Source organism: Rhizobium sp. TAL182, assembly GCF_002117725.1.
GTDB lineage: Bacteria > Pseudomonadota > Alphaproteobacteria > Rhizobiales > Rhizobiaceae > Rhizobium > Rhizobium esperanzae.
The window spans coordinates 3147569-3259835 of the sequence record NZ_CP021024.1; the positions used below are offsets into that span (position 1 = coordinate 3147569).

Annotated in this window: 107 protein-coding genes, 1 tRNA gene and 2 pseudogenes (2 of these 110 cut by a window edge); 45 read left to right on the forward strand and 65 right to left on the reverse strand. The window is 61.3% G+C overall.

The window, feature by feature from the left end; genetic code table 11:
- From Tal182_RS15940 to Tal182_RS15960, 4 genes are all read right to left on the reverse strand, one after another.
- Nucleotides 1-322, reverse strand: the 5' end (the start) of a protein-coding gene (locus Tal182_RS15940) for an aldehyde dehydrogenase family protein (RefSeq protein ID WP_064803870.1). 1064 nt of this gene lie to the left of the window's left edge; 322 of the gene's 1386 nt are visible here — the first part of the coding sequence; its start codon is at nt 320-322; its stop codon lies beyond the left edge, outside the window.
- Between the two features lie 204 nt (nt 323-526).
- Entirely contained in the window at nt 527-1894 is a 1368-nt protein-coding gene (locus Tal182_RS15950) for a glutamine synthetase family protein (protein WP_085860062.1), read from the reverse strand.
- 147 nt (nt 1895-2041) lie between these two features.
- Entirely contained in the window at nt 2042-3604 is a 1563-nt protein-coding gene (locus Tal182_RS15955; RefSeq protein WP_064803874.1) for an amino acid permease, read from the reverse strand.
- Between the two features lie 119 nt (nt 3605-3723).
- A complete protein-coding gene (locus tag Tal182_RS15960) occupies nt 3724-4494 on the reverse strand; it encodes an N-formylglutamate amidohydrolase (protein ID WP_085860063.1) in 771 nt (256 codons plus the stop codon).
- A gap of 177 nt (nt 4495-4671) precedes the next feature.
- Here Tal182_RS15960 and Tal182_RS15965 point away from each other — a divergent pair, with 177 nt between their 5' ends.
- From Tal182_RS15965 to Tal182_RS15985, 5 genes are all read left to right on the forward strand, one after another.
- Entirely contained in the window at nt 4672-5544 is an 873-nt protein-coding gene (locus Tal182_RS15965; protein ID WP_064803878.1) for a MurR/RpiR family transcriptional regulator, read from the forward strand.
- A gap of 189 nt (nt 5545-5733) precedes the next feature.
- On the forward strand, nt 5734-6837 hold the full coding sequence (locus Tal182_RS15970; RefSeq protein ID WP_064803879.1) for an ABC transporter substrate-binding protein: 1104 nt from the start codon (nt 5734-5736) through the stop codon (nt 6835-6837).
- Between the two features lie 73 nt (nt 6838-6910).
- Nucleotides 6911-7804, forward strand: a complete 894-nt coding sequence (locus tag Tal182_RS15975) for an ABC transporter permease subunit (RefSeq protein WP_004668498.1) — start codon at nt 6911-6913, stop codon at nt 7802-7804.
- Nucleotides 7801-8589, forward strand: coding sequence for an ABC transporter permease (locus tag Tal182_RS15980; protein ID WP_064803881.1), 789 nt, complete (start codon nt 7801-7803; stop codon nt 8587-8589). Before Tal182_RS15975 ends, Tal182_RS15980 begins: the two co-directional genes overlap by 4 nt.
- Before the next feature lie 12 nt (nt 8590-8601).
- Nucleotides 8602-9663: an ABC transporter ATP-binding protein gene (locus Tal182_RS15985; protein WP_085860064.1), complete on the forward strand. Its 1062-nt coding sequence runs from the start codon at nt 8602-8604 to the stop codon at nt 9661-9663.
- A 435-nt stretch (nt 9664-10098) separates the two neighbouring features.
- On the opposite strand, the gene Tal182_RS15990 is transcribed toward Tal182_RS15985, so the two are convergent.
- The 5 genes from Tal182_RS15990 to Tal182_RS16010 all read right to left on the reverse strand — a co-directional run bounded on the left by Tal182_RS15990 (nt 10099) and on the right by Tal182_RS16010 (nt 15431).
- The gene (locus Tal182_RS15990) at nt 10099-11100 is read right to left on the reverse strand and encodes an ABC transporter ATP-binding protein (protein WP_085860065.1); all 1002 of its coding nucleotides are present in this window, start codon (nt 11098-11100) and stop codon (nt 10099-10101) included.
- 10 nt (nt 11101-11110) lie between these two features.
- Nucleotides 11111-12172, reverse strand: a complete 1062-nt coding sequence (locus tag Tal182_RS15995) for a Gfo/Idh/MocA family oxidoreductase (protein ID WP_085860066.1) — start codon at nt 12170-12172, stop codon at nt 11111-11113.
- On the reverse strand, nt 12169-13008 hold the full coding sequence (locus Tal182_RS16000; RefSeq protein WP_085860067.1) for a carbohydrate ABC transporter permease: 840 nt from the start codon (nt 13006-13008) through the stop codon (nt 12169-12171). The genes Tal182_RS15995 and Tal182_RS16000 overlap by 4 nt, the downstream gene beginning before the upstream one ends.
- Before the next feature lie 9 nt (nt 13009-13017).
- Complete coding sequence (locus Tal182_RS16005; RefSeq protein WP_064803891.1) at nt 13018-13965, reverse strand: sugar ABC transporter permease; 948 nt, start codon at nt 13963-13965, stop codon at nt 13018-13020.
- Nucleotides 13966-14171: 206 nt separating this feature from the next.
- On the reverse strand, nt 14172-15431 hold the full coding sequence (locus Tal182_RS16010; protein ID WP_064803893.1) for an ABC transporter substrate-binding protein: 1260 nt from the start codon (nt 15429-15431) through the stop codon (nt 14172-14174).
- Between the two features lie 526 nt (nt 15432-15957).
- On the opposite strand from Tal182_RS16010, the gene Tal182_RS16015 reads away from it, so the two are divergent.
- Both Tal182_RS16015 and Tal182_RS16020 read left to right on the forward strand, forming a co-directional pair.
- Nucleotides 15958-16842, forward strand: a complete 885-nt coding sequence (locus Tal182_RS16015; RefSeq protein ID WP_085860068.1) for an N-acetylglucosamine kinase — start codon at nt 15958-15960, stop codon at nt 16840-16842.
- Complete coding sequence (locus Tal182_RS16020) at nt 16839-17603, forward strand: GntR family transcriptional regulator (RefSeq protein WP_064803896.1); 765 nt, start codon at nt 16839-16841, stop codon at nt 17601-17603. The genes Tal182_RS16015 and Tal182_RS16020 overlap by 4 nt, the downstream gene beginning before the upstream one ends.
- Before the next feature lie 3 nt (nt 17604-17606).
- On the opposite strand, the gene Tal182_RS16025 is transcribed toward Tal182_RS16020, so the two are convergent.
- The 3 genes from Tal182_RS16025 to metH form a co-directional block, all read right to left on the reverse strand.
- Nucleotides 17607-18008 carry a type II toxin-antitoxin system VapC family toxin gene (locus Tal182_RS16025; RefSeq protein WP_085860069.1) on the reverse strand — a complete coding sequence of 134 codons (402 nt, stop codon included), beginning with the start codon at nt 18006-18008 and terminating at the stop codon, nt 17607-17609.
- A complete protein-coding gene (locus Tal182_RS16030) occupies nt 18005-18238 on the reverse strand; it encodes a type II toxin-antitoxin system prevent-host-death family antitoxin (RefSeq protein ID WP_064803900.1) in 234 nt (77 codons plus the stop codon). The genes Tal182_RS16025 and Tal182_RS16030 overlap by 4 nt, the downstream gene beginning before the upstream one ends.
- Before the next feature lie 180 nt (nt 18239-18418).
- Nucleotides 18419-22192: a methionine synthase gene (metH, locus tag Tal182_RS16035; protein WP_085860070.1), complete on the reverse strand. Its 3774-nt coding sequence runs from the start codon at nt 22190-22192 to the stop codon at nt 18419-18421.
- Nucleotides 22193-22360: 168 nt separating this feature from the next.
- Here metH and Tal182_RS16040 point away from each other — a divergent pair, with 168 nt between their 5' ends.
- Nucleotides 22361-23620 carry an AGE family epimerase/isomerase gene (locus tag Tal182_RS16040; RefSeq protein WP_085860071.1) on the forward strand — a complete coding sequence of 420 codons (1260 nt, stop codon included), beginning with the start codon at nt 22361-22363 and terminating at the stop codon, nt 23618-23620.
- A 65-nt stretch (nt 23621-23685) separates the two neighbouring features.
- On the opposite strand, the gene Tal182_RS16045 is transcribed toward Tal182_RS16040, so the two are convergent.
- From Tal182_RS16045 to Tal182_RS16075, 7 genes are all read right to left on the reverse strand, one after another.
- Complete coding sequence (locus tag Tal182_RS16045) at nt 23686-24180, reverse strand: heme-degrading domain-containing protein (RefSeq protein ID WP_085860072.1); 495 nt, start codon at nt 24178-24180, stop codon at nt 23686-23688.
- An 88-nt stretch (nt 24181-24268) separates the two neighbouring features.
- Nucleotides 24269-24880 (reverse strand): flavin reductase family protein, encoded by a 612-nt coding sequence (locus Tal182_RS16050; protein WP_085860073.1) that lies wholly within the window; start codon nt 24878-24880, stop codon nt 24269-24271.
- A 3-nt stretch (nt 24881-24883) separates the two neighbouring features.
- Complete coding sequence (locus tag Tal182_RS16055) at nt 24884-25627, reverse strand: aspartate/glutamate racemase family protein (RefSeq protein ID WP_085860074.1); 744 nt, start codon at nt 25625-25627, stop codon at nt 24884-24886.
- A 1-nt stretch (nt 25628) separates the two neighbouring features.
- Nucleotides 25629-26450, reverse strand: coding sequence for an ABC transporter permease (locus Tal182_RS16060; protein WP_085860075.1), 822 nt, complete (start codon nt 26448-26450; stop codon nt 25629-25631).
- A gap of 1 nt (nt 26451) precedes the next feature.
- Complete coding sequence (locus Tal182_RS16065; RefSeq protein WP_064810874.1) at nt 26452-27363, reverse strand: ABC transporter permease; 912 nt, start codon at nt 27361-27363, stop codon at nt 26452-26454.
- Nucleotides 27364-27666: 303 nt separating this feature from the next.
- On the reverse strand, nt 27667-28965 hold the full coding sequence (locus Tal182_RS16070; protein ID WP_064803915.1) for a PotD/PotF family extracellular solute-binding protein: 1299 nt from the start codon (nt 28963-28965) through the stop codon (nt 27667-27669).
- Nucleotides 28966-29010: 45 nt separating this feature from the next.
- A complete protein-coding gene (locus Tal182_RS16075; RefSeq protein WP_085860076.1) occupies nt 29011-30099 on the reverse strand; it encodes an ABC transporter ATP-binding protein in 1089 nt (362 codons plus the stop codon).
- A gap of 268 nt (nt 30100-30367) precedes the next feature.
- Between Tal182_RS16075 and Tal182_RS16080 the strand changes: the two genes are divergently transcribed.
- Nucleotides 30368-31078, forward strand: coding sequence for a GntR family transcriptional regulator (locus Tal182_RS16080; protein ID WP_085860077.1), 711 nt, complete (start codon nt 30368-30370; stop codon nt 31076-31078).
- Between the two features lie 28 nt (nt 31079-31106).
- Here Tal182_RS16080 and Tal182_RS16085 read toward each other — a convergent pair whose 3' ends face one another.
- Nucleotides 31107-31517 carry a DUF4174 domain-containing protein gene (locus tag Tal182_RS16085; RefSeq protein ID WP_041678707.1) on the reverse strand — a complete coding sequence of 137 codons (411 nt, stop codon included), beginning with the start codon at nt 31515-31517 and terminating at the stop codon, nt 31107-31109.
- Nucleotides 31518-31739: 222 nt separating this feature from the next.
- A complete protein-coding gene (locus tag Tal182_RS16090) occupies nt 31740-32123 on the reverse strand; it encodes a hypothetical protein (protein WP_038690240.1) in 384 nt (127 codons plus the stop codon).
- Nucleotides 32124-32472: 349 nt separating this feature from the next.
- On the opposite strand from Tal182_RS16090, the gene Tal182_RS16095 reads away from it, so the two are divergent.
- Nucleotides 32473-32679 (forward strand): hypothetical protein, encoded by a 207-nt coding sequence (locus Tal182_RS16095; RefSeq protein WP_064694756.1) that lies wholly within the window; start codon nt 32473-32475, stop codon nt 32677-32679.
- A gap of 22 nt (nt 32680-32701) precedes the next feature.
- Complete coding sequence (locus Tal182_RS16100) at nt 32702-32941, forward strand: DUF2934 domain-containing protein (protein ID WP_011426157.1); 240 nt, start codon at nt 32702-32704, stop codon at nt 32939-32941.
- Nucleotides 32942-33038: 97 nt separating this feature from the next.
- Here Tal182_RS16100 and Tal182_RS16105 read toward each other — a convergent pair whose 3' ends face one another.
- The gene (locus tag Tal182_RS16105; protein ID WP_085860078.1) at nt 33039-33986 is read right to left on the reverse strand and encodes an IS110 family transposase; all 948 of its coding nucleotides are present in this window, start codon (nt 33984-33986) and stop codon (nt 33039-33041) included.
- A gap of 563 nt (nt 33987-34549) precedes the next feature.
- On the reverse strand, nt 34550-34744 hold the full coding sequence (locus tag Tal182_RS16110) for a hypothetical protein (RefSeq protein ID WP_020921837.1): 195 nt from the start codon (nt 34742-34744) through the stop codon (nt 34550-34552).
- Nucleotides 34745-34866: 122 nt separating this feature from the next.
- Between Tal182_RS16110 and Tal182_RS16115 the strand changes: the two genes are divergently transcribed.
- From Tal182_RS16115 to Tal182_RS16125, 3 genes are all read left to right on the forward strand, one after another.
- The gene (locus Tal182_RS16115; protein WP_085860965.1) at nt 34867-35592 is read left to right on the forward strand and encodes a LuxR family transcriptional regulator; all 726 of its coding nucleotides are present in this window, start codon (nt 34867-34869) and stop codon (nt 35590-35592) included.
- Between the two features lie 213 nt (nt 35593-35805).
- Entirely contained in the window at nt 35806-36471 is a 666-nt protein-coding gene (locus Tal182_RS16120; protein WP_085860079.1) for an acyl-homoserine-lactone synthase, read from the forward strand.
- Nucleotides 36468-36659 carry a hypothetical protein gene (locus Tal182_RS16125; protein ID WP_020921840.1) on the forward strand — a complete coding sequence of 64 codons (192 nt, stop codon included), beginning with the start codon at nt 36468-36470 and terminating at the stop codon, nt 36657-36659. Before Tal182_RS16120 ends, Tal182_RS16125 begins: the two co-directional genes overlap by 4 nt.
- Nucleotides 36660-36790: 131 nt before the next feature.
- Here the strand turns inward: Tal182_RS16125 and Tal182_RS16130 are convergent, their stop codons facing one another.
- Entirely contained in the window at nt 36791-37159 is a 369-nt protein-coding gene (locus Tal182_RS16130; protein WP_064803928.1) for a response regulator, read from the reverse strand.
- Between the two features lie 199 nt (nt 37160-37358).
- Here Tal182_RS16130 and Tal182_RS16135 point away from each other — a divergent pair.
- Nucleotides 37359-37434: transfer RNA gene (locus tag Tal182_RS16135), tRNA-Ile, on the forward strand.
- Between the two features lies 1 nt (nt 37435).
- On the opposite strand, the gene Tal182_RS16140 is transcribed toward Tal182_RS16135, so the two are convergent.
- Complete coding sequence (locus Tal182_RS16140; RefSeq protein ID WP_125461491.1) at nt 37436-37777, reverse strand: hypothetical protein; 342 nt, start codon at nt 37775-37777, stop codon at nt 37436-37438.
- Nucleotides 37778-38172: 395 nt separating this feature from the next.
- On the opposite strand from Tal182_RS16140, the gene Tal182_RS16145 reads away from it, so the two are divergent.
- From Tal182_RS16145 to Tal182_RS16160, 4 genes are all read left to right on the forward strand, one after another.
- On the forward strand, nt 38173-38382 hold the full coding sequence (locus tag Tal182_RS16145) for a helix-turn-helix transcriptional regulator (RefSeq protein WP_245344780.1): 210 nt from the start codon (nt 38173-38175) through the stop codon (nt 38380-38382).
- The gene (locus Tal182_RS16150) at nt 38379-38903 is read left to right on the forward strand and encodes a hypothetical protein (RefSeq protein WP_085860082.1); all 525 of its coding nucleotides are present in this window, start codon (nt 38379-38381) and stop codon (nt 38901-38903) included. Before Tal182_RS16145 ends, Tal182_RS16150 begins: the two co-directional genes overlap by 4 nt.
- A 64-nt stretch (nt 38904-38967) precedes the next feature.
- A complete protein-coding gene (locus Tal182_RS16155) occupies nt 38968-39450 on the forward strand; it encodes a hypothetical protein (protein ID WP_085860083.1) in 483 nt (160 codons plus the stop codon).
- A gap of 47 nt (nt 39451-39497) precedes the next feature.
- A complete protein-coding gene (locus tag Tal182_RS16160) occupies nt 39498-40007 on the forward strand; it encodes a hypothetical protein (RefSeq protein ID WP_085860084.1) in 510 nt (169 codons plus the stop codon).
- A 1009-nt stretch (nt 40008-41016) separates the two neighbouring features.
- Here the strand turns inward: Tal182_RS16160 and Tal182_RS16175 are convergent.
- The 4 genes from Tal182_RS16175 to Tal182_RS16190 form a co-directional block, all read right to left on the reverse strand.
- Nucleotides 41017-41769 carry a phage Gp37/Gp68 family protein gene (locus Tal182_RS16175; protein WP_085860086.1) on the reverse strand — a complete coding sequence of 251 codons (753 nt, stop codon included), beginning with the start codon at nt 41767-41769 and terminating at the stop codon, nt 41017-41019.
- Nucleotides 41769-42884 (reverse strand): three-Cys-motif partner protein TcmP, encoded by a 1116-nt coding sequence (locus Tal182_RS16180; protein WP_085860087.1) that lies wholly within the window; start codon nt 42882-42884, stop codon nt 41769-41771. The genes Tal182_RS16175 and Tal182_RS16180 overlap by 1 nt, the downstream gene beginning before the upstream one ends.
- Before the next feature lie 732 nt (nt 42885-43616).
- Nucleotides 43617-44243, reverse strand: a complete 627-nt coding sequence (locus Tal182_RS16185) for an outer membrane protein (protein ID WP_064803934.1) — start codon at nt 44241-44243, stop codon at nt 43617-43619.
- A gap of 139 nt (nt 44244-44382) precedes the next feature.
- Entirely contained in the window at nt 44383-44574 is a 192-nt protein-coding gene (locus Tal182_RS16190; protein ID WP_085860088.1) for a hypothetical protein, read from the reverse strand.
- 253 nt (nt 44575-44827) lie between these two features.
- On the opposite strand from Tal182_RS16190, the gene Tal182_RS32315 reads away from it, so the two are divergent.
- Nucleotides 44828-44971, forward strand: a complete 144-nt coding sequence (locus Tal182_RS32315; protein ID WP_164517803.1) for a hypothetical protein — start codon at nt 44828-44830, stop codon at nt 44969-44971.
- Nucleotides 44972-45290: 319 nt separating this feature from the next.
- Nucleotides 45291-46031, forward strand: a complete 741-nt coding sequence (locus Tal182_RS16200) for an SIMPL domain-containing protein (RefSeq protein WP_085860090.1) — start codon at nt 45291-45293, stop codon at nt 46029-46031.
- Nucleotides 46032-46625: 594 nt separating this feature from the next.
- Here the strand turns inward: Tal182_RS16200 and Tal182_RS16205 are convergent.
- The 5 genes from Tal182_RS16205 to Tal182_RS16225 all read right to left on the reverse strand — a co-directional run bounded on the left by Tal182_RS16205 (nt 46626) and on the right by Tal182_RS16225 (nt 49993).
- Entirely contained in the window at nt 46626-46973 is a 348-nt protein-coding gene (locus Tal182_RS16205) for a hypothetical protein (RefSeq protein WP_064803940.1), read from the reverse strand.
- Nucleotides 46974-47145: 172 nt separating this feature from the next.
- Entirely contained in the window at nt 47146-47451 is a 306-nt protein-coding gene (locus Tal182_RS16210; RefSeq protein WP_064803942.1) for a hypothetical protein, read from the reverse strand.
- 230 nt (nt 47452-47681) lie between these two features.
- Entirely contained in the window at nt 47682-48629 is a 948-nt protein-coding gene (locus Tal182_RS16215; RefSeq protein WP_085859716.1) for an IS110 family transposase, read from the reverse strand.
- A 233-nt stretch (nt 48630-48862) separates the two neighbouring features.
- The gene (locus tag Tal182_RS16220) at nt 48863-49285 is read right to left on the reverse strand and encodes a secondary thiamine-phosphate synthase enzyme YjbQ (protein ID WP_064803944.1); all 423 of its coding nucleotides are present in this window, start codon (nt 49283-49285) and stop codon (nt 48863-48865) included.
- A gap of 99 nt (nt 49286-49384) precedes the next feature.
- Nucleotides 49385-49993, reverse strand: coding sequence for a DUF922 domain-containing protein (locus tag Tal182_RS16225; protein ID WP_170965848.1), 609 nt, complete (start codon nt 49991-49993; stop codon nt 49385-49387).
- Between the two features lie 200 nt (nt 49994-50193).
- On the opposite strand from Tal182_RS16225, the gene Tal182_RS16230 reads away from it, so the two are divergent.
- Complete coding sequence (locus Tal182_RS16230) at nt 50194-50439, forward strand: hypothetical protein (protein WP_085860091.1); 246 nt, start codon at nt 50194-50196, stop codon at nt 50437-50439.
- A gap of 18 nt (nt 50440-50457) precedes the next feature.
- Here the strand turns inward: Tal182_RS16230 and Tal182_RS16235 are convergent, their stop codons facing one another.
- The 14 genes from Tal182_RS16235 to dnaG form a co-directional block, all read right to left on the reverse strand.
- Complete coding sequence (locus Tal182_RS16235; protein ID WP_085860092.1) at nt 50458-50856, reverse strand: DUF427 domain-containing protein; 399 nt, start codon at nt 50854-50856, stop codon at nt 50458-50460.
- Nucleotides 50857-50938: 82 nt separating this feature from the next.
- A complete protein-coding gene (locus Tal182_RS16240) occupies nt 50939-51637 on the reverse strand; it encodes a phenylalanine--tRNA ligase beta subunit-related protein (RefSeq protein ID WP_085860967.1) in 699 nt (232 codons plus the stop codon).
- 2 nt (nt 51638-51639) lie between these two features.
- Nucleotides 51640-52530, reverse strand: a complete 891-nt coding sequence (locus tag Tal182_RS16245) for a DMT family transporter (RefSeq protein WP_085860093.1) — start codon at nt 52528-52530, stop codon at nt 51640-51642.
- Between the two features lie 236 nt (nt 52531-52766).
- Complete coding sequence (locus tag Tal182_RS16250; RefSeq protein WP_085860094.1) at nt 52767-53561, reverse strand: AraC family transcriptional regulator; 795 nt, start codon at nt 53559-53561, stop codon at nt 52767-52769.
- 60 nt (nt 53562-53621) lie between these two features.
- Nucleotides 53622-54407, reverse strand: coding sequence for an APH(3')-II family aminoglycoside O-phosphotransferase (locus Tal182_RS16255; RefSeq protein WP_085860095.1), 786 nt, complete (start codon nt 54405-54407; stop codon nt 53622-53624).
- Nucleotides 54404-54565 carry a hypothetical protein gene (locus tag Tal182_RS32320; RefSeq protein WP_164517804.1) on the reverse strand — a complete coding sequence of 54 codons (162 nt, stop codon included), beginning with the start codon at nt 54563-54565 and terminating at the stop codon, nt 54404-54406. The genes Tal182_RS16255 and Tal182_RS32320 overlap by 4 nt, the downstream gene beginning before the upstream one ends.
- A gap of 97 nt (nt 54566-54662) precedes the next feature.
- Nucleotides 54663-55748 carry a DUF930 domain-containing protein gene (locus tag Tal182_RS16260; RefSeq protein WP_348627706.1) on the reverse strand — a complete coding sequence of 362 codons (1086 nt, stop codon included), beginning with the start codon at nt 55746-55748 and terminating at the stop codon, nt 54663-54665.
- A gap of 71 nt (nt 55749-55819) precedes the next feature.
- Nucleotides 55820-56113 (reverse strand): GYD domain-containing protein, encoded by a 294-nt coding sequence (locus Tal182_RS16265; protein WP_004677701.1) that lies wholly within the window; start codon nt 56111-56113, stop codon nt 55820-55822.
- 202 nt (nt 56114-56315) lie between these two features.
- On the reverse strand, nt 56316-58373 hold the full coding sequence (gene rpoD, locus Tal182_RS16270) for an RNA polymerase sigma factor RpoD (RefSeq protein ID WP_011426193.1): 2058 nt from the start codon (nt 58371-58373) through the stop codon (nt 56316-56318).
- 468 nt (nt 58374-58841) lie between these two features.
- A complete protein-coding gene (locus Tal182_RS16275; RefSeq protein WP_085860096.1) occupies nt 58842-59189 on the reverse strand; it encodes a GFA family protein in 348 nt (115 codons plus the stop codon).
- An 11-nt stretch (nt 59190-59200) separates the two neighbouring features.
- Nucleotides 59201-60238 (reverse strand): L-threonine 3-dehydrogenase, encoded by a 1038-nt coding sequence (gene tdh, locus Tal182_RS16280; RefSeq protein ID WP_085860097.1) that lies wholly within the window; start codon nt 60236-60238, stop codon nt 59201-59203.
- Between the two features lie 218 nt (nt 60239-60456).
- Nucleotides 60457-61644, reverse strand: a complete 1188-nt coding sequence (locus Tal182_RS16285; RefSeq protein ID WP_085860098.1) for a glycine C-acetyltransferase — start codon at nt 61642-61644, stop codon at nt 60457-60459.
- Nucleotides 61645-61733: 89 nt separating this feature from the next.
- Nucleotides 61734-63602 carry a DNA helicase RecQ gene (recQ, locus tag Tal182_RS16290; RefSeq protein ID WP_085860099.1) on the reverse strand — a complete coding sequence of 623 codons (1869 nt, stop codon included), beginning with the start codon at nt 63600-63602 and terminating at the stop codon, nt 61734-61736.
- On the reverse strand, nt 63602-65599 hold the full coding sequence (gene dnaG, locus Tal182_RS16295) for a DNA primase (protein WP_085860100.1): 1998 nt from the start codon (nt 65597-65599) through the stop codon (nt 63602-63604). Before dnaG ends, recQ begins: the two co-directional genes overlap by 1 nt.
- Before the next feature lie 667 nt (nt 65600-66266).
- Between dnaG and Tal182_RS16305 the strand changes: the two genes are divergently transcribed.
- Nucleotides 66267-67157: a hypothetical protein gene (locus tag Tal182_RS16305; RefSeq protein ID WP_085860101.1), complete on the forward strand. Its 891-nt coding sequence runs from the start codon at nt 66267-66269 to the stop codon at nt 67155-67157.
- A 3-nt stretch (nt 67158-67160) separates the two neighbouring features.
- On the opposite strand, the gene Tal182_RS16310 is transcribed toward Tal182_RS16305, so the two are convergent.
- A complete protein-coding gene (locus tag Tal182_RS16310) occupies nt 67161-67616 on the reverse strand; it encodes a GatB/YqeY domain-containing protein (RefSeq protein WP_064810894.1) in 456 nt (151 codons plus the stop codon).
- A 269-nt stretch (nt 67617-67885) separates the two neighbouring features.
- Between Tal182_RS16310 and carA the strand changes: the two genes are divergently transcribed.
- On the forward strand, nt 67886-69091 hold the full coding sequence (gene carA, locus Tal182_RS16315; protein WP_085860969.1) for a glutamine-hydrolyzing carbamoyl-phosphate synthase small subunit: 1206 nt from the start codon (nt 67886-67888) through the stop codon (nt 69089-69091).
- 302 nt (nt 69092-69393) lie between these two features.
- Here the strand turns inward: carA and Tal182_RS16320 are convergent, their stop codons facing one another.
- Nucleotides 69394-71163 (reverse strand): adenylate/guanylate cyclase domain-containing protein, encoded by a 1770-nt coding sequence (locus Tal182_RS16320; RefSeq protein WP_085860102.1) that lies wholly within the window; start codon nt 71161-71163, stop codon nt 69394-69396.
- 293 nt (nt 71164-71456) lie between these two features.
- Here Tal182_RS16320 and Tal182_RS16325 point away from each other — a divergent pair, with 293 nt between their 5' ends.
- Nucleotides 71457-71777 (forward strand): antibiotic biosynthesis monooxygenase, encoded by a 321-nt coding sequence (locus tag Tal182_RS16325; RefSeq protein WP_064803972.1) that lies wholly within the window; start codon nt 71457-71459, stop codon nt 71775-71777.
- 16 nt (nt 71778-71793) lie between these two features.
- Here the strand turns inward: Tal182_RS16325 and Tal182_RS16330 are convergent, their stop codons facing one another.
- Both Tal182_RS16330 and Tal182_RS16335 read right to left on the reverse strand, forming a co-directional pair.
- A complete protein-coding gene (locus Tal182_RS16330; protein WP_085860103.1) occupies nt 71794-73197 on the reverse strand; it encodes an MATE family efflux transporter in 1404 nt (467 codons plus the stop codon).
- Nucleotides 73198-73342: 145 nt separating this feature from the next.
- Nucleotides 73343-74587: a TCR/Tet family MFS transporter gene (locus Tal182_RS16335; RefSeq protein ID WP_064803975.1), complete on the reverse strand. Its 1245-nt coding sequence runs from the start codon at nt 74585-74587 to the stop codon at nt 73343-73345.
- A gap of 370 nt (nt 74588-74957) precedes the next feature.
- Here Tal182_RS16335 and Tal182_RS16345 point away from each other — a divergent pair, with 370 nt between their 5' ends.
- Nucleotides 74958-75950 carry an aldo/keto reductase gene (locus Tal182_RS16345; RefSeq protein ID WP_085860105.1) on the forward strand — a complete coding sequence of 331 codons (993 nt, stop codon included), beginning with the start codon at nt 74958-74960 and terminating at the stop codon, nt 75948-75950.
- Nucleotides 75951-76010: 60 nt separating this feature from the next.
- Here Tal182_RS16345 and Tal182_RS16350 read toward each other — a convergent pair whose 3' ends face one another.
- The gene (locus Tal182_RS16350) at nt 76011-76928 is read right to left on the reverse strand and encodes a neutral zinc metallopeptidase (protein WP_085860106.1); all 918 of its coding nucleotides are present in this window, start codon (nt 76926-76928) and stop codon (nt 76011-76013) included.
- Nucleotides 76929-77161: 233 nt separating this feature from the next.
- On the opposite strand from Tal182_RS16350, the gene Tal182_RS16355 reads away from it, so the two are divergent.
- Together Tal182_RS16355 and carB are read left to right on the forward strand one after the other, a co-directional pair.
- Entirely contained in the window at nt 77162-78190 is a 1029-nt protein-coding gene (locus tag Tal182_RS16355) for a zinc-dependent alcohol dehydrogenase family protein (RefSeq protein WP_085860970.1), read from the forward strand.
- Nucleotides 78191-78360: 170 nt separating this feature from the next.
- Entirely contained in the window at nt 78361-81849 is a 3489-nt protein-coding gene (gene carB, locus Tal182_RS16360; RefSeq protein WP_085860107.1) for a carbamoyl-phosphate synthase large subunit, read from the forward strand.
- A gap of 107 nt (nt 81850-81956) precedes the next feature.
- Here carB and Tal182_RS16365 read toward each other — a convergent pair whose 3' ends face one another.
- Both Tal182_RS16365 and Tal182_RS16370 read right to left on the reverse strand, forming a co-directional pair.
- Complete coding sequence (locus Tal182_RS16365) at nt 81957-83411, reverse strand: UdgX family uracil-DNA binding protein (protein WP_085860108.1); 1455 nt, start codon at nt 83409-83411, stop codon at nt 81957-81959.
- The gene (locus tag Tal182_RS16370) at nt 83411-84643 is read right to left on the reverse strand and encodes a putative DNA modification/repair radical SAM protein (RefSeq protein ID WP_085860109.1); all 1233 of its coding nucleotides are present in this window, start codon (nt 84641-84643) and stop codon (nt 83411-83413) included. Before Tal182_RS16370 ends, Tal182_RS16365 begins: the two co-directional genes overlap by 1 nt.
- Before the next feature lie 266 nt (nt 84644-84909).
- On the opposite strand from Tal182_RS16370, the gene greA reads away from it, so the two are divergent.
- On the forward strand, nt 84910-85386 hold the full coding sequence (greA, locus tag Tal182_RS16375; RefSeq protein WP_004672775.1) for a transcription elongation factor GreA: 477 nt from the start codon (nt 84910-84912) through the stop codon (nt 85384-85386).
- 26 nt (nt 85387-85412) lie between these two features.
- On the forward strand, nt 85413-86471 hold the full coding sequence (locus Tal182_RS16380) for a glycosyltransferase family 4 protein (protein ID WP_085860110.1): 1059 nt from the start codon (nt 85413-85415) through the stop codon (nt 86469-86471).
- Between the two features lie 212 nt (nt 86472-86683).
- On the opposite strand, the gene Tal182_RS16390 is transcribed toward Tal182_RS16380, so the two are convergent.
- Nucleotides 86684-88018 carry a dicarboxylate/amino acid:cation symporter gene (locus Tal182_RS16390; protein WP_085860112.1) on the reverse strand — a complete coding sequence of 445 codons (1335 nt, stop codon included), beginning with the start codon at nt 88016-88018 and terminating at the stop codon, nt 86684-86686.
- 225 nt (nt 88019-88243) lie between these two features.
- On the opposite strand from Tal182_RS16390, the gene Tal182_RS16395 reads away from it, so the two are divergent.
- Nucleotides 88244-90118 carry a sensor histidine kinase gene (locus Tal182_RS16395; RefSeq protein ID WP_085860113.1) on the forward strand — a complete coding sequence of 625 codons (1875 nt, stop codon included), beginning with the start codon at nt 88244-88246 and terminating at the stop codon, nt 90116-90118.
- Nucleotides 90119-90122: 4 nt separating this feature from the next.
- Nucleotides 90123-91469 carry a sigma-54 dependent transcriptional regulator gene (locus Tal182_RS16400; RefSeq protein ID WP_085860114.1) on the forward strand — a complete coding sequence of 449 codons (1347 nt, stop codon included), beginning with the start codon at nt 90123-90125 and terminating at the stop codon, nt 91467-91469.
- Nucleotides 91470-91577: 108 nt separating this feature from the next.
- On the opposite strand, the gene Tal182_RS16405 is transcribed toward Tal182_RS16400, so the two are convergent.
- Entirely contained in the window at nt 91578-92045 is a 468-nt protein-coding gene (locus Tal182_RS16405) for an Lrp/AsnC family transcriptional regulator (protein ID WP_009992419.1), read from the reverse strand.
- 231 nt (nt 92046-92276) lie between these two features.
- Here Tal182_RS16405 and trxB point away from each other — a divergent pair, with 231 nt between their 5' ends.
- From trxB to Tal182_RS16435, 6 genes are all read left to right on the forward strand, one after another.
- A complete protein-coding gene (gene trxB / locus Tal182_RS16410) occupies nt 92277-93251 on the forward strand; it encodes a thioredoxin-disulfide reductase (RefSeq protein WP_064810917.1) in 975 nt (324 codons plus the stop codon).
- Nucleotides 93252-93273: 22 nt separating this feature from the next.
- Complete coding sequence (locus Tal182_RS16415) at nt 93274-94170, forward strand: LysR family transcriptional regulator VtlR (protein WP_064803999.1); 897 nt, start codon at nt 93274-93276, stop codon at nt 94168-94170.
- Nucleotides 94171-94723: 553 nt separating this feature from the next.
- Nucleotides 94724-95017: a metalloregulator ArsR/SmtB family transcription factor gene (locus Tal182_RS16420; RefSeq protein WP_064804001.1), complete on the forward strand. Its 294-nt coding sequence runs from the start codon at nt 94724-94726 to the stop codon at nt 95015-95017.
- On the forward strand, nt 95017-96183 hold the full coding sequence (locus tag Tal182_RS16425; RefSeq protein WP_085860115.1) for an MFS transporter: 1167 nt from the start codon (nt 95017-95019) through the stop codon (nt 96181-96183). The genes Tal182_RS16420 and Tal182_RS16425 overlap by 1 nt, the downstream gene beginning before the upstream one ends.
- A gap of 25 nt (nt 96184-96208) precedes the next feature.
- The gene (locus Tal182_RS16430) at nt 96209-97333 is read left to right on the forward strand and encodes an alkene reductase (protein ID WP_085860116.1); all 1125 of its coding nucleotides are present in this window, start codon (nt 96209-96211) and stop codon (nt 97331-97333) included.
- Nucleotides 97334-97532: 199 nt separating this feature from the next.
- Nucleotides 97533-98333 (forward strand): aminoglycoside phosphotransferase family protein, encoded by an 801-nt coding sequence (locus Tal182_RS16435; RefSeq protein WP_085860117.1) that lies wholly within the window; start codon nt 97533-97535, stop codon nt 98331-98333.
- Here the strand turns inward: Tal182_RS16435 and Tal182_RS16440 are convergent.
- Complete coding sequence (locus Tal182_RS16440; RefSeq protein ID WP_085860971.1) at nt 98330-99352, reverse strand: NAD(P)H-binding protein; 1023 nt, start codon at nt 99350-99352, stop codon at nt 98330-98332. The two genes, Tal182_RS16435 and Tal182_RS16440, sit on opposite strands and share 4 nt — an antisense overlap.
- Nucleotides 99353-99446: 94 nt before the next feature.
- Between Tal182_RS16440 and Tal182_RS16445 the strand changes: the two genes are divergently transcribed.
- Entirely contained in the window at nt 99447-100376 is a 930-nt protein-coding gene (locus tag Tal182_RS16445) for a LysR family transcriptional regulator (RefSeq protein ID WP_085860118.1), read from the forward strand.
- Between the two features lie 33 nt (nt 100377-100409).
- Nucleotides 100410-100919: a GrpB family protein gene (locus Tal182_RS16450; RefSeq protein ID WP_064806259.1), complete on the forward strand. Its 510-nt coding sequence runs from the start codon at nt 100410-100412 to the stop codon at nt 100917-100919.
- Between the two features lie 104 nt (nt 100920-101023).
- On the opposite strand, the gene Tal182_RS16455 is transcribed toward Tal182_RS16450, so the two are convergent.
- Nucleotides 101024-101311, reverse strand: a complete 288-nt coding sequence (locus Tal182_RS16455; protein ID WP_064804010.1) for a DUF2188 domain-containing protein — start codon at nt 101309-101311, stop codon at nt 101024-101026.
- 230 nt (nt 101312-101541) lie between these two features.
- On the opposite strand from Tal182_RS16455, the gene Tal182_RS16460 reads away from it, so the two are divergent.
- The gene (locus tag Tal182_RS16460) at nt 101542-102639 is read left to right on the forward strand and encodes a calcium:proton antiporter (protein ID WP_085860119.1); all 1098 of its coding nucleotides are present in this window, start codon (nt 101542-101544) and stop codon (nt 102637-102639) included.
- 39 nt (nt 102640-102678) lie between these two features.
- Here Tal182_RS16460 and Tal182_RS16465 read toward each other — a convergent pair whose 3' ends face one another.
- From Tal182_RS16465 to Tal182_RS16490, 6 genes and pseudogenes are all read right to left on the reverse strand, one after another.
- Nucleotides 102679-103368: a hypothetical protein gene (locus tag Tal182_RS16465; RefSeq protein ID WP_064804014.1), complete on the reverse strand. Its 690-nt coding sequence runs from the start codon at nt 103366-103368 to the stop codon at nt 102679-102681.
- A 72-nt stretch (nt 103369-103440) separates the two neighbouring features.
- A complete protein-coding gene (locus Tal182_RS16470) occupies nt 103441-104310 on the reverse strand; it encodes a hypothetical protein (RefSeq protein ID WP_064804016.1) in 870 nt (289 codons plus the stop codon).
- A gap of 47 nt (nt 104311-104357) precedes the next feature.
- Nucleotides 104358-105263 (reverse strand): glycosyltransferase family 8 protein, encoded by a 906-nt coding sequence (locus Tal182_RS16475; RefSeq protein WP_085860120.1) that lies wholly within the window; start codon nt 105261-105263, stop codon nt 104358-104360.
- Between the two features lie 180 nt (nt 105264-105443).
- Nucleotides 105444-105829 (reverse strand): annotated as a pseudogene (locus tag Tal182_RS16480) (type II toxin-antitoxin system VapC family toxin).
- Nucleotides 105826-106091: pseudogene (locus Tal182_RS33200) on the reverse strand (type II toxin-antitoxin system prevent-host-death family antitoxin). The pseudogenes Tal182_RS16480 and Tal182_RS33200 overlap by 4 nt, the downstream one beginning before the upstream one ends.
- A gap of 99 nt (nt 106092-106190) precedes the next feature.
- Nucleotides 106191-107393 carry a pyridoxal phosphate-dependent aminotransferase gene (locus Tal182_RS16490; protein ID WP_064804022.1) on the reverse strand — a complete coding sequence of 401 codons (1203 nt, stop codon included), beginning with the start codon at nt 107391-107393 and terminating at the stop codon, nt 106191-106193.
- 269 nt (nt 107394-107662) lie between these two features.
- Here Tal182_RS16490 and Tal182_RS31765 point away from each other — a divergent pair, with 269 nt between their 5' ends.
- The 4 genes from Tal182_RS31765 to Tal182_RS16505 form a co-directional block, all read left to right on the forward strand.
- Nucleotides 107663-107836 (forward strand): hypothetical protein, encoded by a 174-nt coding sequence (locus Tal182_RS31765; protein ID WP_245344784.1) that lies wholly within the window; start codon nt 107663-107665, stop codon nt 107834-107836.
- Nucleotides 107833-109461 carry a glycosyltransferase family 39 protein gene (locus tag Tal182_RS16495; RefSeq protein ID WP_064804024.1) on the forward strand — a complete coding sequence of 543 codons (1629 nt, stop codon included), beginning with the start codon at nt 107833-107835 and terminating at the stop codon, nt 109459-109461. The genes Tal182_RS31765 and Tal182_RS16495 overlap by 4 nt, the downstream gene beginning before the upstream one ends.
- 235 nt (nt 109462-109696) lie before the next feature.
- Nucleotides 109697-112078 carry a marine proteobacterial sortase target protein gene (locus Tal182_RS16500; protein ID WP_085860121.1) on the forward strand — a complete coding sequence of 794 codons (2382 nt, stop codon included), beginning with the start codon at nt 109697-109699 and terminating at the stop codon, nt 112076-112078.
- Nucleotides 112068-112267: the 5' portion of a class GN sortase gene (locus Tal182_RS16505; RefSeq protein ID WP_085860122.1), read on the forward strand. The gene runs 562 nt beyond the window's last position; 200 of the gene's 762 nt are visible here — the first part of the coding sequence; it begins with the start codon at nt 112068-112070; its stop codon lies beyond the right edge, outside the window. Before Tal182_RS16500 ends, Tal182_RS16505 begins: the two co-directional genes overlap by 11 nt.

Sequence of the window (112267 nt, forward strand, 5' to 3'; positions counted from 1 at the left end):
CGACGACAACAGGTGCCAGCGCATCCGCTGCGATCGAGGCGACATAATTGGAACGTTCGTTGAAGCCCTTGTATTCGCCGCCGTACTTGATCGGCCGGCCCATCTGCCAGGCAAGCTCCGGCACGACGACATCGGACATCTCGTTCAGCCGTGCAGCACCCTTCAGGACAAGCTGAACACGCTCTTCAAGCGGTCGTCTCGCCCAGGCCTTCTGCGCCTTGCGGGCGCGCGCCACCACGTCTTTGGCGGCGTCGAGCGAAAGTGCTGCGCGCTCCGCGTAAACCGATCCGTCGATCGGTGAAATGCATTGGATCATTGCCATGATCGATTTCCGTCCTCGTATTAAAAAATTGAGTGAGGCCGCAGCCCCTCATCCGCCTGCCGGCACCGACTCCCCGCACACGGGGCGAAGGGGGATGGCCGCGACCTCTCCGTTCCTCGCCAACATCTCGCAGGGCACGTCCCCTCTCCCCGTCAGAACGGGGAGAGGGTTAGGGTGAGGGGCAAGCAGCCCTCGGAATCCGTATTAAGCTCTTTCGAACCCCCGCGCCACTTCCCAATCGGTGATGCGGCGGTCGTATTCTTCCTGCTCCCATTCGGCAGCACGGGTGTAATGGTCGATGACGTCGTCGCCGAAGGCTTTGCGCAACATCGCCGATTCCGTCATTGCAGTCGTTGCTGCGCGCAACGTGCGCGGGATTTCGCGGATATCCTTGCCGCCATAGGCGTCGCCGACGAAGGGGGCTTCGAGCTCCAGCTTGTTCTCGATCCCGTCGATACCGGCGGCAAGCAGCGCGGCGAAGGCTAGATAGGGATTGAGATCGGAGCCTCCGACCCGGCATTCGATCCGGATCCCCTTGGTCTCCTCGCCGCAGAGGCGGTAGCCGGCGGTGCGGTTGTCCTTGCTCCAGATCGCCTTGGTCGGCGCAAAGGTGCCGGCCATGAAGCGCTTGTAGGAGTTGATGTAGGGCGCCAGGAAATAGGTGATCTCGCTCGCATGGGCGAGAAGTCCGGCAACGTAATTGTGCATCAGCGGCGACATGCCGTATTTGCCGGCATGGTCGAAGAACAGAGGCTTCTCCTCCAGGCTCCAGAGCGACTGGTGGATATGCGAGGAACTGCCGGCGGCGTTGTAATTCCATTTGGCAAGGAAGGTGATGGCCTTGCCTTTCGACCAGGCGATCTCCTTGCAGCCGTTCTTGATGATCGCGTGCCGGTCGGCCATGGCGAGCGCATCGGCATAGCGCACGTTGATCTCTTCCTGGCCGGCGGAAGCCTCGCCCTTGGAGTTCTCGACCGGAATGCCGGCGCCCTGCAGCCCGGTGCGGATCGCCCGCATCACCTCTTCCTCCTTGGTGGTCTGGAAGATGTGGTAGTCCTCGTTATAGGCGCTGGCGAGCTTCAGATTGCGATAGCCCGAGGCCTGCGCGGTCTCATAGCTCTGGTCGAACAGGAAGAATTCGAGTTCGGAAGCCATGTAGGCTTTCATGCCCATGTCTTCGAGGCGCCTCACCTGCCTCTTCAGGATCGCGCGCGGCGAATGGGCAACCTCCTCATGGGTGTGATGGTCGAGCACGTCGCAGAGCACGAGCGCTGTGCCTTCCAGCCATGGAATGCGGCGCAGCGTCGAAAGATCCGGCTTCATCGTATAGTCGCCGTACCCTTTCTCCCAGCTCGTCGCCTTGTAACCGGAGACGGTCTCCATCTCCATGTCGGTGGCGATCAGGTAGTTGCAGCTGTGCGTTTCTTTCCAGGCGCTTTCGACGAAATATTCGGCCTGGAAGCGCTTGCCCATCAGCCGGCCCTGCATGTCCACCTGGCAGGCCAGAACCGTGTCGATGCGCCCTTCGGCAACATCCTTCCTGAGATCGTCGATTGTATAGCTGCTGCTCATGAGTGATCCGCCTGAAATTGGGATTGAAAAAATCGGGGCAACGAAATCGCATGCGCTCGGCCTGGTTTGGCGCCCCGATGCCTTTTCGTTGAACCGGTGATGGGGCCGCAGGAGCGGCCCCGCCATTTGAGAGGGAAGCCTCGATGCTTAACGTTCGCCGCTTTCGCCGACGGCCGCTTCTGCCGCCGCGATTTCGGCCTGGCGCTTCGCCACTTCGGCGCCGATCGGCGGCCCCTTGAAACGCCGGCGCTCGAAGCCGAACCAGACGATCGCCGTCAGCAAGAGGAACCCGACGGTAACGTAAAGCGCAGCACCGTTCGGCGGCTGGACTCCGAGAACGAAGATCAGGACCATCGCGATGATCGAGAGCACGGCAAAGAGCTTGAAGAGGCCTTCGCCGAGGTTCCACGGACCCATCTTGTCCCACTTGGACGTGCCCCAGGCGAAGAGGCCGAGCGTGATCGGGATCGCAAAGGAGAAGAACAGGAAGATGACCGTGCACGACACCACGATCGTGTAAACGGGCGTATCGCCGATTTTCACGAAGTCGAGTGAGGTGAACCAAACGAACAGCACCGACAGGATCGATCCCGTCCAGATCGCAGCCACCGGAGTGCGGTATTGCGGGCTGACCTTCGACAGCGCCTTGGAGGCCGGTAGGCCGCCGTCACGCGAGAAGGCGAAGATCATGCGGGAGACCGAGGTGACGGTCGCAAGGCCGCACAGCCACTGGCTGACGAAGATCGCAAGATAGAGGATATCCTTGACAACGGGGTTCACCTGGCTGTCCATCGCCCAGAAGAACACGTTCCAGCCCTGTTTGGCCGCGTCGTCCATGTTCGGCAGCATGAGGACGAAGGCGCACAGCATGATGTAGCCGAATAGCGCCGACCACAGGACCGAGGCGACCATGCCGCGCGGAACCGAATGGGCAGCCTTGACCGTCTCCTCCGATGTATGCGCCGAGGCGTCATAACCGGTGATGGTGTAGATCGGCAGCAGCAGGCCGAGAAGAAAGACCCAGGCCCCCGAGGTCGACGGCCAGACGCTACCGCCGACTTCGCCGGAATAGTTGGCGAAAGTGAAGAGGCGGCCGAACTCATAGGAAGGCGCCGAAAGAAGGCAGACAGCCGCCAGCGCGATCGAGGTTGCGAAGATCAGATAACCCGAGAAGTCCGTGAGCTTCGCGGTCAAGCCAATCCCCATGTGGTTTACCAGCGCCTGCGCGCCGGTAATTATGACGAGGAAAATGATCCGCACCGTGATCGTGTCCGTCAGCCCGAGATAAGTGGTGCCGAAGGAGCCCATGAAGAAGTAATAGGTACCGACGTTGATGGCGCCGAGAACGGTGACGAGACCGAGCAGGTTGAACCAGGCCGTCAGCCAACCGGTGAAGCGGTTGCCGAGGATCGAGCCCCAGTGATAGAGGCCGCCGGCCGTCGGATAGGCAGAGCTGATCTGCGCCATGGCGACGGCGAAAACGAGCGAGATGAAGCATCCCACGGGCCAGCCGATGCCGATCGCCGCGCCGCCAGCGCCTGAGGTCGCCTGGGCCAGCGAATTGATGCCGCCGGAGAGAATGCAGATGATGGAGAATGATACGGCGAAATTCGAGAATGAACTCATTCGCCGTTCGAGTTCTTGGGCATAGCCCATCGAATGCAGGATGTGCACATCCTGCTTCTTGTCCAGTTCGGTATAGTCCGACATGACTTCCCCCTGTTCACGACCGGCCGCGGAATTGCAGCCGGTCCAGTGCCAATTGTCCGCGGCATTTTCGCCGTGCGGACGTCCGCAGATAAACTGCTCCCTCGGGTCTTCTTTTTTTATCAGGCTTCCAGGCTGTGCTGGAGAAGTCCTGTCAGATAATCGGCCATGACCCTTTGGCCGCCATCGTCTGCGATGAGGTCGTTGCGGACCTCGATCATTACATTGCGCAGGCCGTTCGAAAGCCCGTGCAGGATCAGCGTGTGGGTCACGCCATCCTCGGGTCCGTAAGGCTGGTTGCGTTCAGTCCTGTAAAGCGGCGCATCGGCCGCGGCATCCAGCATGCGGTCGGCGAGCCGGCTGTCCTCATCATGCAATATGCCGAGTTCGACGGCGCGTTGCCGGCCGTGATAGACCGGCGTGAAGCTGTGCATCGTCACGATGACGGTATCCTGCCCCCTCGCCCGCCGATCGCGGATCAGTCCGCGGATGGCATCATGGAAAGGCACATAAAGCGCATCGGTGCGCGCCAGGCGTTCTTCGGCGCTCAAATCCTTGTTGCCGGGAATGGCATAGATCTCGCTGGTCTCCGGCATGGCGCCCGGTGAACTGGGCGGCCGGTTGCAGTCGTAGATGAGCCGGGAGAAGCGCTGGTAGACGAGCGTCGCCTCGACTGCTTGCGATATGCCGCGGGCAACGGCGAGCGCGCCCGGATCCCAGGCGATATGGCTCGACAGCGCTTCGCTGGGCAGGCCGAGATCGCCGAAGCGGGCAGGAAGCGTTTTCGAGGCGTGCTCGCAGACGAGCAATACCGGGCTACGGCCTTCGATGCGCTCGATCCCGACGCAATCGCCGTCCGCTTCGCTGAGGATGTTCGGCTGGGCCAGCACCAAAGGCGCCACTCCTATCCCTTAATAAAAGCTTTAAAGAAAAGAATTCTTCAGCTTTTGGCGACTGTCAAGCATCCTCTGAAAATTTCTTTTCATGACAGTGGTTGACATGGATTATGACAGCGTTGTTAACTTTGGTTGGGAGAGTGGCGCCAGACCACTCCCGGGGAGCAAAGTCACGTGACCACTGCGTCGAAGACGGTTTCGGACGTCATACATTCGCATCTCGGCGTGTTGACGCGTGCCGAGAAGCAGTTGGCGGAAAGCCTCCTCGACAACTATCCGGTTTCCGGCCTCGGCAGCATCACTACGATTGCAGAGAACGCCGGCGTTTCCACGCCCACCGTGGTGCGCATGGTGCAGAAGCTCGGCTTCAAGGGCTATCCGGACTTTCAGGCGCATCTGCATCTGGAGGTCGAGGCGACGATATCGAACCCGATCGCCAAACATGACCGCTGGGCGCAGAACGCGCCGGGCACCCATATTCTCAACCGTTTCGCCGATGCCATTATGGGCAATCTGCGCCAGACGCTGAGCGATCTCGACACCGCGACCTTCGACAGCGTCGCCTCGCTGCTCTCCGACCGCAAGCGTGGCCTCTATTTCGTCGGCGGCCGCATCACCGGTGCGCTTGCCGAATATTTCTTCACCCATATGCAGGTCATCCGGCCGGCGACGACGCTGCTATCGGCGAATTCCAGCAGTTGGCCGCAATATGTCCTCAACATGAATGCCGGCGACATCCTGATCATCTTCGACATTCGCCGCTACGAGCAGGAAATGGTCAGCCTTGCCACCGCTGCCCGCAAGCGCGGCGCCGAAATTGTTGTCTTCACCGACCAATGGGGCTCACCGGCCGCCAAACTCGCCCGCCACGCCTTCCGCGTCCGGATCGAGGCACCGTCGGCCTGGGATTCCTCCGTCGTTACCCTGTTCATCGTCGAGGCGCTGATCGAAGCCGTCCAGAATTCGACCTGGGACGAGACAAAGGAACGCATGAAGACATTGGAGGGGCTGTTCGAGCAGACCAAACTCTTCCGCAAACCGGGTTAGGAGGACAAGACAAAGAGGGAGAAAAACAATGGCGGATTTTTGCGGATATAGACCGCACTGTCGCAAGTGGAACATCTGTCACAAGCGCCTGCTATTCATGCAAAATCACCGTCACGCAGCCGTCACACAAGCTTCATGTAAGCTCATTAACAGCATCGCCAGACACTGAAAACCCGAAGGAGAACAACAGTGATCTCTAACATTTCTCGACTCCTGTCGCTTTCTACTGCGATGATCGTGGCTTCGACCGCGATTGCCGCTGCAGAACCGAGCGCAGAACTTATCGCTGCCGCCAAGAAAGAAGGCACGCTGACCACGATCGCTCTCCCGCACGACTGGTGCGGCTATGGCGACGTCATTGCCGGCTTCAAGGCCAAGTATGGTCTCGAAGTCAACGAGCTGAACCCGGATGCCGGCTCGGGCGACGAAGTCGAAGCCATCAAGGCCAACAAGGGCAACACCGGCCCGCAGGCTCCTGATGTCATCGACGTCGGCCTCTCCTTCGGCCCGTCCGCCAAGAAAGACGGCCTGATCCAGCCTTACAAGGTCTCCACCTGGGATTCGATCCCGGATACGGCCAAGGATCCGGAAGGCTATTGGTACGGTGACTATTACGGCGTTCTTTCGTTCCTCGTGAACAAGGACCTCGTCAAGCAGTCGCCGGCCGACTGGGCCGATCTGAAGAAGAGCGACTACGCAAACACCGTCGCTCTCGCAGGCGATCCGCGCACGGCCAACCAGGCTGTCCAGGGCGTTTACGCCGCTGGCCTTTCCGCATCGGGCGGTGACGCGGCCAAGGCAGGCGAAGAAGGCCTGAAATTCTTTGCCGAACTCAACAAGGCCGGCAATTTCGTGCCTGTCGTCGGCAAGGCTGCTCCGTTCGCTCAGGGCTCAACGCCGATCATCGTCGCCTGGGACTACAATGCAATGTCCTGGGGTGAAAGCCTGAAGGGCAACCCGCCGTTCGAAGTCGTCGTTCCGAAGACGGGCGTCGTCGCCGGTGTCTACGTCCAGGCGATTTCTGCCTTCGCTCCGCACCCGAACGCTGCCAAGCTCTGGATGGAATATCTCTATTCCGACGAAGGTCAGCTCGGCTGGCTGAAGGGCTATTGCCACCCAATCCGCTTCAACGATCTTGCCAAGAACAACAAGATCCCGAAGGAACTGCTCGACAAGCTGCCGCCGGCAGCAGCCTATGAAAAGGCTGTCTTCCCGACGCTCGAAGAGCAGGCCGCCGGCAAGGAAACCATCACCAAGAACTGGGATTCCGTCGTCGGCGCAGCCGTCAAGTAATCTCCGATCCTGCCTCCCCGCCTCAGGGCGGGGAGGTTTTTTTCTCACTCCGATGCCCCAGGATGAGCTTTTCATGAGCACGGTTTCAACGCCTATGGTGAGCAGCGCCCCCTTGATCAACAGAGACCGCGTGATCGACTGGCTGGGCATTGCACCTTTCATTATCTTTTCGCTGCTGTTCCTGATCATCCCCACGCTTTATCTGGTGGCGGGCGCGTTTCTGACGCCCGAGGGTAACTTCACGCTGAAGAATATCGGCGATCTCTTTACCCCGTCGATCATGAGCGCTTACTGGATCAGTATTCGCGTCTCCGTAGCGTCGGCTCTCGGCGGCGCGCTGATCGGCTTTTTCCTCGCCTGGGCCGTGGTGCTCGGCGGCCTGCCGAATTCGGTGCGCTCGACGCTTCTGACCTTCTCCGGCGTCGCCTCGAATTTTGCCGGCGTGCCCCTCGCCTTCGCCTTCCTCGCAACGCTCGGCCGCACCGGCCTCGTGACGGTTTTCCTGCGCGAATGGTTCGACTTCAACCTTTACAGCACCGGCTTTAATCTGCTGTCCTTCTTCGGCCTCACCATCACCTATATGTATTTCCAGATCCCGCTGATGGTGCTGATCCTGACGCCGGCGCTGGACGGCATGAAGAAGGAATGGCGCGAGGCCTCTGAGATCCTGGGCGCCACCAACCGCCAATACTGGACGATGGTTGCCCTGCCGATCCTGTGGCCGAGCCTGCTCGGCACGACGCTGCTGCTCTTCGCCAACGCCTTCGGCGCCATCGCCACCGCCTTTGCACTGACCGGCAGCTCGCTGAACATCGTACCGATCCTGCTCTATGCCCAGATTCGCGGCGACGTGCTGCACAATGCCAATCTCGGTTACGCCATCGCGCTCGGCATGATCGTCATAACAGGCGTCTCCAACGTCCTTTACCTCATGCTGCGCATGCGCGCCGAACGGTGGCAGAAATGAAAGCTCAACGCCTCGGCGCCTGGATCGCCATTATTCTGGGCGCATCCTATTTCGTCATTCCACTGATCGGCACGATCGAGTTTTCGCTGCGCATGCGCCGTGGTGAATACAGCTTCGATGCCTATCAGTCGGTGTTTTCGGATGCACAATTCCGCGAGACCTTCGGCTATTCCATGCTGATGGCATTGCTCACCATCATTTTCGGCATGCTGCTCGTCGTGCCGACGGCCTATTGGGTGCGCCTGCGCCTGCCGCAGATGCGTCCCTTCGTCGAGTTCATCACGCTGCTGCCGCTCGTCATCCCGGCGATCGTCATCGTCTTCGGTTATCTCAGGATGTACAATTCGTCGTCCTACTTGCCGTTGACGGGTTCGACGACCGGCACCAACGTCCTGCTGGTGTTCTCCTACATCACGCTGTCCCTGCCCTATATGTACCGTGCCGTCGACACCGCGATGCGCGCCATTGACGTCCGCACCCTCACGGAAGCGGCAGAGAGCCTCGGCGCGCGCTGGACGACCATCATGTTCCGGTGCATTTTCCCCAATGTCATGAGCGGTGTGCTCTCCGGCGCCTTCATCACGCTTGCGATTGTCATGGGCGAGTTCACCTTCGCCGCATTGCTCAACCGTCCGGCCTTCGGCCCCTACCTGCAGCTTGTCGGCGCCAACAAGGCCTACGAGCCTTCGGCGCTCGCCGTCATCGCCTTCTCGATCACCTGGCTCAGCATGGGCCTGCTCAACCTCGTTTCCCGCTTCGGCAAAGCCCGCCCGGCAAAGGCTTAAGGTAACCGGCTCATGTCTTTTCTCACACTGAACAACATCCAGAAATCCTTCGGCCCGGTGCAGGTCGTCAAGAACTTCAACATGAACATCGAGAAGGGCGAGTTCGTCTCCTTCCTCGGACCGTCGGGCTGCGGCAAGACGACCGTTCTGCGCATGATCGCCGGCTTCGAAACCCCGACCGGCGGCATGCTGACCATCAACGGCAAGGACCAGAGCGCGCTCAAGCCAAACCAGCGCAACATTGGCATGGTCTTCCAGGCCTACGCTCTCTTCCCCAACATGTCCGTGCACGATAACGTCGCCTTTGGCCTCAAGGTCGCCGGCGCGCCGAAGCCCGAGATCGACGCCCGCGTCAAGGAAATGCTCGGCCTGATCAAGCTCGATCACCTGGCCGATCGCTACCCCTACCAGCTGTCCGGCGGCCAGCAGCAGCGCGTCGCACTTGCCCGTGCGCTCGCCGTCAAGCCACAAGTGCTGCTGCTCGACGAGCCGCTGTCGGCCCTCGACGCCAAGATCCGCGTGTCGCTGCGCGAGGAAATCCGCCAGATCCAGCAGCAACTCGGCATCACCACCGTCTTCGTCACCCACGACCAGGAAGAGGCGCTGTCGATCTCGGACCGCATCGTGGTGATGAACGCCGGCAAGGCCGATCAGATCGGCTCGCCCTTCGAGATCTACAACAAGCCGGCCACGCGCTTCGTCGCCTCCTTTGTCGGCACGCTGAACCTGATCGAGGCCAAAGTCGTCGATCCCGACACTAACCTCATCCAGATCGGCGATCAGAAGATCACGCTGAAGCAGTCGGTCGCAGCCCACAAGGCCGGCGAGACCATCTCGCTGGCGCTGCGCCCGGAAGCAGGCTCGCTCTCCGACACCGCCAGAAGCGATACGGCACTGACCGGCCAGGTCGTCTCGGCCCACTTCCTGGGTTCGGTCATCCGCACCCGCATGAATGTCGGCGGCAACGTCATCTCCTTCGACATGTTCAACAGCCCCGGCGTCACCCCGCCGCAGGCCGGCGAAACCGTGACGCTCCGCTTCATGGCCGCCGACCTGCTCGTCATCAGCGATTGATATTGCGGAATACCACTCACGCAAAAGGCGCCGCGAACACGGCGCCTTTTTTTGAATGACGGAAGAAGGTCAGCGCTGATGCATATCGCCCGCTAGCGTGCAACGGTTTCGGGAAACGACGAGCTAAAGCGCGTCGTTGAGTCACGTTTCAGGCGACGCTCTTTGTCTGATGAAGCACCCGGCACGGTGTGCCTCTATGCGCCAGGGGCGAGTTTGGCAGAAACGCGCCCCAAAACTCCGTCATCCTCGGCCTTGAGCCGGGGATCCCCTCCGCTGATGGATGCCTACATGGATGCTCGGCTCAAGGCCGAGCATGACGGAGGATGGGGCAGGCGAAAGGAGCCATCGTGAATAGATGTGCGTGTCAGGAATGACATCCACAGGCAAGACCAAACAATACCAGCCCATAGCTGAGCGATTGATGCTTCCTATCCCTCAGCGGATCGCCCTGTCGTCCGCATCGAAGCGATGCACGCGCGCCTGGTCTGGCGTCGCGTAAACGATCTCATCGGGCTCATACCGGTGCTCGCCGAAGAGACGCGCCGTCAGCAGGCCGCACTGCTCGGATTCCAGATAGATGATCGTGTCCGCGCCGAGATGCTCGACATGCACGACCTTCGCACCCCACGTCCCCTGCTCGCGCGACAGCGTCATATGTTCGGGGCGCACGCCGATCGTCTTGGCGCTGTGATCGCCCACCTTTTCGCCGGGGATGAAATTCATCTGCGGCGAGCCGATAAAGCCGGCGACGAAGACGTTTGCCGGGCGGTTGTAAAGCTCCATCGGCGAGCCGATCTGCTCGATCGCGCCGGCATTCAGCACGACGATCTTATCGGCAAGCGTCATCGCCTCGACCTGGTCGTGCGTAACGTAGATCATCGTCGCCTTCAGACCGCGGTGCAGCCGGGCGATTTCGAGCCGGGTCTGGACGCGCAGCGCCGCATCGAGGTTCGACAGCGGCTCGTCGAACAGGAAGAGTTCCGGTTCGCGAACGATGGCGCGGCCGATCGCGACGCGCTGGCGTTGCCCGCCGGAAAGCTCGGCCGGTCGGCGTGCGAGATAAGGCGCGAGCGACAGCATGCCGGATGCCTTGCCGACGCGCTTGTCGATCTCGTCCTTGGCGGTGCCTGCCTGCTTGAGCCCAAGCCCCATATTGTCCTTGACCGTCAGATGCGGATAGAGCGCATAGGACTGGAACACCATGGCGATGCCGCGCTTGGCCGGCGGCGTCAGCGTCTCGTCGCGGCCGTTGATGACGACGGCGCCCGAGGTGACGTCCTCGAGGCCGGCGATGCTGCGCAAGAGCGTCGATTTTCCGCAGCCGGACGGCCCGACGAAGATGACAAATTCGCCGTCCTTGACCTCGAGGTCGATGCCTTTCAGCACCTCATGCGTGCCATAGGTCTTGCGGATGGATTTGAGTTGAAGCGATCCCACTATCTTTCCCTTACAATCTGACCGGCTGGCCGGTGCGCACGCTCTCGTCGGCGGCAAGGCAGATGCGTAGTGACGCCACCGCATCCGCCATGTGGCGATCGAGGTTCAGATCCTCGCGGATCGCCCTCAGCATGAAGGCCTGTTCCAGGTCGCAGAGTGCCTGATGACCGGGCTCGCCCGTCATCCTCATATCCTGGTCGGGCCGGATGAACTTGCCGTCCGGGCCGGTTTCGGCCGTATGCAGACGGATCACGGAAGTCTTGGTGTGCGTGTTGATATCGTCGGACTTGGCGTTCGGATCCATGACGATCGACACCGCTCCCTTCGGCGACATCACGTCCTTCACGAAGAAAGCGGTCTCCGAGATCATCGGTCCCCAACCGGCCTCATACCAGCCGACCGAGCCGTCCTCGAAAAGCACCTGAAGCTGACCGTAATTGTACATGTCGGGGGCGATCTCGTCGGAGAGGCGCAGCCCCATGCCGCGCACCTCGACCGCCCTCGCATCGGTGATCTGGCACATGACGTCGACATAATGCACGCCGCAATCGACGATCGGCGAGGTCGTGCGCATCAGCGACTTGTGCGTCGCCCAGGTCGGGCCACTGGACTGCTGGTTGAGGTTCATGCGGAAGACGTATGGCGGGCCGAGCTTGCGCGCCTCTTCAATCAGCTTCATCCAGGACGGGTGATGGCGGAGGATATAGCCGATCACCAGCTTGCGCCCCGCCTTTTCCGCTGCCGCAACGACCCGCTCGGCATCGGCGACGGTGGTCGCCAGCGGCTTTTCCACGAAGACATGACAACCGGCCTCGAAGGCGGCGACGGCATAATCGGCATGGCTGTCGGAATAGGTGTTGATCGAACAGAGATCCGGCTTCAGGTCGGCAAGCGCCGTCGCGAAGTCGGGATGAACAATATAGTTTTGCAGCGCGGGCTCCAGCGCCGGCGTCGAGCGGTTGACGAGACCGACGATCTCGAAACCGGGATTGTTGTGATAGGCAAGCGCATGGCTGCGGCCCATATTGCCGAGGCCGGCAACGAGGACGCGGATCGGATTCTCCTGGCTCACTTGACGGCTCCCGACGTGATGCCGCGGATCAGCTGCCGCGAGAAGATGACGTAGAGGATCAGGATTGGCAGGATCGCCAGCGACAGGGCCGCCAGAACCGCATTCCAGTTGGTGACGAACTGGCCGATGAAAATCTGCGAACCGAGCGTCACGGTCTTGGTCGCTTCGGCAGGCGCCAGGATCAGCGGGAACCAGAGGTCGTTCCAGATCGGGATCATGGTGAAGACCGCAACCGTCGCCATAGCGGGGCGCACCAGCGGCAGAACCAGGCGGAAGAAGATCGCGTATTCGGACAGCCCATCGATGCGCCCGGCGTTCTTGAGGTCGTCAGAAACCGTGCGCATGAATTCCGACAGGATGAAGATCGCGAGCGGTATGCCCTGCGCGGTATAGACGAGGACGAGCGCCGTCAGCGTATTGACGAGACCGGCTGCCACCATGCCCTGCAGGATCGCCACTGTGCCGAGACGGATCGGGATCATGATGCCGATCGCCATATAGAGCCCGAGCAGCGCATTGCCGCGGAAGCGATATTCCGACAATGCGAAGGCGGCCATGGCGCCGAACAGCAGCACGAGCAGGATCGAGACGATGGTCACGACGAAGCTGTTCTGGAAATAGGTGGCGAAATCACCCTGCCCCAGCACCGTCTGGTAACCGACGAGGCTGAAGGTCGACGGCGTCGGGATCATCAAAGGCGCGCGGAAGATCGAAGCGCGATCCTTGAACGAGTTGACGATGGTCAGGAACACCGGAAACAGCGCGACCAGCGTGTAGGCGGAGAGCGCCAGATGCACGAGGCCGGTGCGGATCGGAGATGTGCGTGCCTTGGACATGCGCGCTCCTCAGAACTGGTAGCGACGCATGCGCCGCTGGATGACGAAGAGATAGAACGAGACACCGGCGAGGATGATGAGGAACATCACCGTGGCGATCGTCGCGCCCATCGAGCGGTCGCCGAGCTGAAGCTGGAAACCGAAGAAAGTCCGGTATAGCAGCGTACCGAGAATATCCGTCGACATGTCAGGCCCGGCAAGCGCCCCCTGCACCGTGTAGATCAGGTCGAAGGCGTTGAAATTGCCGACGAAAGTCAGGATCGAGATGATGCCGATCGCCGGCAGGATGAGCGGCAGCTTGATCTTCCAGAACTGCGCCCAGCCGGTGATGCCGTCACATTCGGCCGCCTCGATCACCTCTTCGGGGATGCTCAGAAGCGCGGCATAGATCAGCATCATCGGAATGCCGATATATTGCCAGTTGGAGATCAGCGACACGGCGATCAGCGCCGAGCCGGGCTTGCCGAGCCAAGGGGCGAACAGGAATTTCAAGCCGATAAGATCGAGCATCCAGGGCGCCACGCCCCAGATCGGCGACAGGATCAGCTTCCAGATGAAGCCGACGATGACGAAGGAAAGCAGCGTCGGCAGGAATATCGCCGTGCGGTAGAAGGCCACCCCGCGCAGCTTCGGCACCGAAAGGAGGGCAGCGAGCGCAATGCCGATCGGGTTCTGCACGCACATGTGGATGGCGAAGAAGAGCAGGTTGTTGACCAGCGCATTCCAGAAATCATGCGCCCAGCGAGGATCGCCAAACAGCACTTTGTAGTTAGCCAGGCCGACGAAGGCCGGCTGCCCGTCAACCGTATTGTACAGCGAAAGCCTGAGCGTTTCGATGAGCGGCAGCACCATAACCGCGGAATAGACGATCACCGCAGGCAGCATGAAAACGAAGATATGCCAGCGCACCGGGCGCTTGATCAGGACGAAATCGGCCGCGTTGTCGGTTTGGCTCATGGCTATTGCCCGTTCTGGTCACTGGCCGCAAGGCGCAGCGCAGATGGAAAACATGCTCCCACCCTAACCCTCCACCCACCTGGAGAGGGAACACGCCCGTGATGAAATCGGGCTGGGAGGTCGCTGCGAGTCTCCTTCTCCCCGCGAGCGGGGAGAAGGTGGCCGGCAGGCCGGATGAGAGGCCGCAAACGCCGCCCCTCGTCACATCACTTGGCCGGCTTGTACCAGCTGTCGAGACCCTTCTGGAGCTTCTCGGCAGCGACCTGCGGCGTATCCGTGCCGTTGACCACGTTGGCTGATTCGATCCAGGTCTCGTTTTCGAGATTCGGCGTGCCGCGCGACAGGATCTGATAAGTCGAGCGCATGGTCGACTTATACGGGCCGCGCCAGGAGACGAATTCCTGAGCGAGCGGATCGGACATCTTGACCGGCTTGGAGTTCAGGCTGAAGAACCCCGGCAGCGCATTGGCGTAGATATCGGCGAATTCAGGCGAAGCGACCCAGCTCAGGAACTTCTTGGCCTCCTCGGCATGTGGGCTCTTGGTGTTCAGACCGACGCCAATATCCGGATGGTCGGAGATGTAGCCCGCGTCGCCTGCCTTCGGAACTGGCGGCGGGAAGGCGCCCATCTTGAACTGGGCCTGGCTGTTGAACAACGAGATTTCCCACGAACCCGCCGGATAGATCGCGGCACGGCCAAGCGTGAAGAGGTTCTGGCTGTCTGAATAGGTCTGGGCTTCGAAACCGTCGCCGAGATAGGGCTTCCACTTGGCAAGCTCCTCATAGGGCTTGACCCACTCGGCATCCGTCAGCTTCTGCTTGCCTTCGATCAGAGCCTTGCGGCCGTCTTCGCCCTTCCAGTAGTTCGGACCGATATTCTGGTAGCCCATGGTCGCGGCTTCCCAGAGATCCTTGGTGCCCATGGCGAGCGGAATATAGGTGCCGTCCGCCTTGATCTTGTCGAGCGCTGCGTAGAATTCGTCCTGCGTCTTCGGCACGGAGATGCCGAGCTTGTCGAAGGCATCCTTGTTGTAGATGAAGCCGTGGATGACCGAAGCCATCGGCACGCAGAAGGTCGTCTTTCCGTCGTCGGTCGTCCAGGCGGCCTTGGCGACCGGCGAGAAGTTCTCCATGCCGGGCAGATCATTCAAGCTGGCAAGATTGCCCTTCTCGAAGAGGCCGCGCGATTTATCGAAGGGACGGCAGGTGATGATGTCGCCTGCGCTGCCCGCGGCGAGCTTGGCTTCGGTGGCGGCGTCGTATTCGGTCGGCGCAGTCGGCGAGAAGACGACTTTGATGCCCGGGTTCTTCGCTTCGAAGGCCGGAATGATTTTCTCCTGCCAGATCTGCAGGTCGTCATTGCGCCAGCTTTCGACCGTCAGCGTAACGTCGGCGGCATGCACGAGGCCGGCCGACGTCAGCAGGCTGGAGGCAAGCAGCAGGCTTTTCAGAGCAGTGTTTTTCATTTCCCTCTCCTGTTTTTAGCGCCGAAGGCGCCGTTTTCGATCTGAAACAAGCAATTGGCGTGTCTGAGGAAACACCCAATGCCCCTTGGAGGGCCGCCAGCGAAGCCGGCCCCGAAAGCTCGATGGACCGAAAGCGCATCGCCTGCGGTCGGACTGCGCGCTTTTCGGTGACCCGCACCGGACGCGCCGAAAATAATGGGAAAGCCGATGGATGCCTGAATTCCATCTTCGGCCCAACAGGGCCGCCGGCATTCTGGCACTCATCCTCGAAGCGGTTCCGGCTTGGTTTTGCTGCCGGTTTTCGTGGGGCTTCGAAACGCTGTTCCCGTTTACCGAATTAAGTCCAAAAAAATACCAATTGTCCAGACGAATTTTAACTTTTTGGCCTCCAAGGTTTCATTAAAAATTTTTATTAGGGAAAATCAATTAGATAAAAAGGTGCAATTTCTCCACCGTTCCCACTTGGTAAATGGTATTTTTTTGGTATTGTATGAAAAACAGGTGAGACGGCGTATTCGGAGGTCCGATGACAGAGCTTGCAATCGGCATAGATGGCGGGGGGACGAGCTGCCGGGCCGCGGTCGCGGACAGAAACGGCACTATCATTGGCCGCGGCAAATCAGGCCCGGCTAATATTCTGTCCGATCTGGAAAACTCTCTCCTCAATATTGTCGAATCCGCCCGGCTGGCTTTGCACGATGCCGAGCTCGCCGCGGAAACCATTTCCTCCGTCGCAGCGGTCGTCGGCGTCGCCGGCGCTAATGTCACGGATTATGGCCAGCGAATCGAAAAGGCCCTGCCCTTTGCCGAAGGCCGCGTTGTTACCGACGCGCTGATCGCCCTGCAGGGCGCGCTCGGCGATGCCGACGGCATCGTCGGCGCCTTCGGCACCGGCTCGGTCTATAACGCCCGGAAAGATGGTCGGCTGAACGGCATCGGCGGCTGGGGCTTCGTCGTTGGCGACCAGGCAAGCGGCGCTCGCCTGGGCCGCGACCTGATGGAACGATCGCTGCTCGCCCATGACGGCGTGCGCCCGGCATCGCCGATGACTGAGGCGATCCTGGCGGAATATGGCGATGATCCCGAGCGCATCGTCGAATTTGCGCATTCGGCAAGACCGACGGATTTTGCCCGTTATGCACCTGTCGTCTTCGAACATGCAACGAGCGGCGATGCGGTCGCGGTCGGCATCGTCAGCGACGCGGCAACGGCGATCGGCGAAAGCCTTGAAGCGCTGCTCTGGCCCGGATGCCCGTCAATCTGCCTGCTTGGCGGTCTTGCGGAAGCCTATGAGCCCTGGCTTCCCCAACGCTACAGACAGCTGCTTGCCAAACCGAAAAACGATGCTCTTCACGGCGCGGTGGAACTTGCGGTCAAGCTCCTGAACGAGCGACAGAGAGGTGCGGCATGACCGACGATCTCGCAACAATCCTCTCCCTGGAACGCCTGCAGGCGGCCGGCACCGGCCCGCTCTATGTCAAGCTGCGCCGCACGCTCGAAGAGGCCGTGCGCGCCGGCACGCTTGGTCACGGCGACGCGCTGCCGCCGGAGCGCGACATCGCCGAACTTGCCGCCGTCAGCCGGGTCACCGTGCGCAAGGCGATCGACGAGCTCGTCGCCGACGGCCTGCTGGTGCGCCGCCACGGCTCGGGCACCTTTGTCGCCAAGCCGGTCTCCAAGGTGGAGCAGCGCCTGTCGCAGCTCACCTCTTTCACCGAAGACATGGCACGCCGCGGCATGTCCTCCCGCTCGGAATGGCTGCATAAGGGCATCCACACCCCCTCACCCGACGAGATGATGATCCTTGGCCTCGCCGCGGGCTTGAAGGTTTCGCGCCTCTCGCGCCTGCGCATCGCCGACGACCAGCCGCTGGCGATCGAGAACGCCAGCGTCTCCGGCGAATTCCTCCCCGATCCCTCCGCCGTGACCAATTCGCTCTACGCCGAACTCGAACGCCTCAACGTCCGTCCGGTCCGCGCCGTCCAGCGCATTTCGGCGACCAATATGAAGGAAGCCGATGCCCAGCTTCTCGGCGTCTCCGTGGGTGCGGCCGGCCTGTCGATCGAACGCATCTCCTATCTCGGCTCCGGCCGCGCCGTCGAATTCACCCGCTCGCTCTATCGCGGCGACGCTTATGACTTCGTGGCCGAGCTGACGATCGGGGTGACATAAGGCCTACCAGAAGCGGGCAATCCAAAGCTGATTTCCGGCGAGTTCATCGAAAATCGTGTCGGCGGAAATGATCGGTATCCCATTCTCCATGGCAGTCGCAGCGAGAAACCTGTCGAACGGATCACGGTGCGCCCAGTCCATCATGGCTGCCGCCAGACAGACATCCGGGGTCAATGCTGCTGCAATGGCGCCCTGCTCCTGCAGTAAGTCCGGCAGCCGGCCGACGAAAGGCTGCATCTCCGGCCATTTGCCGACACTCACTTTCTGCCCGATTTCAAACAGGGATATTGGACTGACAAGAATGGTCTCAGCCTTTTCAATCAGAGCGATCGCCTTGGCCGAGAGCCGCTTGTCGCCGGTCAACGACCATGCCCAGGCATGGGTGTCGAGCAGAAGCGAATTCACTCGATCCCTTCCCAGGCCGCGACTTCACTTTCGTCAATGGGCTCAAAAAAGTCCGGCCCATCTCCAGCAACCTGCCCTTTGAGCAAACCGATCTTGAAGGAAGACTGCACAATCGGAATGATCTTCACGACAGGCTTGCGCCCCTTGGCGATCACCACCTCCTCACCGGAAAGGGCGGCATCGATCAATTTCGACAGATTGGTCTTTGCGGCATGAATGGTCACTTGCATCGCAGCCCTCATTAGCTAACTTGGCTAAGGATACCATTCCGCGTTCAAATCCGCTATCGAATTCACGAAGCCCGACCACGCGAGATTATCAAGACTATCAAAAGTATGAAGCCGGAAAGTGAATCACTTTCCGGCTTCATTGTTTCTTGATTCATCACGTTAAGAACGGCGAATGCGTCTCTATGCCGCGTCCTCAATCTCCTCGTCCGCCTTGCGCGGCACGTAGTTCAGTACCGGCCCGAGCCAGCGTTCGACCTCGGAAACCTCCATGCCTTTGCGCTTGGCATAGTCCTCCACCTGGTCCCGCTCCACCTTGGCGACGCCGAAATAATAGGAATCGGGATGGCCGATATAGATGCCGGATACAGATGAGCCGGGCCACATCGCATAGCTCTCCGTCAGCTTCACGCCGGCGGCTTTTTCTGCATCGAGCAGCTTGAAGAGCGTTGCCTTTTCCGTGTGGTCGGGCTGGGCGGGATAACCGGGCGCCGGACGGATGCCGGCATAGGCTTCGCCGATAAGATCCTCGTTGCTGAGGTGCTCATCCCTTGCATAACCCCAATATTCGCGCCGCACCTGCTCATGCATGCGCTCAGCGAAGGCTTCCGCAAAGCGGTCGGCCAGTGCCTTGACGAGGATCGAGGAATAGTCGTCGTTCGACCGCTCAAAGCGTTCGGCGATGGCGATTTCCTCGATACCGGCCGTTACCACGAAGCCGCCGACATAGTCCTGCACGCCGCTTGTGACTGGCGCGACGAAGTCCGAAAGCGCCACATTCGCCCGCCCGTCCCGCTTCGAAAGCTGCTGGCGAAGCGTGTAGAAGGTGGCAAGCTCCTGGCCGCGGCTTTCGTCGGTGAACAGGCGGATGTCGTCGCCGACGGCGCCTGCCGGCCAGAAGCCGATGACGGCGCGCGGGCGGAACCACTTCTCATCGATGATCTTCTTCAGCATGGCCTGCGCATCGGCCCAGAGCGCACGCGCCGCCTCGCCCTGCTTCTCGTCTTCGAGAATGGCGGGGAAACGACCGCGCAATTCCCAGGTCTGGAAGAACGGCGTCCAGTCGATGTATCTCGCGAGTTCGGCCAGATCGTAATCCTCGAACACCCGTGTGCCGAAGAACTCAGGCTTGGTCGGCTTGTAGGCCGACCAGTCGATCTTATGCGCGTTCTCGCGAGCCCGCGACAGTGGCAAACGCACCTTCTCCGCTTCACTGCGGGCATGCGCGGCCGCCACCTTGGCGTATTCGGCTCTTATATCGTCGACATAGCCCTGCCGCGTCTCCGGCGAGAGCAGCGCCGAGACGACGCCGACGGCGCGGCTCGCATCGGTGACGTAGACCGCCTGGCCCTTGTTGTAGCCGGGATGGATCTTCACAGCCGTATGCACGCGGCTGGTCGTGGCGCCGCCGATCAGCAGCGGAATCTCGAAGCCCTGCCGTTCCATCTCGGACGCAACATGCACCATCTCGTCGAGCGACGGCGTGATCAGACCGGAAAGACCTATGACGTCGACCTTTTCGGCGATCGCCGTTTCAAGGATCTTCGTCGCGGGCACCATGACGCCGAGGTCGACGATCTCGTAATTGTTGCAGGCGAGCACGACGCCGACGATGTTCTTGCCGATATCGTGCACGTCGCCCTTGACCGTCGCCATCAGGATCTTGCCCGCCGACTGCCGATCGTCGCCGCCATTGAGGCGCTTCTCCTCCTCCATATAGGGGAGAAGGACGGCAACGGCCTGCTTCATGACGCGGGCGGATTTAACGACCTGCGGCAGGAACATCTTGCCCGAGCCGAACAGATCACCGACGACGTTCATGCCGGCCATCAGCGGCCCTTCGATGACGTGCAACGGCCGGGCGGCCTGCCGGCGCGCCTCTTCCGTATCGGCCTCGATATATTCGGTGATGCCGTTGACCAGCGCGTGCTCGAGACGCTTCTCGACGCTCCATTCGCGCCAGGAGAGATCCTGGACACGGCCCTCCTTTGCCCCGGCGCCACGGAAACGTTCGGCCACTTCGAGCAGCCGTTCGGTGCTGTCGGCACGGCGGTTCAGCACCACGTCCTCGCAGGCTTCGCGCAGCTCGGGATCGATGTTGTCGTAGACGGCCAGCTGGCCGGCATTGACGATGCCCATGTCCATACCCGCCTGGATGGCGTGGTAGAGGAACACCGCGTGCATCGCCTCGCGCACCGGCTCGTTGCCGCGGAACGAGAAGGACAGGTTGGAGACGCCGCCTGAAATATGGACGAGCGGCATGCGCTCACGGATCGTCCGCGTCGCCTCGATGAAATCGACGCCGTAATTATTGTGCTCTTCGATGCCGGTCGCGACCGCGAAGATGTTCGGGTCGAAGATGATGTCCTCGGGCGGGAAGCCGATCTTTTCCGTCAAAAGCTTATAGGCGCGGGTGCAGATTTCCACCTTGCGCTGGTAATTGTCGGCCTGCCCCGTCTCGTCGAAGGCCATGACGACGACGGCAGCGCCGTAATTGCGCAGGAGCCTCGCCTGGGCGAGGAAATTCACCTCGCCTTCCTTCAGCGAGATCGAGTTGACGATCGGCTTGCCCTGGACGCGCTTCAGGCCGGATTCGATGATCGAGAATTTCGAACTGTCGATCATGACAGGCACGCGGGCGATATCCGGTTCCGCGGCGATCAGATTGAGAAACTCGACCATCGCCTTCTCGGAATCGATCAGGCCCTCGTCCATGTTGATGTCGATCACCTGCGCGCCGTTCTCGACCTGGTCGCGCGCCACATCGAGCGCTGCCGTGTAGTCGGCATTGGTAATCAGCTTGCGGAACTTCGCCGAGCCGGTGACGTTGGTGCGCTCGCCGACATTGACGAAGGGAATGTCCTTGGTCAGCTCGAAAGGTTCGAGGCCAGACAACGACATGAAAGGACGATGCTCGGGGAGCGGACGCGGCTTGTACTTGGCGACGGTCTCGGCGATCGCCCGGATATGCTCCGGCGTCGAGCCGCAGCAGCCGCCAACGATGTTGACCAGACCTTCACGGGCAAAACTGTCGATCTGGGCCGCCATCAGCTCCGGCGTTTCGTCATACTGGCCGAATTCGTTCGGCAGGCCGGCATTCGGATAGGCGCAGATGAAGGTGTCGGCAACACCCGAAAGCTCCTGCAGGTGCGGGCGCATCGCGTTCGCCCCGAGCGCGCAGTTGAGGCCGATCGTGAAAGGATTGGCGTGGCGCACCGAGTTCCAGAAAGCCGACGGCGTCTGGCCGGAGAGCGTACGGCCGGAAAGGTCGGTAATCGTGCCGGAGATCATCACCGGCAGGCGCACGCCCTTCGCCTCGAAACGCTCCTCGCAGGCGAAGATCGCCGCCTTGGCGTTCAGCGTGTCGAAGATCGTCTCGATGAGGATGATGTCGGCACCGCCGTCGATCAGCCCGTCGATCTGCTCGCCATAGGCTTCCCTGAGATCGTCGAAGGTGACGGCGCGGAAGCCGGGATTGTTGACGTCGGGCGAGATCGAGGCGGTGCGGTTGGTCGGGCCGATGGCGCCGGCGACGAAACGGCGGCGGCCGTCCTCGCGCTCGGCGCGCAGAGCCGCGCGGCGGACGATTTCGGCACCTTCCTTGTTGAGGTCGTAAACCGCGCCTTCCATCTGGTAATCGGCCTGCGCGATGCGGGTCGAGGAGAAGGTGTTGGTCTCGAGAATATCGGCGCCGGCTTTGGCGTATTTGTAATGGATCTCTTCGATCGCATCCGGCTGGGTCAGGATCAGAAGGTCGTTATTGCCTTTCTGGTGGCAGGCGCAGCCGATGAAGCGGGTGCCGCGAAACTGGTCTTCGTCATAGCCGAGGCCCTGGATCTGCGTGCCCATGGCGCCGTCGAGGACGAGGATGCGCTCGCTGGCGGCTTTGCGCAGCGCTGCGAAAACTTCACTGCCGTCACGCTTGCCCGTTTCCGGACCAAAGAGAGTATCAAACACGGGAGGGCTCCTTGACGTCGTAAGACCAGACTTCCAGATCACATAAAGATATCTTTATGTCAATATATGGCTGTCGATTTCGTGCTTTGCAAAGCTTGCCCGATGACAGGCTCGCCCGAGCTCTATATAGGCCTTTGCTAGGCTTGTGCACGAAATCGGAGGAGTATCATGGCACCCGCAACCGGCAACGCCGCGCTTGAAAACTGGACAAGCCGCGCCTATCACCGCAGCTGGCTGCTGGCGCAGGCAAATGACCTCTTCGATTTCTTCCAGCACGATTCGATCAATCCCAAGGGTGGCTTCTACGATCTCGACGACACCGGCAGGCCACTCGATGCCGAGGGCCAGGTGCGCAGCATCCATATTGCGGCGCGCGCGGTCCATTGCTTCTCGATTGGCGCCCTGCTCGGCCGTCCCGGCGCCTCCGACGTCGTCGACCACGGCATGGACTATCTCTGGTACCACCATCGCGACCGCAAGAACGGCGGCTATTTCTGGTCACTCGACAATAACGGTCCGGTCGATTCCAACAAGCAGGGCTACGGCCATGCTTTCGTCCTGCTCGCCGCCTCCTCGGCCAAGACGATCGGCCATCCGCTGGCCGACGGCATGCTGGCCGATATCACCGAGATCCTGAACAAGAAGTTCTGGGAACCGCGCCACGGCGCGATCGCCGAGGAATTCACCGCCGACTGGCAGCCGCTCGACGGCGGCGCCTATCGCGGCCAGAATTCCAATATGCACCTGACCGAGGCGCTGATGGCCGCCTTCGAAGCCACCGGCAACAGGGATTACCTCACCAAGGCCGAAAGCATCGCCGATCTCGTCATCCGCCGGGCGGCCGGTTCGGTCGACTGGCGCGTCGCCGAACATTTCGACGCCGAATGGAACCTCAATAAGGATTACTATCATCCGAACGAAATGTTCCGCCCGGCCGGTACGACTCCCGGCCACTGGCTGGAATGGGCCCGCCTCATCCTGCAGCTCTGGGTGCTCGGCGGCAAACGCATCGAATGGATGCCGGATGCGGCCAAAGCCCTCTTCGAGCAATCCATGGCGCTCGGCTGGGACAGTGACAAGGGCGGCTTCTTCTATACGCTCGATTGGAACGACAAGCCCGCCAAGCGCAACAAGCTCTGGTGGCCGGCCTGCGAGGGGGCGGCTGCCGCGCATTTCCTCAACGAGCACCTGCCGAGCGACTACCACGAGGAATGCTACCGAAAGATCTGGAACGTCATCGAACTCGCCTTCATCGACCATAAGAACGGCGGCTGGCACGAGGAACTGACGGAGGATCTCGTTCCCTCGCATTCGCTCTTCCCCGGCAAGGGCGATATTTATCACGCCCTGCAGGCCTGCCTCATCCCGCTCTTCCCGGCAACGGGCAGCCTGACGAAGGGCATCGCCGAAGCCGGCGGCAGGCTATGACGGCTGTTTCCGCGGCTGGCCGCCGGCAGTCCGGCGCTCGGATTGTGGCGGCAGATGCGGCCGCGTCACAGAGCTGCGAGCCGCAACGTATCCAGATCCTTCGCCAGCATCAGCGCTAAGGCCTCGACCACCAGATTGTGGTCGTCGCGCTGCGGCAGTCCGGAGACGGTGACCGCGCCGATGCAGCCGGTACCCTTGACATTGATCGGAAAACTGCCGCCATGCGGCGCATAATCGGCGCCATCAAGCCCGTTGTCCTCGACGGTCTTGCCGTCCTTGCTGAGCTTCAGGCCGGAGGCATAGCTGCTGCGGAAATAGCGCAGCACCATGTTGCGCTTGCGGCGCACCCAGTTGACGTTGTCCGGCGTCACGCCCGGGAGCGCGGCATAGAAGACCGGCATCGAATGCAGCGTCACATCGATGGCGATGCCGAGGCCGCGCTCGCTGGCGAGTTCCTGCAGAAGCTTGCCGAGCTGCCAGGCAGTGGTGAGATCGAAGGCGTCGAAGCTCAGCGCCTTTTCCTGCTCGGCGATCCGACTGAGATCGTTGTCGATTGTCATGATAGGCGCTCCTCTCCTGCAATGATCCGCTGCAGACCATTCTCATCAGGAGAGAAAAAGTAAAGCAAAACTTGGACCTACCCTGATGTCAGAGCTTCGGCGTCAGCATCTCGAAACGATCGCGGATGGTGGTGCAGGTGTCGCCGCCCAGTCTCGCAATGGCATCGACCGCGGCCGGATCGACATGCAGCCGTTCCGGATCGACAACACCGTCGCGGTAATGCGCATAGACGATCTCGCCCAGGATAATCTGCCGCGAGCGGCCGAGCTCCAGCGTCACATGCCGCCGGCATTCGAAGGCAGCCGGCGCCTCGGCGATAAAGGGCGACGCCACCTTCGCGCCCGGTATCGCCGTCAGCCCCGCCTGCTTCAGCTCATCGACGCCCCGCGGATATTTCGCGCCGCAGACATGCATCGCCTCGGCGATCGCGAAGGAAACGATATTGACGGTGAAGACCTCGGTCATGCGTATATTGTGGCCGGTATCCTTGAACGACATGTCGGCATTGTTCTCGACGCCGATCGCCAGGATCGGCGGATCGGCCGACAGGCAGTTGAAGAAGCTGAACGGCGCCGCGTTGATCCGGCCTTGCTCGTCGACCGTCGTCACCAGCGCGATCGGCCGCGGGATGATCGTGCCGATCATCAGCTTGTAACGCTCGCGCTCGCTGAGCTCTTTGAAATCGAACGAGACCGCCATGGTTCAGCCGATTTTCGGGGTCGGCGAGAAACCGTTCATCGCGCCCATAAAGGGTTTCGCCAGCGGCGAGGCATAGGAGCCGCGCTTGCTGGTGGAAAGCCCAAGCGACACCAGCGCCTCGGCCTGTTTGACGGCGGCCGCCACACCGTCGATGACGGGCACGCCGTAGATATCCTGCATTTCCCGGGCAAGATCCGTCATGCCGGCACAGCCGAGCACGATCGCCTCGGCGCCGTCTTCGGCAAGCGCCCACTCGATCTCGGCCCTCAGCTTGCCGATCGCGCCCGAAGCCGCGTTTTCCAACTCCAGTACCGGGATGTCGGAGGCGCGCACCTTGGCGCGCTCGCCCATACCGTAGCGGCGCACCAGATTGTCGATCAGCACCCGCGACCGCTCCAGCGTCGTCACCACAGTAAAGCGCTGCGCCAGGAAACCGGCCGTCACGACGGCGGATTCGCAAAGCCCGAGGATCGGCACATCGGCGAAACTTCGCGCTGCGTCGAGCCCGGTATCGTCGAAGCAGGCAATGACCGCCGCGTCGTAACCCGCCGCCTGCCGCTCCTTAAGTTCCAAGAGCAGGCCGGGAATCGCGAGCGCCCCGTCGTAATGTCCCTCGATGGAGACCGGCCCCATGCTGGATGTCGCGGCGATGATCTCGGTGCCGGATGCCGCCACCGCACGCGCGGCGACCGCAGCCTTCTCGGTCATGGAGGCCGTGGTGTTCGGATTGACGATGAGGATGCGCATATCAGTCTATCTTTGCCTGCCGCCGCCCCAGCATGGTCATGATGCCGAGAGCGATGAGAATGATGGTGAAGGAAAACAGCGTCGTCACCGTGCCGAGTGCATAGAGCACCGGCGTCGTGACGTTGGTGGTCATACCGTAGATTTCGAGCGGCAGCGTATTGTAGCTGCCCGAGGTCATCAATGTGCGCGCGAATTCGTCATAGGACAGCGTGAAGCCGAACAGCCCGACGCCGATCAGGCTCGGTGCGATCACCGGCAGCACGACGTGCCGGAACGTCTGCCAGGAGGTGGCGCCGAGGTCGCGGGCCGCCTCCTCATAAGCCGACGAGAAACGGTTGAAGACGGCAAACATGATCAATACGCCGAAGGGCAGCGTCCAGGTCAGATGTGCGCCGAAGGCCGAGGAATACCATGCGGGCTTGAGACCGCCCTCCTGGAACACAACGCCGATGCCGAGCGAAATGATGATCGAGGGTACGACGAGGCTGGCGACCGTGGCGTAGAAAAGCGCGGTCGATCCGCGGAAACGGCGGCGGAAGGCAAGGCCGGCCAGCAGTGATACGACGACAGTCACCACCATCACCATCAGCCCGAGGGTGAAGGAGCGGCGGAACGAGGCGCCGAAATCGCCGACCGCCTGCTTCTCGAACAGATTGAAGAACCAGTGGGTGGAAACGCCATTCATCGGGAAGGTCAGGCCGCCGTCCGGTCCCTGGAAGGAGAGGATCAGGATCGCCGAGAGCGGGCCGTAGAGGAACAGTACGAAGACGATGAAGAAGATCGCCAGCAGATAGAATTCCAGGCCGCGTTTTTCGTGGTTCATCTCAAAGCTCCTTGCGGATATCGACGACACGCAGGATGGCGGCCACCATCATAAGCACCACCGCAAGCAGCACCACCGCATTGGCGGCGGCCGCCGGATATTGCAGCAGCGACATCTGGTTCTTCATCATCAGCGCCACCGAAGCGCTCTGGCCACCGGACATGACCTGCACCGTCGAAAAGTCCGCCATCACGAGCGTGACGACGAAGATCGTGCCGATCGCCATGCCGGGTTTGGCAAGCGGAATGACCACGTTCCACAGCACCTGCCAGCCCGATGCGCCGGCATCGCGCGCCGCCTCGAACAGCGAGCGGTCGATGCGCATCAGCGTGTTGAAGATCGGCGTCACCATGAACAAGGTATAGAGATGCACCATGGCGAGCACGACGGCGAAATCGGAATAGAGCAGCCATTCGATCGGTTGCGGAATGATGCCCATCTTGATCAGCGCTGAATTGACCAGGCCGTTGCGTCCGAGCACAGGGATCCAGGAGATCATGCGGATGATGTTCGAGGTCATGAACGGCACGGTGCAGACGAGGAAGAGGATCATCTGCGTCGAGGTCTTGCGGATGTGGAAGGCCAGGAAATAGGCGACCCAGAAGCCGATGACGAGTGTCAGCGCCCAGACGATGGCGGTGAATTTCAGCGTGTTGAGATAGGTCTTCCACGTCACCCATGAACCGAGCGTGTCGGTGTAGTTCATGGTGAGGAAATCGGGATAGAGGCCGGCGAAATCGTAGTCCCAGAAGCTGACGACCGCGATCATGGCGATCGGCAGCAGGAAGAAGAAACCGAGAATGGCGATCAGCGGCGTCGCCTGGAGATAGGAGATGGCTGAGGGGGAGAGGCGGAAGGCGCGGACTCGCGCACCGTGTTTGCCTTCCTCCGTTGCCGCTGCGATGGTCGCCATGATCGGTTCTCCGTTTCCTCATTATGCAGGTCGGGCAAGGAGCCCCCTCATCCGCCTGCCGGCACCTTTACCTGGGTCGAGCCGCTGGTCTCGACCCGTCCTCCGGACCCCCGCTGGGGAGAAGAGGAATCGCGGCGGCGCCTCGGCCACCGCGAACCTCGATTTTCTTCACGCGACCCCAACCGCGAATTCCCGCTTCTCCCCAGCGGGGAGAAGATGCCCGAAGGGCAGATGAGGGGGCGGAGCGAAGCGACGTCTTGAGCGATAGCGAAAGACGGCGGCTCTCCGCCCTCCCGGCAGGCCTTACGCCGCGATGAACTCGTTCCAGCGGCGGACCATGTAGCGGTCCTCGTCCATGACCGAGTTCCAGCAGGCGACGGCGCCCATGCGGGCTTCGAAGGCGCCGCCGTCGCGCACCGCACCGGCCTTTTCCATGACCTTGCCTTCGGGAGAGAGGATGTCACCCTGCGCCGGCTTGCCTTCGATCCAGTAGCCCCACTCGTCTGCCGTCATGAAGTTCTTGGCGGTTTCCATGCAGGCGGAATAGTAACCCTGGCGGTTGAGGTAGCCGCCGACCCAGCCCGACGTGTACCAGTTGATATATTCGTAAGCCGCATCGAGCTGTGCGCCCTTGAGATGCGCGGCAAGGCCGAGGCCGCCGCCCCAGGCGCGGTAGCCTTCCTTCAGCGGCTGGTATTTGCAGGCGATGCCCTTGGAGCGGACGGCAGCAACGGCCGGCGACCACATCGACTGGATGACGACCTCGCCCGACGCCATCAGGTTGACCGACTCGTCGAAGCTCTTCCAGAAGGCGCGGAACTGGCCGTCGCCCTTGGCCTTGATGAGGAATTCGATCGTCTTGTCGATCTCTTCCTTGGTCATGTTGCCCTTGTCGGCATATTTGATGTTGCCCAAGGCTTCCATGATCATCGCCGCATCCATGATGCCGATCGACGGGATGTTGAGGATCGAGGTCTTGCCCTTGAACTTCGGATCCATAATGTCGGCCCAGCTCGTAATGTCGCGGCCGACGAGATCGGGACGGATGCCGAGCGTATCGGCATTGTAGATGGTGGGAACCATCGTCATCCACTGCGTCGGCTCCTTGGCGAATTTTTTGGCGCCCTGCGCCTCGACGAAGCCGACCGTGTGCGGTGCCGTGCCCTGGGCGATAACGCTGTCCGGCTTCATCTTGCCGTTGATGAAGAGCGGCACGATCTTGTCGTAATATTTGAGCTTCTTGACGTCCATCGGCTGCAGCACGCCTGTCGGAAACACCTTCTTGGCGATCCAGTATTCGATGTCGGCGATGTCGTAGCTGTCGGGCTGGGTGACGGCACGCTGAGCGGCGGCGTCGGAATCGGTCGCCGTCATCTCCAGCGTGATACCGAGGTCGGCCTTGCACTTCTCGGCGATGGCGTTGATGTTCGAAACGCCGGTGCCGAACTGGCGAAGCGTGATGTTGGTCTTCGCCCAGATTGTGGGAAAGCCAGTGATCGCTCCGGAGCCGGCGATGGCGCCGACGGCGGCAGCACCCGTCTTCAAGAGCGTACGGCGGGATAGGCCCTTCGCAGTCTTCGTCGATGTCGTTTCAGTCGTCATGTCAGTTCCCCTTTTTGTTGATGCGGAAGGTTGGTTGTTGATGGTTCATGCGGAGGAGCGGCCGAGAAGCACGGCGTCATCGCGTTCCCAGCTGAGCGCGACGGTCTCGCCGACGGCGACCGGCCGAGCGAAATAATCGCTATCGTCTGATATGACGGTGAAATCGTCGCTGCCGGCGCCGACAACGGTGATCTTCACCGAGGAGCCGCGATATTCGACGTTGGTGACGATGCCGTTGAAGCCGAGCGTCCACTCGGTCGCCACCTGCAGGCGGACGCGGTCAGTGCGGATGCCGATATCGACCGGCTCGCCGACTTCCCTGCCCTCGCCCCGCACGGAAAAGCTTTGCCCCTCCGGCACGGTCATGACCAGCATGCCGTCCGCGCTCGACGTCACCCGGCCGGACAAAACGTTATGGTCGCCCATGAAGCGGGCGACGAAAGCGGTTGCCGGCTTCTCGAAAACCTCGCGGGGTGCCGCCGCCTGCTCGATGCGGCCGTCATTCATGATGACGATGACGTCGGCGAGCGCCATCGCCTCTTCCTGGCTGTGGGTGACGTGGACGAAGGTGATGCCGAGCGATTTCTGCAGCTTCTTGAGCTCTGCGCGCATACGGATCTTCAGGAAGGGGTCGAGCGCCGACAGCGGCTCGTCGAGCAGCAGCGCCTCCGGATCGGTGATCAAGGCGCGGGCCAGCGCCACACGCTGCTGCTGGCCGCCGGAAAGCTGAGCCGGACGCCTGTTGGCATAGGGCTCCATCTGCATCAGCTTCAGCATCTCAAGCGCCTTGGCCCGCCGCTCCGCCTTGTCGACACCCTTCATCTTCAGGCTGAAGGCGACATTCTCGACCAGGTCGAGATGCGGAAACAGCGCATAGGACTGGAACATCATCGCCGTGCCGCGCTTGGCCGGCGGAAAATCGGTGACGACCGTATTGCCCAGCCGGATATCGCCTGAAGAAATGCTCTCATGACCGGCGATCATGCGCAGCGTCGAGGTTTTGCCGCAGCCCGACGGGCCGAGGAAGCAGCAATAGGATCCGGCCGGAATCTTCAGGCTGATCCCATGCACCGCCATCGTCGCTCCGTAGACCTTCGAAACGGATACTATATCGATCTCTGCCGCTTTCGACATCATGCCTTCCCCTGTTCGGGAAAGATGATGCATCTGCCGTGCCAATCGCCTCCAACTTCGGTTAAGCTCTTAACAGAAAAGGACTTTAACACTCGAAACCGTGCAGGCGCATTTTATGAGCACCGCATCGTCTGCACATCATTTAGGCTATCGTCTGCAATTTGCGCAGAAAATCGTATACAATTTAACCGCTGTTTCGATGACAAATTCCGTTTAACTTTTGCCGCGAAGCCGGGTATGGTTTGCCCGCCATCAGGGAATAGTCTTCATGAAATCCGCCGCCAAGGCCATGCAGGCCGAAGAAATCGCCGAAACCGGCGCGCACCAGATCCGCGACGCCATTCGAGAGGCGATCGTCGAGCGCAGGCTTTCCCCCGGCACCAAGCTTTCCGAAAGCGATGTCGGCAATCTTTTCAATGTCAGCCGCACACTTGCCCGCGCAGCGCTGCAGGCGCTTTCCTATGAGGGCCTGGTCAGCGTCGAGAAGAACCGCGGCGCCTTCGTCGCCTATCCCTCCCCTGATGAGGCCCGCCAGATCTTTTCCGCCCGGCGCCTCGTCGAGCCCGGCATATTGCGCGAGGCGGCGGCGCGGATCACCGCTGACGATATCAGGAATCTGCGAGAGCTTTTGCAGGAAGAAGGCCGCCTGATGAGCGAGCGCGGCCAGACGGCCCGGCGCGCCGAGATCAAGGCATCCGGCGATTTCCACCTGATGCTGGCCGAAATTTCGGGCAATGCCATCATGCAGCGCTTCATGGAGGAGCTCGTCGCCCGCTCATCCCTTGTCATCGCGCTCTATGGCCAGTCGACCGCTTCCAGCTGCGGCCATTCCGAACATGGCGACATCATATCGGCGATCGAACACAACGAACTCGACCGCGCCTGCCAGCTGATGCTGCATCACATCGCCCATATCGAATCCGATCTCGACCTGCGCGAACGCAAGAGCCTCGGCCTCAAGGAGGCCTTCGAACTCTGAACGGGTGAGCACACGTCGACCGCAGCTATCACGACGCCTTCTTCGGCAGCTTGTCCAGCGCGGCGAAAATTTCTTCTGCCGTGCGCGGCTCGCTGGAGCGCAGCTTCACCGTGCCGTCACGCCCGATCAGGATCAGCCCGAACTCGCTGTAAGGCGGCCCCTGCAGCCGCTCGCGAATATCGTCCGCATCAAGTTCCCAGCCATCGTCGAACAGCGAAAAAGCGCCGCCGCCGGCGATGATGAAGACTTCGACGTCTTCCTCAATGAGGCGCATCTGTGCATTCCGCAACCATTCGTCCTGGATTGCTGGGCGGTCGTCCTGCGCATCGGCGAAGATGATCAGCACCCGTTTGCTGTCTCGAAACCGCTCGAGCGATTGTGGAAGTTCCGGCTCACGTCGCGGTGTGCCGATGATTTCATGAACGATGGATCTCAGCATGGTGCTATTCCTCGCCCGTCATCTCACGGGCCTGTAACTGCGCCATTGCAGCGGTCGCGTATTTCAAGACGCGCAAGAACGCTGTAACGCGCTGAATAACTGAATAATTCCCAATCCGATACGAACTGGGAACATGCAGTAAACGGCTGGAATTGGGGGAGGTTCCGACGAAGCGGAAAAGGATCGCAGCTCAACATCTGTTGGCCACGATCCTTTTTCCCGTCAGTCGCGGCTCTGGTCCTCGGCCGCATGCGCCGAGACGGCGACGAGGTCCGCTGTGCCGTTGGCAAGCAGGCGTTTGCGCACCAGCACGCGCATGACGCGTGCCGCTGTCGAGAAGGTCATCTGGTCGAGCGGACCTTCGCCCTCCCACGGCTTGGTCAGCCGCTCGGTGACGGCGCCGACGATATTCATCGGCACGATGTCGGTGCATTCGCGCATGGCTTCGAAAACGAAACTGATCGGGATGACCCTTCCTTCATGGGTCACGATCGGTTCGGTCAATTCGCTGTCCCATTCCTCGAAAGCGTAAAGTGCTTCGCGAAACAGCTGCTGGAGGGTAAACGGCGCGTGGCCGTTATGAAGTGGCGGCAGGGCATTCATCATGTCTGTCTCCTCTTGATGGATTAAGCCAAAATCCTCCTGGATCGGTCGGCATGAACGCGGGGAACACAGCGTTTTTTGCCCCTGCGGACCGAATAACACGATTGATTCTATAGAGTAACACTCCGTGAATAAAGCCCGTTTCTCGACCGAGCCGGCACCCGTTTTCCTAAATGCATGAAACTCCTGCATGTTTTAGGCGAAATTTTCTCAGTGAGCCGGATTCTTGAAAATCTATGCCAGCCACTTGTGAATGCTTCGGGAGGCGGAAAAAACCCTGAAATCACGGAACTTTTGCGGCTGTAATCTGTTTTGTTCGCGCACTTCGTAACAGCAGATGGGGTTACCACCAATGACGCAGATCCGTGAACCGGAGCGGCGGTCCAGAGTCCTGCGCGGCCGTCCTTACAGCCTTGACGAATTCGCCTCCAAATATGGCCTGCGCAGCGACCAGGCCGAGAGCCTGTTTACCCGCTTCGGGCCCTCCTCGATCGAACTCGATTTGCTGATGGCAGCCAAGCGCCGCGCGCCTGTTCTGCCGGACAGAATTGCCGAATAACGCCTTTCACGGGAACCGATAGATGAGCGACAGACGCCATGAGTGGATCAGCAAACGGGCCTATGCGATCTGGGAAGAACAGGGCCGCCCTGACGGCCGGGACGGCGAACATTGGCGCCAGGCAGTCGCCGAGCGGGACGCGCTGGAACGCACGCAGGCCTCCGTCGATGGACGCGAGGTGCTAGTGAAGTTCCGCCCGAAGCCGCAACGGCCGGAACTGCCGCGCGACGGCTGGCTCACCCCGCCCGCCAAGGCTGGCTGATCGACGGCCAATCGCGAGATTCTGCACGCGCCGCTCAATTGCACTGCATCCCGGATGCGGTGGCCGGCCTCGTCCTTCGAGGCCCCTACGGGGCGCCTCAGCAACCGTGTTGTTGGGGTTCGCTCCATGGGGTTCGTCTTTTGATAATCGTGTTGATCATGACGATGAATTTCCGCATGGCAGCGACGAGGGCGACCTTGGGTGGTTTGCCGGCATCGCGCAGTCTTTTGTGGAAGGCCTTGATGGCCGGGCTGCAACGGATGGCCGAGAGCGTTGCCATGTAGAGAGCGCATCGGACGGTGGCGCGGCCGCCGGCGATGTGGCGCTGGCCACGCCAGGTGCCGCTGTCGTGGGCGACCGGGGCGACGCCGACGAGGGCTGCGAGCTTCTTGTCGTCGATGGCGCCGAGTTCGGGCAGTTCGGCGATGAGCACGGCGGCGCCGACCTCGCCGATGCCTGGCACGGTCAGCAGCAGGTCGCGGCGTGCGGCCATGTCGGGCTCGGCCTCGATGGCAAGCGCGATGGCGGCATCGACGCGGGCGAGCTGGCTCTTGAGGGCGGCGAGGGTCTCGCCAATCAGCGCGGCGACGGCTTGCGGGGCATGTTCGAGGCGGTTCTTCTCGGCGACCGCCATGTCGATGAGCTGCCGGCGGCGGGCGACGAGGGCAGCAAGCGCGATGCGGCCGTCGTCGATATGGGGGATCTGTGCCGGCCGCATCGCTCTGGCGAAGTGGAGAATGACGCGGGCGTCGACCTGATCGGTCTTGGCCAGCCGCCCGCTGGCCCTGGCGAAATCGCGCACTTGGCGGGGATTGACGACGGCGACGGCAATGCCGGCGGCCATCAGCGTCCTGACGAGCGCCATCTCATAACCGCCGGTGGCTTCGACGACGACCAGCTCGGCGCCGGCTATCGCCGTCGCCAGCGCGGTCCGGCCCGGCGCGTCGTTGTCAAAGCGGCCAACGGCGCTTTTGCCCTCGACAGCCACATCGAAATGGGCCTTCGAGACATCAATGCCGACCATGAAAGCTTGCGGGACATGCATGACTGCTCCTCCTTGCAACGCGGGCTCAAGGCCCAATCAACCGTTCGAGCGAAGACATGGCGACGGAGATGCTTGCTGAGGCACGAGTTCAAAACTCTGGGATGACACGCATCTCCGTCGCACAGCCGCATTATACAGCAGCGGGAACGTACAAGGATGAGGGCGGAGAGAAGGTGTGGCTTGTCTGACGATGGCGGAGAGAGGGGCCCGGCTTGCCTCATCGACTGCGGACAGAGGCGCGGTTTGCCTCACCGCAGAACGGAGCGGCGCGTCGAAGGGGAGCGTCGATAATGGCACAGTCCAACCCTTTCCCCGAACACCGCTGTTTCCGCTTGAAACACTTCATCAAGCATATTGGCACAAATCCATGGAGTACGGGTTTTTCTTTCACCCGCCCGCGACATTGCCGCTCGACACTCCCGTCGCAAAATCGGAAACGGAACAGGGATGAAAAACTGCGCATGCGCGAAGCGTGATTCCATCCGGCCGCGGCGCTGATTGATGCCCGGCCGGAGCCTCTCAGGTCGGGGAAAACCTCACACTGCCCGCCGGGGCGGACCATGTCAGAAGGCGTTGTTTTCCTGGCAAAGCGCCCGGTGGACCTCGGTCCAGAACAGCGCCAGCGGGGTGTCGCCGTTGCGTTCGGCAACAAGGGCGCGGATCAACGCTTCGGAACCTGCCATGTCCTGCCAGCTGGATTTCAGGCCTTTGGCGGCCTGTCGGCATTCGGCAATCTCGAACGGTCTCTTGCTGTCCATATGAGGTCTCCTCATGAAGGCGCTAGCAGGCGGCGGCCGGATTGTCATTCCCCGCATATGTGGGGATGCCTTGTATTTATGACGGTCCTCGCGGTAGGATTGAGGGAACTGGGACAATGGAAATGATCGAGAATACCTACAGCGACAAGTTCGAACCCGCTTTCGAACAGATCAAGGCTGCAACCAATGTGGATGCCGCCATCCGTATTCTCCAGGCCGAATATGGCCTCGATTTCGTGACCTACCATCTCGCCCAGACGATCGCGAGCAAGATCGATTCCCCCTTCGTGCGCACTACCTATCCCGATGCCTGGGTCTCCCGCTACCTCTTGAACAGCTATGTGAAGGTCGATCCGATCGTCAAGCAGGGTTTCGAGCGCCAGCTGCCCTTCGACTGGAGCGAAGTCGAGCCGACGCCGGAAGCCTATGCCATGCTGGTCGACGCCCAGAAGCACGGCATCGGCGGCAACGGCTATTCCATTCCCGTCGCCGACAAGGCGCAGCGCCGCGCGCTCTTGTCGCTGAACGCCCGCATACCGGCCGAGGAATGGGCCGAGCTTGTGCGCCGCTGCCGCAACGAATGGATCGAGATCGCCCATCTGATCCACCGCAAGGCCGTCTATGAGCTGCATGGCGAGAATGATCCGGTGCCGACATTGTCGCCGCGCGAGATCGAGTGCCTGCACTGGACGGCGCTCGGCAAGGACTACAAGGATATCTCGGTGATATTGGGCATATCGGAGCACACGACGCGCGATTACCTGAAAACCGCCCGCTTTAAGCTCGGCTGCGCCACGATTTCGGCCGCCGCCTCGCGGGCCGTGCAGTTGCGCATCATCAATCCCTGAGAATCGGAATCGATTTTCCGAAAATACGACGTGTCGATGCAAAAGCCGAAGGATCGCGATCTTCCCGGCTGCGCCTCGTCTTCGCCTGTCGCGACGCCATCCTCATACTTTTGGGCTAATCCCCCCATCTGAGGGGGCCCATCTGAGGGAATTTCCGATCCGGCCTGCCTGAACCATTCTGCTCCTCACGAACTGCAAACGCTGGAGGGCAAAATGTTCGTTATCATTCAGGCACATGAGTATCAGAAACACGCCGCCGTACTCGAGCAGATGTTCCGCCTGCGCAAGAAGGTCTTCGCCGACCAGCTCGGCTGGGACGTTCCCGTCATCGGCCCCTACGAACGCGACAGCTACGATTCGCTTTCTCCGGCCTACCTCGTTTGGTGCAACGACAGCCGCACGCGCCTTTATGGCGGCATGCGCCTCATGCCGACGACCGGTCCGACGCTTCTCTACGACGTCTTCCGTGAGACCTTTCCGGCTGCCGCCGATCTCGTCGCCCCGGGCATCTGGGAAGGCACGCGCATGTGCATCGACGAGGAGGCGATCGCCAGGGATTTCCCCAATATCGATGCCGGCCGCGCCTTCTCGATGATGTTGCTGGCGCTGTGTGAATGCGCGCTCGATCACGGCATCCATACGATGATTTCCAACTACGAACCCTATCTCAAGCGCGTCTACAAACGTGCAGGCGCCGAAGTGGAAGAACTCGGCCGCGCCGACGGCTACGGCAAGTATCCCGTCTGCTGCGGAGCCTTCGAAGTGTCTGACCGCGTGCTGCGCAAGATGCGCGCCGCCCTCGGCCTGACCCAACCCCTTTATGTCAGACATGTTCCGGCCCGCTCGGTCGTGACGCAATTCCTGGAGATGGCAGCATGAAACGCCTCGTTGAAACCGCAACACCGAAAGACATCTCCGCCCTGGAGCGCCATGTCCTCGCATCCCGCGACATCGCCACGCAGATAGGGGATCCCTTCCTCTCCTATCTGCTTTCGATGGCGCTGTTCACAATCTATGAAAAGAAGGCTCAGCATGAGAATGAGGCGCTGAAGAGCAGCTTCGGCTGAGGGTGCGGTCCCCTCCGCCGCACCTGAAGAGGGGCACGCCTCGCAGCGCCCTCGCGCGCGGCCGCAAAACCTGTCCCCGTTTTGCGGCTGCGCGCCCCCGGTCACCTCGGGTCGTCAACACATCAGGGACATCATGCCATCAGGGAATCGATCGTCGCAATCAACGTGTCGTGCATATAGGGCTTCGGCAGGAAGGCGGCATTGGCGGGCAGCGCCATCGGATCGAGACGCACCATGCCCGAGGTGATGATGATGCCGATATTCGGCCGCATCGCCCTCACCCGCCTGGCAAGCTGGATCCCATCCATCGAGCCGGCCATGTTGACGTCTGTGAACAGAATATCGACATCCTGCCGGCCCTTCAGCACCACCAGCGCCTCATCCGCATTCGCCGCCTCCAGCGCCACATGGCCGACATCCTCCAGCACATCGAGGATATTGAACCGGATCAGCGGCTCATCCTCCACGATGAGCACCACGGCACTGTTCGAAGCCACCATCTGCAATCGCCCTTTTCATGCGGAATATGATTCGAATAAGTGTATCCACCCTGCGAAGGTTCCAGTGCCTCTGCTCACCAAATATGCATCATCCACAGATGTTGCCCTGCCCGCTTGTAGCTCCCTGCAATTTGGGCTAGAGCGAACCGATGCTGCGGGAACCATTGCCCTAGCATCCAGGTGCCGTCACCGGCGCCAAGGGCCTGTAGCTCAATGGTTAGAGCCGGCGGCTCATAACCGCTTGGTTGGGGGTTCGAGTCCCTCCAGGCCCACCAATTATCGCAAGGGCTTAGCCAGGCATTTTCGCTGATCGGCTAAGCCCTTGCGCATTTCTGGGCAACATCTACGACGATGCTGCGCCCGCACAGACCTCAACAGTTCCTCGGCAGATGTAACGCCTTCATAGACCATACTCGTGCCGGTCTGCAGTGCATTGACCTGCCCGTCTGTTCCGGGGCTCATCCCTTCGAGCGCATATTCGATCAGCGTGACCAGCGAGCGGACATGCCAAAGGCGATCCTGAAGGGTGATGAGGGACCATGCTGCTTCACTTGCATCTTCCCTCGCCGTCTGTAGAGCCTGTTCATTTTCAAGAAACCCGAGAGCTGTAGCCAGCATGCGCTCTCCGGCCTCGGTATCTTTCACCCCACCTGTGTCAGTGAGCGCGAGGCGGAGCGCTTCAACTGCGCTTTTCAAGCTTGCAGCTGGTGCTTTCCATTCCGAAAGTCGTGCAAGAGGAGGTCCATAAGTGATGCCGGCGTAAGCACCGGTTCCTGCGTCGTCATCACGTGTATGGTTGCTCTCGAAGTCTTCACGGCCTTCCAGGTAGGCACGAATTGTATCCAGAAGCGGATCTTAGTTTCCGGGCAAGCCTTCGGCGGCTGCCGGCGCAGTAGCGTTCGACTTGATTCTCTCCTCGTAGAGTTTTCGTAACGCTGATACGATATCGTGATCAAATTAGCAGTCAATCAAAACCGTAACGAGGTTATGAATTGCTTCCGGTCCAATGTAAGATGGCGCGTACGGCGCTTGGGATAGGTGTTCGCGAGCTGGCCGAACTGGCAAAGGTATCGCCGGACACGATAGCACGGCTGGAGCGCGGCGAGGTGCTGAAGGAAAGAACAATCGAAGACATCAAAGGAGCGCTTGAAGCCGGTGGGGTCATCTTCCTCGATGAGGGTTCGACCACCGACGGCGGCCCCGGCGTGAGGCTTAAGGGATGATTGACACCCTCACAGCCCTATTGACACCCACGATCGCCGTGGCAGTTGCCTGGATCAGCTTTCAACAATGGAAGACGGCCCGGGCAAAGTTGAACCTCGATCTCTTTGACAGACGCTATGCGGTCTATCGCGGGGCGACCGACGCTCTCAGAGCAATTGCGCGAGATGGAGGCTGCAAGGACGATGAGGCCTTTGGACTGATGCTGAACGCGTGGAGCGAGAGCCAATTTCTGTTCGGACCTGATGTTCAAGAGCACCTTGATGAACTGCTCGACGCGATCCTTACAATCCAGAGCGCACAGCACATCATTGAAGATGGCCAACTTGAGAAAGATGAGCGATCTGCTCAGGTGAAGAAAAAATGGGAAGGCGTGAAGCGCCTGTCAAAAGAGAGAAAGCATTTGGTTGGTGTATTCGAGCCGTACATGCTGATGGACCACCGAAGGATCGGAACCGCAACGGAGTGGCTCGCCGAGCGCAACAAGATTCGCCTCAGCTATGCGGACGAGAAGCAGCGCTGAAAGGGGCAATTGACTCTGCCCCGTTTCATGCGAACTTACTCGCCATCAGGCTGGGGAATCATCTATGCTAAAATCAACTACTGCGGCAGCAGGAATCGCCCTGCTGTTGAGCTCGTGCGTGCAATCAAGCACCATGCGTGTCTCGCAGAACCAAGCCATCATTCAAACAAGCGCTGAACCCATGTGCGGCAGTGTAGGCGCAGCTAGGGCGGCGCAGAAGCAGGCCGCTGTCGAGACCATCAAGGCTGGTTACGATCGTTACATCATCACGTCAGCGGCCGCCGCTAACAATGTCACTGCAACTCAAATGCCAGGAAGCTATCAGACATACGGCTCCGTCAATTCCTATGGGGGATACGGGACTGTCAATGCGACGACAACTTACACGCCAGGACCTATCATCTATGGCGGCTCGCACGATCAGTCCATCGGCGTCCGCATGTTCAAGGACGGAGAGCCGGGAAGCGCGCAGGCTATATCAGCGCGCGAAGTTCTCGGCCCTAAATGGGCTGTGATCGTGAAGGACGGAGTGAATCTCTGCAACTGAACTCGCACTAAGTTGCAATCTAACGATCGAACGCCGGAGGAGTATCAATGACCGTTGCTGATTTGGTGCCATACTTCACCATCCCAGGATCGATCGTTGGTTTTGTAACGGGTGGCTTTGTAATCTGGGAACGGTTCTTCCGATACCAACCCTCCGCCTTCATCGTAGCAAAGCCTCTTATTCCTGGCGGCGCTCAAAAGGCCTGCTATCTTCGAGTCATCAATCGAAGCGAGCGACCCATTTTCGTGTCCTGGCCGACAGGTATCGAAGATAATGCCTTACGCATCGCAGCGGATCATTCATCGCGGTCGATCGTCAAGTCTCTCTTGCATGGGGAGAAAGCTGTGGTGCTCGATGGGGGCGAGGACGCGACGTTCCCAGTGCTTAAGCCACGGAACTGGGAGGCGCTGGAGCCCGATCAGACGATGGAAACGATAATTCGTTGGCGCTTTGCTCAACCGATGATCTGGCAACGGGACCGCACCTTCCTCGTGCGAATATCAAAGCGCTCATTTCTGCTCCTGGTCGACGAGCACGAAGACGATGGGGAAGACTGAGCTCATGCTTTCCAACTCTCGTTGCCGTTAGGTACAAACGGACCGTCGCCGCCTTCTTCTCGCAAACCATAGCGCCGATCGAGCCAGGCAACGCACGCGGGCCAGTAGCGACGATCTGCGAACAGAGGAGCTTTCATCGGGAAGCCGGACTTCTCAGCTGCCGGCAGCGCCGTCTTCAGCTAGTCAAGCGTGAGGCCGAGGCGGCTAGCGAGTTCACCGTCGGTGACGAACAGGGCATCTGACTTTGCCAGGAGCGCCGGGAAGACGGTGGACCGCCCCGGCGATTTAAAGGCAGACGGACACAGCTCTTCCGCCCCTCCGGCTGGATATTGCTCTCATGTCAATCGCGCAGCGTCAAGCGATAGAGGAAGAGACCCGCCGGCGCGGCAGATCCACCAGCACGATTCCGACGTCAAGGGCGCCAAGCCAGAGAGGGAAGATCGCAGGCCCAATTCCCCGGCCGTAGCCCTTACCCATTTTTCAAGCTTATTGGCATACCCTTCCTGCATGCCTGATCGCGCATCGAGCTCGATACAGGGAAGCTTGAGGTCACGGAGCCGGGAGACCATGGCGCGAACGAAACTGGGATAGTCCTGGATCACGCCCGACACGACCTTTAGCTGGGGCTCCTCTGGCACCTCATGCGGCGATCGTGGATTCTCCGTTTCCCAGCGCTCGGGATCTGAAAGCTTGAATAGTAGCGCCGGCGGATGCGGATCGGCCGAGAAAGCCACAACGATCTTGCGATCCGGTGTGGCCGCACGAGGCACATTCGCCGCCGAGAACGTACCATTCCGCCAGCTCTCCAAGCTGAAGAAAAAGTTTCTATCGTGATGCGGTCGGCGACATCTTGTCGCCGGCCGCATGCGATTTGGGCGTGGAGCATTCCCCGCCAAGCCGCATTCATGACGAAGCGATTATTGACAAATGGAAGGACAATAAACATGCGGCAACAAGAGGAACAACCGACTGAGAGCCGGTAGATTGACCCGTTAGCGAGGAGCCGCGATTACGCTGCGGCCGAGAGTGGGAGCTGATCCCAAGTCCGTCCGTCAAGGACGCGGCCCGCCCGCTTCTTGTTTACGCCACCCCATTGCTTGAAATGAAACGCGACGTTAGCCGCGACGCATTGGTCCCGGATCGAACGCACCCAAGCAGCCTCCATCGGGCGCGCGCCAGGTCCGCTCTCGCCTCCCGCGATAGCCCAGTCAATATCGCCTAGATCGAGCACCCCGAGGTCTCCGACAAGCGGTTCGAGGCTGAGGAATTTTACAGCTGCAGGAGTGGCGCGAAGATCATCAATTCGATGCTTATAGTCGCCGTTCTCGACGCTCACTCCCATCCACACGTTAGAAGGCCAATCAAGCCGATCTGCGACCGAACGCAGTCTATCCGACCGTTTGGTCAGAACTTGGAAGGTGTGCCGCGAGCAATCTTTCATGACATCGAAGACCCTGCTAACGAAATCAATCGGTACGTCTTCATGAAACAGGTCAGACATCGAATTTACGAAAATCATGCGGCCGGTTTTCCAAGAATACGGAACAGCCAGCGCATTATCATCGAGGCGAATTTTTCCGTTCCATTTTGAGCGACCACCGCTCCGTCTCGTGAGACCCCGGTACTTGTCCTGTCCCATCAGCTCTAGGCGCTCCGCCATGCGCATTGCGTAGCAGTTGGTGCAGCCCGGAGACAAGATACTGCAGCCCGCTACAGGGTTCCAAGTCGCCTCCGTCCATTCAATTCTTGAATTTGTTCCCATCACTTTCCTGCTTTCGGGAAGGTCACTAGCAAGCGATCCGCGAACCCACTTCTCCGGGGCTTTCCCTCTGGATCCGTGGCTTTCACGGTACCGGCGTCCTCCATCTTCTTGAGGACCTCTTTATAGTGTTTGCTTAGGTAAGGTCGCCCGATGCTGTGTTGCTGGTAGATCTGCAGCATCGATATGGTTTTTCCGGCATACTCCTGCTTCAACATCCCCTCTAGTTGGTCAAGCGGACGGGCGAGTTCAAACAGGAGCGGCATCGATACATCCGCAGGCGAGTATGCGAACGAGGCAACTCCTTGTTCCGACTTTGTGCTCGCAGACGCCATGATACCTTTCATAACCTCGTAGCCTTTGAAGCTCTTGGAGACAAAGACCAGATGGTGCGTCAGACGTCCCGTATCGTTGCGAAAACGGAAGGGCAGCACGTGCGTGCCTCCCATCTCTTTTAACGCATTCGCCAGTTCCTCAAGGATCATCTGCTCGCGGAGGCCGGGCTTGGTTCCTTCGACCCGCGCTTTGAGCTCGGCTGCTCGGGTGCTTCCGAAAAGGGCCGCCATGTGATCTTGAACCATCGGATTCGAGATACCCAGACTGATACGGTTGTAGTTAAAGAAGAAGACGCAGTCACATCCCCAATCCTTGATCACTCCGTTCACAAGCTTCAAAGACAGACCTTTGTACCCAAACGGATCCAGAAAGGTGAACGAGGGTATGAGTCGCGTTTTTGCGAAATATTCTTCTGCATCTTTGTTGACCGGATTGCAATTGACTGTCGGCGGGTTCTTTAATTTTTCGATCCCTGGCAATGAGTTGATTTCTGCTTGCAGGGTCTGGGTTTTGTTCTCATCCATGTCGTTAAAAAAGGTCACAAGCGCTTCGCTTATCTTTGGGCTCTCGATCGCCTTCTGAAGTACGAGCAAAGGTGTAGAGGCGGCACCATCCCGGTAGCGGCCGGGTCCGGCATACAAGTCGATATACGCGATTTTGCCACCACCAAATTCCTTGGTAGCGGGAAGAACAATGTTCGCCCACGCGGCAAAATACTTTTGCACAATCTCGGCCTTCACCGCAGATTGATCACCGCGCTCCTCGAAAAACTTCGCTGTCATAGGTGCCACCACATACGGTTGAATCGGTAAGTGATGGTATTGAGGATCAGGCATAGAACACAATAGAACATAGAGAGAACGTTAGCAATCTCTTGTTGAGATCGATAATACCGCCCCTGAGTCCGGTCTGCATCGTGCGCGTGACACATTTGGAAGGACGGAACTACCTGCGGCGGTTGGTAGGCGGGCCAATACCTTCCCGCCAGGCCCCCCGCTTCGATTCTTTGATTTCGCTAAGAAAAGTCGAGATCCAGAGATTTTGGCGGATCGGCCAATATCTTTTTTGGTTATCGCCTCCAGAATTCGAGGTTCTTCGTCAGGCAGGTGCGGCATCACCGAAGAAATTTCGATATAGCAATTTCAATGATTTGAGGGCGCCTCAAACCTTTTCGACGGTTCTTGAAGCCGCCTCGAAGAAATCGCCGCCCTCAGCTACCGTCTGGCTCCGCGGCGGTTTTCCATCGTGCCCGGTGTCAAATCCGTTGCCACCTCAATTGCCGAACCCCTCCTCTAGAACCCCGGCATTCCAGGGCTTTGGCGGCTGTTCCCACGAATTATCAGATTTTCCGGTAATTGCGGATCCTGGTGTCAAACAACAACGACTGACTTCGCTCTACGTGTTTCCAAAGTGCGTGCTTTGAAAGTGGCACGTGGTGCTGTCATTATTGTCGTGCGCAAAAAAGCCCCGCTTTTTTGGCGGGGCTTTGGTACTGCTGATCCAACCGACAGTGCTTAGAACTTCACGCCGATTCCAAACTTGAGTTCGTGCTGGTTGAGGTCGACATCGACACCGAGAATGTCTTTCTCGCCGAAGTCGTTATACCGATACTCGCCGCGGGCGAAGATGTTGTTGGTGATGGCAAAGTCGACGCCAGCGCCGACAGTGTAACCGTTGAAGGTCTCCGTTTCCTTGTCGGATCCCGGCAGGTCTACATATCCGCGCGTGGCGGTCCAACCAGCCGCACCATAAAGCAGCGCCCTGTCAAAGGCGTAGCCGACACGGCCACGAACAGCGCCGGCCCAATCAGTCCCGACATCCGCCCCCAGCGCTTCCTCTTCGTTCCAGTTGTATTCGAGGTTGCCCTCGATACCGACAACGATGTTGTTGTCGAACTGGAAATTGTAACCCGCAAATGCACCGAAAACGCCGCCGTTAAAGTCCTGAGAATCGCTGGCGCCGCCGGCGCTGAAGTCACCGTTTAGCCAACTGGCGCCGCCATCGATGCCGAGATAGGGGCCTGACCAGGTGAAAGCTGGCGCAGCCGCAACAGGTGCGGCCGGCACGTCCTGCACGGCATCCGCTGCAAATGCGCCCGTTGCGACAAGTGCTAGAAAAGTGGTGGCGATCGTGAGCTTCATGTTCGTGACCCCATGTCTTACAACACAACTGCAGGCTACAGCCTAACTCAACAAATAGCTGTAACGCCAAAGACACACTCGCAGGACCATACGGTAGAGAACATATCCGCCGAAGCGGTCGTGGCAAGTATCGCGCCTTCTAATAACTGCAAGACCGCCCATCGCCAGGTCTAAACCCATCGGCGCAGGCATGATTCAGGGGGCGACTCTCCTGATAGTAACCGCCGCTGATCGACGACGTCTGATCGACGCTTCCCGTCGTACAGGCCGAAATGATCGTTGAAAGGCTGATCAGCGTTCCGGTCGCGATAAAGGCGAAAAATCGGTTCATCTGAGGCTCTCCTTCGGAGGGGCATCGCTTTGCCCCAAGCCGGCAATCTACCACGCCGCGGCGAGAACCGGCGTTGATTCATGGCATCGGCTGCTCTTGCCGGCCTCTTGTAACGCTAAAGTGATCGCCTTTCCGCCCATCTTTTCAAGCCCCTGCGCTGTCACATAACTGTCATGCAAAATTGCCCATTGTTATGGCAGCCTGCGCAAAATATATGCCGCCGGCTAACAAAAAAAAGAATGAGTGAACTGCCATGAGCATACAGAAACTTTTCAACCGCAATCTCCTGACCCGTTTCGTCGCCGGTCTCGGTGCGGTTCCCCAGCGCATTCGCGAAGCCCGCGAAGAGCGCAAGCCCGCGATTCATCCCTCCTTCATGGATGATTTCGGCGCCTGACGCGTGGCAAGCCGCCGCCGGCGGCTCCTAATCGAGCGGCGGCGGACAATTCTTTTCGGAACCAGATTCGATCGACCGGCCGGCCTTCGTCCCGCCCGCCAATCCTGCCGAACTCGACATAGCCGAGTGTCGGATAAGGAGGACGCTTTACCGTGTCCGCCCTCTGCCGCGGGCCTACCGGGGCCGGCGCAGCACCCCTCTCCTCCCGCACCCTCACATTTTTCTCCCGATCCGCATCCGCCCCTTCCCTTCCGCCGCAATAGCTTCACAATCAACCGACAGAAAGCTCATCCGGGAAACGACAACTAGGGAATGAAACATGGCGCCGATTCTGTCCAAGACACTTGTGATGACTGCTCTTTTGGCCCTGCCGCTCGGCGGTGCCGCACCCGCCTTGGCGCAAGAGGCAAAGCCGCGTGAGGCGGTGATATCGGTGACGGGCGATGGCGAATCGGCCGTGGCGCCCGATATGGCCATCGTCAATCTCGCCGTCGTCAAACAGGCGAAGACCGCCCGTGAAGCGCTCGACGAGAACAACAAGGCGATGAACGACGTGCTGAAGGCGCTGAAGGACGGCGGTATCGCCGAGCGCGATCTGCAGACATCAGGCTTCTCCATCCAGCCCCAGTATAATTATCCGCAGCCGGTTGACGGCCAGCAGCAGCAGCCGCAGCTGATCGGCTACCAGACGATCAACTCCGTCACCGTGCGCCTGCGCGATCTTTCCAAGCTCGGCCAGGTGATCGACCAGTCCGTCACCCTCGGTATCAACCAGGGCGGCGACATCCAGTTCACCAACGACAAGCCGGAAGCGGCGTTCGAAGAGGCGCGCAAGAACGCCGTCGCCGAAGCCGTCAAGAAAGCGAAAACGCTGAGCGAAGCCGCAGGCGTCAAGCTCGGCCGTATCATCGAAATCAACGAGAATGTGCCGCGCCCGCTGCCGCAGCCCGCTTATCGCGCCACGATGATGAAGGAAGCCGACGTAGCCGCCGTCCCCGTCCAGGGCGGCGAGAACAATTACACTGTCAGCGTCACCGTGACCTTCGCCATCGAGCAGTAAATGGAAGCGGCAGCGCGTCTATTTGAGGGCGCGCGATAGGCAGCAGATCCGCGGCAGGTTGATGCTGCGCGTTTGCGCCGGCGCCGCCGAAGACCCCTCCCCACAAGGGGGCGGGGCTTGGAGCTTTTCCGGGTTAGCTTGAAGCATTCTGCCGGGGCAGGGTTTCGTCACAGAGGCGATTGGCGGTGGGCATACCTCCAGGTACGTCCGAGCCGATCGCCTCTGATCCTGGCGGAAACATGCCCGGCCCACCGGCCGCACCGCTTCGCCGCGGCGAAGCGATCAGTGCGTCCGGCGCTTCCCAAGTCTTGCAGATTTGCCTGGCAAATCTGCGGGAGGGTTGGCTGAAACGGGCCGGCTGATCGACCGGTCGGCTTGGCCGTAGAGCTGGGCTACGGCGCGCGCCGGCCGGTCGACCATCCGACTCCGTTTGAGCCAACAGAATGCTTCAATCTAACCCGGAAAAGCTCTAGATGCCGCAAACTGCGCGCAAAGGAATCCCACAAAAAGAAAACCGCCCTTGCCGATCGGGGAGACTGGCAAAGGCGGCTCTGGCGGCCGCACCGGGGAGACGAGGCCCGTATTCTGCAAAAATCAGCGGCGCAAAGCGGGGCAGCCGCGGACGTTGGCGAAGCTCATTTCGTCGGGGCCTCGGCGGGTCCAGCCCTGGACGATGACGCGGCGCGGGGTGATGTCGACGACGCGCGGGCGGCGGAAGCCCCAATCGCGGGCGAGATCTTCGGCCAGCCGCGGATCGCAGCCGCGCGGGCGGCGCCGGTCGAAGCCTGGCGGCGGAGGCGGACGGCGATAATCGCGCGGCGGATCACGATCCTGATCGCCGATAATGATACTGAATTGGGCGGCCGCCGGGACCACGGTGCCGGCAAGAGTACCGGCGGCAAGCATGGCGGCAAGACCCGCCTTTGCCAGAAACTGCATCATCGAAAAACCTTTCGTTCTATAGTCGGTGCGGTCGAGCCGCCCTCGCCACTCTCCGCATCACGCCGAAGAGTCAGTGGAATCACTTATACAAATCAGAGAAGAGACGGCTGAAAGTGTCGCCGTCAAGGCAAAAGGGGCGGCAAGCGCATGTCGGCGCTTGCCGTTCCGGTGTTCAGCGCCGGATCAGCGGGCAACCTCGGACATTGGCGAAGACCATCCTGTCCCAGCCGCGACGGTCGCGCCCGGCGACGACGACGACACGCGGCGACATGCGGGTAATGTGGGCTCTGCGCAGGCCGAAATCGCGCGCCTTGCGCACGGCGTGCATCGGCGAGCAGCCGCGGATCGGACGATGATATTGCGCCTCGACGATGAAGTTCGTCTGCGGCCCTGCGGCTGCCGCCGTGGAAACAGTGGCCGGAATGGATGAGAGGGCGAGCACTGCGGCAAGGCAAGCCTTGGTGAGGAAATGCGTCATGGAGTGTCTCCGTCGATTGGTCTTTTAAGCTCTCCCTTCAGGGATTGCCTCGACACTAAACGCGGCAAGCTGAATGCTGTTCGAACTGGCCATTCAGTTTGCATTCACAAGAAGATGAGCGGTTTTCGACGGCTCTTCTTTCGATCGGGATTCGCCCGATCTCTCGTCCGAGGGAGACCGCTCATCACCCGCCCCCGTCCTTCGAGGCTCCGGCCTATGGCCTACGCGTCTCAGCAACCGTGTTGTTGGGGTTCGCTCCATGGGGTTCGTCTTTTGATAATCGTGTTGATCATGACGATGAATTTCCGCATGGCAGCGACGAGGGCGACCTTGGGTGGTTTGCCGGCATCGCGCAGTCTTTTGTGGAAGGCCTTGATGGCCGGGCTGCAACGGATGGCCGAGAGCGTTGCCATGTAGAGAGCGCATCGGACGGTGGCGCGGCCGCCGGCGATGTGGCGCTGGCCACGCCAGGTGCCGCTGTCGTGGGCGACCGGGGCGACGCCGACGAGGGCTGCGAGCTTCTTGTCGTCGATGGCGCCGAGTTCGGGCAGTTCGGCGATGAGCACGGCGGCGCCGACCTCGCCGATGCCTGGCACGGTCAGCAGCAGGTCGCGGCGTGCGGCCATGTCGGGCTCGGCCTCGATGGCAAGCGCGATGGCGGCATCGACGCGGGCGAGCTGGCTCTTGAGGGCGGCGAGGGTCTCGCCAATCAGCGCGGCGACGGCTTGCGGGGCATGTTCGAGGCGGTTCTTCTCGGCGACCGCCATGTCGATGAGCTGCCGGCGGCGGGCGACGAGGGCAGCAAGCGCGATGCGGCCGTCGTCGATATGGGGGATCTGTGCCGGCCGCATCGCTCTGGCGAAGTGGAGAATGACGCGGGCGTCGACCTGATCGGTCTTGGCCAGCCGCCCGCTGGCCCTGGCGAAATCGCGCACTTGGCGGGGATTGACGACGGCGACGGCAATGCCGGCGGCCATCAGCGTCCTGACGAGCGCCATCTCATAACCGCCGGTGGCTTCGACGACGACCAGCTCGGCGCCGGCTATCGCCGTCGCCAGCGCGGTCCGGCCCGGCGCGTCGTTGTCAAAGCGGCCAACGGCGCTTTTGCCCTCGACGGCCACGTCGAAATGGGCTTTCGAGACATCGATGCCGACCATGAAAGCTTGCGGGAGACGCATGGGTGCTCCTCCTTGCAACGCGGGCTCAAGGCCCAATCAACCATTCGAGCGAAGACATGGCGACGGAGATGCTCGCTGAGGCACGAGTTCAAAACCCAGGGATGACACGCATCCCCGTCGCGCAACCCCACTATACAGCAACGGCAACGTACAAGGATGAGGGCTGATCGGTGTGCCGTGTGGCCGGTGGGTTGTTCGATGTGCCGTAGCTTCGGCAAAGACGCGCGGCGACCTCAGCCCCCGAGATGCAGCACGATTTCGCGCCGGTGCGGCCGGTCGCGGTGTTCGAAGAGATAGAGGCCCTGCCAGGTGCCGAGCGTCAAGCGTCCCCTGGCGACCGGAATGCCGATCGACACCTGCGTCAGCGCCGCCTTGATATGCGCCGGCATGTCGTCCGGGCCCTCGGCCCTGTGCACGACCCAGCCCATCGATGGATCGGAGGCCGGCGGCACCAGCCGGCGGAAGAAGGCGAGAAGATCGGTGCGCACGTCGGGATCGGCATTTTCCTGGATCAGCAGCGAACAGGATGTGTGGCGCACGAAGACGGTGAGAAGCCCCTCCTCCCGTCCCGAGGCACTGACGAAGGCCTCCGCCTGATCGGTGAATTCGTAAAGTCCCTGGCCGCGCGTGGACAGGGTGAGGATTGTCTGGGGCACGGGCGCTCTCCGTCTCGCAATGACATTGTCCGCGAGTTGGCGCGCCGTGACGGCCAAGTCAATGGCCGTCACATGGGCGGATCGATGTCCGCCACCCGGTCAGGGCCCGTTCACCAGCTTGAGGATGAGCTGCTGGATGTTGCCGCCGTCGCCCATTTCGACCTTGTCGAAGTCGCGGCCGCGCTGGCGCTGCCTTGCGGAGATCTCGCCGAGGCGCCGGGTCAGCTCAACCCTGATCTTCTGGCAATCGGGGTCATCGGCAACCGTGAAGCCGACGCTCATCGCCTCGATTTCCCTGACCATGTCCTTGATGGTTTCGCCATGCACCCGCTCATGCGCGGCAACGCCTGAAATGAAACCATCCCAGCTGCTCTTGACGGCTGACGGCAGCGCGGCCGAGGGCTTGGGCAGCGTATAGGTGATGATGAGCTTCGGCTTGTTGGTTGTGATAACGCAGGCGTTGCCCTGCGGCTCGTATTTGCGGGTCCAGGTCAGCTTGAACGTCGTATGCGCGATCACTCGGCCGGTGACTCCGGCCTTCGGCCCGTGCTCGCCGATCGATTCGTAGAGCGCGGCACCCGACGTGCCCGAGATTGCATAGGGCCGCACCTCTTCCACTGCCTGCCATCCCTCGGCCAGTGCTGCCGCCGGCAGCGAGGCGAAAAACGCCGCCAACATGCAAGATATGAATTTTGCCCTCACGCGCATCCCCGCTAGCAATGTTTTGCGCGACCCTAACGGGAGCGGTCGAAGCGTTCAACGCATCATGCATCGGCAGGCATCATTCCAAGGTTCAGCGGGATGGCCGAACCATGTCGATCCGGCCCGTATTTTCCATAGGTATCCATGGCTAGCCCGGGAACAATTGTCTTCGTCGGTGATTTCCCTTCTGACGCGCAGGAAAGAACATGGCTCGCTACTATTTCGATCTACACAATGCGGAAGGTCCAACGCGCGACGAGCACGGTACCGAGCTCAAGTCTCGTGAGGACATTCCAAAAGAGGTGACCCGCATCCTGCTGGATGTGGCCCGCGACGAACTGCCCGCGGGTGATCGCATGACGATCGCCGTCACCGTCCGCGACGAAAACGGCGAACCGGTCACGGTTGCCAGCCTCGTTTTCAGCAACGAATGGCTCGACGGCCTGCGATAAGGGCTGACGTCGGCCGCCTCAGAAGGTGCCGGCTTCCGGAGAAGCCATTTCCTCGATGCTGTCGACGCGGTCGGGATAGAAAGCGAGATGGCCTTTGATGTTGCTGACGGCGGCATTCGGCGCTTCATAGGTCCAGACGGCATTCTCGCCGCGTTCGCCGCCCCGAATGATGCTGTAATAAGCGGCGTCGCCCTTATAGGGGCAATGCGTGCGGTGATCGGTGCGCTGCAGCAGCGACATGTCGACATCCTTACGCGGAATATATTGCACCGGCGGATAAGAGGCTTCGCGCAGCGTAAGCGCGTCGCGGCTGTCGGCGACTGTCCTGCCGCCGAGCGTGACGACGACGCGGCAGGGATTGTGCTCGACGGTGATCGGGTGATCCGGCCCGGGGATCTTGATCGATTTATCTGACATGCGGTTCGTCTCCGGAAGCGATCGATCCCGGGAAGATAGGGCGGGCATGCCGCCGGCCCAACCCCCCGAACGTTTCCTTCCCTCACACCTGAAATGCGAAACGCGGCGATGCCTCGCTGAGGGCGGCGGTCGCCGCTGTCACCGACCAGTGACGCGCGAGCGCATTCGCGAGCGTCGCAACCAGCCTGCCGGTATCCTCGCCGGCCCCGGCATGCAGCGCCTCGGCAACGATCAGCACCGACCGCGTCGTTTGCCGCACCGCCGATAGGCCGCTCTGCCGGTTCGTCCAGCGCCGCGCATGCGCCCTCGCCGCGCCATCGGCGAAGATCACCTCGTTCGGCTCGGGATGTTCGATGTCGCCGCCGAAGGTGAGATAGGTCTCATGCCCCGTTGCATGCCGCACCTCGAGATCACCGACGATCTTTTCGACATCGAAAACGGCAATGGGAATGGCGAAGGCGAGCGAAACCGCATTGCAGAGATCGACGAGCGGATGCAGGCGCGGCAGCGCGCACTCCTGGCGGAAGCGGCGCAGCAGCGCCTCGGAGGCCGAGCGATACTGCGTCGGCTTCAAGCCCATACGGGAAAAGCCGCGCCGCCAGGCCTGGATCTCCGGGAACTCGCTTTCCTGGGCTTCCGCGAGGCGGGCCACGGCGATCGCGCTGAAACTTGCGATCGCCTCTTCGACGTCGGCCGACGCGTCAATGCCATCGGCATAAAGCGCGCCGGCGGCAAGCTCCGGAAAAGCCTGCCATATCGCGTCGGAATGGCTGAACCGCATGATCATTTCCCTTCGATGAATTTCCTGCGGCTTCCGGCAAAGGCAAGCCCGGACAAGGCCGCCAGCACGCAGGCGATGCCGGCGATCTGGTTGAAGCCGATCGGCTCGCCGAGGAGGACGAAGGCGAGCATGACGGCCGAAACCGGCGCAAGCGCGGTGAAGGGCGCGGCTTCGGTGCCGCTCACCCTCTCTGCCCCCGCATACCAGAGCAAAAAGCCGCCGACGGTCGGCACCAGCGCGTAATAGACGACGGCAGCGGCAGCGCTTTCGGAAAACCCATGAACGGGCGCCTCGAAAATGGCCGGAACAATCGAGACGACGAAGCCGATGCCTGTCATCAGCGTCGACTGGGCAAGCGGCGGAATGTCGACCGTCAGCCGCTTGTTCAAGAGAATGAACAAGCCCTCGCAGATGACCGCGAGGAAAATCAGCAGATTGCCGGCAAGCGACCCGCCAGTCGCCCCCGGCGTGAAGGCGATCGAAAACACGCCGGCGCTCGCCAGCACCACCGCCAGAAGCAGGGCGCGCCCCGGCCGTTCGCGCAGCACCAGGATCGAAACCGCCGCCGCGACCACCGGCAGCGTGCCGATGATGACGCCCGCATCGGCGGCCGAAGTCAGGCTGAGGCCCGATATCAGCAGCGTCGTATAGCCGACACTGCCGGCGCCGGCCTGAATGACGAGGATGAGACGGTCGTGGCTGGAGAGCTTCGGCACCCGGGCGCCGCTTGCCCGCATCAGCAGGAAAAAGACGGGAAGAGCAAGGGCGAAGCGCAAGGCGGTGGCCGTGAAGGGCGGCAGTCCTGACGCGATGATCTTGCTCGCAACGACAGTGCTGCCGACCGTCAGCATGGCCAGCGCCAGATAGAAATAGCCTTGAACCTGTCTCGACATTCCGCGCCTCCGATTGGGTACGCCAAGGAAACAGCAGCGACCGGCCGGGGTCTTGAACGAAATTGCAGGCGTATGACCGAAGGTGGCCAGCCCCGTCCTTCGAGGATGAGGCTGGAGAGAGGTCGCGCCCGTCGCACTCTCGGAAAGCCCTGGCCCAGTGCCCCCTTGCGAGGCACCTCGGGATGAGGCTGGAGAGAGGTCGCAGCTGCGGCACCACGGAATCAGCCTTCCACCGCTCAGAGAAAAGCGCCGGCGTAAAGCCGCGGCGACAGGCCGTATTTGCGTACGAAGACGCGCGTCATGTGGCTCTGGTCGGCAAAGCCGCTGGCAAAGGCGGCTTCCGCAAGCGGCGTGCCCTCAGCGATCAGCCGCCGGGCGAGATGGATGCGGGCCTGGACGAGATAGGCATGCGGCGTCAGTCCCGTCGCCTTGACGAAGCCGCGCAGCAGCTGGAAGCGGCTGAGGCCGCTTTCCCTGGAAAGATCGGCAAGCGAGACGGCGGCAAGCGGATCGTCGTCGATCAGATCCCGCGCCGCGCGGATGGACGCCGGCACCGGCGGCCTCTGCTCGCTACCGTCGCCTTCCCGCATGACATCGGCGACGAGTTGCAGAAGCAGTTCCTCGCAGAGCAGCCCGTCGGCAGCACTCGCAGTCGCCGCGCGAAACAGCGTTTCGAAGCGGGCGGCGACCGCCGCATCGCGAATGACGGGATGCGGGATTTCCGAGCGCTTTGCGCCGATCTCTTGCGAGAGGCCGGTGACGATCTCGGGATCGAAATAGAGGATGCGCCACGACCGACGCTCGCCGATCGGCGCGCCGTCATGCACCTCGTTCGGATTGACGGTGATGATATCGCCGGCCTCGGCCTCCACCACGCCGCGCCCGCTGAGCGATTTCTGCGCCCCCGATGAAACGAGGCCGATGCCGAACTGCTCATGCGTGTGCCTGGCGAAACTGTGAGGCGTTTCGGCTTCCACCGCTTCGACGCCTGTCAGCGCCGAGCGCAGCATCCTGAACTGGTTTTTCGGCATTTCACATCCGCAGGTTCGATGCCGGCAACTCTGCCAGCCGGGCCTTGATGATGCAATCGTCTAGAAGAACTCGTCGAGCAACTGATAATAACCAAGCCTTGCCGGATCAGGCGCCGGTAGGCCGTAACGATCGAGAAAGGGCTGCACCAGCGCCTCGCCGAAATTATAGGCGATGCTGCGGCAGGCGAGCGCAATATCCTGATAGCGGTCGGCGACGCCGAGACGGCTGCAATCGATATAGCCCGAGAATTGGCCTCCGGAAGCGACGAAGTTCGGCAGGCAGGCGTCGCCATGGGTGACGACGAGATCTTCATTGGTTGGCCTCATGCTTTCGAGCGCGGCGAAAAGTTCGGCAGCCCTTTTCCCAAGCCGCGCCGGATCGAAATCCTCCTCGTCAACGATTCCCGCTTCCATACGTACCTTGGCCACCGGCAGGCGCTTTTCCAGGCGGTGGTCGAACGGACAGGAAGCAATCGGCAGGCGATGAAGATCGAGCAGTGCCTCCGCCAGCAATTCGACGCACGCGAGCGGCGTCAGCGCCGAAGCGCTGGCGAGATCGGTTCCCGGCAGCGCGCTCACCAGCAGCCAGTTACGCTCGCCGTCGCTTTCCCGGGCGATCACCTCCGGGCATGGCAGGCGGCAAGCCTTGAGCCAGGCAAGCCGGGCCGCCTCATCGGCAAGTTCGCCGAACCGCCCCGCCGCCTCGACCTTCAGATAAAGCGCCGGCAGGCCATCGCCTTCGAGCCGAAAGACGCTCGCCGCCGACCGGCCGAGCGCATCACGTTCGAACCGATAGCCGGAGAGCCGCTCTCCAAGCGCTGCCGGCAATGTCTTGGAAAATGTCAATGCAGCGTTTCGGCGGGTGCTGCTTCGAGCAGAATCTCGAAGGCCTCTTCGAGCGCCGCCACCAGAATATCGGTCAGCTCGTCGCCCTTGTTTTCCAGGAACAGCGCGCGGACGGCTTCATCTTGACGCTCCAGAAAACGCTCGATCTCGTTCGACATATCATTGTCCCTTCTTCACCGTACCATCACGGCCACAGGGAGAGGCTAGATGCGGTTCCTTGCGTGTGGCTGGTTGCGGGAGCGCACTCCATCTCGACTACTCGCGTATCTTGTACTTCGCGTACTGGCTACGGGGAATCAATTCACCGAGTTTGAAGGCGAACGACAGAATTTTTGTGGCATCAGGATCAACCTCGCATTCGAACTGCATGCGGTACCAATCGCCGTCTACCCTGAACCGTCCCGTCTCCAGCACCTGAATAACTGTCTGATTGGTGAATGGCGGATAGCGAGGAATTTCCGGACCTCGGTATTTCGGTGAAGCATGTTCGATTTGTTGCGTGAGCTCGGTCATGCATAATTCATTCATCCGTTCGCCGCGCGACATATTGCCCAAGGCTGTTCGTGCCACCGGATCGTCGGTCGCATACCGCGAAAATAACTTCTTCACTTCCGGTAGCGACGTCTTGGACGTCTGACCCGACTGCGTCGCCGGCTTGGTCTCTGGCTTCTCAGCCTCGAAGCTCGTCCGCGCCTCTTCACTTGAAGGCGCGGGCGCATCCCGTTCCGGATGGATGGCAGCAGTCGCGATCTCCGGCAGATTCACCTCTTTGGGAATCGGATTGCCTGGAGGCTGATCGGCCGGTTTCGCGTTCTTGGCGGCCTCCGGCAACCGTTCCGGCTGCATCTCCCCGGAGGGGGGCGGGGGGACAGGGGTATTGCCTATTTCGCCCTCCGATGCATTTCCATTTGCGTTCTTCGTCGGCCCGCTATCCTTGTCTCCAAACTCGAAAACAGGTGTCATCCCCTTCACTCGGGCGGGCGGCGGAGGTGATTTAGGCGAAGGTGGTGGAGGCGGTGGCTCAGCTTTTGCCTGCTGTTGGGCCTTTTGTTCCTCTTTCGGTTTCTCCTCGGCCTTCTTTTCTTCCGGCTTCTTCTCCTCCGGCGGCGGAACGAGCTCCACCTTTACGCTCTCGTCTCCGGGCGGTTTCGGTTCGATCTTCGGCAGGCCGAAAATAAGAAGGGCGATGAGCGGAACGTGCAGAAGCACGGACGCGCCGACACCCCAGCGGATTTCAGGCCGCTGTTTTGCCGCTTCATGTGCTTCTGCCGGTTCGACGTCTTCTTCTGCCACAGCAGCGATGTGGCCTTTAAAGCCGGCAGCATCAAGCCACAAAAGCAAAAAACCGCGTGATCGCTGCCACGCGATTTCGAGCCGCGCCTTAGCTAATATCCGAACCGGCTTGAGCAGAGTCAGCCGAGCGAGCCGATGAGATCCCGATAGGCAGCCTCCGGGAACGCCTTCAGCGTCTCGGTGCGGACATTCCCCGCCATGGCGAGCGACAGCGTAAAATGCGCCATCACCGCATCATCGGGCGCCTCGCAGACCGCGACCATGTCGTGTCCGCCCATCGTCAGATAGAATTGGTTGAAGGAGCCGCCGACGCCGGCGAGCAGCTTCTTCGCCGCGTCCAGCCGTTTTGTCGAGTCGCGAACAGTACGGATGCCTTGGTCGGTCCAATCGATCAAGAGAATGTAAGTGGTCATGTCGCACCTCCCGACGGAGGATTGGCCGACAGGTACACATCGACCTCGCTCGCGCGTCGCGATCGATCCCTTCCCCCGTGGGCCGCGATTATAGCCTTGTCACCAGGCAGCGACAAGAAAGCAGCTGTGATCATTGGTGTTAATCACAAAGCAAAAGCCGGGCATAAAGCCCGGCTTTTTCAACTCGCAACGGCATTAAAACCTAGCTGTCGAGGAACGAGCGCAGCTTGCGCGAACGGCTCGGATGCTTGAGCTTGCGCAGCGCCTTCGCCTCGATCTGGCGGATACGTTCGCGGGTGACCGAGAACTGCTGGCCGACTTCTTCGAGCGTGTGGTCGGTATTCATGCCGATGCCGAAGCGCATGCGCAGGACACGTTCCTCGCGCGGCGTCAGCGAGGCGAGAACGCGGGTCGTCGTCTCGCGCAGGTTCGCCTGGATGGCGGCGTCGATCGGCAGCAGCGCGTTCTTGTCCTCGATGAAATCGCCGAGATGCGAATCCTCTTCGTCGCCCACCGGGGTTTCGAGCGAGATCGGTTCCTTGGCGATCTTCAGGACCTTGCGGACCTTTTCGAGCGGCATGGCGAGCTTTTCGGCCAGTTCTTCCGGCGTCGGCTCGCGACCGATCTCGTGCAGCATCTGGCGCGAGGTCCGGACGATCTTGTTGATCGTCTCGATCATGTGCACCGGAATTCGGATCGTGCGGGCCTGGTCGGCGATAGAACGGGTGATCGCCTGACGGATCCACCACGTCGCATAGGTCGAGAACTTGTAACCGCGGCGGTATTCGAACTTGTCGACCGCCTTCATCAGACCGATATTGCCTTCCTGGATGAGATCGAGGAACTGCAGGCCGCGGTTCGTGTACTTCTTGGCGATCGAGATGACGAGGCGAAGGTTCGCTTCGACCATTTCCTTCTTGGCGATGCGGGCTTCGCGCTCGCCCTTCTGCACCATGTGCACGATGCGGCGGAATTCCGAGATCGAGATGCCGGTTTCCGTCGCGAGATTCTGGATCTCCTGGCGGATGTCGCGGATCGTCGTATTCTCGGCCTTGGCGAATTCCTTCCAGCCGCGAGCGGCCAGATTGCCGATCGACTTCATCCAGTTCGGATCAAGCTCGGCGCCCTGATACTGCTCCAGGAACGAGTCGCGCTTGACGCCGTAGGATTCGGCCAGGCGCAGCAGGCGGCCTTCGTTCTGCACGAGGCGCTTGTTGATGTCGTAGAGCTGCTCGACCAGCGCATCGATGCGGTTCTGGTTGAGCGACAGCGACTTGACCGCCTTGATCAGCTCGTCCTTGAGCTCCTTGTAGCGGCGCTCCTGGGCGGACGACAGCGTGCCGGTGGCGGCAAGGCGCTGCTCGACCTGCTGGTCCTGCAGCTTGCGCAGCTTCTTGTAGGTCTCGGCAATGATGTCGAGCGTTTCCATGACCTGCGGACGCAGCTCGGCTTCCATCGCGGCGAGAGAGAGGTTGGATTCGTCCTCGTCCTCTTCCTCCTCTTCGGGAGGCAGGCCTTCGCCGCCGACATCGGTGATGTCGTCGTCGCCGGAGCGGGCGCGCCGGGTCTTTTCCTTCTCTTCCGCCGCCTTGCGGTCGGCCTCGATCTTCTCGGGGCTCTGGAACTGCGGCGCGGCCTTGGCTTCCGGACCGGAATAGGTCGTCTCGAGATCGATGATCTCGCGCAGCAGCGTCGTGCCTTCGTTGAGTTCGTCGCGCCAGATGATCAGCGCCTGGAAGGTCAGCGGGCTCTCACAGAGCCCGGCGATCATCGTCTCGCGGCCGGCTTCGATGCGCTTGGCGATTGCGATTTCGCCTTCGCGCGACAGAAGCTCCACCGAGCCCATCTCGCGCAGATACATGCGTACCGGATCGTCGGTACGGTCGGTCGGCTCTTTCTTCTTGGCGGTCGCAAGCGCGGTGCCGGCCGAAGGCGCGAGCTCGCCGCCTTCGCTGTCCTCATCACCGCCGGCGTCGTCGTCATCGCCACCGCCGGAAGCACCAGCCTCTTCGGCTTCCTCGTCCTCGATGACGTTGATGCCCATGTCCGACAGCATCGACATCGTGTCTTCGATCTGCTCGGAGGTCACTTCTTCGGACGGCAGGACGGCGTTGAGCTCATCCATCGTCACATAGCCGCGCTTCTTGGCGGCCTTGATCATCTTCTTGACCGCATCGTCGGAAAGATCGAGAAGAGGGCCGTCGCTTGCGCCGTCGCGTTCGACTTCCGCGTCTTCGTTCTCTTTGACCTTGGTTGCCATTTATATCGTCGCCTTCCTGACGCTATCCAATCTCGCTACGGTGAATGGGCCGTCTCAGGGCCTGACGCGCCGCTCGCGTCGCCCTTGAATCACCTAGGCCCACCTAACGGGATGACATTTAAAGTCTGATTAACCACGATCGCCGGTACCGGACAGCAAAGCTTTCTTGCCTTTGGATTTCCGGCCATGGTTGCGCGATCCGCCTTGACCCTGTTCACCGTTTCAACAAGTCGAACGGTGATTCCCACATTTTTTGTTCTCGTCAAGCTTTTCCAGCAAAAAAGCCCGCGAAAACTCGGAAAAAGCCTTATCCACAGGCTTTGAACCGCGGCTGCGATTGCGAACCTTATTTAAGAAGCAGCAAACAAAAGACAAGGGCGGCCGGAATTTTGCCCGCCGCCCCAGTTGTTCCGGCCATTTCCTGCAATTGTGCCGACGGTATATTCGCCCTCTCCGGGTAAATATTGGCTAACGTGCCTGGCCGTCGTAAGGCGTCACCTTCAGCGCGCCGAGATCGATCGCGGGAATGCAGCGCAGATTGATCGAAGCCATCGCCGCACCGTTCGGCGCCACGCCCTCGCCGAAGGGGGCGATGCCGCAATTGGCGCAGAAATGATGCTTGATGACATGCCGGTTGAAAGTATAGGTCGAAAGATCGTCTTCCGGTGTCTTCAGCACCAGTTTCTCGCGCGGCACGAAAGCGAGAAGCCCTCCCCGCCTGCGGCAGAGCGAACAGTTGCAGTCCAGCGCCTCGGTGAATTCGCCTTCGACCGCGAAAGCAACGTTGCCGCAATGGCAGCTTCCTTCGTAGAGCATGTTGTCCTCCCTCACATCCAGTCCATCACGACCTTGCCTGAATTGCCCGACCGCATCGCCTCGAAACCATCGCGGAAATCGTCGATCTTGATGCGATGCGTGATGATGGGCGAAAGGTCGAGGCCGCCTTGCACGAAGGCGATCATCTTGTACCAGGTCTCGAACATCTCGCGACCATAGATGCCCTTGAGATTGAGCATCTTGAAAATCACCTTGTTCCAGTCGATCTCGAATCCGGCCGGCGCAATGCCGAGAATGGCGATCTTGCCGCCATTGTTCATCTTGTCGATCATGTCGCGGAAGGCGGGTGCTGCGCCCGACATTTCGAGCCCGACGTCGAAACCCTCCGTCATGCCGATCGCCTTCATCACGTCGGCGAGATTTTCCTTCGATGCATCGACGACATGGTCGATGCCGAGCTTGCGCGCCAGGTCCAGACGATGCGGATTGATGTCGGTGATAACAACCTTGCGGGCGCCGGAACGCTTGGCGACCAGCGCTCCCATGATGCCGATCGGCCCGGCGCCGGTGACGAGCACGTCCTCGCCGACGAGATCGAAGGAGAGCGCGGTATGCACGGCATTGCCGAACGGATCGAAGATCGCGGCGATCTCGTCTGTTATATCGTCCGGGATCGGCACGGCATTGCTTTCGGGGATACAGACGAACTCGCCGAACGAGCCCGGCCGGTTGACGCCGACGCCGAGCGTGTTGCGGCAAAGATGCCCCCTGCCCGCCCGGCAGTTGCGGCACTTGCCGCAGACGATATGCCCCTCGCCGGAGACCCGCTCGCCGACATGATAGCGGGTGACCGCCGATCCGATCTCGGCAATCTCGCCGGAGAATTCATGGCCGACGACCATCGGCACCGGAATGGTCTTCTGCGCCCACTGGTCCCAGTTCCAGATATGCACGTCGGTGCCGCAGATCGCCGATTTCTTCACCCGGATCAGCACATCGTTCGGCCCGACCTCGGGCACCGGCACATCCTCCATCCAGAGCCCGACCTCGGGCTTCGATTTGACCAGCGCCTTCATCATGTTCGACATCGACAATATCCCGCCCTTGTTTTGGTGCCGGACCTTGCGACTCCCTCTTCTCCCCAATGGGGAGAAGGTGCCCGTAGGGCGGATGAGGGGGCCACACGGCACGCCATAGAGACCTTATTGTTTCTCGCTTATCGCTCGAAACGTCGCTTTTCTCCGCCCCCTCATCCGACCCTTCGGGCCACGTCTCCCCGCTGGGGAGAAGAGGGAGCAAGCCTCGCTCAAATCACACCCAGCTCCCGCCCAGCTTCCGCAAAAGCGGCAATCGCCCGCTCCACATCCGCCCTGGAATGCGCCGCCGACATTTGCGTGCGGATACGGGCCTGGCCTTTCGGCACCACGGGGAAGGAGAACCCGATCACATAGATGCCCTTCTTCAGCATCAGGCCCGCCATATCCTGGGCAAGCTTGGCGTCGCCCAGCATGACCGGGATGATCGGATGGCCTTCGCCGGCGAGTGTGAACCCGAGCTTGGTCATTTCAATACGAAAGAGATCGGCATTGTCGGAAAGGCGCTTGCGCAGGGCATCGCCGTTTTCGATCAGGTCGAACACTTTCAGCGAGGCCGCGGCGATGACCGGGGCCAGCGTGTTCGAGAACAGATATGGCCGCGAACGTTGCCGCAGCCATTCGACGACTTCGACTCTCGCCGAAGTGTAACCGCCGGACGCGCCGCCGAGCGCCTTGCCGAGCGTGCCGGTGATAATGTCGATGCGGTCCTCGACGCCGCAATATTCCGGCGAGCCGCGGCCATTTCTGCCGACGAAGCCGACGGCGTGGCTGTCGTCGACCATGACCATGGCGCCGTATTTCTCGGCGAGGTCGCAGACGCCGCCGAGATTGGCGATGATGCCGTCCATGGAGAAGACGCCGTCGGTGGCAATCAGCTTGAAGCGGCTGCCTTCGGCCTTTTTCAGCTCCTCTTCCAGCGCCGTCATGTCGTTGTTGGCGTAGCGGAAGCGTTTGGCCTTGGAGAGACGCACGCCATCGATGATCGAGGCATGGTTCAGTGCGTCGGAAATGATCGCATCCTCTTCGCCGAGCAGCGTTTCGAACAGACCGCCATTGGCATCGAAGCAGGAGGAATAGAGGATCGTGTCCTCCATGCCGAGAAAGGCAGAAATGCGGGCCTCGAGCTGCTTGTGCTCTTCCTGCGTGCCGCAGATGAAACGCACCGAGGCCATGCCGTAGCCATAGCGGTCGAGCGCCTTCTTGCCGGCCTCCGCCAGCTCTTCGTTGTCAGCAAGGCCGAGATAGTTGTTGGCGCAGAAATTCAGCACCCGCTCGCCGGTGGAAATCGCAATCTCGCCCGCCTGCTTGGAACTGATGACCCTCTCCGACTTGTAGAGGCCGGCATCCCTGAGCGCCGAAATCTCGGCCCGGAGATGGGAAAGAAATGGCGAGGTCATGGGCGGCCCTTCCTGACGTTTTTTATAGCAATCGGGTTAGCATATCGCTGCTTGCTTGTCTTCTCGCCGCACCAAAATCAGCGGGCCCTTCAATCCTTATCGTGCGAGAGAATGATCTCCAGGAAAGCGTCGCCATAACGCTCGAGCTTCGATTGCCCGACGCCCGATATGCCGAGCAATTCCTTGCGGCTGCGCGGCCGTTCCGTCGCAAAAGCGATCAGCGTCGTATCGGGGAAGACGACATAGGGCGGTACGCCGAGCGATTTGGCGATCGACATGCGCTCGGCTCTCAGCGCCTCGAAAAGCGTGCCGTCGGCGCCCGACAGGCCCGACTTGCGCTCGCTGCGCTCGGCCTTCTTCGTACGCCGTTCGGAGGCCGGCCGGTCCTTGCGGAAGAAGACCTGCCGTTCCTGCTTGAAAACGGCGCGCGCCTCCGACTCCAGCTTCAGCGCCCCATAGGCCTCATGATCGATACGGATCAGCCCCATGGCGAGCAGCTGGCGGTAGACGGATTGCCATGTGCGCGCCGGAATGTCCTTGCCGGCGCCGAAGACCGGCATATTCACATGGCCGAAACGCTCGGTCTTTTCGTTGATGTTACCAACAAGCACGTCGATGACGTGGCCGGCGCCGAAACGCTCGCCGGTGCGATAGATGGCGGCCAGCGCCTTGATCGCCGCCTCGGTGCCTTCCCAGGTCTCGACCGGCTTCAGGCAGGTGTCGCAATTGCCGCACTGGCCGGCATGCGCCTCGCCGAAATGGGCAAGGATCGCCTGCCGGCGGCAGGAGGCGGTTTCGCAGATCGCCAGCAAGGCGTTGAGCTTGGCGCGCTCGACCCGCTTGATTTCGTCTGCAGCGTTGCCCTCATCGATCATGCGACGGCGCTGGATGACGTCGGCCATGCCATAGGCCATCCAGACCTCGGACGGCAGGCCGTCGCGGCCGGCGCGCCCGGTCTCCTGGTAATAGGCTTCCACCGAACCCGGCAGGTCGAGATGGGCGACATAGCGCACATTCGGCTTGTCGATGCCCATGCCGAAGGCGACGGTCGCGACCAGGCAGAGGTTCTCTTCTTTCAGGAAAGCATCCTGATTGCTGTCGCGCAGTGCCCGGTCCATGCCGGCGTGATAGGGCAGCGCGCGGATGCCCTGCCCGTTCAGCCAGTCGGCCGTGTCCTCGACCTTGGCGCGCGACAGGCAGTAGACGATGCCGCTGTCGCCCTTGTGGCCGGACAGGAAGCGCAGAAGCTGCTGGCGCGGCTGGTCGCGCTCGACGATTTCATAGGCAATATTCGGCCTGTCGAAGCTGGTGGTGAAGATTTCGGCATTGCCGAGCCCGAGCCGCTCGATGATATCGTCACGCGTATGCGGGTCGGCCGTTGCCGTCAGCGCCACGCGGGGCACGCCGGGATACTGTTCGCCGAGCCGGCCGAGCTCGCGATATTCCGGGCGGAAATCATGGCCCCATTGCGAGACGCAGTGGGCCTCGTCGATCGCAAACAGCGCGATCTTCTCACTGGCGATCAGCTCGCGGAAACCATCCGTCAGGATGCGCTCGGGCGTCACGTAGAGAAGATCGAGCTTTCCCGCCGAAAGCGCGCGACGAACCTGGACGAACTCCTCGCGCGACAGCGACGAATTCAATGCCGCGGCGCGGATGCCGAGCTGCTTCATCGCCTCCACCTGATCGCGCATCAACGCAATCAGCGGCGAGACGACGATGCCGACGCCGTCACGGCAAAGTGCCGGGATCTGGAAGCACAGCGATTTGCCCGCGCCTGTCGGAAAAAGCACCACGGCATCGCCGCCGGAAACAATATGCTCGACCACCTTCTGCTGTTTGCCGCGGAAGGAGGAATAACCATAGACCTGTTTCAAGACGTCGAGCGGCGAACGGCTGGCCGAAAACAGCGCATCGGAAGCGGAAAAGCCTGGTTCATTGCGTCCGCTGAACGGCATCAGTGGTTCGCCGCCCCTTTAACACGGCCGGAAAGTACGCCGAAGCCGTCGATGATCGCCTCCTGGTTCTCGAGGCGTACGCCTTCGAGATGCACTTCCTGCTGCGCCCGTATCAGCTGAACGATCGCCTCGCCGTCGCCGGCTTCGGTCGCCAGCGCAATCTCGCGTTCGAGTTCCATCTTCTGTCGGCGCAAAGCCTTCGCACGTTTGTGGAAGGCGAGCGCCTGACGATAGCCCTCACGGGCATCCTCCATCGCCGCCTCCTCGGTCGCCGTCCAAAGCCTCGCATTGCGCACCTGCTGGTCGAGGCTCTTGATGAGCGGACCGAAGCCTTCGAATTCCAATCGTTCAGTCAGATATTCGCGCGTCAGATGCGGCCCTGCGACGGCAGCGGCTGCGCCGAGCATCGCCGACCAGAGCCGCTGCAGCTCGCGGCTGTCATATTCGATCGCGGCGATTTCATCATAATCGTCGATCATCAGGGCCGGATGATTGACGATGGTGAGCGCCAGCACGCTTTCGCGCAGCGCCGTATTGTCCCGGTGTCCGCGCACGGGGCCTGAGCGGGCGAGCCGGTCGGAAATCAGGCTGGGGCTTTTCGGTCCTGCCTTGGACGCATTGTCGCGGCCGTTCCGGGAATTGCCGCTAAAACCGCGCCGCTCGCCATTGTTGCGGTTCTGGAACTGCGGCTGGAAGAAGGCGTTCAGCCGGTCGCGAATATCCTGCTGGTAATGGCGGCGCACATTTTCGTCGGCGATGACGGCGACGAGCTGCTTCAGCCGTGCTTCGAGCTCGGCGCGCGCCTCGGGCGTATCGAACTTGCCGGTGTTGATTTCCCGGCTCCACAGCATCTCCGAAAGCGGCTTCGCCTGGCTCATCACCTTGTCGAAAGGCGCGCGCCCCTCGTCACGCACGAGATCATCCGGGTCCTTACCGTCAGGCAGAAGCGCGAAGCGGACGGAGCGGCCGGGCTTCAGATGCGGCAGCGCCAGTTCGGCCGCGCGATTGGCAGCGCGAATGCCGGCGCCGTCGCCATCGAAGCAGAGCACCGGCTGCGGCACCATCTTCCAGAGCAGCTCGAGCTGGTTTTCGGTGAGCGCCGTGCCGAGCGGCGCAACGGCGTTTTCGATGCCGGCCTGATAGAGCGCGATCACGTCCATATAACCTTCGACGGCGATGATGGTGCCGCTCGCACTGTCATCCTGATCGCCGCGGCCGGGACCCTGTATGGCGCGGCGCGCGCGGGCGAAATTGTAAAGGACATTGCCCTTGTGGAAGAGCTCCGTCTCGTTGGAGTTCAGATATTTCGCCGGCGCATCTGATGACATGGCGCGGCCGCCGAAGGCGATCACCTTTTCCCGCGACGAAAGGATCGGGAACATGATGCGGTCACGGAAACGGTCGTAGGAGACCGGCACGTTTTCATGCACGACCAGGCCGCAGGCCTCGATCTGCTCCTTGGAGACGCCCTTGCCGGCCAGGAATTCCTTCAGCGCATTGCGGCTGTCAGGCGCATAACCGAGACGGAAGGTCTCGATGGTACGCCCCGTCAGCCCGCGATCGCGCAGATAGGCGCGCGCCTTTGCGCCATTGGCCGTCTGCAGCTGGTCCTGGAAGAAGCTAGTCGCCATTTCCATGACGTCGATCAGCGAGCCGCGTTCCTTTTCGCGTTTCTCCATGACGGGATCGGCAAGCGGCATCGGCACGCCCGCCATATCGGCGATCTGCTGCACGGCCTCGGGAAAACTCAAACCCTCCAGCTCGGTCAGGAAGCGGAAGTGGTCGCCGGTGACGCCGCAGCCGAAGCAGTGATACCGCCCCTTTCGGTCCTCGCAGTGGAAGCTCGGCGATTTCTCGCCATGGAACGGGCAGCAGGCCCAGTAGTCGCCACGCGAGACATTGGTCTTACGCTTGTCCCAGCTGACGCGGCGCGCGATCACGTTCGAAATCGGAACGCGGTCGCGGATCTCATCGAGAAAGGTGTTGGAAAAGCGCATTTATCCCTCTTGGCCAAGCTCCATATAAGCTGCTTTGCGGCACCATGCCACGAAACTCGTCGGGAAAACCCGCTATTCACAGGCAAGTGCATCCAACGGTGGTTGCGTCGGTTATCCAATCAACAACACGTGACCACCCCCTGCGACAGGGGTGCGACATTATTGTCGTCGAAAGGCCTGGGGTCGCCCACGGCAAGGGCTTCGGCACGAGCGGTGGCGTAACACGAAACCAAATTAAAACGTTTCAAAACAGCCCCTTATCGCCACGATCACGCGCGCGTCGTGATCCTCGCGGCGCCTGCCGAAACTTCGCTTCGAAGCCCCTCAAAGCGCCGTTTCCGGCAATCATTATTTTTTTGTAATTTGAACAGACGTCCGCACCGCAATAGGTTTGATCTCAACAAAGCGATCCCCGAGCGAAGCACCATCCCTACCCCCGGCGCCGCTTCGCAAGGGTGCCTTTGCAAATACCCACCGGCTTGGGCCTCAGCCCTGCGTTGCCGGCGGAAGCAAAGAGCAAGAAGGCAGGAGCGCCCCCAGCTCCTGCCTTCTTAAATTCAGGCTCTATTGCCAACTCTCCCTTTGAAATTAACCGCTTATCGACAAAACCGTTGACAGACGGCGCGGGCATGAAAGATGTATGCGCCGAACTCCTGGACCCTTCCCAATGGCTTTCACCGCGGAAAATCTTGCAGCAGACGATCGCTTTCTCGCTGCGATCCTACATTGCGCCAATCAACTGCTTGCGATCTATCGCGACAGCCCGCGCATCGCATCGATTTTCGCCGCGCAGCAGCGCTGGCTGATGGCCCATGCCGGCTTCGCACTTCATTACGGTCATCCCGACGACGGCCAGAGCGGTGGCCTCTATTCCGGCCGCTTTGTCGATTTCGCAGTCAAGAACGACATCGCCAGCCGCAACACGGCCGCGGCCTTCATGCAGGAAATGCTGGCCTATCGTTTCCTGCGTGTGGTGCCCGGACCTGACAAGCGCACACGCTACCTGGAACCGACCGAAATTGCCGAACAGCATTTCACCCGATGGCTCGTCACCCATATGATGATCCTCGACAGCCTCGACGGCGGCGCACGCGCCGACCAGATCACCGCCGCCCCCTCCGCAACAATGGCTGCGATTCAGCCGCGAATCGCAAGGGCGATCATCGGCAGTGAGTCCGTGCGCAATCCAGGCCCCACCTTCAACCTCTTCAACTGGGCGAATTCGGGCGGACTGGTGATGGATTACCTGATCTCCCGCCTTCCGCAATTTCCTCGGGCGGCCGAGCGCGTCGTTATCGGTCCCCTGTCGCTGCGGGAGCTCCGCGAACAATTCATGATTTCCAATACCCACCTGAAGCGGCTTCTGACCCAGGCCGCGACCATGGAAAGCGTCGGCTGGACAGAACCTTCGCGCAAGGGCGATTTCTGGCTGTCCCGCCGCTTCATCCTCGAATATTGGAACTATCAGGCGGCGAAGTTTGCCATCGTCGATGCCGCCGCCGAGGCCGTGCTCGGACCTGCGGTCCGTGAGGAGCCGCAGGCGAGACGGGCCATCTGAGGCTTATCCGTTCAAAAGCTCCTTGACGGTTGCCGATGCCTTGGCGAAATCCATTTGCCCGGCATAACGCTCCTTGAGCGCCGCCATCACCTTGCCCATGTCCTTGACGCCGGCAGCACCCGTCTCGGTGATGATCGCCGAGATGTTGGCGCGCACTTCGCCGTCCGAAAGCTGCTTCGGCATGAAGTCCTGAATGACGGCGATTTCCGCACGCTCCTTGGCAGCAAGCTCCGGCCGGGAATTCTCCTCATAGATCTTTGCCGATTCGTCACGCTGCTTCACCATCTTGGCGAGAATCTGCAGGATCTCGTCGTCGCTCGCCTGCTCCTTGCCGGCACCGCGATTGGCAATGTCGCGGTCCTTGATCGCCGCCTGAATCAGCCGGACGGTCGACAGCCGCTCCGTATCCTTGGCCTTCATCGCCTCTTTCAGCTGAGTGGCGAGTTGATCGCGCAGCATGTGTTCACTCCTTTTTTGATGCCGCTTCATAAACCACGCCGATGCGACGGATCAAATAAATTGCGCGATCGTCGCGATAAAGCGCAAGAAAACGGCCGCAATCCCGGCTACAAAGATTGACGCTAAGCGATTGCGTGGCTATTTACCGCCACCTGCACCAAAATTCGTGATCAGGCCTGAAGCGCGCGGCATTGCCGTGCCCACACGTCTGCGAGATCAAATGGCGACGAGCGCGGCTAAGCGCATCGGCCGCCGGAAACGGGATGAAGATGACCGCAACAGCACCCTGGACAACCGAAAAGCCGACCGCCCTGCTCGTTCTTGCCGACGGCACGGTGATCGAAGGCAGGGGCATCGGCGCCACCGGCAAGGTCCAGGCCGAAGTCGTCTTCAACACGGCGCTGACCGGCTACGAAGAGATCATGACCGACCCCTCCTATCTCGGCCAGATCGTCACCTTCACCTTTCCCCACATCGGCAATATCGGCACCAACGACGAGGATATCGAGGACCTGACGCCTGCCGCCCGCCACGGCGCGGTCGGCGTCATCTTCAAGGCCGACATCACCGACCCGTCGAACTACCGCGCCGCCAAACATCTCGACCAGTGGCTGAAAGCACGCGGCATCATCGGTCTCTGCGGCATCGACACCCGCGCCCTGACCGCCTGGATCCGCGAGAACGGCGCTCCGAACGCGGTGATCGCCCACGACCCCAACGGCCTCTTCGACATCGAGGCGCTGAAGGCCGAAGCCAAGGCTTGGAGCGGCCTGGAAGGTCTCGATCTTGCCAAGATCGCCTCCTCCGGCCAGTCCTCACACTGGGCGCAGACGCCGTGGGTCTGGAACGCGGGTTACGGCGAACTCGGCGCGGCGGATGCGAAATATCACGTCGTCTGCCTCGATTACGGCGTCAAGCGCAACATTCTGCGCCTGTTTGCGGGCCTCGACTGCAAGGTGACCGTCGTGCCGGCAACAACGAGCGCCGAAGACGTGCTCGCCTTGCAGCCGGACGGTATCTTCCTGTCGAACGGTCCCGGCGATCCAGCGGCAACCGGCGAATATGCCGTGCCTGTCATCAAGACACTTGTTAAGACCGATATCCCGGTCTTCGGCATCTGCCTCGGCCACCAGATGCTCGGCCTCGCCTTGGGCGCGAAGACCGAAAAGATGCACCAGGGCCATCACGGCGCCAATCATCCGGTCAAGGATCACACGACGGGCAAGGTCGAGATCGTCTCGATGAACCACGGCTTCGCGGTGGACTCGAAGTCGCTGCCCGACGGCGTTGAAGAGACTCATATTTCCCTTTTCGACGGCACCAATTGCGGCCTGCGCGTTCTCGGCAAGCAGGTCTTCTCCGTCCAGCATCATCCGGAAGCCTCCCCCGGCCCGCAGGACAGCCATTATCTCTTCCGCCGCTTCATCAACATGGTGCGCGAGAAGAAGGGCGAACCGGCGCTCGCCGAACGCTGATTTCAAGAAGCGCCGGTTTCGCAAGGCCTGTTAGACGGGCAGCCACCAACGTAATGCGGCATCTCTTGAACTCGAAAGACAGCTATCAGTGAAAGGACCGCTATCTGCCCATAGCGGCCTTTTTTCGTTGCCGAAGAACAGGGCTGCTTTGCGTTCGCAAGTGGAGGGCGACTTCGCAGCTTTCTCAAAGCAGACCTTGCCGGCGATTACGCTGGGGAGTCGTGGTTGCGCCGGCACTGGCTGTTACTCAGCTCCGTGCAAACGGCGGCAACGGTTCAAGATCGGACATTAATCATCCGTCATTATACGACACCGGCCTTGTGTAGCCCCTCCACGACAAGCTCGAAATCGGCGGGGTTCTTGAAGGGCAAGACTTTGCGACGGTATTCCAGGGAGTAGTCGGGATTGACCCGCAGCACTTCTTGCCACGTCGCGCGGGCCTCTTCGAAACGGCCGAGGTGCCCGTAACACGCGGCGAGAAGCGCGCGAGAGACATCGGTAACGGGGTTGCGGCTCACGCGCTGCAGCAACAGCTCGACGGCCTCTCGGAACCTTCCCAGTTGAAACAGAGCCAAAGCCTGAAAGTGGAGAACGACATCCGGAAAGTACGGATTCAGGACCCTTACCTGATCGAAACAGGCGAGTGCCTCCTCGGCTCTGCCTGAATAGATGAGTGCCTCGCCGAGGCTGACCCGCCCTTCGGCGAAGTTCGGATTGAGGACTATCGCACGCTCGGCCTCGCTGATGGCTCTATCGTGCTGTCGCGAATAAAGCTTGACCAAGCTCAGCGCCCAATGTGCAACTGGATCATTATCATCCCGCGCTACCGCCAGCGTCGCAGCCTCTTCGGCGTGCTCGATCGAGCGCTGCGGCGACGCGCTCCACCGGTTCAGGTAGTCGAGCCCGTGGGTAAGGGCGAGAAAGGCGTGCGCCGAGGCGAAGTTCGGGTCCAGGTCGACGGCGCGTTGCAAAAGCTCGCGGGCGTCGCGGTTCGTTTGTTTCGTCAGGCGGTGCCACAGCTCCCGGCCGCGCAGGAAGCAGTCATACGCCTCAGGGCGCCCGGTCTGCCCGGGCACCAGCCTTTTTCGATCGCCCTCTGTCAGACTGACCGCCAGCGCATCGACGATTTTCTGCGTTACATCGTCCTGAACCGCGAATATGTCGGTCAGGTCGCGATCGAACCGCTCCGCCCAAATGTGCCCGCCGGTGGTCGCGTCGATGAGCTGCGCGGTGATGCGTACCCTGTTCCCCGATTTGCGCACGCTGCCCTCAAGAACATACCGCACGCCGAGCTTCGTGCCCACCTCCTGCACCTGTACGTTCTTGCCCTTGAAGGTAAACGACGAATTGCGGGCGATGACGAAGAGCTGCGACAACTTCGATAGCGCCGTGATGATGTCTTCCGAGATGCCGTCGGCGAAGTAGTCCTGTTCGGCGTCGCCGCTCATGTTGGCGAAGGGCAGGACGGCGATCGACAGCTTCGGCGACGTTGCAGCCGCCGGCTGGCTCGTGGCGGTTTGCGAGGGCGCGGCTGCCTTGGTCCCGGCGCTGCCGACTTGCAGCGAATAGACCCGGATCGGTTCGGCGATATTCTTGAGTTGCGTGTTACCGAGATCGCTGACCGAGAGGTCGAGCCTCGCCTTGACCTGGCGATAGGCATCCTCGGATAGGCAGATCGCGCCCGCCGCGGCGACGCCCTCCAATCGCGAGGCGATGTTGACGCCGTCGCCCATCAGATCGCCATCACTTTCCTCGACGACGTCGCCCAAATGGATACCGATCCGGAACTCGATGCGACGGTCCTGCGGCACGCCGTCATTGCGCTCCACCATACCGTTCTGCACCTCAATGGCACAGCGCACGGCGTCCACCACGCTGCGGAACTCGACCAGCGCACCATCGCCGGTGCGCTTCACCACCCGGCCATGATGCACGGCGATCGTCGGATCGATGAGATCGCTACGTAGTGCCCGTAACCTCGCCAGGGTGCGGTCCTCGTCGGCGCCGGCAAGCCGGCTGTACCCGACCACGTCTGCGGCCAGGATTGCAGCCAGCTTTCGGTTCTCGCTCATGGCGCGGTCTCCTCACTTCCAGGATAGCAGGGAGACAGAGGGCAAGAAAGAACTTCTAGCCGCGGCTTAGAGCGATCTTGGTTGAGATCGACTTGTCCAATGGCTCATGGACGCACCCACGCAATGCTGTCGAGCCAGCGACCGCTTCTGGCGCACCGTTGCATCAAGCTTCGAGAATGTCCCCGAAACAGGAAAGCAATGGACATTCGACCGGCTCCTCCCCTTTCACTATTGACCTCAACCATGCTTGAGGAATTACAGAACTGCCTGCAGATCCGATGCAGGAGATATAGATGAGCGGAGCTTTCTATCGTGTCGACAAGTTCATCGTGCCGGCGGCGGCGCGTGAGGAATTTCTTGTCAAAGTGATGATGACCCACAAGCTGCTGGAGGCACAGGAGGGTTTCATCGATCACCGGGTGCTGGAGCAGGTCGCAGGTCCCGGCGAATTCAATTTCGTCACGATCGCCGAATGGAAAAATACCGAGGTCGTTGAGCGTGCGCGGGCAGCCGTGACGGACGCCCATAAGGCCGCAAATTTCGATCCGCAGGAAATGTTCTTGCGTCTCGGCATTCGAGCCGATATCGGCAGTTACAAGCCTGTCGCGGGCTGAGGGCAAGGACGCCGGCTCAGACGCCGGCGATCGCGCCCTCCCGGCGAACGAGAAGATAGAACCGTCCGCAGAGCATGGCGGCCGCCGCCGCCAGCCCGACGAGGAAGCCGAACCAGATGCCGATGCCGCCCAGACCCAGCGGAAAGGCGAAGGCCCAGGCCAGGAAGAAGCCAATCGGCCAGTAAGCGATCAGCGCCATGATCATCGGCACGCGCGCGTCCTTCAGGCCGCGCAGCAATCCGTTGGCGATCACCTGCAGCCCATCGACCAGTTGGAAAAGCCCAGCAACGACGATCAGCGGCCCGGCATAGGCGAGCACCTCGGGCGCCTCGGGCGAACTGACGTCGAGGAACCAGCTGCCGAGGAATTGCGGCATGGTGGCAAAGAGCACCGAGCCCACCGCCGAAATGGCGCAGCCGAGGATGAACACCATCATGGAAGCTCGCACCAGCCCGTCATAATCGCCCTGCCCGTGCGCGACGCCCACGCGCACCGTCGCCGCCTGGCTGAGGCCGAGCGGGATCATGAAGGCGATCGATGCCCATTGCAGGGCGATGCCGTGGGCGGCAAGTTCGATGGTGCCGATATAGCCCATCAGCAGCGAGGCCACCGTGAACAGGCTGACCTCGGCAAGGATGGTGACGCTGATCGGGAAACCGAGCCGGATGACTTCCAGCAGCGCATGCCAGTCGGGCTTCCAGAACCGCACGAAGATCTCGTAGCGGCGCGTCTCCTCCCGCCTCTGCACGAAGGCAAGGATGAAGAGGAAACCAGCCGTCTGCACCACGACCGACACGATCGCCGCACCCTCGAGCCCCATCGCCGGAAAGCCGAAATGGCCGAGCACGAGGGCATAGGCGAAGAACGCGTTCATCACCAGCGTGACGATGGTGACGTTGAGGATGATGCCTGCCTTGCCGATGGCGCTGACCAGCGCGCGCATCACGTTGAAGAGCAGTGCCGGCAGCACGCCGAATTGACCGATCATGATATAGCCATGGGCGAGCTTGGCTACCTCCGGCTTCTGCTGCGCGAAGAGCAGGATTTGCTCGGAATTGAAGAAGGCGGGCTGCATGACGGCCCAATATCCAATCACCACCCACAGACCCATGCGCAGCGATCGGCGCACAGAGACGACGTCGCCGCGGCCATAGGCCTGCGCCACCATCGGAATGACGGCGATGGCGAAACCCGAACCGAAGATGAGGATGGTGAAGAGGAATTGAGCCGACAGCACCATTGCCGCCAGATGCTCGGCGCCGAGGCGCCCGACGATCATCACGTCGGTGGTATTGATGCCGAGCTGAGCGAGCTGCGCGCCGATCAGCGGAATGCCGAGCGCCAGTGTTGCACGGAAATGCGCGCCCCAACGATTATCGTTTGTCGGCGCAAGGCTGCGCGCGTCGATCGGCGTGTCCATGACACCAGTCCTGTGATTGAGATCTGCAACGCCGCGTAGTGGGCGCAAAAATATCACTCGGGCTTAAATCAAAGCCTCGCAAAGAACTACCCCAAAACAGGCAGATGATGAAAAATTCATCATACCATCACCATTTCTGATCGGTTCAGCCCACGCCTTCCAGCGCCTCGGCCGGCTCCCGGGCTCGAACCCTCGTAAGAAACACCCCGGCGGCCAGAACGATGAGCACGGCAGCCGTGAGATAAGGCGCACCGGCAAAGGTGACGGGCGCCTCAGGCCGCGTGAAGTAGCCGAACATCTGCGTGAAGATCAGCGGCCCGACAATGGTGGTGATGCTGCTGAGGCTGGTCAGCGCGCCCTGCAGCTCGCCCTGCGCCGAAGGCGGCACCTTGCCGGCGGCAATACTGCGCAGCGCCGGATCGGCGACGTTTTCGATGACGGTTGCCACGATGACGACATAAACCACCCAGCCCTCCCAGGCGAAGGCATAGCCGGTCAGCCCCGCAGCGGAGAAGCAGAGACCGAGAAGCGCGGTCTTCCATTCGCCGAGCAGAGGCACGACGCGCGGCAGGACCAGCCCCATGACGAGCGCGGCGCCGATGCCGTAAATGCCGAGCGACAGGCCGATCTGCCCCTCGCTCCAGCCGTAGCGGTAGGTGGAGACGAAGGACCAGACCGAGGGATAGACGGCATGCGCCAGGAAAAACAGGAACATGACGAGGCTGACCCCGCCGATGCCAGGGTAATGGCGCATCTGGCGCAACGCGCCGAGCGGATTGGCGCGTTTCCACTCGAAGCGACGGCGGTTCTTCGCCTCCAGCGTTTCCGGCAGCAGAAAGCAGGCGGCGACAAAATTGAGAAGCGACAAAGCAGCAGCGCCGAGGAAGGGCACGCGCGGGCCGAATTCCCCGAGGAAGCCGCCGATGACGGGGCCGATGGTGAAGCCGACGCCGAAGGCGATGCCGATCAATCCGAAGTTCTTGGCGCGGTTCTCCTCCGTGCTGATATCGGCGATATAGGCCGAGCAGGTGGCGAAGCTGCCGCCGCTGATGCCGGCAAGCACACGGCCGACGAACAGCATCCAGAAACTGGTGGCAATGCCGCAGATGAAATTGTCGATCGCGAAGGTCAGCACCGAAAGCAGGAGGATCGGCCGGCGGCCGAAACGGTCGGACAGGTTTCCGAGCAGCGGCGCGAACAGGAACTGCATGCCGGCATAGACGAGCATCAGCCAGCCGCCGTCGATCGCAGCATCGCTGACGCTGCCGCCGGTCAGTTGCTCCAGATAGGCGGGCAGCACCGGCATGATGATGGCGATGCCGATAATGTCGAGGAAGAGGATGACGAAGACCAGGAAAAGGCCGCGGCGAACGAATTTCGGATCAAGCATGAGGCATCTCTACAGCGGCTGTTTCTGAAAAGACGATCTCCGTCGCCGGAAAGTGACATAGCTCAGAAAAGAAACTGAAACAATCCGTGAACATCTGGAAGCATCTCAGGAGTTTGTACGGGAAAATCGTCAGGGCCTCAACCGGTAGACGCGCGCCGTCTTTCCGGCGGATCCCAGCGATAAACTCCCTTGCAATCGCCACAAAGGCATCCAGATCAATCCAAACAGAACACTCATTGTGCATTTCCCCGCACAGCCTGTTCCACTTCGTCCGATTATCGCCCGGATGCGAAGACGGTAGAACAGCCTCGACAGCGGCGCTCGGCGCGGATGCCCGATCACGCCGCACGGCGCAATAAAGGAGAAGACGATGCAGATCTATCGTTTAGGACAGACCGGACCCGATGTCTCGGCCATCGGCCTCGGCTGCATGGGCATGTCGGGCATGTATGGTCCCGCCGACCGCGCCGAGAGCATTGCGACAATCCATGCCGCGCTCGATGCCGGCATCAACCTGCTCGACACCGGCGATTTCTACGGCATGGGCCACAATGAAATGCTGATCGGCGAGGCATTGAAGGGCCGCAGGCGCGAAGATGCCGTCATCAGCGTCAAGTTCGGCGCGCTGCGCGATCCTGCAGGCGGATGGAGCGGCATCGATGCCCGCCCGGCGGCTGTGAAGAACTTCCTCGCCTACACGCTGCAGCGCCTCGGCGTCGACTATATCGACATCTACCGCCCTGCCCGCCTGGATCCGAATGTGCCGATCGAGGACACCGTCGGCACCATCGCCGATCTGGTCAAATCAGGCTACGTCAGACATATCGGTCTGTCGGAAGTCGGCGCCGACACGATCCGCCGCGCCGCCGCCACCGCCCCGATCGTCGACCTTCAGATCGAATATTCGCTGATCTCGCGCGGCATCGAAGAGAAGATCCTGCCGACGACACGTGAACTCGGCATCTCGATCACCGCTTACGGCGTGCTCTCGCGTGGCCTGATCAGCGGCCATTGGCAGAAGGGCCAGGCGGCCGCCGGCGACTTCCGCACCGACAGCCCGCGCTTTCAGGAAGGCAATATCGATCAGAATCTCGCGCTGGTGGAAAAGCTGCGCGAGATCGCCCAGGCAAAAAGTGTCTCCGTCGCCCAGATCGCCATCGCCTGGGTCGCCGCCAAGGGCAAGGATATCGTCCCCCTCATCGGCGCCCGCCGCCGCGACCGGCTGACCGAGGCCCTCGGTTCACGCGCCGTCGACCTGTCACCGGAGGATTTCGCCGCGATCGAACGCGCCGTGCCGAAAGACGCAGCGGCCGGCGGGCGCTATCCGGAGCAAATGCTCCAGCACATGGATAGTGAGAAGTGAGGTTAGGTGTTAAGTCAAAAGGGCTCAAACGTCCTGCCGTGTAGCAGGGACGCTGGAAACTCAAACCGGCCCCGAAAACGTATCACACGCCGTTAGCTGTCCGCTGTCGAACCCGCGCTTGAACCACCTGACGCGCTGCGCCGAGGTGCCGTGGTTGAAGCTCTCGGGAACCACGTAACCCTGCGAGCGCTTCTGCAGCGTATCGTCGCCGATCTGCTGGGCGGCGTTCAGCGCTTCCTCGAGGTCACCGGCCTCCAGGATGCCCTTCTGATCGGTATATTTGCCCCAGATGCCGGCGAAGCAATCGGCCTGCAGCTCGACACGCACCGACATCTTGTTGGCCTCTTCCTCGCTCATGCGCTGACGGGCCTGGTTGAACTTCGGCAGGATGCCGAGCAGGTTCTGCACGTGATGGCCGACCTCATGGGCAACGACATAGGCTTCGGCAAAATCGCCCGATGCGCCGAAGCGATCGAACAGCTCCTGGAAGAAGGCCGTGTCGAGATAGACCTTGTGATCCCCAGGGCAATAGAAAGGACCGGTCGCGGCAGAGGCGAAGCCGCAGGCCGACTGCGTCTGGTCGGAGAAGAGCACGAGGCGAGGCTCCTCGTAATCTCGGCCCTGTGCCTGGAAGATGCCGTGCCAAGTATCCTCGGTCTCGGCAAGGACGGTACGCACGAAGGCGGTCATTTCGTCATTGGCGGGCGTCCGAGCACCGGATTCGCTTTGCTCATAGCCGGGTCCACTCGACATGCCGCCGGTTTCGAGCACCTGCAGCAGATCCACACCCATCATCTTGAAGATGAAATAGATGACGACGAGGAAGATGATCGTGCCGATGCTCAAGCCGCCGCCGGCGCGGCGGACGCCGCCGCCGGAGGGAAAGCTGAAACCGCCGCCGCGGCCGAAACCACCGCCTGTGGGCTCGCCGCGACGATCTTCGATATTGTCGGACTGACGCCGGCCTCTCCATTCCATTTTCGTTCTCCCCGGCAATGCCCGTGCTTGCACTTAAGGAATTTATATAACCGCCGGCGGGAGGAATTCCAGCGGCTTCATCCGCATGCAAAAAGGCGGTTGAAAGGCTCGCTAGGTCTGCCGCAGCCATGCCTCGACATGCATCTCCACGTAAAGAAGATGCGTCAACCACTTGACGCGACTCCTGCTTTCGCTCTTCCTGATAGAAGAGGAGAATGCGGGAGGAGATGACGATGAAGGCGGTGCGTCTGCAAGCGACAGGACAGTTGCAGCTTTGCGAAGTCGAAAAGCCGGTGCCAGGCCCGGGTGAACTGCTCGTCCGAATCGAGGCCTGTGGCATCTGCGGCACCGACCGCCATATCTTCCACGGCGAATTTCCGTCGAAGCCGCCGGTGACGCTCGGCCATGAATTCGCCGGCATCGTCGAGACGGTCGGACCGGGTGTGACCGATTTCCGCCCCGGCATGCGCGTGACCGGCGATCCGAACATTTCCTGCGGCAGCTGCGAGGAATGTCGGCGCGGCCGTGTTAATCTCTGCCGGAACCTCCGGGCGATCGGCATTCACCGCGACGGCGGCTTCGCGGATTATGTCTGCATGCCGCAAAGCCAGGCCTTCGCGCTGCCGGCCGATCTTGACCCGCTCCACGGCGCCTTCTGCGAGCCGCTCGCCTGCTGCATTCACGGCGTCGATCTCGCCGGATTGCACGCCGGCGCCTCAGTCATCGTGCTCGGCGGCGGCGTGATCGGTCTGCTCACCCTCCAGCTGGCCACGCTCGCCGGCGCGACTCGCGTCGTGCTGGTGACGCGGAGCGCTGGAAAACGCCGGCTGGCCGAAAGCCTCGGCGCCACGGCAACAGCGGATCCGGGCGACGGCGATATCATTGCCCGTCTCACCGACGCGGACGGACTGCTGCCCGGCGGCGCCGACGTCGTCTTCGAATGCGCCGGCGTCACTGACACCATGCAGCAGGCGCCGCGGCTTGCCCGCCGCGGCGGCAGCGCCGTCATTCTCGGCGTCATGCCGCAGGGGGCAAAGATCGAGATCGAGCCCTTTGACTTGCTGTTTCGCGAAGTCCGGCTGATAAGCTCCTTCGTCAACCCTTTCACCCATGGCCGCGCCGCCGATCTGATTGCCACCGGCAGGATCAAGGTCGAGCCGTTGATCTCCCGCAGGATCGGGCTCGCAGAAGCCCCGGACGCAATCATCAATCCGGCGCGCGGCGGCGAAATCCGGGCGCTCGTCATCCCCGGATGGGAATAGCCGTTCGCGCCGGTTCGGATTCCTGTCGATTCCGTGATTTATGGGGTTCCGTTTGCAAATACATTTGCCTATAAGCCGCTTCTAGCCTGAAAAGACCCAGCATGCGCAACCGACCCGGTGATCTCCCACCCTGGCCGGTTTTCTGCGCAGCCAGAAAATGGATATCGCCCATGCCGAAGCGCCAAGACATCAAATCGATCCTCATCATCGGCGCGGGACCGATCGTCATTGGCCAGGCTTGCGAATTCGACTATTCCGGCACCCAGGCCTGCAAGGCGCTGAAGGAGGAAGGCTACCGCGTCATCCTCGTCAACTCCAACCCGGCGACCATCATGACCGACCCCGGGCTGGCAGACGCCACCTATGTCGAGCCGATCACCCCGGAGGTCGTCGCCAAGATCATCGCCAAGGAGCGCCCGGACGCGCTGCTGCCGACCATGGGCGGCCAGACGGCTCTGAACACCGCCCTCTCTCTGAAGCGCATGGGCGTGCTCGACCGCTACAATGTCGAGATGATCGGCGCCAAGCCGGCCGCCATCGACATGGCCGAAGACCGCGCGCTGTTCCGCGAGGCTATGGCCCGCATCGGCCTGGAAACGCCGCGCTCGATGCTGGCGAACGCCACCGACATCAAGGATCTCGACCGCAAGACGCATGAGGCCGAGCGCAGCAAGCTGCGCGAAAGCCTCTCCGGTCCCGACCTTGACAAGGCGCTGGACGAACTGGAGAACCAGTGGAACCTCGGCGAGAGCGACCGCAAGCAGCGCTACCTGAACCACGCCATGGCGGTCGCCGCCCAGGCGCTCGACCATGTTGGACTGCCCGCCATCATCCGCCCCTCCTTCACGCTCGGCGGCACCGGCGGCGGCATCGCCTATAACCGCTCGGAATTCTTCGAGATCGTCGGCGGCGGCCTCGATGCCTCGCCGACCACCGAAGTGCTGATCGAAGAATCCGTGCTCGGCTGGAAGGAGTATGAGATGGAGGTCGTCCGCGACAAGGCGGACAATTGCATCATCATCTGCTCGATCGAGAACATCGATCCGATGGGCGTTCATACCGGCGATTCCATCACCGTCGCCCCGGCGCTGACGCTGACCGACAAGGAATACCAGATCATGCGCAACGCCTCGATCGCGGTGCTGCGCGAGATCGGCGTCGAGACCGGCGGCTCGAACGTCCAGTTCGCCGTCAATCCGAAGGACGGCCGCCTCGTCGTCATCGAAATGAACCCGCGCGTCTCGCGCTCCTCGGCGCTGGCGTCCAAGGCCACCGGCTTCCCGATCGCCAAGATCGCCGCCAAGCTCGCCATCGGCTATACCCTCGACGAACTCGAAAACGACATCACCGGCGGCGCCACGCCCGCCTCCTTCGAGCCGTCGATCGACTATGTCGTCACCAAGATCCCGCGTTTCGCCTTCGAGAAATTCCCCGGCGCCTCGCCGGTGCTGACCACCGCGATGAAGTCGGTCGGCGAAGTCATGGCGATCGGCCGCACCTTCGCCGAATCGCTGCAGAAGGCGCTGCGCGGCCTCGAAACCGGCCTCACCGGCCTCGACGAAATCGAGATCCCCGATTTCGAGGAAGGCGAATCCAGCCAGAACGCCATCCGCGCCGCCATCGGCACGCCGACGCCGGACCGCCTGCGCATGGTCGCCCAGGCGCTGCGTCAGGGTCTCAGCATCGAAGAGGTGCATGAAGGCTGCAAGATCGATCCCTGGTTCATCGCCGAGCTCAAGAACATCGTCGACATGGAGGCCCGCATCCGCGAGCACGGCCTGCCCGGCGATGCCGACAACCTGCGCATGCTGAAAGCCATGGGCTTCTCCGATGCGCGTCTGGCGACCCTGACCGGCAAGCGCCCGAAGGAAGTCGCCGAACTGCGCAACGGCCTCAACGTCCGCCCGGTTTTCAAGCGCATCGATACCTGCGCGGCCGAATTCGCTTCGCCGACGGCCTATATGTATTCGACCTACGAGACGCCCTTCGTCGGCGCCGCCCGCTCGGAGGCGCAGGTCTCCGACCGCAAGAAGGTCGTCATCCTCGGCGGCGGCCCGAACCGCATCGGCCAGGGCATCGAGTTCGACTATTGCTGCTGCCATGCCGCTTTCGCGCTGAAGGATGCGGGCTATGAAGCGATCATGATCAACTGCAACCCGGAAACCGTCTCGACCGACTACGACACGTCGGACCGCCTCTATTTCGAACCGCTGACGGCGGAAGACGTGATTGAGATCCTGCGCGCCGAGCAGGAAAAGGGCGAAGTCGTCGGCGTCATCGTCCAGTTCGGCGGCCAGACGCCGCTAAAGCTTGCCGAAGCGCTGGAAAAGAACGGCATCCCGATCCTCGGCACCGCGCCCGATGCGATCGATCTCGCCGAAGACCGCGACCGCTTCCAGAAGCTGCTGATGAAGCTCGACCTCAACCAGCCGAACAATGGCATCGCCTATTCGGTCGAGCAGGCACGTCTGGTCGCAGCCGAAATCGGCTTCCCGCTGGTCGTGCGCCCGTCCTACGTCCTCGGCGGCCGTGCCATGCAGATCCTGCATTCGGAAGGCCAGTTGCAGACCTACCTGCTCGACACGGTTCCGGAACTGGTGCCCGAAGACATCAAGCAGCGTTATCCCAACGACAAAACAGGCCAGATCAACACCCTGCTCGGCAAAAACCCGCTGCTCTTCGACAGCTACCTGACTCACGCCATCGAAGTCGATGTCGACTGCCTCTCGGATGGCACCGACGTCTATGTCGCCGGCATCATGGAGCACATCGAGGAAGCCGGCATCCATTCCGGTGACTCGGCCTGCTCGCTGCCGCCGCGCTCGCTGCCGGTCGAACTGCTCGACGAGCTGGAGCGCCAGGCGAAAGCCATGGCCAAGGCGCTCAATGTCGGCGGCTTGATGAACGTCCAGTTCGCCATCAAGGACGGCACCGTCTACGTGCTCGAGGTCAATCCGCGCGCCTCGCGCACCGTGCCCTTCGTCGCCAAGACCATCGGCGCGCCGATCGCCAAGATCGCCGCCCGCGTCATGGCCGGCGAGAAGCTCGATGCGACCTTCGCCGCCTATGGGCAGAAGCCCGATCCGCGCAAGCTCACCCACATCGCCGTCAAGGAAGCCGTCTTCCCCTTCGCCCGCTTCCCCGGCGTCGACACGCTGCTCGGCCCGGAAATGCGCTCGACCGGCGAAGTGATCGGCCTCGACACCGATTTTGCCCTGGCCTTCGCCAAGTCGCAGCTCGGCGCCGGCGTCGAACTGCCGCGTGACGGAACGGTCTTCGTCTCCGTGCGCGATGAGGACAAGGCGCGCGTGCTACCGGCAATCCGCATCCTCGTCGAAGAAGGCTTCAAGGTGCTGGCAACCGGCGGCACCGCCCGCTTCCTCGGGGAAAACGGCATCACCGCCACCAAGATCAACAAGGTTCTGGAAGGCCGTCCGCACATCGAGGACGCGATCCGCAACCGTCAGGTCCAGCTCGTCATCAACACCACCGACGGCAATAAGGCGATCTCGGACTCCAAGTCGCTGCGCCGCGCGACGCTGATGCAGAAGGTGCCCTATTACACGACGATGGCCGGCGCCGAAGCCGCCGCCCAGGCGATCAAGGCGCTGAAGGCCGGCAACCTCGAAGTGCGGCCGTTGCAGAGCTACTTCGCCTGAGATCAGAGCAATTCCAGCAAAACCGCGCCGCGGTTTTGCGTCCGGAATAGAACTGGAACAGCGTCGGCGCTCCTTGAGCGCTGACGCTGAGCTCAACCAGAATCAACTTATGCAGCTGCTTTCATAAGCGCCTGAATTTCCATCATATCCTGACGAAATCGCGCCAGTTCCTCCGCCTTCAGCCGCTCGTCGGGAATGCGCAGCAGATACGACGGATGCACCGTCACGAAGAGCGTGCGCCCTCCTTCGATCGCCATCGCCCTTCCTCTGACATCCTGCAAGCGGCCTTTCACATCGGTCAGCGCCGCAAGTGCCGTCGCCCCCATGGCGACGATCAGCTTCGGCTTGACGAGCGCCAATTCCAGATCGAGCCACCAGCGGCAATGCTGCACCTCGCCCATAGTGGCCTGCTGGTGGATGCGCCGCTTGCCGCGCGGCTCATATTTGAAATGCTTGACCGCATTGGTGACGTAGAGCATCGATCGGTCGATGCCCGCCTCCGCAATCACCTGATCGAAAAGCCTGCCCGCCGGTCCGACGAACGGGCGTCCTGCAATATCCTCCTGATCGCCCGGCTGCTCGCCGACGAACATCACATCCGCATCGCGCGGCCCCTCCCCGAACACCGTCTGCGTCGCATTGGCGTGAAGCGGACAGCGCGTGCAGACGGCCGCCTCCGCGCGCAGTGCTTCCAGCGTGCCCGCGGCAGCCTCGGGCTCGGCGGGAAGATTGCGCGAAGCCTGCTGCAGCCGGTCGTGAAAAGGCAAAGGTTGTGTTGCCTCCCTTGCCGCCATCTCCCGCACCTTGCTCTCAGCCGACGCAATCAAGCCGGGAATGAGATCGGCCTCCGGCAGGTTCTTCCAGTATTTCTTCGGCATCTCCGCCTGCATCGCCTTCAGTTTCAATCGCGCCGGATTGAAGATGTTGGCATAATAGGTGCGCCAGAGCTCATCGGTTACGTCGGTAAGACTGGGCTTCTCGCAAGGTTCGTCGCTGATCGTCAGCCGCTCGCCGTCCCAGGCGGCCGACCCCTTGGGCGTGGCGATCAGCCAGTCCATATCGGTGAAACGTCGTTGGAAGAAGGGCGCCGTCCGCCTCACGATATGGTGGTCTGGCTCGAACCAGGCGATGAATTTTCGCCGCCCTACGGAAACCGCGCCAACCTCCTTGAAGCGGACGAAGGCCGTCATCTTGTGCGCGTCGCGATGCACGTTTTTCGCCATCAGCCTGGCACGCACGACATCCTCGTCGGAGGTCACCTCAAGCAGCTGCCGGTCCAGCTGCAGCCGCCAGAGCAGATGGTAAAGCAGCGAAAACCGCGCCGGATCGGAATGGCAGAGAACCGTCTCCGCAAGCTCGATGAAGGCGGGCGGCACCGTCATCGGCTTGCGTGATGTCGCAGGCTCCGGCGGCATGGCGTCACGTTGAAACGAAAGATCGGCCTCGGTGCTTTTTTCGCGCCAGTCGATCTCCTCGGGCAAGATGCCGGCGGCCGCCAGGGCTCGTGCGGCATCGCGCCATTCGCCAAGCTCTCCCCGTCCCGCAAGCACGACCCGGCGCATCACAGCAACGACAATTGTTCAGGCTGCGGCTCGAACATGGCGCGCAGGTCCGGGCGGTCGATCAGCCGGCGGGGCGACCAGCCTTCCGCTGAGATGAAGGCTTGGACCTTCTTGATCGAAACTCCGAGCCGCAAGAGATCGTCGAGCCGGAGCCGGCGAAAACGGCGCGCCGAAACGATGGCCTTCACCGTCTTGGTGCCGAGACCGGGCACGCGCAATAACCGCTCGCGCTCGGCTTTGTTGATGTCGACGGGAAATTCAGCCCGGTTAGCAAGCGCCCAGGCAAGTTTCGGATCGAGATTGAGATCGAGCATGCCGTCCGCCTGGTTTGCGGTGATCTCGTCGATGCCGAAACCGTAGAACCGATAGAGCCAGTCGGCTTGGTAAAGCCGATGCTCGCGCATCAGCGGCGGCTTGATCAGCGGCAGGTTCTTCGAAGCATCGGGGATCGGGCTGAAGGCCGAATAATAGACACGCCGCAGGCCATAGCTGCTGTAGAGCCGGCCGCTGCTCGCAAGGATGGTCGCGTCGTTCGCCCCATCCGCCCCGACGATCATCTGCGTGCTCTGGCCGGCCGGGACGAAACGCTGGCGTTTCCCGGTCTTAAGCGTCGGTTCGCCGGCCGCTTCAATCTTCAGCCTGAGATCCGCCATCGATCGCCGGATATTGGCCGGCTTCTTTTCCGGTGCGAAGCGGGTGATGCCGCTGTCGGTCGGCAGCTCGATATTGAGCGACAGCCTGTCGGCATGAAGCCCCGCCTCCTCGATCAGACGCGGCGATGCCGCCGGGATTGCTTTGAGATGGATATAGCCGCGGAAATGATGCGTTACACGCAGCTCGCGGACGATACGGACCATCTCCTCCATCGTGTAATCGGAAGAGCGGATGATGCCGGACGACAGGAACAGGCCTTCGATATAGTTGCGGCGGTAGAATTCCAGCGTCAGCCAGACAACCTCCTTCGCCGTGAAGCGCGCCCGCTCGACATTGCTGGAGGAGCGATTGACGCAATAGGCGCAGTCGTAGATGCAGAAATTGGTGAGCAGGATCTTCAGAAGCGAAATGCACCGCCCATCCGGAGCATAGGCATGACAGATGCCGGAACCCTCTGTCGAACCCAGTCCGCCGCTTGTGCTCGAATCGCGGTTCACAGTGCCGCTGGAGGCACAGGAAGCATCGTATTTCGCGGCATCTGACAGGATGGCCAAGCGTTCGGTTAGCGACTTCTTCATTAGAATGTTCTCTATATGTTCCATGGCCTAAAGTCAAATCCCGCCGCCGCCGCCTCTGCCCCGTTTTGGGGCACTTCACCCGATGGATCAGCGGGTTGCGTTTTATTTATGCGAATTTTCTGGAAATCGGCCGTGGCGATCTGCTATAAGCACGCGACTAGGATTGTGGCACGGTTCCGAAGTTCCCTTCGGGACCTGTTTTCTTTTGTGTGTGCCTGACTGTGCTGAGGCAAGACGGGCGGCCACAAGGAGTGAAGGACAGAAAAATGGTTGATAAGGTACCGATGACACAGGGTGGTTTCGTCAAGCTGCAGGAAGAACTGCGCTGGCGTCAGCAAGAAGAGCGTCCCCGAATCATCGAGGCGATCGCCGAAGCCCGTGCCCATGGCGACCTTTCCGAAAATGCCGAATATCATGCCGCCAAGGAAGCCCAGAGCCACAATGAGGGTCGCATCACCGAGCTTGAAGATCTGACGGCGCGCGCCGAGGTCATCGATCTCACCAAGATGTCCGGCGATAAGATCAAGTTCGGTGCCAAGGTGAAGCTCGTCGACGAGGACACCGAGGAAGAAAAGACCTACCAGATCGTCGGCGACCAGGAAGCCGACGTCAAGGCCGGCCGCATCTCCATCTCCTCACCGATCGCCCGCGCGCTGATCGGCAAGGAAGTCGGCGATTCCATCGAGGTTAACGCACCCGGCGGCTCCAAGGCCTACGAAATCCTCCAGGTTTCCTGGGGCTGATCGCCCGCCAGACATGAGATCCATCCTTGCCTGATATGCGTGACGTCGAGATCATTGCGCCCAATTTCAAGCGCCGGCTCTCCGGCGTCACGTCGACCATCGTTCAGCTCATCCCATGCCAGATCCGGCTTGGCATGCGCATAGCAACGCTTGGCCCCGGCCTGCCGGACGGGCTGGCGAAACTGAGATGGGCGCAGCTTTTCGGGCTCTGGCGCCTGCCGGCCAGGCGACGTCACCGCGTCTGGCACGCCCGCCGCAACAATGAGATGGCCGTTGGCATCCTGCTTCGCCATGTCCTGCGCATGCCGCTGAAGCTGCTCTTCACCTCGGCCGCGCAACGCCGTCACACCGCCTATACGAAATGGCTGATCCGCCGCATGGACGCAGTGATCGCAACCAGCGACCGGTCCGGCTCCTTCCTCGCGGTGCCCCACACCGTCATCCAGCATGGCGTCGACCTTTCTCTCTTCCATCCGCCGGAAACGGCCGAGGACGGCATTGCTGCGACCGGCCTGCCCGGCCGTTATCTCGTCGGCTGCTTCGGCCGCGTGCGCCATCAGAAAGGCACCGATCTCTTCGTCCAGGCGATGATCGAACTCTTGCCACAGCACCCCGAATGGACGGCCGTCGTCTCCGGCCGCGTGACGGCGGAGCACGTGGGCTTTGGCGAAAAGCTCAAGGCCGATGTCGCCGCCGCCGGCCTCGCCGACCGTATCCTTTTCCTCGGCGAAGTGCCTGACATCAAGGTCTGGTATCGCCGCCTGACGCTTTACGTCGCCCCTTCCCGCAACGAAGGCTTCGGCCTGACGCCGCTCGAAGCCATGGCGTCACGGACCGCCGTGGTGGCATCGGATGCGGGCGCCTATGCCGAACTCATCGCCGAAGGCGAGACCGGCTCCGTGGTGGCCGCCGGCGATGGTGAGGCGCTGACGCGGGCAATCGCGCCCTATATCGCAGATCCGGCGCTGGCGATCGCGCATGGCGAGAATGCGTTGCGTCATGTCCGGGCGAATTTCGCGCTGGAGAAGGAAGCAAACGCGATCGGCGCAGTCTACGATCGCCTTCTCGGCGGCAATCGCGGCTGAGCAGAGCGAGAAGCGGCCTCTTGAAAAGGACGGCCACCCCTCCTCCGTCATGCTCGGGCTTGTCCCGAGCATCTGCCTCGGGTCGATAGGGCAGCAGATCCTCGGCACAAGGCCGAGGGTGACGTCGCGTAGAGAATCTATCGACAAGCGAACGGCCCGTCGGATGACGGGCCGCTGCAAATATTCAGAATGACGAACAGGTCGGCCTGTTATTATTCCGCCGGCTGAAGTCCGCCGGCCGGAGCGCCCTCTTCCGCCTGACCGCCCAGCGCTCTAGCGAGCTGCGCTGTATCCAGCTCGTTTTCCCAACGGGCCACGACGATCGTCGCGACCGCATTGCCGACGAGGTTGGTCAGCGCCCGGCATTCCGACATGAAGCGGTCGATGCCGAGGATCAGCGCCATGCCGGCGACCGGCACGGAGGGCACGACGGAGAGTGTGGCGGCAAGCGTGATGAAGCCAGCGCCGGTGATGCCCGCAGCCCCCTTCGAGCTCAGCATCGCCACGAGCAGCAGCAGGATCTGATCACCCCACGAGAGCTGAATGCCTGTTGCCTGGGCAATGAAGAGTGCGGCCAGCGTCATGTAGATATTGGTGCCGTCGAGATTGAAGGAATAGCCTGTCGGGATGACGAGGCCGACGACCGAGCGCTTGCAGCCGGCCTTTTCCATCTTGTTCATCAGGCCGGGAAGTGCGGCCTCGGAAGACGAGGTGCCAAGAACCAGCAGCAGCTCTTCCTTGATGTAACGCAGCAGCGCCAGGATCGAGAAGCCGTTGTAGCGAGCGACGGCGCCGAGAACGACGAGAACGAAGAGCAGCGAGGTGACGTAGAAGGTGCCGATCAACATGGCGAGATTGGCGATCGATCCGATGCCGTACTTGCCGATGGTGAAGGCCATGGCGCCGAAGGCGCCGATCGGGGCAGCCTTCATCAGGATGGCGACCAGCTTGAAGATCGGAGCCGTCAGCGCATTCAGGATGTTGATGACCGGCTCGCCCTTTTCGCCGACCATTGCGAGCGCAATGCCGAAGAGCACCGAGAAGAACAATACCTGCAGTATGTCGCCATCGGCAAAGGCGCCGACAATTGTTGTCGGGATGATGTTCGTGAGGAAGCCGACGATGCTCTGCTCATGCGCCTTTTCGGCAAAGGTGGCGACGGCCTTCGGGTCAAGCGAAGCCGGATCGATATTCATACCGGCGCCGGGCTGAATGAGATTGGCGATGACCATGCCGATGACGAGCGCCAAGGTCGAGAAGGTCAGGAAGTACAACATCGCCTTGCCGGCGACGCGGCCGACCTTCTTCAGGTCGCTCATGCCGGCAATGCCGGTTGCCACCGTCAGGAAGATGACGGGCGCAATGACCATCTTCACGAGCTTGATGAAGGCATCGCCGAGCGGCTTCAGCTGCGTGCCGAGCTCGGGGTAGAAATGGCCGAGAAGGATACCCGCGGCGATGGCGGCGAGAACCTGAACGTAAAGATGGGTATAAAAAGGCTTCTTGCCCTTGCTGTCTGCAACTGCATCAAATGGTGCTGCGATCATGATATCCTCCTAAGGGCTCGCCCGGAACGAACTCCGGCCTCCCGAGCCGTTCGCTTCAATCCAACAGCTCAGCCGTTGTTGCCATCTCTTTCGCAAGCGCCGTGCCAGTTTTGGACTGGCGAATTAACTGGCTGATTTAGCAAACATAAAAAAATTCATGGCCGCCGCTCGCCCGTTAAGAAATGCGGAAATCCGCACAAACCCATTTGCATCTCGTGCAGAAAGATGCACAAATCCAACATGTCCTTGTCCGTCTCGCAAAAGCTGTGGCCTTCGCTGCCGCTACATCGTCGCATCCGCCGGATGTGGCGGGCCTATGCGGCGATCGCACTTCTCTCGGTGATCGCGAGCCTGTGGGCAAGCGGCGAGTTCGGCCGGCAGCAGGCAGAGGCCGCCCTCGAAGAGCAGGCTCGCACGGATGCGAGGCTGAACGCGGCGCTGCTGCGCACCGTGCTGGAAAAATACCGGGCGCTTCCCTTCGTGCTCTCGCAGGACACCGCGCTCGCAGCCGCGCTGGCGGAAAACAATGCCGGCACGTTCGAGCGGCTCAGCCAGAAGCTGGAAACGCTGGCGGCAGGCACGAAGGCCGCCGTCATCTATGTTATCGACAAGCACGGCATGGCGGTTTCGGCCAGCAACTGGCGCGAACCGACGAGTTTCGTCGGTAACGATTATCGTTTCCGCGAATATTTTCAGGCTGCGATGGCAAACGGACAGGCCGAGCATTTCGCGCTCGGCACCGTCAGCAAGAAACCCGGCCTCTATATTTCCCAGAGAATCTTGGGCAGCAACGGCCTCCTCGGCGTCGTCGTCGTCAAGCTGGAATTCGACGACGTTGAAGCCGACTGGAACGCCACCGAGGCCCCCTCCTACGTCGTCGACGAACGCGGCATCGTCCTCATAACAAGCGTTCCCTCATGGCGGTTCATGACGATCGGCCGGATTGCGGAGGACCGGCTGACGGCGATCCGCGAAAGCCTGCAATTCGGCGATGCACCGCTGCAGCCGCTGCCGCTCGATACTGTCCGGCACCTCGGCGACAGGCTCGATGTCGTCGAGATCGTCATGCCGGGCGGCGCCGGAAAGACCAGGTTTCTCGATGTCGGTACGCCGGTCCCTGAGACGCGCTGGCTGTTGCAGCATCTGGTGGCGCTCGGGCCGGCCGTCGATGCCGGCATTCGCGAGGCTCGCATGCTGACTTTGCTGACGCTGTTGCCGCTGCTGTCAGGCGGAGCCCTCCTGCTGCGCCGCCGTCAGGCCGTCACTTTGCGGATATTCAGGGAGCAGCAGGCGCGCGAGGAGCTTGAACGGCGGGTGGCCGAGCGGACATTGGATCTCAGCCAGGCGCGGGACCGGCTACAGGCAGAAATCACAGGCCACAGGAATACGGAGCAGAAACTGCAGGCGGTGCAGCAGGATCTGGTGCAGGCCAACCGCCTGGCGATCCTCGGCCAGGTCGCTGCCGGCGTCGCCCACGAGATCAACCAGCCGGTGGCGACCATCCGCGCCTATGCCGACAATGCCCGCACCTTCCTCGAGCGCGGCCAGACCGCGCCTGCCGGCGAAAATCTTCAGAACATCGCGGCGCTGACGGAGCGCATCGGCTCGATCACCGAGGAACTGAAGACCTTCGCCCGCAAGGGCCGCGGCAGTGCCGAGCCGACAGGCTTGAAGGACGTCATCGAAGGGGCGGTGATGCTGTTGCGCAGCCGCTTTGCCGGCCGCATGGATACGCTCGACATCGAGCTGCCGCCGGCCGAGCTGCAGGTCATGGGCAGCAGGATCCGTCTCGAGCAGGTGCTTATCAACCTGCTTCAGAATGCGCTGGAAGCCGTGGCTCCGAAGGGCGAAGAGGGGCGCGTCGAGGTCAGGACGTCGGTCGATGCGGAGACGGTGACGCTGACGGTCGTCGACAACGGCCCCGGCATTTCGCCTGAAATCCGCAAGGGCCTGTTCACGCCGTTCAACACCTCGAAGGAAAAAGGTCTCGGCCTGGGGCTTGTCATCTCCAAGGATATCGTCGGCGATTACGGCGGCCGGATGGAAGTTGAGAGCGATGGCGAGGGAAGCCGCTTCATCGTTCATCTGAGAAAGGCTTGAGATCATGGACATGGGCATACCCGTTGCTTTGATCGACGATGACGGCGATCTGCGCCGCGCCACCGCCCAGACGCTGGAACTCGCCGGCTTCTCCGTTTCCGCCTATGACGGCGCCAAAGCGGCGCTGGACGAGCTGCCGGCCGATTTTGCCGGCCCGGTCGTCACCGATATCCGCATGCCCGAGATCGACGGGCTGCAACTGTTCGCGACGCTCAAGGGTATGGATCCCGACTTGCCGGTGATATTGATGACCGGCCACGGCGATATTCCGATGGCCGTCCAGGCCATTCAGGATGGCGCCTATGATTTCATCGCCAAACCCTTCCCCGCCGACAGGCTCGTCCAGAGCGTGCGCCGCGCCAGCGAAAAACGTCGGCTCGTTCTGGAAAACCGCATGCTGCGCAAGGCTGCCGACGATGCGCAGGAGACCTTGCCGCTGATCGGCCAGACGCCGGTCATGGACAATCTCAGAAAGATCCTTCGCCACATCGCCGATACCGATGTCGACGTGCTGGTCGCCGGCGAAACCGGCAGCGGCAAGGAAGTGGTGGCCCAGATCCTGCATCAGTGGAGCCATCGCCGAAACGGCAATTTCGTGGCGCTGAACTGCGGGGCGCTGCCCGAAACCGTCATCGAAAGCGAGCTGTTCGGCCACGAAGCCGGCGCCTTTACCGGCGCCCAGAAGCGCCGCACCGGCCGCATCGAACATGCAAGTGGCGGCACGCTTTTCCTCGACGAGATCGAGAGCATGCCTGTCGCCACGCAGGTCAAGATGCTGCGGGTGTTGGAGATGCGCGAAATCACCCCGCTCGGCACCAACGAGGTGCGCCCGGTCGATCTGCGCGTCGTCGCGGCCGCCAAAATCGACCTTGGCGATCCCGAGGTGCGCGGCGATTTTCGCGAGGATCTCTATTACCGGCTGAATGTCGTGACGATTTCCATTCCGCCGCTGAGGGAGCGCCGCGACGATATTCCGCTGCTGTTTTCCCATTTCGCCGCCCGTGCGGCCGAGCGCTTCCGCCGCGATGTCCCGCAGCTTTCAGAGAATGTCCGCCGACATCTCGCCACCCATGCATGGCCGGGCAATGTCCGCGAGCTCTCCCACTATGCCGAACGGGTGGTGCTGGGTGTGGAAGGCGGCGGAGCGACGCTCGTTCCCCCGCAACCGACGGGCGGCACGCTGCCCGAACGGCTGGAACGCTACGAGGCAGAGATCATCCGCGACGCGCTTTCGGCGAATGACGGCGACGTGCGCCGTACCATCGAAGCGCTCGGCATTCCGAGAAAGACGTTCTACGACAAGCTGCAGCGCCACGGCATCAACCGAGGCGGCTATGCCTCGCGCAAATAACGCATGTCGCGCAAAAGTGTGCAGCGGTTTTGCGGCAACGACATGCGTAAAAACAAAATCTAAAGTACAACGAGCGAATTTGAAAGATCGCGACGCGCTTTAGCCGCTTCAGACTTCGACCAGCCCTAGCTTCTTCACCTGCCGGATCGTCAGCATGGTGCGCACGGTATCGACATGTTCGTTCGCCGTCAGCACCTCGATGACGAAATCCTGGAAGTGGGTGAGGTTCTCCGCCACACAATGCAGCAGGAAATCGCTGTCACCCGAAACCATCCAGGCCTGGCGCACCAGCGGCCACTCGGTGGTGGCGGCGGCAAACGCCTTGAGGTTGCCTTCCGACTGGTGTTTGAGGCCGACCATACAGAAAGCAACCAGATCGAAGCCGAGCTTCGGGCTGTTCAGCATCGCGTGGTAGCCTTCGATGATACCGGCTTCCTCGAGCTTGCGCACCCGGCGCAGACAGGGCGGCGCCGAGATACCGACCCGGTCGGCGAGCTCCACATTGGTCATGCGGCCGTCAGCCTGCAGCTCCCGGAGGATCTTTATGTCGATGACGTCGAGTTCCGTGCGACCCACGCCGTGGCCTTTCTTTAATTCTCCGCGGCGAGCTTCTATATAAAGCAGCGGAATACGCAAGAAAGTTTCAAGCCGATGACGGATTCTTGCACAGCAGGGCGATTTGCCTTGTTGGTAATGCAAGGCTGCCCTTGAATAATAGCATTGGTCGTTCATAAATGGCGCATGGACCGCGAAACGGCCTCAATCGCTCTTTAGCCGCCGCCCTCCTGCCAGTCGAAAGGAAATGACATGCCCGCCCGCCACACCAAGGTGCTCATCATCGGTTCCGGACCCGCCGGCTATACTGCCGCGGTCTACGCCGCGCGCGCCATGCTGAAGCCGGTTCTGATCGCCGGCCTCGAACAGGGCGGCCAGCTGATGATCACCACCGATGTCGAGAACTATCCGGGCTTTGCCGATCCGATCCAGGGTCCCTGGCTGATGGACCAGATGCTGCAGCAGGCAAAACATGTCGGCGCCGAGATCGTCAGCGACCTCGTGACCGAAGTCGACATGAACCAGCGTCCCTTCGTCGCCCGCACCGACAGCGGCCAGGTCTGGACAGCAGACACGCTGATCATCGCCACCGGCGCCAAGGCCAAGTGGCTCGGCATCGAAAGCGAACAGCATTTCCAGGGCTTCGGTGTTTCGGCCTGCGCCACCTGCGACGGCTTCTTCTATCGCAACAAGGATGTGATCGTCGTCGGCGGCGGCAACAGCGCTGTCGAAGAAGCGCTCTATCTCTCCAACATCGCCAAGTCGGTCACCCTCGTCCACCGCCGCGACACCTTCCGCGCCGAGAAAATCCTGCAGGAACGCCTGTTCGCGAGGGAAAACGTCAAGGTGCTGTGGAACACCGAAGTGGCCGAAATCACCGGCACGGCGGCCAAGCCCCCGATGCCGCAGTCCGTCTCCGGCGCTCGCCTGCGTGACGTCAGAACCGGCACGATCACCGAAATGCCGATCGACGGCGTCTTCGTTGCCATCGGCCACGCACCGGCAACCGAACTCTTCAAGGACAAGCTGAAGCTGAAGGACAACGGCTATCTCTGGACCGCGGCGGATTCGACCGCGACCAGCCTCGAGGGGGTCTATGCCGCCGGCGACGTGACCGACGACACGTTCCGGCAGGCCGTCACCGCCGCCGGCATGGGCTGCATGGCAGCGCTCGAGGCCGAGCGATATCTAACGGGCCACATGCCCGTCGCCGTGGCCGCGGAGTAAGACCGGCATGAGAGGCGGGGGAATGCCACTGGATTGGGACAAGCTGCGTATTTTTCACGCAGCTGCCGAGGCGGGTTCGTTCACGCATGCGGCGGATAAACTCCATCTGTCCCAATCCGCCATCAGCCGCCAGGTGAGCGCGCTCGAGCAGGATGTCGGCACCAAGCTGTTTCACCGTCACGCGCGCGGGCTGATCCTGACCGAACAGGGCGAACTGCTCTACCGCACCGCCCATGACGTGCTGCTGAAGCTCGAAACCGTCAAGATGCAGTTGACCGAGACGACGGAAACCCCGTCCGGCAAGCTGCGTGTGACGACGACGGTCGGTCTCGGCCAGGGCTGGCTGACCGACAAGATCCAGGAATTCCTACAGCTCTACCCCGACGTTCAGATCCAGCTGATCCTCGACAACGAGGAAGTGGATGTGAATATGCGCCATGCCGACTGCGCAATCCGCCTGCGTCAGCCGCAGCAGTCCGACCTCATCCAGCGCAAGCTCTTCACCGTGCACATGCACGTTTATGCCGCGCCCTCCTATATCAACCGTCATGGCGAGCCGCAGAAGATCGAGGATCTCGACAATCACCACATCATCACCTTCGGCGAGCCGGCGCCGAGTTACCTGCTCGACGTCAACTGGCTTGAGGTCGCCGGCCGCTCCTCGGACAACAAGCGCATCCCGCATCTGCAGATCAACAGCCAGACCTCGATCAAGCGCGCCTGCCTGCTCGGCATCGGTGTCGCCTGCCTGCCGGATTATATCGTCGGGCGCGACCCCGGCCTTATTCAGCTGCCGATCAATGCCGACGTACCGTCTTTCGACACGTATTTCTGTTATCCCGACGAAATCAAGAATGCCGCCAAGCTGAAGGCTTTCCGTGATTTCATTGTCAGCAAGGCCAGAAACTGGAATTTTTAAGCCAGATTTATGGAATGATTTCCATACTATGCATTGTGCGCATGACTGGCATGCACAAATGAGGGTTGCCGTTTGCCCATTAAACCACCATATCGCACATAGCTGATGCACATGGTGGCTTTTCCTCCCAGTTCCACCGCATTAGCTGTTCCCCTCTGGAGGTTTTTGAACCTTCACACTTATAAGGGCCCTGGTTTTCCAGCGGCCCTCTTTTTTTGCCTTGCAGCTTCGGAAAATGCCGCGCCGCAAAAAAATTGTGCGGCGCATAACAGGTATGCACAAAAAAGCATTGAAACATGCCTAAGGAAGCACCATATCCAACTCAGCTGATGCATTTCGTGGTTTCTCTCCCAGTTCCACCGCATTAGCTGTTCCCCTCTGGAGGTTATTGACCTTCACAATTCAAAGGGCCCTGGTTTTCCGGTGGCCCTCTTTTTTTGCCCAAAATTTACTCACGCGCCAAAAGCCGCCGCCTCACGTCTCCGTGATTTGCATATCGGCAAGCGTCGAACCATATATCGAAAAAATTCGATTTATGGATCGACCGACTGCGATGGATAAAGACGAAATCATCAAGGCACTCGCCCACCCCACCCGGATGGACATTCTGAGCTGGCTGAAGAATCCCGAGGAACATTTCCCCACGCAGGAGCATCCCTTCGAAATGGGCGTCTGCGCCAGCCAATTCGAGCGCTGCGGCCTATCCCAATCGACGGTTTCCGCCCATCTCGGAACGCTGCATCGCGCCGGTCTCGTCACCACCAAACGCGTCGGCCAGTGGATCTTCTACAAGCGCAACGAAGAAACGATCGCCGCTTTCCTCAAGCAGCTGACACAGGATCTTTAATGCCCCTCGCCCTTCTCGTCCTCGCCTTGAGCTCCTTTGCGATAGGCACGACCGAATTCGTCATCATGGGCCTGCTGCCGGAGGTCGCCACCGATCTCTCGGTGACGATCCCACAGGCCGGATGGCTGGTAACCGGTTACGCGTTGGCAGTCGCGATCGGCGCGCCCGTCATGGCAGTCTCGACCGCTAAATTGCAACGGCGCACGGCGCTGATTGCGCTGATGGCCTTCTTCATCGCCGGCAACCTGCTTTGCGCTCTGGCGAGCGATTATTGGGTGCTGATGATCGCCCGCATCGTGACCGCTCTCTGCCACGGCGCCTTCTTCGGCATCGGCTCGGTCGTCGCCGCCGGACTGGTTGCGGAAGACCGCAAGGCCCGCGCCGTCGCGCTGATGTTCACCGGCCTGACACTTGCCAATGTCCTCGGCGTACCGCTCGGCACCGCGATCGGCCAGGCCTATGGCTGGCGCGCCACCTTCGGCGTCGTCACCGTCATCGGCATCGTCACCATTCTTGGACTGATCGCCATCCTGCCGAACGACAAAAAACAGGAAAACGGCAGCATCCTGCGCGAGATCGCGGCACTCAGGAATAGCGGCCTCTGGCTGGCGCTTTCGACCACCGTCTTCTTCGCTGCCTCGATGTTCGCCCTCTTCACCTATATCGCGCCGCTCCTGCGTGATGTCACCTGCGTTTCGCCGGAAGGCGTCACCTGGACGCTGCTCCTGATCGGCCTCGGCCTGACCGTCGGCAATCTCATCGGCGGCAAGCTTGCCGATTGGCGGCTCGGCGTAACACTTGCCGGCGTCTTCGCCGCGATCGCCGTCACCTCGCTTGCCTTTAGTTATACGAGCCGCTTCTTCATCCCGGCTGAGATCACCCTCTTCCTCTGGGCGACCGCAAGCTTTGCCGCCGTGCCGGCGCTCCAGGTCGGCGTCGTCGGCTTCGGCAAAGATGCGCCGAACCTCGTTTCGACGATCAATATCGGCGCCTTCAACACCGGCAATGCATTCGGCGCTTGGGCGGGCGGCCTGGTCATCGATGCCGGCTTCGATCTCACCCGCGTTCCGCTCGCCGCAGCCCTGATGGCCCTGGTCGGCCTGGGTGCGACGGCGCTCACCTATCTCTCCGCCAGGGGCCGGGCTGCGCTTGCCCCCGCAGAGTGATCCTCCCGCAAAAGAAAGGACCATCATGGCCAAGCTTTTCGAACCCACCAAGGTTGGCGATATCTCCGTCAAGAACCGCATCGTCATGGCGCCGCTTACCCGCAACCGCTCGCCGGGCGCGATTCCCAACGACCTCAATGTCGAATATTACCGCCAGCGCGCCACGGCGGGCCTGATCATCACCGAAGCGACCGCGATCACCCATCAGGGCCAGGGTTATGCCGACGTGCCCGGCCTCTACAGCAAGGAAGCACTCGCCGGCTGGAAGCGCGTCACCGACGCCGTCCATGCAGCCGGCGGCAAGATCGTCGTCCAGATGTGGCATGTCGGCCGCATCTCGCACACGACGCTGCAGCCGGACGGCGGCAAGCCGGTCTCCTCGACCAATCGCATCGCCAAGGCCAAGACCTATCTGGTCAATGCCGACGGCAGCGGCAGCTTTGCCGATACCTCCGAGCCCCGCGCGCTCGAAACCGCCGAAGTCCCCGGCATCATCGAGGATTACCGCAAGGCAGCCCGCGCCGCCATCGATGCCGGCTTCGACGGTGTCGAGATCCATGGCGCCAATGGTTATCTGCTCGATCAGTTCATCCGTGACGGCGTCAACGACCGCACCGACCAATATGGCGGCTCGATCGAGAACCGCGCCCGCCTGACCTTCGAGGTCGTCGATGCCGTGGTGAGGGAAATCGGCGCAGGCCGTACCGCAATCCGCATCTCGCCGGTGACGCCGTCGGGCGAAAGCTATGATTCCAATCCGCAGGCGACCTTCACCCATGTCATCGAGGGGCTGGCAAGATACGGCCTCGCCTATATCCACGTCATCGAAGGCCAGACCGGCGGCGAGCGCGACTACAAGCAGGGCGACAACCCCTCCTTCGATTACAGAGCGCTGCGCCAGGCCTATGAAAAAGCCGGCGGCAAGGCGAACTGGATGGTCAATAACGGCTATGACCGCGATCTCGCGATCGACGCCGCCGAAAGCGGCCGCGCCGATCTGGTCGCCTTCGGCAAACCCTTCATCGCCAATCCCGATCTCGTCGAACGACTGGCAAAGAACCTGCAGCTCAACACGCCCGACCAGTTGACCTTCTACGGCGGCACCGCCAAGGGCTATCTCGACTATCCCACTCTCGAAAAGGTCGCCTGAGGTTTCAGGCGCGCATCAAGAAATCCCGCCTCTCGGCGGGATTTCTCAGGCTGGCGGACAACCACGGCAAACCCCGCGACGTCATCCTCGGCCTTGTGCCGGGGAAAGGCCTGGCATGACGGAGGAGACTTTGTCGACAAATACAGAAATCCCACTGAGAGGTGGGATTTGTGCGTTCAATATCTCTATATAGGATGTCATGTTTGCACCCTATCTCGATCGCTGGTCGCTCATGTCGGACGGCGAGCCCATCATCACCCATTCCAGCCGCCTGCTGCCGGTCCTCTGGCAGGAGAGACCCGCCATGCTGAAAGTTGCGACCGATATCGACGAACGATACGGCGCGCTGTTGATGCAATGGTGGGACGGCGACGGCGCGGCTCATGTCTATGCACACGAAGGCGACGCCGTATTGCTGGAAAGGGCAACCGGGAAACGCTCCCTGCTCGCCATGGCGATGGATGGAGAAGACGACGAAGCGAGCCGCATTCTCTGCCGCACCGCAGCGCGGCTGCATGCGCCGCGCGAAAGACCACTCCCCGATCCCATTCCCCTCACCCGCTGGTTCCGCGATCTCGAACCGGCCGCCGGCAAACATGGCGGCACGCTTGCCGATTGCTCGGCGATCGCCAAAGCCCTCCTTGCCGATCCGCGCGATCTCTCCGTCCTCCATGGCGACATCCACCACGGCAACATTCTCGATTTCGAGGAGCGCGGCTGGTTGGCGATCGATCCGAAACGGCTCCACGGCGAGCGCGGTTTCGATTTCGCCAATATCTTCGCCAACGAGGAATTGCCGACCATTACCGACCCCGCCCGCTTCCGCCGCCAGCTCGCCATCGTCTCTGCGGAGGCGGGGCTGGAGCCGCAGCGGCTGCTGCAATGGATCGCCGCTTATTCTGGCCTTTCCGCCGCCTGGTTTCTCGGCGACCCCAATATCGAACAGGCGGAGACGGCCTTGACGGTCGCGCGGATCGCGCTGGCCGAGCTGGCGGCCTAAGGCGCCTTCTGCAGCGTATGCCCGATAAAGGCGGCCGCGGTGTCACGATGCGCTTCGGGCAGGCAGCCGAGAGCCACCAGTGAGGCTCTCACCGCCTCGTCGATCGGCGTCTGCGGCTCCTTGCTAAGTTCGGCGACAAGCTTGGCGTTGTTCATCCTGAGCGGCACTTTCCAGAGATAGCGCATCTCGTTGATCTCCCGCATCAACGGAACGAAAGGCGCGGCGAGCGGCACGATCCACCAGGGAAACCGCCCGATCTTCGCCTTGCCGCCGGCAACACGCTTGATCGCTTCTGCCATCTGCATGCCATCTGCATCCCAGAAGCCATCCATATGATAGACGGCGAAGGGCGGCAGCTGATCGGCCCGCTCGATGAGCTGGGTGATGGTTTCCGCAATGTCGGGCAGATAGGTCCACTGATGGCCGATGCCGCGCCGTCCCGGATTCTTGATGGTGCCGACCGGCTTGCCCGGCGTCACCAAACCCGATGAGAACCAGCTATTGGCCGTTGCGCCCGGACCGAAGAAATCGCCAGCCCTGACGACGATCGCACAGGTGCCGGATTGCGATGCCGCCTTCAGCCGCTTCTCCATCTCGACGCGGATCGCTCCCTTCTTTGTAAGGGGATGCTGCGGGCTTTCCTCCGTCGGCGACTGCAGGGCATCGGGACCGAAATTGTAAACGTTGCCCGGCAGCACGATCCGCGCTCCGGCGACGCAAGCGGCAGCGATCGTATTGTCGAGCATCGGCAGCACCAGCCTTTCCCAATCGCGATAGCCGGGCGGATTGACCGCGTGGACAATCAGGCCAACACCTTCAGCCGCCGTCAGCACGTCGCCAGCATTCATCGCATCGCCCTGCAGCCATTCGAATGCCGGCTCGTTCTTCGACGCCTTGGCGGCATCACGGTTGAGCGCCCGGATGCGCCAGCCACGGGCCAGAAGCTTGCGGGCGATCGCGCCGCCGATACCGCCGGTCGCGCCGAGAACCAGTGCCGTGATCTTCGTCTCTCCATTCATCGCAATCATCTCCTTCAATTGCATGAGATGACTATGCTCCTGCTTTCAGATAAACAAAATTGACGAAATAAGTGGATCAGCTATACAAAAACATATGACGCTCGAACCAAGCTGGGATTTTTACCGCAGTTTCGTGACCGTGCTCCAGCAGGGCTCGCTTTCGGCCGCTGCGCGCGAGCTGGGGCTGACCCAACCGACGATCGGCCGCCATGTCGATGCTCTGGAACAGGCGATCGGCGCCGAGCTCTTCATCCGGTCGCCGAACGGCCTCGTGCCGACCGACGCCGCACAGGCGCTAAAACCCTATGCCGAAACGCTGGCGGCAACCGCCGCCGCCCTTTTGCGCACCGCATCCGGCGAGCGCGAGAGGGTAGCCGGAACGGTCAGGGTCAGCGCCAGCGAGGTCGTCGCCGTCGAGATCCTGCCTCGGATTTTCGGGTCCCTGCAGGAAGTCTATCCCGAACTCCAAATCGAGCTCTCGGCATCCGATACCATCGAAGATCTGGTAAATCGCGAGGCCGATATCGCCGTACGCATGGCCGAGCCGCAACAGGATGCTCTCATCGTGCGCCGCATCGGCGACATCCCGATCGGCTTCCACGCCCACCGCCGCTATCTCGAACGGCACGGCACTCCGCAAGCCATGGCGGACCTCGCCAACCACCGGCTCATCGGCTTCGACCGGCAGACGGCCTACGTCCGCATGGTGATGAAGCGCTATCCGGCGTCCGAAGGCATCAAATTCTCCTACAGGACCGACAGCAACCTTGCCCAGCTCTCCGCAATCCGCGCCGGCGTTGGCATCGGCCTCTGCCAGATCGGACTGGCCCGAGAAAACCCCGACCTCGTGCATGTCCTTTCCGATGCGTTCGAGATTCCGCTCGGTACATGGGTGGTCATGCACGAAAGCCTGAAGACCTCACCGCGCTGCCGCGCGACGTTCGACGCGCTGGTCCAGGGGCTCCGGACTTACCATCGTCATTCCACAGGCGCGCAAGCGGAAATCGAGATCGATTTTCGATGAGAATCATGGGCAATCTCGCAGCATCCTATGGAGATGACGATGCACAAGCCGGTTGAACTCGTGAGCTATGACAGGGAATGGCCGGAAGCTTTCCAGCGCATCCGAGCCAAGCTGCTGGCCTTGCTGCCGCAGGCGCTCGCCATCGATCACGTCGGCAGCACCGCCATACCTGATATGACCGCAAAGCCGCTCATCGATATCGACATCGTTCTTCCCGCTCTCGAGCATATCCAGAGTGCGACACAGGTGCTTCTCTCGCAAGACTACGAGCCGCGCGGCAACCGCTATGACGACGAGGTTTGGGCATTCTTGTCGAGAGGTTCGGTGCCGGCCGAACGAGTCTACCTTTGCCCGGCCGGCAACGGCACGCATCGAAACAGGCTGGCTTTCCGGGATTATCTCATCGCGCATCCGGAAGCGGCGGCCGATTATGCCGCGCTGAAACGCAGGCTGGCAGCCGAATTCAGAATGGACGGCGATCGCTATACCGCTGAGAAGCGCGAATTTGTCGACACGATCGTCACGCGGGCATTGAAGGGATAGAGCATGTCGCGCAAAAGCGTGCGCAGTTTGCGATAACGGCATGCGCAAGAACGAGGACCTAAAGCGCAGCGAGCGAATCTGAAAGATCGCGACGCGCTCTAGGGTTAATGTCCGGCGCTCTGCGAGGCTCCAGCCGATCGCTCCTGCCATAGGCCGTCGACCACCTCGGTTTCCGGCCGGTCGCCGCCCTCGGCATATTCCTCATGCCATTTGCCGTTTTCGTCCTGCCAGCTGATCTCGGCGGAATCGCCCCCGACCTGCTGTTCGGCCGCGACGATGCGCGCAGCTTCGAGCGCCTCGGCATGGGTCGGGAATGCCTCGGAATAGACGCCTCCCAGCCTGTAGGCCCAACCGCCGTCATGCGGCACGACTTCGTAGACCACCTTGATCATGCATCCGTCTCCTCATCATCTTGTTGCGCATGCGCATGCTTCCGGACAGGGTCCGGATCATCGCGGCCGCGTGACGAGAATTCGAGGACGCCGCGATCTGCTTTTCCGGCCCCGATGGTGTCAGTATTTCATTAAACGTCGAAGACTGCAAATAGCGGAGTGCCGCCGCGTGCTTCCCATCCGAAATCAGTGACTTAGTTAAAGGCGTGAATCGCAACGGGAGCTGAGATTTGGGCATCGCGTCACGCCTTAAAGAGGAGAGGTTTCTGGTCATTGCACTCGTCGTCTCGGTGACTGCCTATCTTCTGGAGCATACGGTCATGGAGATGGGGGCAGGCCTGGCGCTCATCGCCGCCGCAGCACTCGTCGCCACCATCGTGCTCGCTTCGATCCGCGTCGCCCATCATGCCGAACTGCTCGCCGTCAAAGTCGGCGATCCCTACGGCACGATGATCCTGACACTTTCGGCCCTCGCCGTCGAAGTCATCATTCTTGCCATCATGATGAGCGGCGAAAGCTCTCCAACGCTGGTGCGCGACACGATCTATTCGGCCCTGATGCTCGATATCAACGGCATTCTCGGCCTCGCCGCCCTGCTCGGCGGCCTCAAGCATGGCGAGCAGCCTTATAACGACAATTCGGGAAAGACCTATGGCGTGATGATCCTGACCGCCATGGGCATTTCGATGATCGTGCCGGAATTCGTGCCGCGAGATCGGTGGCATTATTACTCCGCCTTCACCATTGTCGCGATGATCGCTCTCTACGGCCTCTTCCTGCGCATGCAGGTCGGCCAGCACAGCTATTTCTTCAGCTACAGCTACCCGCGCTCCGAGCGGAAGAAGGAAAGTCGCGACGAACACGGCGCTGACGGACCGGCAGCCGTCTCGATCGCCATCATCCTCGTCGGCGTCGTCGTCATTGGCCTGCTGGCGGAGTTCATGTCGACCTTCATGACCGAAGGGCTGCGCGACAGCGGCGCACCAATCGCCGTCACCGCCGCGGTCGTCGCGGCGATTTCGGCCGCGCCCGAAATCCTGACCGCCTTGCGAGCGGCTCTGAGAAACCGCATGCAGGCGACCGTCAACATTGCCATGGGCGCCTCGCTTTCCACCGTCATCCTGACGGTGCCCGTGATGGAGGCGATTGCACTTTATACCGGCCAGCCCTTCATCATGGCGATGACCCCGGTGCAGACGGTGATGGTGACGATCACCTTGATTGCCGCGGCGATCAACCTCAACGACGGCGAGACAAACGCCATCGAGGGCATGACACATTTCATCCTCTTCGCCACCTTCGTCATGCTGACGGCTCTGGGGCTCTGAGGACTCCCTCCTCGCGGAGGAAGGGAAAGAACAGGCTGTTTAGACGGGCTGTTGGGCGAAGAGCAGACGTTCGCGGGCTGCGAACCATTCATCGGCGTAATCGTCGTTCTTGTATTCCTCGAAATACGGCCCGCCGTCGGTGAAATGGACGTTCTTGGCGTCTTCGCGGTAGTCGTATTCATTGACGAGGTAATTCCATATCACCGGCAGTTCGCCGATGAGGTCGTCGTTCTCAAGCCACTTGAACTGGTGCAGCTGCAGGCCGGTCGCCGTGTTGACGTAGTCGGGCGTCAGCGCGCGGCATTTGTCGTTGTTGAAGAGAATGAAGCTCGACCAGTTCTTCTTTTCGTACTTGGTCTGCGTCTGGCCGAGGAACTTGGTGTCGATCTTCGGCTGATAATCGTGTTTGACGCACATGACGGCGTAACGCTCGTCGCGCAATGCCCAAAGCTCGGCGATATCGGCACGCATCAGCATGTCGCAATCCATGAAGATGCTCCAGCCCTCGAAACCGCTGAGATAGGGCGTCAGGAAACGCGAGAAGGAAAACTCCGTGGATTGCAGCGCGTTGCGCTCGCGGGTGAAAATCCCGCCAAGATTGGAAAGTGCAATGGGCGAGAACTCAACCGGGATCGACGACTTCTCGATGATACTCTGCACGAGAACGTGGTAGGCGACCACTTCCTTGGGATCGAAGCCTACAAAAATTCGGACGTTTTGTTGTTCCATTGTCCACCTTGATCGCCGGTATCGGCAACAGCTTTCTTGCCACCCATGCCTGTTAGCAAAGGCCCGCGACAGTCATCCCTTCGACTTTTCGAGAAAACGCTGCTTACGGGTTTTCGGTTTGAACCGCCGAAAGAAATTGTCGACGGCGCGGATGAATTTGGTGACGGACATCAGCCTGTCGATCTGGCTGTTCGTATTGTCGAGCCGCTCCGACAAGACCTCGGCCGCAGTCATCGCGATCTCGATCGGCGGCACCTCAGGAAACCGTTTGGCGAGCGCCGAATAGGGGCTGGCATCGACGCCGCCCATCATTGAGATCGACCCCATGCGCGCGAAGAGGCGCAGGAAGATCTGCTCGAACGTCCAATCGTGAACGTCAAACACCTTCCACTTCTCGCTCCGCTTCGCCGAAAAGCCGGCAAGCAGGATCTTGCCCGGCAACTGCAAATCGGCGAGCCACAACGCTACCGCAAAGCCGCTCGTCGCGATCTTGCCGATCGGATAGAGATCGGCGAGCATTTGCGTCAGATCAAGGTGACGGGCCTTAGCGCCTTCGAAGCAGCTCTTTTCGCTGAGATTTTCCTCGACGGAGACCCGGATGTTAACGACGCCGAGGAAATCGTCGCCGCCAAAGAAGCGCAAGACATCCGCCGCCTCGCGCCGGTGGACGATATGGGCGCCCATCACGTCGCTGCGGGCAACCAGCATGGAGTGGCCGACGAAGGGTTCGTCGAGCACCTTGTAGACCTTGTTGAAGAAGACGTAGAGCGCCGTCTCCGGCAATTTGCTCCGCAGCCGTTCGATATCGACCGCCTCGCTGTTTGCTACCAGCACGATATGGGAATAGCCCGACAACAGCGCCTTCCACGCTTCCGGCGTCAGGAAATTGAAGCCACCATCCGGAGTGGTCGTAGCCTTGTTATCGCTGGGAATTGCTTCCATATCGCCTCACATGCACTTTCCAAGGACGACGCGCTCCGTCCGCCCGACTAGCTGTTGCTGAAATAGGCGCGCATCCGGGCAAGCCGCCTCAGCCCGCCGATCTGCTTTCCCACATGCGAGAGGAAGCCCGCCACTCGGTCCGTCATCGACGGTTGCCTGCAGAAGGACGCCCAGGGCGTGTTGCGAAGATCCTCGGCATAACGATTGGCCATCCGCCGGTGCACCCAGGGAACGTTCGCCTGCCACGGTTTCTTGCGGCCGGTGAAATGAAAGATGGTCGGCCGATCGACGAAAGGCAGCAGGCCCGTCTGTGTATTCCAGCGCGGATCGAGCACCAGCCAGTCGCGGTCAAAAGTGACGTTCAGCGCATCCTGGTCGTTATTCTCGAACAGATGCGACCGCTCCTCGAAGATTTCGCGGGTCCTGGCGAAGAGCCCCCTCGCCCGGCAGGCCGACCAGTCAAACAGCAATACGCCGGCATTGAAGTAGCGGCCGCCCTCGCCCATGCCGATCTTGCGCTGGCGCGCGCCTGATTTCTCGGGAAAGGCCATGACATAGTCGTCGACGGCGGCAAGCGCCTTGCCTTGAAAATCAAGGGTGAAGAGTTCGTCGACAGCCGCAACCGCCAGCACGTCGGCGTCGAGATAAAGCAGGCGCTCGATATGGTCGGGTATATCCCGATCCATGTAGAGCCGCGCCAGTGTGGCCGCCGACCAGCGGCCCCGCGCCTGGAGGCCGGTGCCGGGCGTTTTATAGGGCAGCACCCTGATCGCCATACCATGAAGCCGCCCAAAATTATCGACCTCGGCGACCTGGTGCGGCTTGAGGTCGATGCCGAGAAGCAGGAACTCTACATCAGCATTTGTAAGATTGCGCTTGACGGAAAGCAGAGTGCAGCAGGCGGCCGGGAGCATGTTAACGTCAGAACAGACGATGACGGCACTCTGCTGCAAAATCCGGCCCCCCGAAGCGGCAAATTGAACTTGATGCCGGATATCTAGTTGGTTTGGCGGCTGCCCGCAACCGCAGATCATCCGCCCCACCGGCACTCCGCGTCACGTTTTGAATCGGAATTCAACGACTTGCGAGGCGAAGCGGAATCTGTGCGGCAGCGCGTTGAATCGGGACGTGAGCTATAGTCGCAATGCCAGAGGATGATCGACGAGCAGCCGGTCGACGGTGGCAAGCTGCAAGCCTTCGACCTTGCACTGCGCCAGCAGCAGCCGATCAAAGGGATCGCGCGTCTCCGGCTCAGGATCGGCAGCGGTGATGACATGCTGAATTTCGATCCCCAGCAGGATCAGCCTTGTTTCCTCAAGAACACCGGCAATGTCTTCGAGCGGCATGCCGGGATCCAACTTTCCCAGACGAGCCTTGATCGCCGTTTCCCGAAGGCCTGCGACGCTGACGAAGCCCACGGTTTTGCTGTCGCCGAGCAGCGACGCGATCTCTGGAATCGCGCGCCGGCGTCCTTCCTCAGGATCGCGAGAACGATACGAGTATCAAGAAGAAGTCTCATGACTCCGGCAAAGGCCTCAGGAGGAAATCCTCCGGCAGCGGATCGTCAAAATCATCCGCGATGAACGGCACGGGACAGGTAACCCCGAGCACGAAGATAGGCCTGACCGGCCTCCAGATCCAAACCGCCGCGTTTCTGATGGGGCACCAGGTCGAATACCGGCCGGCCGTTTCGGGTCACGACAATGATTTCACCTGCCTCGACCTCGCGGGGCAAGCTCGGTCAGGCGGTTCTTCGCATCACGGATTGAAACGGTCTTCATAGCCTCAAATGTAGCCACATGCAGCTACACCATCAACGCCGGATAAATAAAAGGCCCGCCGTCACCGACAGGCCTTCGATCGATATGATGGCGACAAGCCTACTTGCAAGCGCCGCAGAAGCGCTGGATGCGGCGGCAAGCTTCCTCAAGCAGATCTTCCGATGTCGCATAGGAGATCCGGAAATTTGGGCCGAGGCCGAAGGCGGAGCCGTGAACGACGGCGACGCCTTCCGATTCCAGAAGCTCGGAAACGAAATCTTCGTCCGTCTCGATGATCTTGCCCGACGGCGCCGTCTTGCCGATCAGGCCGGCGCAGGACGGATAAACGTAGAAGGCGCCTTCCGGCACCGGGCAGACGATACCCTTGGCTTGGTTCAGCATGGAGACGACGAGGTCGCGGCGGCCTTCGAAAATCTTCTTGTTCTCGGGGATGAAATCCTGCGTGCCGTTCAGCGCCTCGACAGCCGCCCATTGGGCGATCGACGTCGCACCCGAGGTCTGCTGACCCTGGATCATGTCCATCGCCTTGATGAGCTGAATCGGCCCGGCGGCATAACCAATACGCCAGCCGGTCATCGCATAGGCCTTGGAAACGCCGTTCATCGTCAGCGTGCGGTCGTAGAGCTTCGGCTCGACTTCGACGGGCGTGACGAATTTGAAGTCGCCATAGGTCAGGTGCTCGTACATGTCGTCGGTCAGCACCCAGACATGCGGATGCTTCATTAGCACATCAGTGAGCGCCTTCAGCTCGGCATGCGTATAGGCGGCGCCCGTCGGGTTGGATGGCGAGTTGAAAATGAACCACTTCGTCTTCGGCGTGATCGCCTTTTCGAGATCGGCAGGCTGGAGCTTGAAGTTATGCTCCTGGGTGGCCGAAACGAAAACCGGCGTGCCGCCGCAGAGCGCCACCATCTCCGGATAGGAAACCCAGTAGGGCGCTGGGATGACGACTTCATCGCCCGGGTTCAGCGTCGCCATGAAGGCGTTGAACAGGATCTGCTTGCCGCCGGTGCCGACGATCGTCTGCTCCCAGGAATATTCCAGGCCGTTCTCGCGCTTGAACTTGGCGGCGATCGCCTTGCGCAGCTCGGGGATGCCGGAAACCGGCGTATACTTCGTCTCGCCGCGGTTGATCGCGTCGATGGCAGCCTTCTTGATGTTGTCGGGCGTATCGAAATCCGGCTCGCCTGCGCCGAGGCCAATGACGTCGCGTCCTTTCGCTTTCAGCTCACGCGCTTTCTGGGAAACGGCGATGGTGGCTGAAGGCTTCACACGGGAAAGAGCATCGGCAAGGAAGGCCATGATATCGGTCCTATTGGTTGAAACGGGCAGAAAGCCGGGACCGGAGTTCTGCGGTTAGCTCTATGTCCAATGTATGACGGCATTTCAAGGGCAAAGGCGTGATGGAGGCAATGATTCTTATTGATCGTTTCGCCGCACCGGCGGGTAGGTCCGCCGTCCTTTTCGCCGAGGCGCGCGCGCAGTCGAGGCACCCCGCGCAACTTCCGGGATTAGGTGACTAACCAATCTGGGCGAATTGCTTTTCGAGGCAGTGTTGATGAACTTCCGTCATGACAAAGCCGCCTCGCAACTCTTCCAAGCCGCTGCTCAGGAATACCGACGCGCCGCTCCCCGCAGCCGGCCGCGCCGGCGGCGAGATCCCGCTCAGCCCGATCTTCCTTTCGATCCGATGCCGCCGCCTGTCGCGCTGCGTCGGGCATCAGGCGGGACACGGTTTCAGATGACGGACATCCCGGAATTGAACCAGGCCGAAGGTCGGCAATATCAGCAGCAGTCGACCGGCCGGGACACGGTTCGCCTGAACTATCTGAGCCTCGACACGGCGATTCTGCTGGGGATCCTGTTCATTGCGGTCGTCTTCAGGTTCCACAAGATTACCTTGCCGCTGGTCGACGGCTTCAGCTGGCGCGAGATAAGCACCGCGATGATGGCCGACAATTTCCAGCAGCGCAGCTGGAACATCCTCTTTCCAGAGGTCAGCTGGACCGGCCCCGGACCAGGCTACCAGGGCCGCGAGTTCCAGATTGTCAGCTATATCACTGCCCTGCTCTACCAGCTCTTCGGCTGGCACGACTGGTACGGCCGCGTGGTTGCGGCTGTCTTCGGGCTGGTGACGGTGTTTTCTCTGCACAGGCTGACAGCGCTGTGCTGGGGCATCATGCACGCCCATGCGGCGGCGCTTGCCTATGCGCTGATGCCGGCGGCGATCATGATCGACAGCTCGTTTCTTCCAGATCCCGCGATGCTGGCCCTCGTGACCCTCGGCGTCTGGCTATTCGTCAAATACTGGGCCGGCGGCAGCGGCTGGCTCTTGCCGCTTGCCACGGCGAGCGTCTCGCTCGGCGCACTGTCAAAGCCGCCAGGCCTAGTCGCGGGCGCCGTCATCTTCTATTTGATGGTTTGCTGGATTCTGGAGAAGAAGCAGAAGCAGGCAACCCGGGTCTTCCTGTGGGGGCTTGTGAGCTTGGCTATCGTCGCCGCTTATTACAGCTGGGCGATTTATCTCGGCCGTAATTATCCGCCGTTTCATATCGCCGGCAGCGGCTATATTTGGGACGACGGCCTCTGGGCATACGTCAAGAACAGGTTCTACGTCAAATCGGCGTGGAACACGTCGGTCTGGTGGTTCTACGGCTCTCCATTCTTGGTGCTGCTGGCGGTCGGCTTATGGATACCGCCCAGACCCGCTGAAGACCCGGAGCAACGCAGACTTTCGGCCATTCCCTATGTCTGGCTGGCAGCGGCCACGATCCTCTATCTGGCGGCGGCGGGCGAGATCACAGCTAATGTGTGGAACTTCCACATCTTCCATGTGCCAGTCGCGATGTTCTCAGGCCGCGGCGCGCTTCTCCTGGCAACGCTGTCACCGAGGGCCATTCTTAAGCCGGCTGTGGCGCTTCGCGCGATCTGCATCGTAGCCGTGGCGCTTGCCTGGTCGACCCTTCCCCTCGTCAGGACGATGAAGAAGCCAATCGCCATGAAGGGCAAGCTCCTTGGCGAGGAACTGGCGCGGTTGGCGAAACCGGGCGATCTCGTCGTCGCCACCGCGCCAGATGTCGGCGACCCCGTCGCAGTCTATTACAGCAGGGCGCGCGGCTGGGTGTTCCCGCCTGGAGGAGGCGATGCGGACTGGTCGAAATTCGTCGCGGATGACGCCACTGCGATCGCGCAGCTCGAGGAACTGCGCGCGCACGGCGCGGATCTGTTCGGCGTGACCAAGAACGCCACCGACCACGCGGACTTGCGATTCTTCGAGCATCACGTTGGCGTCATCGATTATCTGGACAAGACCGCAACCAAACTTGTGGATTCGGACGATTTGCTGGTCTACAGAATCACCCGTCCATGACATCGCGACAGTCTGAGGCCATGGGCTTTGGACAGGACATGGCCTCGATCGCGGTACTTTCGCGGTGACGACGATCATGTTTTTCGTCTTTTAAAATCAGAGAGATCGCCGGATTTTATCGCCGCCACGAATAAGCCGCAACAAATGCCGCACGCCGCCGCAATTCGGTCGCGAGCGCGCCGAGATCGAAGCTGCATCATTCCCTCATCCAAAATTGGTTATTGAGGGTAGGCCAATGTTTCTGGAAGATGAGTTCGCCATCGGGCGCATACGCATGCGCCCGATCTCCATTTCATGTCTTGTCGCCGTCACCGCTTTTGTCGCATGCATCACCGCGATGCTGGGACTTGCGTCCGCCGCCCGCGCCGAGACGCGGCAGGCATCCGGCCAGCTCGCGGCCCTTGTCCGGCCGAACAACGTCAATAGCGGCTCGCTGCTCTTCCCGTCGAAGGAACCGGGCTTTTATGTCGAAGCGCCGCGGCTGAAGACCGACGTCGCAATCGATGTCTCCGGCCCGATCGCCAGGGTGAAGGTAACGCAGCGCTTCCAAAACCCGAGCCAGGGCTGGGTCGAGGGCACCTACGTCTTCCCGCTGCCCGACAATTCGGCCGTTGACGCGCTGAAGATGCAGATCGGCGAACGCTTCATCGAAGGCCAGATCAAGCCGCGCCAGGAAGCCCGCGAGATCTATGAGCAGGCCAAGGCCGAGGGCAAGAAAACGGCGCTGCTCGAACAGCAGCGGCCCAACATCTTCACCAACCAGGTCGCCAATATCGGCCCCGGCGAAGAGATCGTCGTGCAGATCGAATATCAGCAGACGGTCCATCAGTCCGGCGGTGAATTCTCGCTGCGCTTCCCGATGGTCGTCGCGCCGCGCTATAATCCGGCCCCGATCGTCCAGACCGTCGAGTTCAATAACGGCGCCGGCTTCGCAACACCGAGAGACCCGGTGGAAAATCGGGAGAAGATCGAAGCCCCGGTGCTCGACCCGCGCGAGAATGCCAGGATCAACCCCATCTCGCTGATCATCAACCTCAAGGCCGGCTTCCCGCTCGGTGAGGTCAAATCCTCCTTCCACGACGTCGATATCGGACAGGACGGCGACCAGGCGAGAACGATCCGCCTGAAAGGAGACGCGGTTCCTGCCGACAAGGATTTCGAGCTCACCTGGAAAGCCGCTCCGGGCAAGACGCCGAGCGCCGGCCTCTTCCGGGAAGCGATCGATGGTAAGACCTATCTGCTTGCCTTCGTCACCCCGCCCACCGCGCCGGATGCGGCAGCGCCGGCAAAACGCGAGGTGGTCTTCGTCATCGACAATTCCGGCTCCATGTCCGGCCAGTCGATCGAACAGGCAAGACAGAGCCTGGCGCTTGCCATCTCCAGGCTCAACCCCGAGGATCGCTTCAACGTCATCCGTTTCGACGATACGATGACCGATTATTTCAACGGCCTCGTCGCCGCCACCCCCGACAACCGCGAAAAGGCCATCGCTTATATCAGGAGCCTAAACGCCGATGGCGGCACGGAAATGCTGCCGGCGCTCGAGGACGCGCTGCGCAACCAAGGCCCGATCGCAAGCGGAGCGCTGCGCCAGGTCGTATTCCTCACCGATGGCGCGATCGGCAACGAACAGCAGCTCTTCCAGGAAATCACCGAAAACCGCGGCGATGCCCGCGTCTTCACCGTCGGCATCGGCTCGGCGCCGAACACCTATTTCATGACCAAAGCCGCCGAGTTCGGCCGCGGCACCTTCACTCAGATCGGCTCGACCGATCAGGTGGCAAGCCGCATGAGCGAACTCTTCGCCAAGCTGCAGAACCCCGCAATGACCGATATCGCCGCGACTTTCGAAGGCATCGAAGCCGAGGATATCACGCCGAACCTGATGCCCGACCTCTATAGCGGCGAACCCGTCGTTCTAACGGCGGAACTGCCGCAGGAAAAGCCTACCGGCAAGCTGCAGATCGTCGGCAAGACAGGCAACCAGCCCTGGCGCGTCGAGATGGATATCGCCAATGCCGCAGACGGCAACGGCATTTCCAAGCTCTGGGCGCGACGCAAGATCGACGATTTCGAGGCCCGCGCCTATGAGCACCAGGACCCCGCCGCACTCGACAAGGACATAGAGACGGTGGCGCTCGCCCACCACCTCGTCTCGCGCGTCACCAGTCTGGTCGCCGTCGACGTCACGCCGTCGCGGCCGGCAACCGAACCGCTCGGCTCGGCGAAGCTGCCGCTCAACCTGCCCGAAGGTTGGGACTTCGGAAAGGTCTTCGGCGAAAACGCTGTCCCGTCTGGCGGCGCAGAACGCCACGGCGCGGCCACGCCGGCTGGAAGCGCCGAACCGCAACGGACCGCAGCCGCAACGCAGGATCTCGCTGCATCGCCCGAGATCGCCAACTTGATGGCCGCGGCGCCGACGGCGAAAGCCGCCACGCCGATCGCGCAGAAGAGCTCGACCGTGAACCTGCCGCAGACGGCGACACGCGCCGACGAGCAGATCATGCGCGGGCTCACCATGCTGCTGCTGGCGCTGGCGGCGGCGAGCGGGCTCGCTATCTGGCGCCGCCGCTTCAAGGGTCTCGTCTCGGCCGGAGCCAAGCGCGATGGTTTCTAGCAACAATCAGGAAGCGGCCGAATTCGAGCCACTTCCGACCTATCTGGAACTCGCCATGGCCGCCGCCACGGCCCACGACATGCCGAAGGCGCGAAGGAGAAAGGGTTTCTTCCTCTGGCGTCTTTCGCCGATCGAGAAGACGATCGCCTTCGCCATTGCCGGTCTTGCCTTCTATGGCCTGGCGCTGAT

What these genes read in the sequence shown, in the direction of transcription:
- Tal182_RS16190 (WP_085860088.1), bottom strand. Translation starts at nt 44,574, where the DNA reads ATGAACCGATTTTTCGCCTTTATCGCGACCGGAACGCTGATCAGCCTT.
- Tal182_RS16100 (WP_011426157.1), top strand. Translation starts at nt 32,702, where the DNA reads ATGAGCGACAGACGCCATGAGTGGATCAGCAAACGGGCCTATGCGATC.
- Tal182_RS16350 (WP_085860106.1), bottom strand. Translation starts at nt 76,928, where the DNA reads ATGGAATGGAGAGGCCGGCGTCAGTCCGACAATATCGAAGATCGTCGC.
- Tal182_RS16055 (WP_085860074.1), bottom strand. Translation starts at nt 25,627, where the DNA reads ATGCGCATCCTCATCGTCAATCCGAACACCACGGCCTCCATGACCGAG.
- Tal182_RS16420 (WP_064804001.1), top strand. Translation starts at nt 94,724, where the DNA reads ATGGATAAAGACGAAATCATCAAGGCACTCGCCCACCCCACCCGGATG.
- Tal182_RS16455 (WP_064804010.1), bottom strand. Translation starts at nt 101,311, where the DNA reads ATGATCAAGGTGGTCTACGAAGTCGTGCCGCATGACGGCGGTTGGGCC.
- Tal182_RS15955 (WP_064803874.1), bottom strand. Translation starts at nt 3,604, where the DNA reads ATGTCGGACTATACCGAACTGGACAAGAAGCAGGATGTGCACATCCTG.
- Tal182_RS16120 (WP_085860079.1), top strand. Translation starts at nt 35,806, where the DNA reads ATGTTCGTTATCATTCAGGCACATGAGTATCAGAAACACGCCGCCGTA.
- Tal182_RS16490 (WP_064804022.1), bottom strand. Translation starts at nt 107,393, where the DNA reads ATGGCCTTCCTTGCCGATGCTCTTTCCCGTGTGAAGCCTTCAGCCACC.
- Tal182_RS16150 (WP_085860082.1), top strand. Translation starts at nt 38,379, where the DNA reads ATGATTGACACCCTCACAGCCCTATTGACACCCACGATCGCCGTGGCA.
- Tal182_RS16095 (WP_064694756.1), top strand. Translation starts at nt 32,473, where the DNA reads ATGACGCAGATCCGTGAACCGGAGCGGCGGTCCAGAGTCCTGCGCGGC.
- Tal182_RS16240 (WP_085860967.1), bottom strand. Translation starts at nt 51,637, where the DNA reads ATGCGGTTCAGCCATTCCGACGCGATATGGCAGGCTTTTCCGGAGCTT.
- Tal182_RS15980 (WP_064803881.1), top strand. Translation starts at nt 7,801, where the DNA reads ATGAAAGCTCAACGCCTCGGCGCCTGGATCGCCATTATTCTGGGCGCA.
- Tal182_RS16310 (WP_064810894.1), bottom strand. Translation starts at nt 67,616, where the DNA reads ATGCTGCGCGATCAACTCGCCACTCAGCTGAAAGAGGCGATGAAGGCC.
- Tal182_RS16335 (WP_064803975.1), bottom strand. Translation starts at nt 74,587, where the DNA reads ATGCTTGATCCGAAATTCGTTCGCCGCGGCCTTTTCCTGGTCTTCGTC.
- Tal182_RS16180 (WP_085860087.1), bottom strand. Translation starts at nt 42,884, where the DNA reads ATGACAGCGAAGTTTTTCGAGGAGCGCGGTGATCAATCTGCGGTGAAG.
- Tal182_RS16370 (WP_085860109.1), bottom strand. Translation starts at nt 84,643, where the DNA reads ATGAAGAAGTCGCTAACCGAACGCTTGGCCATCCTGTCAGATGCCGCG.
- Tal182_RS16495 (WP_064804024.1), top strand. Translation starts at nt 107,833, where the DNA reads ATGACGGACATCCCGGAATTGAACCAGGCCGAAGGTCGGCAATATCAG.
- Tal182_RS16305 (WP_085860101.1), top strand. Translation starts at nt 66,267, where the DNA reads ATGGCTTTCACCGCGGAAAATCTTGCAGCAGACGATCGCTTTCTCGCT.
- Tal182_RS16090 (WP_038690240.1), bottom strand. Translation starts at nt 32,123, where the DNA reads ATGATGAATGCCCTGCCGCCACTTCATAACGGCCACGCGCCGTTTACC.
- trxB (WP_064810917.1), top strand. Translation starts at nt 92,277, where the DNA reads ATGCCCGCCCGCCACACCAAGGTGCTCATCATCGGTTCCGGACCCGCC.
- Tal182_RS16210 (WP_064803942.1), bottom strand. Translation starts at nt 47,451, where the DNA reads ATGACGCATTTCCTCACCAAGGCTTGCCTTGCCGCAGTGCTCGCCCTC.
- carB (WP_085860107.1), top strand. Translation starts at nt 78,361, where the DNA reads ATGCCGAAGCGCCAAGACATCAAATCGATCCTCATCATCGGCGCGGGA.
- Tal182_RS16435 (WP_085860117.1), top strand. Translation starts at nt 97,533, where the DNA reads ATGTTTGCACCCTATCTCGATCGCTGGTCGCTCATGTCGGACGGCGAG.
- Tal182_RS16005 (WP_064803891.1), bottom strand. Translation starts at nt 13,965, where the DNA reads ATGAGCCAAACCGACAACGCGGCCGATTTCGTCCTGATCAAGCGCCCG.
- Tal182_RS16105 (WP_085860078.1), bottom strand. Translation starts at nt 33,986, where the DNA reads ATGCATGTCCCGCAAGCTTTCATGGTCGGCATTGATGTCTCGAAGGCC.
- Tal182_RS16445 (WP_085860118.1), top strand. Translation starts at nt 99,447, where the DNA reads ATGACGCTCGAACCAAGCTGGGATTTTTACCGCAGTTTCGTGACCGTG.
- Tal182_RS16050 (WP_085860073.1), bottom strand. Translation starts at nt 24,880, where the DNA reads ATGGCGGTCTCGTTCGATTTCAAAGAGCTCAGCGAGCGCGAGCGTTAC.
- Tal182_RS32315 (WP_164517803.1), top strand. Translation starts at nt 44,828, where the DNA reads ATGAGCATACAGAAACTTTTCAACCGCAATCTCCTGACCCGTTTCGTC.
- Tal182_RS16010 (WP_064803893.1), bottom strand. Translation starts at nt 15,431, where the DNA reads ATGAAAAACACTGCTCTGAAAAGCCTGCTGCTTGCCTCCAGCCTGCTG.
- Tal182_RS16250 (WP_085860094.1), bottom strand. Translation starts at nt 53,561, where the DNA reads ATGCCGAAAAACCAGTTCAGGATGCTGCGCTCGGCGCTGACAGGCGTC.
- Tal182_RS16000 (WP_085860067.1), bottom strand. Translation starts at nt 13,008, where the DNA reads ATGTCCAAGGCACGCACATCTCCGATCCGCACCGGCCTCGTGCATCTG.
- Tal182_RS16020 (WP_064803896.1), top strand. Translation starts at nt 16,839, where the DNA reads ATGACCGACGATCTCGCAACAATCCTCTCCCTGGAACGCCTGCAGGCG.
- recQ (WP_085860099.1), bottom strand. Translation starts at nt 63,602, where the DNA reads ATGCCGTTCAGCGGACGCAATGAACCAGGCTTTTCCGCTTCCGATGCG.
- Tal182_RS16430 (WP_085860116.1), top strand. Translation starts at nt 96,209, where the DNA reads ATGGCCAAGCTTTTCGAACCCACCAAGGTTGGCGATATCTCCGTCAAG.
- Tal182_RS16070 (WP_064803915.1), bottom strand. Translation starts at nt 28,965, where the DNA reads ATGACGACTGAAACGACATCGACGAAGACTGCGAAGGGCCTATCCCGC.
- Tal182_RS16330 (WP_085860103.1), bottom strand. Translation starts at nt 73,197, where the DNA reads ATGGACACGCCGATCGACGCGCGCAGCCTTGCGCCGACAAACGATAAT.
- Tal182_RS16155 (WP_085860083.1), top strand. Translation starts at nt 38,968, where the DNA reads ATGCTAAAATCAACTACTGCGGCAGCAGGAATCGCCCTGCTGTTGAGC.
- Tal182_RS16085 (WP_041678707.1), bottom strand. Translation starts at nt 31,517, where the DNA reads ATGCTGAGATCCATCGTTCATGAAATCATCGGCACACCGCGACGTGAG.
- Tal182_RS16065 (WP_064810874.1), bottom strand. Translation starts at nt 27,363, where the DNA reads ATGGCGACCATCGCAGCGGCAACGGAGGAAGGCAAACACGGTGCGCGA.
- Tal182_RS16345 (WP_085860105.1), top strand. Translation starts at nt 74,958, where the DNA reads ATGCAGATCTATCGTTTAGGACAGACCGGACCCGATGTCTCGGCCATC.
- Tal182_RS16205 (WP_064803940.1), bottom strand. Translation starts at nt 46,973, where the DNA reads ATGATGCAGTTTCTGGCAAAGGCGGGTCTTGCCGCCATGCTTGCCGCC.
- Tal182_RS16285 (WP_085860098.1), bottom strand. Translation starts at nt 61,644, where the DNA reads ATGACCTCGCCATTTCTTTCCCATCTCCGGGCCGAGATTTCGGCGCTC.
- Tal182_RS15950 (WP_085860062.1), bottom strand. Translation starts at nt 1,894, where the DNA reads ATGAGCAGCAGCTATACAATCGACGATCTCAGGAAGGATGTTGCCGAA.
- Tal182_RS16040 (WP_085860071.1), top strand. Translation starts at nt 22,361, where the DNA reads ATGGCACCCGCAACCGGCAACGCCGCGCTTGAAAACTGGACAAGCCGC.
- Tal182_RS16060 (WP_085860075.1), bottom strand. Translation starts at nt 26,450, where the DNA reads ATGAACCACGAAAAACGCGGCCTGGAATTCTATCTGCTGGCGATCTTC.
- Tal182_RS16175 (WP_085860086.1), bottom strand. Translation starts at nt 41,769, where the DNA reads ATGGGAACAAATTCAAGAATTGAATGGACGGAGGCGACTTGGAACCCT.
- Tal182_RS16200 (WP_085860090.1), top strand. Translation starts at nt 45,291, where the DNA reads ATGGCGCCGATTCTGTCCAAGACACTTGTGATGACTGCTCTTTTGGCC.
- Tal182_RS16115 (WP_085860965.1), top strand. Translation starts at nt 34,867, where the DNA reads ATGATCGAGAATACCTACAGCGACAAGTTCGAACCCGCTTTCGAACAG.
- rpoD (WP_011426193.1), bottom strand. Translation starts at nt 58,373, where the DNA reads ATGGCAACCAAGGTCAAAGAGAACGAAGACGCGGAAGTCGAACGCGAC.
- Tal182_RS15975 (WP_004668498.1), top strand. Translation starts at nt 6,911, where the DNA reads ATGAGCACGGTTTCAACGCCTATGGTGAGCAGCGCCCCCTTGATCAAC.
- tdh (WP_085860097.1), bottom strand. Translation starts at nt 60,238, where the DNA reads ATGTCGAACATGATGAAGGCGCTGGTCAAATCGAAGCCCGAGGTCGGG.
- Tal182_RS16185 (WP_064803934.1), bottom strand. Translation starts at nt 44,243, where the DNA reads ATGAAGCTCACGATCGCCACCACTTTTCTAGCACTTGTCGCAACGGGC.
- Tal182_RS16470 (WP_064804016.1), bottom strand. Translation starts at nt 104,310, where the DNA reads ATGGAAGCAATTCCCAGCGATAACAAGGCTACGACCACTCCGGATGGT.
- Tal182_RS16415 (WP_064803999.1), top strand. Translation starts at nt 93,274, where the DNA reads ATGCCACTGGATTGGGACAAGCTGCGTATTTTTCACGCAGCTGCCGAG.
- Tal182_RS16045 (WP_085860072.1), bottom strand. Translation starts at nt 24,180, where the DNA reads ATGACAATCGACAACGATCTCAGTCGGATCGCCGAGCAGGAAAAGGCG.
- Tal182_RS16075 (WP_085860076.1), bottom strand. Translation starts at nt 30,099, where the DNA reads ATGTCGAAAGCGGCAGAGATCGATATAGTATCCGTTTCGAAGGTCTAC.
- greA (WP_004672775.1), top strand. Translation starts at nt 84,910, where the DNA reads ATGGTTGATAAGGTACCGATGACACAGGGTGGTTTCGTCAAGCTGCAG.
- Tal182_RS16140 (WP_125461491.1), bottom strand. Translation starts at nt 37,777, where the DNA reads ATGCTGGCTACAGCTCTCGGGTTTCTTGAAAATGAACAGGCTCTACAG.
- Tal182_RS16325 (WP_064803972.1), top strand. Translation starts at nt 71,457, where the DNA reads ATGAGCGGAGCTTTCTATCGTGTCGACAAGTTCATCGTGCCGGCGGCG.
- Tal182_RS16230 (WP_085860091.1), top strand. Translation starts at nt 50,194, where the DNA reads ATGGCTCGCTACTATTTCGATCTACACAATGCGGAAGGTCCAACGCGC.
- Tal182_RS16110 (WP_020921837.1), bottom strand. Translation starts at nt 34,744, where the DNA reads ATGGACAGCAAGAGACCGTTCGAGATTGCCGAATGCCGACAGGCCGCC.
- Tal182_RS16235 (WP_085860092.1), bottom strand. Translation starts at nt 50,856, where the DNA reads ATGTCAGATAAATCGATCAAGATCCCCGGGCCGGATCACCCGATCACC.
- Tal182_RS16400 (WP_085860114.1), top strand. Translation starts at nt 90,123, where the DNA reads ATGGACATGGGCATACCCGTTGCTTTGATCGACGATGACGGCGATCTG.
- carA (WP_085860969.1), top strand. Translation starts at nt 67,886, where the DNA reads ATGACCGCAACAGCACCCTGGACAACCGAAAAGCCGACCGCCCTGCTC.
- Tal182_RS16125 (WP_020921840.1), top strand. Translation starts at nt 36,468, where the DNA reads ATGAAACGCCTCGTTGAAACCGCAACACCGAAAGACATCTCCGCCCTG.
- Tal182_RS16355 (WP_085860970.1), top strand. Translation starts at nt 77,162, where the DNA reads ATGAAGGCGGTGCGTCTGCAAGCGACAGGACAGTTGCAGCTTTGCGAA.
- Tal182_RS16080 (WP_085860077.1), top strand. Translation starts at nt 30,368, where the DNA reads ATGAAATCCGCCGCCAAGGCCATGCAGGCCGAAGAAATCGCCGAAACC.
- Tal182_RS16365 (WP_085860108.1), bottom strand. Translation starts at nt 83,411, where the DNA reads ATGCGCCGGGTCGTGCTTGCGGGACGGGGAGAGCTTGGCGAATGGCGC.
- Tal182_RS16215 (WP_085859716.1), bottom strand. Translation starts at nt 48,629, where the DNA reads ATGCGTCTCCCGCAAGCTTTCATGGTCGGCATCGATGTCTCGAAAGCC.
- Tal182_RS31765 (WP_245344784.1), top strand. Translation starts at nt 107,663, where the DNA reads ATGACAAAGCCGCCTCGCAACTCTTCCAAGCCGCTGCTCAGGAATACC.
- Tal182_RS16145 (WP_245344780.1), top strand. Translation starts at nt 38,173, where the DNA reads ATGGCGCGTACGGCGCTTGGGATAGGTGTTCGCGAGCTGGCCGAACTG.
- Tal182_RS16245 (WP_085860093.1), bottom strand. Translation starts at nt 52,530, where the DNA reads ATGTCGAGACAGGTTCAAGGCTATTTCTATCTGGCGCTGGCCATGCTG.
- Tal182_RS15985 (WP_085860064.1), top strand. Translation starts at nt 8,602, where the DNA reads ATGTCTTTTCTCACACTGAACAACATCCAGAAATCCTTCGGCCCGGTG.
- Tal182_RS16130 (WP_064803928.1), bottom strand. Translation starts at nt 37,159, where the DNA reads ATGGTGGCTTCGAACAGTGCCGTGGTGCTCATCGTGGAGGATGAGCCG.
- Tal182_RS16225 (WP_170965848.1), bottom strand. Translation starts at nt 49,993, where the DNA reads ATGCGCGTGAGGGCAAAATTCATATCTTGCATGTTGGCGGCGTTTTTC.
- Tal182_RS16320 (WP_085860102.1), bottom strand. Translation starts at nt 71,163, where the DNA reads ATGAGCGAGAACCGAAAGCTGGCTGCAATCCTGGCCGCAGACGTGGTC.
- Tal182_RS16465 (WP_064804014.1), bottom strand. Translation starts at nt 103,368, where the DNA reads ATGGAACAACAAAACGTCCGAATTTTTGTAGGCTTCGATCCCAAGGAA.
- Tal182_RS16390 (WP_085860112.1), bottom strand. Translation starts at nt 88,018, where the DNA reads ATGATCGCAGCACCATTTGATGCAGTTGCAGACAGCAAGGGCAAGAAG.
- Tal182_RS32320 (WP_164517804.1), bottom strand. Translation starts at nt 54,565, where the DNA reads ATGTCGAACGAGATCGAGCGTTTTCTGGAGCGTCAAGATGAAGCCGTC.
- Tal182_RS16275 (WP_085860096.1), bottom strand. Translation starts at nt 59,189, where the DNA reads ATGCTCTACGAAGGAAGCTGCCATTGCGGCAACGTTGCTTTCGCGGTC.
- Tal182_RS16265 (WP_004677701.1), bottom strand. Translation starts at nt 56,113, where the DNA reads ATGACCACTTACATTCTCTTGATCGATTGGACCGACCAAGGCATCCGT.
- Tal182_RS16015 (WP_085860068.1), top strand. Translation starts at nt 15,958, where the DNA reads ATGACAGAGCTTGCAATCGGCATAGATGGCGGGGGGACGAGCTGCCGG.
- Tal182_RS16395 (WP_085860113.1), top strand. Translation starts at nt 88,244, where the DNA reads ATGCACAAATCCAACATGTCCTTGTCCGTCTCGCAAAAGCTGTGGCCT.
- Tal182_RS16440 (WP_085860971.1), bottom strand. Translation starts at nt 99,352, where the DNA reads ATGAATGGAGAGACGAAGATCACGGCACTGGTTCTCGGCGCGACCGGC.
- Tal182_RS16160 (WP_085860084.1), top strand. Translation starts at nt 39,498, where the DNA reads ATGACCGTTGCTGATTTGGTGCCATACTTCACCATCCCAGGATCGATC.
- Tal182_RS16500 (WP_085860121.1), top strand. Translation starts at nt 109,697, where the DNA reads ATGTTTCTGGAAGATGAGTTCGCCATCGGGCGCATACGCATGCGCCCG.
- Tal182_RS16450 (WP_064806259.1), top strand. Translation starts at nt 100,410, where the DNA reads ATGACGATGCACAAGCCGGTTGAACTCGTGAGCTATGACAGGGAATGG.
- Tal182_RS16425 (WP_085860115.1), top strand. Translation starts at nt 95,017, where the DNA reads ATGCCCCTCGCCCTTCTCGTCCTCGCCTTGAGCTCCTTTGCGATAGGC.
- dnaG (WP_085860100.1), bottom strand. Translation starts at nt 65,599, where the DNA reads ATGCGCTTTTCCAACACCTTTCTCGATGAGATCCGCGACCGCGTTCCG.
- Tal182_RS16030 (WP_064803900.1), bottom strand. Translation starts at nt 18,238, where the DNA reads ATGCAAGTGACCATTCATGCCGCAAAGACCAATCTGTCGAAATTGATC.